The following is a 115,343-nucleotide window of genomic DNA, read 5'->3' on the forward strand; positions in this document are numbered from 1 at the left end:
TCAACTTCGGTCTGATTTACGGCATGAGTGCCTTTGGCCTCTCACGCCAGCTCAACATTCCGCGTAAAGAGTCGCAGAAGTATATGGATCTCTACTTCGAGCGGTATCCGGGCGTGCTGGAATATATGGAGCGGACCCGTGCGCAGGCAAAAGAGAAAGGCTACGTTGAAACGCTGGACGGGCGTCGTCTCTACCTTCCGGATATCAAATCCAGCAACGCCGCGCGCCGCGCGGGTGCCGAACGTGCTGCGATCAACGCCCCTATGCAGGGCACGGCGGCAGACATCATTAAACGCGCGATGATCGCCGTAGATGCCTGGCTGGAAAAAGAGAAACCGCGCGTGAAAATGATCATGCAGGTACACGATGAACTGGTCTTTGAAGTTCATAAAGACGATCTGGAGACGGTCTCCGGGAAGATCCACGAGCTGATGGAAAACAGCATGAAGCTGGACGTACCGTTGCTGGTGGAAGTCGGCAGCGGCGAAAACTGGGATCAAGCTCACTAAGGGTTATCGGAATAACGCGCGTTTTATGTAAGTAAGCAACATAAGTACGCGCTTTTTGTGACGATCATTAGAATTCCCTATGTAAAGAATGAAAAAAAACTACAAAAAGTGCTTTGTCCAGCGATAAAAAAAGAGTAGAGTTAACGACGTAGGGTACAGAGGTAAGATGTTCTATCTTTCAGACCTTTTACTTCACGTAATCGGATTTGGCTGAATATTTTAGCCGCCCCAGTCAGTAATGACTGGGGCGTTTTTTATTGCGGCAAAGAAAATTTTAGGCAAAAAAAAGCGCGGTCATCACCGCGCCTGTTGTTATTCTGCTTCCGCTTCTGTCGCCGGTTCCAGATCGTTAAACCAGCAGTCCAGCTTCTGTCGCAGTTTATCCACGCCCTGTTTTTTCAGCGAGGAGAACGGTTCGACCTGCACATCACCGTTGAATGCCAGCACCGCTTCACGCACCTTGTTCACCTGCGCCTTGCGCGCGCCGCTCGCCAGCTTATCCGCTTTTGTCAGCAGTACCAGCACCGCAATATCGCTTGCCACCGCCCAGTCAATCATCTGTTGATCGAGATCTTTCAGCGGATGACGAATATCCATCAGCACCACCAGACCTTTCAGGCACATGCGTTTTTCCAGGTATTCTCCCAGCGCACGCTGCCATTTGATCTTCATCTCTTCCGGTACCTGCGCGTAACCGTAGCCCGGTAAATCGACCAGGCGTTTGCCTTCAGCCACTTCAAACAGGTTAATCAGCTGAGTACGGCCAGGTGTTTTTGAGGTACGCGCCAGGTTTTTCTGATTGGTCAGCGTATTCAGGGCGCTGGATTTTCCCGCATTGGAGCGGCCAGCAAATGCCACTTCAATCCCTGTGTCTGAGGGCAAGTGGCGAATATCGGGCGCACTGGTGACAAAATGCGTCTGTTGGTAGTTCCAGGTAGTCACGTGGTCGTCTCCAAAAATCGTAATCTGCGGGGGATTATACCTGAATGCGGGCAAAAGGCTTTTCCCATCGTCATTGACATGTAAGTGAAAACCCTACTGAGTGTGAGAGATCTGCCCTTATGTGTATGAGAAATTTAAGAGAAATCGCAGGCGCAAAAAAACTCAAAATATTAAAATTCAATGAGTTAATAATGAGTAATTATCTGAAAATCCGGTTTTGTACCTTGTCATTGCTTGTTAGTTTAAGGGAACAAGGTAAAGTATGTGCCAGGGCGAGGATGCCAACAGGATAACGACTTAAGGATAAGGGTCAGGAGCGCCAGGAGGCGAAGACTCAGGATTGTCAGGACGACCGGCGCCTGGAGGCGTATTTAACAGGAAACGGAACCGTATCACGGACGGTAGTAGCCAAGGGATTAACAGGGTTTGTTGTAGGCAAACAGGGAATGTCTGACCCGCTAAGGGTTGTGAGTCAGGAAAAAAGGCGACAGATTGCTCTGTCGCCTTTTTTCTTTGCTTGCTTTCTGCTAGATTTCGCCGCAATTCTATACTGAAGAAAACGACTTAAAGATAAAACATCATGAAAAAACCGACCTCCGCAGCGGGCGCGAAACGCCCTGCAAAAGCACGCCGCAAAACGCGCGAAGAATTGAACCAGGAAGCGCGCGATCGCAAACGCGATAAAAAACATCGTGGCCATGCTTCGGGTAGCCGTGCTAACGGTGGCGGTGCCGCAGGCGCTTCTGCAAAAGGCAAACAGCAGAAAGATCCTCGTATCGGCAGTAAAACTCCCATTCCACTGGGCGTGACAGACACGCCGGTCACTAAGCAGCACAAACCAAAGAGCGAGAAACCTATGCTTTCACCGCAGGCTGAGCTGGATATGCTGGAGAACGATGAGCGCCTGGACGCGCTGCTGGAACGTCTTGAAGAGGGCGAGACCCTGACCGCAGAAGAGCAGTCCTGGGTGGACGCCAAACTGGACCGCATTGATGAACTGATGCAGAAGCTGGGTCTGTCCTACGATGATGAAGAAGACGAAGAGGAAGACGAAAAGCAGGAAGATATGATGCGTCTGCTGAAAGGTGGAAACTAACATTTGCACCCGGCAGGTACACTCGTCCTGCTTATAACCCTTCCGGTTATATGTTATCTGGTGTGGTTATTCGTTAAACTACGGCGGTTGTCGCGGCGACAGAAGTGGCTGCGCACCCGAATGATGTCCCGTAACGGGACCAGAACGGGCCGCCGTATACGAACGCGACACCAACGGAAGGAGTGAGCATGTCTGTACCATCTATCGACTGGGATTTGGCCCTGATCCAGAAATATAACTATTCCGGGCCGCGTTATACCTCATACCCCACCGCGCTGGAGTTCTCTGACGCTTTCGGCGAGGCGGATTTTCAGCAAGCTGTGGCGCGCTATCCCGAGCGCCCGCTGTCGCTCTACGTCCATATTCCGTTCTGCCACAAGCTCTGCTACTTCTGCGGTTGCAATAAAATCGTTACCCGCCAGCAGCATAAAGCCGATCAATACCTCGATGCGCTAGAGCAGGAAATTCTGCACCGCGCACCGCTGTTTAAAGGGCGCCACGTCAGCCAGCTTCACTGGGGCGGCGGTACGCCAACCTACCTGAATAAAGCGCAGATCAGCCGTCTGATGGCGCTATTGCGCGGCAATTTCAGGTTTAACGACGACGCCGAAATTTCGATCGAGGTCGATCCGCGTGAAATCGAACTGGGTGTGCTGGATCATTTACGCGCCGAAGGCTTCAATCGTCTGAGTATGGGCGTGCAGGACTTCAACAAAGAAGTACAGCGCCTGGTAAACCGTGAGCAGGACGAAGCGTTTATCTTTGCCTTACTCAACCACGCGCGTGATATCGGCTTTACGTCGACCAATATCGACCTGATTTACGGCCTGCCAAAGCAGACGCCGGAGAGCTTCGCCTTCACGCTGAAGCGCGTGGCTGAACTCAACCCGGACCGTCTGAGCGTCTTTAACTATGCACACCTGCCGACGCTGTTCGCCGCTCAGCGCAAAATCAAAGATGCGGATCTGCCTTCCGCCCAGCAGAAGCTGGACATTTTGCAGGAGACCATCGCCTCGCTGACCGAAACCGGCTATCAGTTTATCGGGATGGATCACTTTGCCCGTCCGGACGATGAGCTGGCGATTGCCCAGCGTGACGGGGTCCTGCACCGTAATTTCCAGGGTTACACCACCCAGGGCGATACCGATCTGCTGGGGATGGGCGTCTCGGCGATCAGCATGATTGGCGACTGCTACGCGCAGAACCAGAAAGAGCTGAAGCTCTACTACCAGCAGGTTGATGAAACGGGTAACGCATTGTGGCGCGGTATCGCGCTAACCCGTGACGACTGCATCCGTCGCGATGTGATTAAGGCGCTTATCTGCAACTTCCGTCTCGATTTCAGCGACGTGGAAGCGCAATGGGATCTGCAATTCAGCGATTACTTTGCCGAAGACCTGAAGCTGATTGCACCGCTGGCGAAAGACGGGCTGGTGGATGTGTCGGAAAGCGCGATTGTCGTCACGCCGAAAGGGCGTCTGTTGATTCGTAATATCTGCATGTGCTTTGACGCCTATCTGCGTCAGAAAGCGCGTTTACAGCAGTTCTCGCGGGTGATTTAAGCTGTAATGCCGGGTGGCGGCTTTGCCTTACCCGGCCTACTTAAGTGCGAGATGTAGGCCGGGTAAGCGAAGCGCCACCCGGCTTTTCATCGACATCTCGTTAGCTAAACAGCCCAACCAGCGCCGCACACAATACCGCCGCAACGGCAGTTTGTGGCGTGTGGCTTTCTGCTGCTCCGCTCGAAAGTAAAGTCACTAATGATTCCAGCATGATGCTCCCCCCAATTTCCGGGCACGATCATACAAAACTCATCGGAACAGTAAAGCGCAAAATAACGGCACTTTGCGCTCAATTAATAACCTTTACACAGCGGAGTAAGATCACTCCATTCCCAGCTCTTTCAGCTTGCGCGTCAGGGTGTTTCGACCCCATCCCAACAGGCGAGCCGCTTCCTGTTTGTGGCCCTGGGTATGACGAAGCGCGGTAGTTAATAACGTGCGCTCCATCTCAGGCTGCGCTTCGGAGAGCAGATTTTGATGACCGGAACGCAGCGCGCGATCTGCCCACTGGGCCAGCAGCGTCGCCCAGCTGTCCGGCAGCGCATGCCCGGCGGTGCTTTCGGGCACGGTGGCTTCAAACAGCTCGGCAGGGAGATCCTGAATCAACACCTCCTGTCCGGCAGCCATCACGGTCAGCCAGCGACAGGTGTTTTCCAGCTGACGCACGTTGCCCGGCCACGCCAGACGGGTGAGGGCGGCATCCGTTTCCGGATGAAGCTGCTTGGCTTCCACGCCCAGCTCGCGGGCTGCCACTTGCAGGAAATGGCGCGCCAGACGCGGAATATCTTCCCGACGCTCGCGCAGCGGCGGCAGGTGGACGCGGATCACGTTCAGGCGATGGAATAAATCCTCACGGAATTTCCCCTCCTGCACGCGCAGCTCCAGGTTCTGGTGCGTCGCGGCAATAATACGCACGTCCACCTTCACCGGCGCATACCCGCCCACGCGGTAAAACTGGCCATCTGCCAGCACGCGCAGCAGTCGGGTCTGCACATCCAGCGGCATATCGCCAATTTCATCCAGGAATAGCGTCCCGCCGTCAGCCTGTTCAAAGCGTCCCTGACGAATGGTATTCGCGCCGGTAAACGCCCCTTTTTCATGGCCGAACAGCTCAGATTCAATCAAATCTTTGGGGATTGCCGCCATGTTCAGGGCGATAAAGGGCGCTTTCGCCCGTGGGCTGTGGCGATGCAGGGCGTGTGCGACCAGCTCTTTACCGGTCCCCGATTCACCGTTAATCAAGACGCTGATAGACGAGCGCGACAGACGCCCGATGATGCGAAACACGTCCTGCATGGCCGGCGCTTCACCGATGATGTCCGTCGTAGGCCCGAAATCCGGCGCGTGGCGGGGCTGCTGCTGCTCCTGATAGTGGCTGATGGCACGTTCGACCAGGGCAACGGCTTCGTCGATATCAAACGGTTTTGGCAGGTAATCAAACGCCCCCTGCTGGTATGCACTGACGGCGGCATCCAGGTCGGAGTGGGCGGTCATTATGATGACCGGAAGCATAGGGTGGCGCTGTTTGATCTGCTTTAAGAGCGCCAGTCCGTCCATGCCCGGCATGCGGATATCCGAGAGCAGAACGTCCGGCGTTTTGGTGGTGAGTGCGTCGAGCACCTCGCTGCCGCTCTCAAACGTCGTGCAGCTTAATCCCGCTCCTGTGAGCGCGCGTTCAAGCACCCAACGGATGGAGCTATCGTCATCGACTACCCAGACTATCCCTCGTTGCATAAACGTCACCTTTATTTTTTAATCGGCAGGAAAACCGAAAACTCGGTATGTCCCGGCCAACTGGTAAATTCAATTTTGCCGGAGTGTTGGTCAATCAAATTTCGGGCTATGGATAACCCCAGCCCGGTGCCGCCTTCGCGACCGCTGACCATCGGGTAGAACAGGGTGTCCTGGAGATGCGGCGGGATCCCCGGCCCGTTATCTTCCACATCAATACGTGCCGCCAGACGATAACGCACGCCGTGCAGCGTCAGCTGGAACGCGGTACGGGTACGCAGAATAATTTCGCCACCCTCCTGGCCCAGCGCCTGCAACGCGTTACGCACAATGTTCAACAGCACCTGTTCAATCTGGTCTGGATCGTGCGCCAGCTCCGGCAGGCTTGGGTCGTAGTCTCGCACCAGCGTGACGTTATCCGGCAGCTCCATCGAGACGAGTTTCACCACCCGCTCCGCGACCTTGTGAATGCTTTCTGAAACATGCATCCCCGGCTGCTGCGGTCCGAGCAGGCGATCGACCAGATTACGCAGACGGTCCGCCTGCTCAATAATGACGTTGGTATACTCCGCCAGGGCCGGGTCAGGCAGCGCTTTGGTCAAAAGCTGTGCCGCACCGCGTAAGCCGCCCAGCGGGTTTTTAATCTCATGGGCCAGCCCGCGCACCAGGTCACGCGCCGCAATCTGCTGTGCATGCTGAAGCTGCTCCTGGCTGAGACGTCGCTGGTTATCCATCGGCGCCATTTCCAGCAGAATCATGCCATCTGGCAGGCGCTGTGCGGTGAGGGACAAAATATGCGAGCGTCCGTCAATCACCAGCGTCACTTCGTTATCGGTAAAGCCCTGACCCGCCTGCAAACTCTCCTGCATCAGGCCAATATTCAGCGAGAAATAGCTCAACAGTTCTGGCAACGGCGTGCCAAACAGTTTACGGGCGCTTTGGGCGAGCAGTTGCTGCGCCGCCGGGTTGGCGTAATGCACCGCCAGCTCGTCGTCGACCAGCAAAATACTGTTAATCAAAGAATTGAGGATCTGCCCAGCATCGGGCAGCGTGCCAGTTGCCATTCAGCAGTCTCCTGGAGTTGTTGCACTATTTTAGTGCAGTATAGCGTTTTAGAGGTAAAAAGCGCGTGAGATCAGGTTGTTGGTGGAGAAAAAAGCCCATCCGAAGATGGGCTAAAGTTTCCACGGCAACTACTCCCGACGCGTATGCGCCGGGTAAAACAAATCAATTAAACGCTGTAGTACAGTTCGAACTCAACCGGGTGCGGCGTCATGCGAACGCGGTCGTTTTCTTCGGTACGCAGCGCGATGTAAGCGTCGATAGCTTCATCGGTAAACACGCCGCCAGCGGTCAGGAACTCACGGTCCGCGTCCAGCGCTTGCAGGGCTTCTTCCAGAGAGCCAGCAACCTGTGGGATCTCTTTCGCTTCTTCTGGCGGCAGGTCGTACAGGTTTTTGTCCATGGCTTCGCCTGGGTGGATCTTGTTCTTGATACCGTCCAGACCGGCCATCAGCAGTGCTGCGAAGCACAGGTATGGGTTAGCCGCCGGGTCCGGGAAACGCACTTCGATACGACGTGCTTTCGGAGACGCAACCACCGGGATACGGATAGAAGCAGAACGGTTACGGGCAGAGTATGCCAGCATCACAGGTGCTTCGTAGCCTGGGACCAGACGCTTGTAGGAGTTCGTGGTTGGGTTCGCCAGGGCGTTGATCGCTTTAGCGTGTTTGATAACACCGCCGATGTAGTGCAGCGCCTGCTCAGATAGACCCGCATACTTGTCGCCAGAGAACAGGTTGGTGCCGTTCTTGGACAGGGACATGTGGCAGTGCATACCGGAACCGTTGTCGCCAAACATGGGTTTTGGCATGAAGGTCGCGGTTTTACCGAAACGGTGCGCAACGTTGTGCACAACGTATTTGTAGATCTGAATCTCATCCGCTTTTTTGGTCATGGTGTTAAAGCGGGTAGCGATTTCGTTCTGGCCAGCGGTCGCCACTTCGTGGTGGTGTGCTTCAACAACCAGGCCCATCTCTTCCATGATCAGACACATGGTAGAACGGATGTCCTGTGAAGAATCGACCGGAGGAACCGGGAAGTAACCGCCTTTCACGCCAGGACGGTGACCTTTGTTACCACCTTCGTACTTGGTGGAGGAGTTCCATGCGCCTTCGATGTCATCGATAGCCACGTGGGAGCCAGAAATGGAAGCACCGAAACGGATGTCGTCGAACAGGAAGAACTCTGGCTCTGGCCCGAACAGAACGGTGTCGGCGATACCGGTAGAACGCAGGTACTCTTCAGCGCGTTTTGCGATGGAGCGTGGGTCACGGTCATAGCCTTGCAGCGTGCCTGGTTCCAGGATATCGCAGCGGATGATCAGCGTAGGTTCTTCGTAGAACGGGTCAATGAGCGCAGTGGTTGCATCTGGCATCAGAACCATGTCGGATTCGTTAATGCCTTTCCAGCCGCCAATGGAGGAGCCGTCAAACATTTTGCCTTCTTCAAAGAATTCGGCGTTCACCTGATGAGCAGGGATCGTGACGTGCTGTTCTTTACCTTTGGTATCGGTGAAGCGCAGATCAACAAACTTCACTTCATGTTCGTTCAGCATCGTCAAAACGTGTTCAGCGGACATACTTAACTCTCCAGATTGGTCATTGTCGTCGTGGTAACGAGGTCTTCAAATCGGCTGGGCTGCCATATTTTTACTGTATTTCTGTAAAGCGAAATCTGTGCCAACTTTTAAAACACCCCAAAAAGGCGTTATCATGCGCACCATAGTGCAGAAGGGCTGCACCACATTGGATTTGTTGCACCATTATAGTGCTTCAGTGTGAACATTGAGCACCATATTGGTGCAATTTACGTTAAAGTGCCCTTTTACCGCTCCGTGAAAGCGATCACAAAGCATCTCTGCAATACTTGTTTGCGGGGGATGTTTGTGATCCTGTTTTGTAGTGCGATTAATCCGTGTACAATAACGCGCTATTTCTAAATGCCTGAGGCAAAGTTGTGATCGAAAAATTGCGTAATATCGCCATCATCGCGCACGTCGACCATGGTAAAACTACCCTGGTTGATAAGCTGCTACAGCAGTCCGGTACGTTTGATGCTCGTGCCGAAACTCAAGAGCGTGTGATGGACTCCAACGATTTGGAGAAAGAGCGTGGGATTACCATCCTCGCCAAAAACACCGCTATCAAATGGAATGACTACCGTATCAACATCGTTGATACCCCAGGGCACGCCGACTTCGGTGGTGAAGTTGAGCGCGTGATGTCCATGGTGGATTCCGTGCTGCTGGTGGTTGACGCATTTGATGGCCCTATGCCGCAAACGCGCTTCGTGACCAAAAAAGCATTTGCCCATGGCCTGAAACCTATCGTTGTGATCAACAAGGTTGACCGTCCTGGCGCGCGTCCTGACTGGGTTGTTGACCAGGTATTCGACCTGTTCGTTAACCTCGACGCGACCGACGAACAGCTGGACTTCCCTATCGTTTATGCGTCTGCGCTGAACGGTATCGCCGGTCTGGATCACGAGGACATGGCGGAAGACATGACTCCGCTGTACCAGACGATTGTTGACCGCGTTCCTGCGCCAAACGTTGACCTGGAAGGCACCCTGCAAATGCAGATCTCCCAGCTCGACTACAACAACTACGTTGGCGTAATCGGCATTGGCCGTATCAAGCGCGGTAAAGTGAAGCCTAACCAGCAGGTCACTATCATCGATAGCGAAGGCAAAACCCGTAACGGTAAAGTCGGTAAAGTGCTGACTCACCTGGGTCTTGAGCGTATCGAGAGCGACATCGCTGAAGCGGGCGACATCATCGCCATCACCGGTCTGGGTGAACTGAACATCTCCGACACCATCTGCGATCCGCAGAACGTCGAAGCGCTGCCAGCCCTGTCCGTTGATGAACCAACCGTATCCATGTTCTTCAACGTCAACACCTCTCCGTTCTGTGGTAAAGAAGGTAAATTCGTTACCTCTCGTCAGATCCTTGACCGCCTGAACAAAGAGCTGGTGCACAACGTTGCGCTGCGCGTTGAAGAAACCGAAGACGCTGATGCATTCCGCGTTTCCGGTCGTGGTGAGCTGCACCTGTCTGTTCTGATTGAAAACATGCGTCGTGAAGGTTTCGAGATGGCGGTTTCCCGTCCGAAAGTTATCTTCCGCGAAATCGATGGCCGTAAACAAGAGCCGTTCGAAAACGTCACGCTGGACGTTGAAGAGCAGCACCAGGGTTCTGTGATGCAGGCGCTGGGTGAGCGTAAAGGCGATCTGAAAAACATGAATCCAGATGGCAAAGGCCGCGTACGTCTCGACTACGTGATCCCAAGCCGTGGTCTGATCGGCTTCCGTTCTGAGTTCATGACTATGACCTCCGGTACGGGTCTGCTGTACTCCACCTTCAGCCACTACGACGACGTGCGTCCGGGTGAAGTGGGCCAGCGTAACAACGGCGTGCTGATCTCCAACGGTCAGGGCAAAGCGGTTGCGTTTGCGCTGTTCGGTTTGCAGGATCGCGGTAAGCTGTTCCTGGGTCACGGTGCTGAAGTTTACGAAGGCCAGATCATCGGTATTCACAGCCGTTCTAACGACCTGACCGTAAACTGCCTGACCGGTAAGAAACTGACCAACATGCGTGCGTCCGGTACTGACGAAGCAACGGTTCTGGTTCCACCGATCAAGATGACGCTGGAGCAGGCTCTGGAGTTCATCGATGATGACGAACTGGTCGAAGTGACGCCACAGTCAATTCGTATCCGTAAACGTCACCTGACCGAGAACGATCGTAAACGTGCTATGCGCGGTGCGAAAGAAGAGTAATTCGGTTATGCCGTAGGCCGGGTAAGCGCATGCGCCACCCGGCAACGAAAAAGCCGCTGAGCGATCAGCGGCTTTTTTATTAGAACGAATACCGCAACCCTAAACGGATCCGGTACTGCTCGCGGTTGTAATCATTCCATCGGTCCAGCCACTGGAGTTCGAGATACGGCAGCCAGTTTCTGTCGATCTTATAGCTGAATTTATTGGTAATTTCCCAGTGATGGTCTTTGCCATTTTTGCTGTGGTAATCATTCACCCGCTGGAAAAAGTGCGGCTCAAAGGTGTAGAAAAACGCATCCGTCACTTTGAAATTCCAGTAGTTAGCAAACTCATGCGTGTCGTTCTTATCCATCTGCCCGTTATAGTCCGGCGTATCGTAATTGTTATGGTTATAGCGATAGCGGAACGTCAGATTAAACCAGTCCGTAAATTTGTAATTGGTATCTAAATAAACCGCGCCACCCGAACCTGCGCTGCTGTCGTTAATTAACCCGCCGGGCTGGAAGGTCAGTTTGTCGGTCGGTTTGAAGAGCGGATACCACCCCTCGATTTCGTTATAGCTGTGCTTAAGTTCGTCCCATTTACCCACGTTATAAGCGTTGGTGAACATCAGTCCCGCGCCCATATCGAAGTTATAGCCTGCACGCAGGATCACCTCGTGCAGCTCCGAGGCCGTATTGTAGGCTTCACGCGTTTCGACATACGCCCCGGCAAATACCGGGCAGGACACAGACGACACGATCAGTACGGTGATGATTCTTTTCATAATTTGTCCATGTATCAGGTACAGAAAGGCCTCCCTCCTGATAAACAGGAAGGACATAGTGGCCGGATTTATTGTTATAAAGTGACTGCTGACGCTTTATTGTTGGTGGTTATCTCAGGGGTATTCGCGGTCTGTTTTTTCCGTTTTCCAATCTCCTCAATAATAAAGGCGAAGCGCGCTTCGTTGAGTTTATAAAACAGCCCCATGGTCACGGCGGCCACGATCGCCAGGCCGCACGGCCAGAGGAAAATCAGCTGACGCAACCCAAGCAGCGTGCCCGCGCTCTGCACCGCATGAGGAACGTAGCCAATCTGGGTCAGCATGATGCCGGGCAGAAAACCGGCCAGCGCCGCGGAGATTTTGCGTGAGAAGGTATAGCCGGTATACACCGACCCTTCGGCGCGGATGCCGGTTTTCCACTCGCCGTAATCGACGGTATCCGGCACCAGCGCCCAGTTCAGGCTGTTCACAAACGCCGTGCCGAAAAAGGCCATGCAGGAAAAGAGCACGAACAGCAGGGAACTGGTCCCCCAGAAGAAGTTCAGCACGTCGCCCACCGCCCACAGCGTCAGCCCGCCCAGATAGACCGGCTTCTTGCCAAAGCGCTTCACCGCGCCAGGCACCAGAAACACGCCAATCAGAATGCAGCCCATGCTGAAAAAGCCCATCCACGACAGCAGATGCAGATCGTTCAGCACGTACTGGGTGTAATAGACCTGAATCGCCAGCTTGATGTTAAACGCGGCGAGGGTACACAGGTTGGCGATGCACAGCACCAGCAGCGGCGGATTGCGGAAAATCGCGCAGAATGATTTCAGAATGCCGGGCTTATGGTGATCGGGCGTAAGCTCGACGTAGCGCTCTTTCACCCCGCTGTAGCACCACCACATGCAGAACAAGCCACCGGTGACGAACACCAGCGCGGCTACCAGATAGCCGAGTGAGGGCTGACTGACGAACAGCGCCTGAATGGGCATAAAGCCGACGGTGCAGAGCAACAGCCCTACCGTTGCGCCACCCTGACGCCACGCCGCAAGCTGTGCGCGCTCGTTCGGGTTTTTGGTGATGGCGGGAACCATCGCACCGTAGGCGCAGTTCATCAGGCTATAGCAGAGGCCAAACATCATGAAGAGTACGGTGGCGAGAGCCGTTTTCACCGTCAGGCTAAAGTCGTTGGCCATAAACTGCGCCGTCGCGACCAGCGCCACCGGCACGGAGGCATACAGAATGAATGGCCGGAATTTTCCCCGGGCACCGATATTACGCCGGGAGTCCAGCAGCACGCCGGTCAGCATGTCGGTGAACGCGGTAAAAAACTTCGCCACCAGGAAAATAATGCCGCCATAGAATGCTGGCATGCCCAGTTCATCGGTGTAAAACTTCAGCAGATACAGGGTGCCAATACACAGCATCAGATTCGAGCCAAAATCGCCCATCCCGTAGGCGCACTTCTCACGCAGGCTCAGTTTCAGGGTTAACGGATCACTGTTATGTGTCATGGTCGATCCTCAGAGCGCCCCGCAGGGCGCTCTATCTCGTCATTTATGCCGTACGTTTGCGCAGTTCAATTTCTTCCACGATGCGCACATACATCTTCTCGTTGAGGTTGTAGAAGCAGCCCATCGCCACGATGGTGATGACTGCCAGCAGGCTCGGGTAGATAAATATCAGCTGCCGCAGCCCTTCAACCGTGCCAGCGGATTGCACCACATTGGGCACATAGCCGATCTGCGTGAGCATGATCCCCGGGAAGAAGCCCGCCAGCGCCTGGGATACCTTACGGAAGAAGGTAAAGCCGGTATAAACCGTTCCCTCGGAGCGCACGCCGGTGCGCCACTCGCCGTACTCCACGGTATCGGAGACCAGCGCCCAGTTCAGGCTGTTCACGAACGCGGAGCCGAAGAACGCCAGGCAGGAGAACGCCACAAAGCTCACCGAGCCGCCGCCGAAGAAGTAGTTGAGCAGATCGCCCGCCACCCAAATCGTCAGCCCGCTGATGTAGACCTTTTTCTTGCCGAAGCGTCGCACCGCGCCGGGCATCATAAAGACGCCGATAAAAATACAGCCCATGCTGAAGAAGCCCATGTAGGACAGCAGGATCGGGTCGTTCAGCACGTATTGCGTGTAATAAACCTGGATAGCGAGTTTGACGTTAAAGGCACCCAGCGTGCACAGGTTCGCGATGCACAGGATAAACAGCGGACGGTTCCCGGCGATGGCGCGAAACGACTGCAACAGCCCCGGTTTCTGCGCCGGGTTAGCGGGCTGCGTCTCGACGTAACGCTCGGTCACGCCCTTATAGCACCACCACATAAAGAACAGGCCGAACAGCGAGAAGAGGGTGGCGGCAAAGATGTAGCCAAGCTGGTCATTGCCCTCAATGAGATTCATCACCGGGACAAAGCCCACGGTACAGAGCAGCAGGCCCAGCGTGGCGCCGCCCTGACGCCAGGCGGCCAGCGACGCGCGCTCGTCCGGGTTTTTGGTAATCGCGGGCACCATCGCGCCGTAGGAGCAGTTCATCATGCTGAAGAACAGGCCGTACAGCATGAACAGCACCGTTGCCATCACCGTTTTACCGGTGATTTCAAACGGTGTGCCGACGAAGTTGGCAATCGCCAGCAACGTCACCGGAAACGCCGCATACAGCACGAACGGGCGGAATTTCCCTTTCGGGCCGATTTTGCGCCGGGAGTCGAGCATGATCCCGGTGCCCATGTCAGTGAAGGCGGTAAAGAACTTCGCAATCAGGAAGATAATCCCGCCATAAGTGCCAGGCAGCCCCAGCACGTCGGTGTAGAACTTCAGCAGGTACAGCGTGCCGATATCCAGCAGGATGTTAGAGCCGAGGTCGCCCATCCCGTAGGCGAGTTTTTCTTTAAACGGCAGGCGCAGGGTTGCCGGATCAGAAGTATGTTGACTCATTATTGTTCTCCGTCTGCCCGCAGGTTTCCCTGCGGGCGAGCCTTATCAGATATGACGTAAGGTGCTAAACAGATCTGCCCATTCGCTGTGCTGGCGATAGAACACCGGCGGCTTGCCGATCGGGGCATCAACGGTCACGTCACCGCCCTGGCAGGTTTCTCCGGTCCACGCATTGACCCAGCTGTCCTGAGGCAGATAGAGCGTCCAGTCGCGGCGTCCCTCTTCATGAACCGGCGCCACCAGCAGATCGCGGCCAAACAGATACTGATATTTCAGCGTGTAGGCGCGCGCATCGTCTTCGTAGTGCAGGAACAGCGGGCGCATCACCGGCAGGCCGCTTTTCGCGTTCTGCGCGACGGCGGCTTTGATATACGGCTTCAGGGTGGTGAAGACGGTGGTCATGCGCGCGAAGTGCGCGATGGTTTCCGCGTCGCCGTCGAACTGCCAGTTATCGCCAGGACGGTTGCCCTCGTGGGTGCGCATCATCGGCGTAAAGGCGCTGAAATCGCACCAGCGCAGGAGCAGCTCTTTGCTGCGCTTCATCTCGAAGAGGGTGGTATAGCCGCCGATGTCGCTGTGGTGCAGGCCGTGCCCGGTCATCGCCAGCGACAGCGCTGCGGGCACGACGGACGCCAGACCGTCGTCCAGGCTCCAGTCAACGTTCTGATCCCCCGCCCACATCATCACCGAGTGCTTCTGGCTGCCGGTGTAGCCCGCGCGCATGAAGAACAGGATCTCCCCGAGCTTGCCGGTCTCTTCCAGCGCTTCGTAGTTACATTTCGCCCACAGGGCAGGCCAGGCGTTATGCATGATCTCCGCGCTCACGCCGTTATGCAGGAAAGTATCGGTCGGCAGATATTCTCCGAAATCGGCCATCCAGCCGCCGCAGCCCAGTTCGATCAGGTTCTTTTTAATGACCTCTTTGTACCAGCCGTAGGCTTCCGGGTTGGTCAGGTCGATAACGCCCGCGTAAAACTCACCGAACTCAACGTGGTAGTCCTCGCCGTCGGCGTTTTTGGTCAGATAGCCGCGCTTCGACGCCTCTTCGCAGAGATCTTTATCGCTGGCGACGTACGGGTTGATGTAAGAGAGGAACTGCACGCCCTCCTGCTTCCACTGCCCGATCCGCTCGTCAAGCTGAGGATAAAGCTCGCTGTTCCATTTCCAGTTCCACATCACCCGTTTGCCGAAGGAGGTCATGCGGATACCGGACCAGTCCTGCGCCCAGATGCCGTTCACCTTCACACCGCCCTGACGCATAGCGTCGAGCTTCTGCTGACACACGTCGGTGCCGCCCTGAATACCCAGCGTCACGCCATCGTAAACCCAGTCCGGCAGTTCAGGCTGACGCCCCAGCAGGCCGGTGAGTTTTTCCAGCAGATCGACGTAGGTTTCCGCACATTCGAAGCGCAGCGTGGCGTTATCTTCCCAGAACGCCAGCTCGTGGAAGTCCGGCTCGCTGAAGTCGAAGTTCATGTAGCAGCTGTTGTCCACGTGGCAGTAGTACTTCTGGGTGCTCACAAAGGTAGGCTGCGGGAAAAAGGTCCAGTAGTAATCGCCGCCTGCGTTCTCTTTGCAGTCGGCCTGCCAGGTCACGTAGGTCTGCTTATTGCGGCCCACGCCCTGCTCGCTGGTCCACAGCGGGAAAGGCTTGCCGCGCAGATCGAAGTACGAGAACTGCTCGCCGCAGCCGTAGATATGATCGTCAGGCTGAGCCGCCAGCCGCAGCCAGATGCGGTTATGGCTGGCGGCGTCATTTTTCAGCTTCAGCTCAAGGCGGCCTTCACCATCCACGCCCACCAGCAGCGTTGCGCTCACCGCATCGCCGCGGGTAAAGCGGATCGCCCAGCCCGCGCTTTGCTGCGTGACGGTCGCGTCCGTCAGGGCAATTTTTTCGTTGAGCTTGTCTTTGATGCTGAAGTTGCCGCGAAACATCTCGATATCCGCTTCACCAGCGCCGATCCACAGGCAGGGAGCATCTGCGGAGTGGGATAAAATCAGGCGGTTTTCCCAGCTGAGGGTGAAACCATGTTCATTATTTTTCAGATTTATATTGTGTAGGGTACGCATAAAAACTCCGTCTTTATTATTTGGCCTGGCTATCCAGTAATCCGGCGGCTACGGCAGGCGCTAAGCCCGGCGCCAGCGGCAGGCGGGGGATCACCAGGCAGTGCAGCAGATGGTAAATATCCTGCTTGCCGTCCCAGACTTTGGTGGTCACTTCGTTATTGGTGTCCAGCTCCTGCCACCATGAACCGTTTTCGTAGTCCATCAGGTACTTGATGCAGTAATCCCACCATTTCTGATACCAGGCTTCGTACTGGGCCTCGCCGGTTACGGTATAAAGCGCATAAGCCGTGCCCATCGCCTCGACGATTGGCCAGCGCACGCGTTCGCGCACGATAGGCTTGCCGTCCCAGCCTACGGAGTAGACAAAGCCGTCCGCCCCGTCAGGTGCCCAGGCGTCGCGGATGGTGGCGTGGAACAGGCCTTTCGCATCTTCCAGCAGCCACTCTGGCGGGGTTTCAAAGCGGGCTTCCAGCGCGGCGCGCAGATGCAGCATCAGGCGGCCCCACTCGATCCAGTGCCCCGGCGTGCCGCCGTAGGCGCGGAAACGGTGAGCAGGATTATCGATGTTGTAATCGCGGATCGGGTTCCAGTTGGTGTCGAAATGCTCGTTAACGCGGTACTCCCCTTTACGCGCCACGTCGTGAATAATCACCGAGGCGATGCGCAGGGCGCGGTCGAGCCATTTCCGGTCGTGGGTCACGTCATACACGATCAGGAAAGCTTCCACGGCGTGCATGTTGGCGTTACCGCCGCGGTAATCTTCCGTTTTGCTGAAGGCTTCATCCCAGGACTCCAGGCACATCTGCTCCTGTTCGCTCCAGAAATAACGCTCAATCACCTCGATGGCATCGTCCAGCAGCTTGCGGGCCTCCGGGTGGCCAGTGGTGACGGCGCTCGCCGCGCCCAGCAGCACGAAGAAGTGCTGATAGCCCTGCTTGGAGGCATCCACCACGCCTTCATCGTTTACGCAGGCGTACCAGCCGCCGTGCTGTTTGTCGCGCAATGGTCCGTTCAGGGCATTTATGCCGTGCTCAACCAGGGCATACGCGCCGGGACGTCCCATGTTCGCCGCCACCGCGTAGACGTGCAGCATGCGGGCAGTGATCCACAGATGGGTACCCATATCGCTGCGCACCTGCCCGTTATTGCCCAGCCAGCCAAAGCCGGTCGGGACAGCGGCGTTTTTGCCGAAATCAAGAATGCGGTCAGTCTCTTGTTCGAGCCAGCGGTTGTGGCTCAGGGTGTTAAACCATTTCATGTTCGGGTCCTTTCTTAACGGCGAGCCATCATTTCGTCGACGATCTCACCCAGACGCTGAAGTTTGGGTACAGAAATATCGCGTAGCATCAGTTCGGTATCCGGCAGGCCAATCACCGATGACCAGACGGCGCGACCGGCTAAAAAGCCCGACGCCCCTGCCTGCATCGCCACGCTTACGGCACGCGGGAATAACTTATCGTCCACGCCGGAGGAGAGGATCACCCACGGCATGGCGATGTTCTCGTTCAGCTTCTGCGAGGCCGCCAGCAGTTCCTGCTGCGTGCCCTTACCAAACAGCGGCATCTCCACTTTGTAGAGGTCAGCACCGCTGTCGCCCAGCTCTTTGGCCGCGTCGATAATCGCCTGTTCGCGGTCAAATGCGGCGCCGCGACGCGGCGGACGCACCACCGGTTCGATAATGCTCAGCAGTCCGTTGTCGTGGCACAGGGTGTTGAACGCCTTCACCATCTCAAGCCGCTGCTGCGGATCTTCATCGCTGCGCCACAGCACCAGCAGCTTCAGCGCCTTGCCGCCATCGCGTTTGACCGCCTGCGCGTCAATGTTCTTGTCGATCACCACGCTGTCGACCGGAATGCCGTTCCCCGGGATAAACTCGTCGGCGGCCACAATCATCGCGCAGCTTTTGGCTACGGCCTGTTGCTCGACAATCTGGCGATAGCAGAACTGCTGGTCGACGAGGATCGCCGAGGCGTACGGCGACAGAATTTTCGCCGCGTTAACCTTAAAATCCGTCAGGTGCTGGTCGGTTACCGGCACCGGCGCGCCTGCGGCAGCAAACATCAGGCGCATTGCTTCACGCTGATCCACAGCCAGCATCGCAAAACCGCCGGAAGGTCGGGTGATATCTTTCAGGGTGTACATCGTCATTCCTCAGTCCTTTCGTATCAGTGTGATTTTTTCAGCCCGGCAGATGCGCGAACCTGTTCAAGAATGGCCGTCCAGTCTTCGCGCCCGCGCCCGGCGGCGCGTGCCTGGTTGTAAACTTCGCGGGACGCCGCGCCCAGCGGCATCGGAACGTGGAGCTGGTTGGCCACGTCGAGGGCGATCCCCAGATCTTTATGCGCAAGGTCGATCATGAAGGCGGGGGAAAGATCCCCTTTCAGTACCTTGTTCGGCCATGAGGTGGTGAAGTGGCCTTTACCCGCTGGCGTACCGCTCATGACCTTCAGCGCAACATCGAAGGAGAGGCCGAGCGCTTCACACAGCACCGCCGCCTCGGCGGAAAGCGCGTTCAGGGCGATGCTCATGTAGTTATTGATGAGCTTCACGCGGATGCCCATCCCCGGCCCGCCAGCGTTAATCAGTTCATTGCCCATCGCCATTAATACCGGGGTGGCACGCTCAACCTGCGGCGCCGTACCGCCTGCCAGCAGGAGCAGCGTACCGGCAATGGCATGGTCAGAGGTGCGTCCGACGGGCACGTCCATCAGGCTGAAGCCACGCTCAGCCATGTCGCGGATCAGCGCGTCGGTTTGCAGTGGGTGAATGGTGGACATATCAATCACCAGCGCGTCGCGGGATAACCCTTCGCACACGCCGTGCTCGCCGAACAGCACGCTGCGCACCAGGTCGCCGTTTGGCAGCATGGTGATCACGAATTCGGCATCCGTTGCTGCCTGCGCGGGCGTAGCCGCCGCCCGGGCGCCGCTCTCTACCAGCGCCTGAACCGCCTGCGGGTTCACATCAAAAACGTTAAGCTGATGGCCCTGTTTCAACAGATTCTTCGCCATTGGCGCGCCCATCTGTCCTAAGCCGATAAATGCGATTGCTGACATGCCTCTCTCCTGTCACATCGTGTCAATTTTTGCGCGTTTGTGGTGTCTGTTTTTGATCGTATTTGTAATTTATAGTCAAAAAATTGACACGGGTCACTTTTTAAACATTTGGTGAAATTAAAATGAAGGCATCAGAAATCGCAGAAGGAATCACCATGACTCGCATCGTTTGTGTCGGCATTACCGTGCTGGATCGCATCTGGTATCTCGATGATTTACCGAAAGAAGGTGGGAAATATGTCGCAAAAGACTATACGGAAGTGGGCGGTGGCCCGGCGGCAACGGCGGCGGTGGCAGCCGCGAAACTGGGCGCGGAAGTGGATTTTATTGGCCGGGTGGGGGACGACGATACCGGCAGACGGCTACTCGCGGAGCTGGAATCCCTGGGGGTGAATACCCGCTACACGCGCGTCTTTAAAGGTGCCCGCTCTTCGCAATCGGCGGTGCTGGTGGACGCAGGCGGTGAGCGAGTGATAGCCAACTACCCCAGCCCCGATCTGCCCGTGGCGGCAGACTGGCTGCATGAAATCGACTTCTCGCAATGGGATATCGTGTTAGCCGACGTGCGCTGGCATGACGGCGCAAAACAGGCATTTACCCTCGCCCGTCAGCAGGGCGTACCGACCTTACTGGATGCGGATGTCACCCCGCAGGACATTGCGGAGCTGATCGCCTTAAGCGACCACGCGGCCTTCTCCGCGCCGGGGCTGCGGCGTTTAACGCAGCGAGATGAAACCGAAGATGCGCTGAAGAAAGCACAAACGCTCACAAATGGACATGTGTATGTCACCCAGGGGCGAGACGGTTGCTTCTGGCTGGAGAAAGGTGCATTGCGTCATCAACCCGGCTTTGACGTGGACGTGGTGGATACCACCGGGGCGGGCGACGTATTCCACGGTGCGATGGCGGTCAGCCTGGGTCAGCAATTGCCCGCAGCCGACGCGGTGCGTTTTGCCAGCGCCGTCGCAGCGCTGAAATGCACAAAGCCCGGCGGGCGCGCGGGTATACCCGACTGTGATCAAACCCGCTCTTTTTTGTCACTTTTTGTATAAAATGCGGGGCGTGATGGTTTTCAGAGGACAGCCCATGAGCCTTACCGAACTGACCGGCAACCCGCGTCACGATCAGCTGCTGACGCTGATTGCCGATCGCGGCTATATGAACATTGATGAACTGGCGCAACTGCTGGATGTGTCGACGCAAACCGTGCGCCGGGATATCCGCAAGCTCAGCGAGCAGGGGCTGATCACACGTCATCACGGCGGTGCGGGCAGGGCATCCAGCGTGGTCAATACGGCGTTCGAGCAGCGCGAAGTCTCGCTGACCGAAGAGAAACGGGCGATTGCCGAAGCGATTGCGGACTATATTCCCGACGGCTCGACTATTTTCATCACCATCGGGACGACCGTGGAGCACGTCGCGCGGGCGCTGCTCAACCATAATCATCTGCGCATCATCACCAACAGCCTGCGGGTGGCGCATATTCTGTATAAGAATCCGCGCTTTGAAGTGATGGTGCCGGGCGGCACGCTGCGCCCGCACAACGGCGGCATTATCGGCCCGGCGGCGACGGCGTTTGTGTCTGGCTTCCGGGCGGACTACCTCGTGACCAGCGTCGGGGCGATTGAACACGACGGCGAGATGATGGAATTTGATGTTAACGAAGCCAGCGTGGTGAAAACCATGATGGCCCACTCCCGCCATATTTTACTGGCCGCCGATCATACGAAATACCACGCCTCCGCGGCGGTTGAAATTGGCAACGTTGCGCAGGCAACAGCGCTGTTCACCGATGAGCTGCCCGGCTCGGTGCTGCAAAATCACCTCAAATCCAGCAAGGTTGAGGTTGTCGAAGTCAATTCCGGAGAAGAGCAGCAGGCTGGCTGATCGTCTTATGGCCCGATATTGCGATACGGGCCTTTCCTTTCTGTAAGCTGAATCTGACGCATAGCTAAAGTTTCTCTTTCCCGCTACAGTTACTTTTCCACGGCGAAAGGAGATAAACATGCTTTATATCTTTGACTTAGGAAATGTAATCGTCGATATCGATTTTAACAGGGTGCTGGGCGCATGGAGCGATTTTAGCCGTGTTCCGCTGGCAACGTTAAAGCAGAATTTCGCGATGGGCGAGACTTTCCATTTGCACGAGCGCGGTGAGATCAGCGACGAAGCGTTCGCAGAGCGTTTCTGTCAGGAAATGGGCCTCTCGTTAAGCTACGAGCAATTTTCCCACGGCTGGCAGGCGGTTTTTGTCGCGATCCGCCCGGAAGTGATCGACATCATGCACAAGTTGCGCGCGCAGGGGCATCGCGTCGTCGTGCTGTCAAATACGAACCGCCTGCATACCACCTTCTGGCCGGATGAATACCCGGAAATCCACGCGGCGGCAGATAAAGTGTATCTCTCCCAGGAGATGGGGATGCGTAAACCTGAGGCGCGCATCTATCAGGCGGTATTGCAGGAAGAAGGATTCACGGCGGCGGATGCGGTCTTTTTTGACGATAACGCCGATAATATAGAGGGAGCTAACCAGTTGGGTATCACTTCCATTCTGGTGACCGGAAAAGAGACGATACCGAACTACTTCGCGAAGCAGTTATGCTAAAAACCGTTCATCAAAAAGCCAATCACCACACGCGCCCGCTCAGGGCGTGGCTGAAACTCCTCTGGCACCGTATTGATGAGGACAACATGACCACGCTGGCGGGCAATCTCGCTTACGTGTCGTTGCTCTCACTGGTTCCGCTGGTGGCGGTGATTTTTGCGCTTTTTTCGGCGTTTCCGATGTTTGCCGATGTGAGCATGCAGCTTCGCCATTTTGTTTTCGCGAACTTTATTCCTGCCACCGGCGATGTGATCCAGAACTACATTGAGCAGTTTGTCGCCAACTCCAGCAAGATGACGGCGGTGGGGGCGTGCGGGCTTATTGTTACCGCGCTGCTGCTGATGTACTCCATCGACAGTGCGCTCAACACCATCTGGCGGAGCAAAAAAGTCCGGCCAAAGGTTTACTCCTTTGCCGTCTACTGGATGATTTTAACCCTTGGCCCATTGCTGGCGGGGGCAAGCCTGGCGATCAGTTCCTACCTTCTTTCGCTGCGCTGGGCGACCGACTTAAACAGCGTGATCGACAACGTGCTGCGTATCTTCCCGCTGATTTTATCGTGGCTTTCGTTCTGGCTGCTCTATAGCGTAGTGCCAACCACGCGCGTACCCAACCGGGATGCCGTGGTGGGTGCGCTGGTCGCGGCGTTGCTCTTTGAGCTGGGCAAGAAAGGATTCGCGCTTTACATCACCATGTTTCCCTCTTATCAGCTGATTTACGGCGTGCTGGCGGTGATCCCCATTTTGTTTGTCTGGGTCTACTGGACGTGGTGTATCGTCTTGCTTGGCGCCGAAATAACTGTCACTCTCGGGGTCTACCGGGAACTCAAAAAAGCAGCAGAAGCTGAAAAACAACAAGAAGCAGACCAACCATGATTGCATTGATTCAGCGCGTAACCCGTGCCAGCGTCACCGTGGAGGGAGAGGTGACGGGTGAAATTGGCCCAGGACTTTTGGTGCTATTAGGTGTCGAAAAGGATGACGACGAACAAAAAGCCAATCGCTTGTGTGAGCGCGTACTGGGCTACCGCATTTTCAGTGATGCGGAAGGCAAGATGAACCTGAACGTTCAGCAGGCGGGCGGCAGCGTGCTGGTGGTCTCCCAGTTTACGCTGGCCGCCGATACCGAACGCGGCATGCGTCCGAGTTTTTCAAAAGGCGCGGCACCGGATCGTGCTGAAGCCCTTTACGAGTACTTTGTTGAGCGCTGTCGCCAGCAGGACATGAACACACAAACCGGACGATTCGCTGCGGATATGCAGGTATCGCTGGTGAACGATGGCCCCGTCACATTCTGGCTCCAGGTATGAGCCAACTGGCGGCGTGGCCGCGGGTAACAAGAGAGAGTACAGCTATGTATCACCTTCGAGTACCGCAAACGGAAGAAGAATTAGACGCTTATTACCATTTCCGCTGGGAAATGCTGCGCAAGCCACTGCATCAACCGAAAGGATCGGAACGCGACGCCTGGGACGCGATGGCGCACCACCAGATGGTGGTTGATGAAGAGGGCAACCTCGTTGCCGTAGGACGTCTGTATATCAATGCCGACAACGAAGCCTCAATCCGCTTTATGGCCGTTCACCCCTCCGTACAGGACAAAGGCCTCGGAACGCTGATGGCAATGACGCTGGAATCCGTCGCCCGTCAGGAAGGGGTCAAGCGCGTCACCTGTAGCGCCCGCGAAGATGCCGTTGAGTTCTTTTCCAAGCTCGGTTTCGTGAATCAGGGGGAAATCACCGCCCCGCAAACTACGCCGATTCGTCACTTTTTGATGATCAAACCCATCGCCACCCTGGACGATATTCTCCATCGCGCCGACTGGTGCGGGCAGCTCCAGCAGGCGTGGTATCAGCACATTCCGCTCAGTGAAAAAATGGGCGTGCGTATTCAGCAGTACACCGGTCAAAAATTCATTACCACCATGCCGGAAACCGGCAACCAGAACCCGCACCATACCCTGTTTGCCGGCAGCCTGTTTTCCCTCGCCACGCTCACAGGCTGGGGGCTGATTTGGCTGATGCTGCGCGAGCGTCATCTCGGCGGCACCATTATTCTGGCCGATGCCCATATCCGCTACAGCGCGCCGATCAGCGGTAAGCCGAGCGCGGTGGCGGACCTGGGCGCACTGGGCGGTGACCTTGATCGTCTGGCGCGTGGCCGCAAAGCACGTGTGCAGATGCAGGTTGAGCTATTTGGCGATGAAACACCGGGCGCGGTGTTTGAAGGAACTTACATCGTTCTTCCTGCGAAGCCGTATGGTGCGTATGAGGAGGGCGGGAACGAGGAGGAGTAACGGTCATCTGGAAAGCGGCTCGCAAATACACAACGTAGCTGGAAGTACCATTCGCTTTATTCAGCGTATCCCTTTAACGTAATTAGCCAGGGGTACGTCATTGACGTACATTGAGCATTTGTTACTATAAGCCAATGGCGTATGATTAATGCTATTCATTGAAACGGATATTTTCACAGAAGACGTCAAAACGTTACTGGATGACGACGAATATCATAGGTTCCAGATATTCCTGGCTACGCAACCGGAGTACGGCGATCTTATCCAGAATACGGGAGGCCTGCGAAAGATTCGCTGGCTTGCTGGCGGTAAGGGGAAGCGTGGTGGAGTCAGAGTCATCTATTTTCATCGTACGCGTGAGTTTGAAATCAGGTTGCTGCTCATTTATCGCAAAGGGATCAAAGATGACCTGTCCGCGAGGGAGAAAGCCATTCTGAAAAAGATGATAGAGAGGTGGTAAATGGAGAAGGCGCTGTTTGAGCGATTAACCCAAAGCATTGCGCAAATGAACGAAATTGCCGAGGGCCAACGCGAGCCGTCGCGTACGTTTCAAATCGATGCGATGAAAATTAAAGAAATCCGTCAGGCATCCGGTCTATCACAGAGTAAATTCGCGAATCTCATCTCTGTCAGTGTTGATACGTTGCGTAACTGGGAGCAGGGCAGACGCTCACCTACAGGCCCAGCCAAAGCGCTATTGCGCGCCATTGCTAACGACCCTCAACATGTCATCACTGCGCTATCGCAGTAAATAGCCCGGTTGCACAGAGGCTCACCGGGCTTTGGTGGAGATTACTCCCCTTCACCCGGGAACAGGAACGGGTTGATAGAGCTACGGGCAAAGCCCTCCTGCTCCATCTTCGCGTCCAGAATCAGCGAGGCGAGATCGTCGGCCACGGCTTCGACTTTCGGGTCTTTTTCCTGATACAGAATCTTCAGGTAGGTCCCGCAGTCGCCGCAGCTTTCAGCTTTCACCGCCGCATCTTCATTTTCCAGTGACCAGTAGTTCAGATCGCGGGTCTGCTCGCAGTTGCTGCACTTGATGCGCACCACATGCCACTCGGTTTCACACAGGTTGCAGTGCAGATAGCGCAGCCCCTGCGTGGTGCCAATCTGTACCATGCTGGAGACCGGCATTGAACCACACACCGGGCAGAACTGGCGCGCTTCGCCGTATTCGGCGCGGGCTTTGCCCGGGATCAGGCTCGCCATTTGTGCCCAGTAGAGTGACAGCGCAGCCCAGATGAACGGCGCTTTATCGCTGCTGACCAGCGAGAAGTCAGACGCGAACAGCGCGCTCGCCATCTCTTCCAGCTCCTGATCGGAGGCTTTTTCCAGGTTCTCAATGACCGCCAGCGCCGTGCCGCTCATCTCGGGCTTCAGCTCGGCAATCAGGGAATGCAGCAGCTTATGCCAGTGCTTGTCACGCGGCAGGACGTGAATATCCAGCGGCGGCTTGCCCTGCTCGCTGGCTTCCTTAATGCGTGCGGTCAGGTCCATTTGCAGTGGGTGGTCGTACAGCACCACTTCCTGCGCATGGGCGACCAGCGCGGCAAAACGCAGAAAATCGCCCAGCGGGTTGTTCTCTGCCAGCTCGCGCAGACGCTCTGCGCGGCGGTTGTAGAGGTTCTTGAGTCTGGGGAATAACAACGGCGGAATATACTCCGCCGTACGTTTCTCGCTCGACCCCAGCTCATCTTGCGGGATTATGCGAATACTCATTCAGATGACTTTTCCTGTTTCTGGCGGACTTCACGGTACCAGCGCGGGTGATGTTTCTTCGCCCACGTACTGGTTACCCATCCTTCCACCATCGCGGTAATGGTGCCTTTCACCCAGAGGGCGGCGTAAATATGCACCATGATAACCACAATTAACGCCACTGCGGCAAATGAATGCAGCATCAGCGCAAATCGGATCACCGGGATTGAGAAAGCAGGCGCAAAGTACGGACGCCAGATGATCACGCCGCTCACCAGCAACAGGACCAGGAAGATAATCGCCGCCCAGAATACGCATTTCTGGCCGAAGTTATAACGCCCGGTGTCACCCACTTCCTCGTTGACGACGATCTTACGAATATTCTTCGCCCAAAAGATATCATCCCGATTGATTAGGTTATGGTGCCAGTAGCGGAAAAACATGATGATAAACGAGGCAAACATCACCACACCCACGAACGGGTGAAGGATGCGCGCCAGCTGCGGCGTACCCAGTATCTGCATCAGCCAGTTGAAGGACGGGAAGAAGAATCCCAGCCCGCTTATCGCCGCCAGCATGAAGCAGAAGGCGGTGACCCAGTGGTTGATGCGTTCCGGCGCGGTGTAGCGCACGATGGTGTCACGTTTTCTCATTTGCGCACCTCGTCTTTCTCTTCATGCAGGTTGTCGTCTTCCTCTTCCGCGCGGTTCGGACCAACGCCGACGTAGTGGAAGATGCTCGCTGCGAAGGTGGCAGCAAAACCGACCGCTGCCAGCGGTTTCCAGATGCCTTTCCAGAACTTCACGGTGGCGCTGATTTCCGGGTTCTCCGGCAGGCCGTGATACAGATTCGGCTTGTCGGCGTGGTGCAGCACGTACATCACGTGCGTACCGCCCACCCCGGCTGGATCGTACAGGCCCGCGTTGTCGTAACCACGGGTTTTCAGCTCGCCCACGCGCTCTGCCGCCAGCGTTTTCATATCCTCTTTGGAGCCAAAGTGGATAGCGCCGGTTGGGCAGGTCTTCACGCACGCTGGCTCCTGACCGACATTGACGCGGTCAACGCACAGCGTACATTTGTAGACGCGGTTGTCTTCCGGGTTCATGCGCGGCACGTCGAACGGACAGCCCGCGATGCAGTAGCCGCAGCCAATGCACTGCTCGGACTGGAAGTCGACGATGCCGTTGGCATACTGAATGATAGCCCCTTCTGACGGACACGCCTTCAGACAGCCCGGATCCGCACAGTGCATACAGCCGTCTTTGCGGATAAGCCATTCCAGTTTGTCGTTCTGCTCCACTTCCGAGAAACGCATTACCGTCCAGGACTTGGCGGTCAGGTCCGCCGGGTTGTCGTACACCCCGACGTTGTGACCCACTTCGTCACGGATGTCGTTCCACTCTGAACAGGCCACCTGACAGGCTTTACAGCCGATACAGGTGGTCACGTCGATAAGCTTGGCCACTTCCTGCTGGTGGTCCCGCGCCTGAGGCGCGGGCGTGAAACCGTTAGTCGCGGAACGACGGATAATGTCCTGAGATTGATAAGCCATAAGTCGTCTCCGTTACACCTTTTCCACGTTCACGAGGAAGGCCTTAAACTCCGGCGTCTGCGTGTTCGCATCACCGACGAACGGCGTCAGGGTGTTCGCAATGAACCCTTTCTTCGCCACGCCCTCGTAACCCCAGTGAATCGGAATACCGATGGTATCCACCTGCTGACCGTGAACGTTCAGCGTGCGAATACGCTTGGTCACCACCGCCTTGGCTTTAATGTAGCCGCGGTTAGAGGAGACCTTCACGGTATCACCATGGGCAATGCCGAGTTTGTTCGCCAGCTTCTCGCCGATCTCCACAAACTGTTCCGGCTGCGCGATGGCGTTAAGCAGCGCGTGCTTGGTCCAGTAGTGGAAGTGCTCGGTCAGACGGTAAGTGGTGCCGACATACGGGAACTTGTCCTTTTTACCCAGCGCGTCAAAATCGCTCTTGAAGATACGGGCTGCCGGGTTAGAGACCACGTTCGGGTGCAGCGGGTTAGTGCCCAGCGGCGTCTCAAACGGCTCATAGTGTTCCGGGAACGGTCCTTCCGCCATCTTATCGATAGCAAACAGACGCCCCATCCCTTCAGGCTGCATGATAAACGGCCCGACGTCGCTGCCTGGTGCGGCAGTGCTGTAGTCCGGAATATCCACGCCGCCCCATTTCGCGCCGTCCCACTTCAGAAGCTGACGCTTCGGATCCCACGGGTTGCCCTGCGGGTCAGCGGATGCGCGGTTATAGAGGATGCGGCGGTTGAGCGGCCATGCCCATGCCCAGCCCAGCGTATTGCCGAGGCCCGACGGATCGGCGTTGTCGCGGTTGGCCATCTGGTTGCCTTTCGGCGTCCAGCTACCGGCAAAGATCCAGCAGCCGCTGGAGGTTGTACCGTCATCACGCAGGTGCGCGAAGGTGCTGAGCTGATCGCCTTTCTTCGCCAGCACGGTACCGGTCGCCGGGTCGATAACGTCCGCCAGTGCCTTACCGTTGCTCTCCATCGCCACTTCTTCCGGCGACGGATTCTCTGGCGTCGAGTAGTTCCAGGTCATGTTCAGTACAGGCTCAGGCGTTGCACCGCCTTCAGCCGCGTACATTTTACGCAGGCGTAAGAAGATACCGGCCAGGATCTCGCCGTCGTTCATGGCGATGCCCGGGGCATCCGCGCCTTTCCAGTGCCACTGCAACCAGCGGCCGGAGTTGACGATAGACCCGTTCTCTTCCGCGAAGCAGGTAGACGGCAGACGGAACACTTCGGTCTGAATCTTCGATGGGTCGACATCATTCGACTCACCGTGGTTCTGCCAGAACGTGGACGTTTCGGTATTGAGCGGGTCAATCGTGACCAGGAACTTCAGCTTCGACAGAGACTCGACAACCTTGTTCTTGTTCGGGAACGACGCTACCGGGTTAAAGCCCTGGCAGATATAGCCGTTAACCTGGCCCTGGTGCATCATTTCGAAGTACTGGAGTACGTCGTAACCTTTGTCCCACTTCGGCAGCCAGTCAAAGCCCCAGCTGTTATCAGCGGTCGCTTTGTCGCCGTAGAAGGCTTTCATCAGCGAGACGAAGAACTTCGGATAATTGCCCCAGTAGTTGACCTGGCCTTCGAGCAGCGGTTTTGGCGTGCTGGCCGTGAGGTAGGTTTGCAGGTCGGTCTGTTTCTCGTTTGGCAGGTTCATGTAACCCGTCAGGCTTTGCGACAGCAGACCAAGGTCGGTCAGACCCTGAATGTTAGAGTGGCCACGCAGGGCGTTCACGCCGCCGCCTGCCATCCCCATGTTGCCGAGGAGCAGCTGAACCATTGCCATGGTACGGATGTTCTGCGCGCCGATGGAGTGCTGCGTCCAGCCGAGGGCATACAGGAACGACGCGGTTTTGTCCTTCGCGCTGGTCTCCGCGATCAGCTCGCACACCTTCAGGAAGTCTGCCTTCGGCGTCCCACAGATGTTTTCCACAACGTCCGGCGTATAGCGGGATACGTGCTCTTTCAGCAGGTTCCACACGCAGCGCGGGTGTTGCAGGGTGGTGTCGCGCTTCGCAAAGCCGTTTTCGTCCAGCTCGTAGTTCCAGCTGGTTTTGTCGTATTTGCGTTTTTCGGCGTCGTAACCGCTGAACAGACCATCGTCGAAGCTGTAGTCCTCACGCACGATCAGGCTGGCGTTGGTATAGGCTTCGGTGTATTCGCGGTTGTATTTTTCGTTAGTCATCAGGTACAGCAATACGCCTGACAGGAAAGTGATGTCAGTACCTGAACGAATAGGGGTGTAGAAATCCGCCACTGACGCCGTACGCGTAAAGCGGGGATCGATCACAATCAGTTTCGCACCGTTGTGGATTTTGGCTTCCATCGCCCAGCGGAACCCGACCGGGTGCGCTTCAGCGGCGTTACCACCCATCACCACGACAAGGTTGGCGTTTTTGATGTCGACCCAGTGGTTGGTCATCGCACCGCGACCAAATGTTGGAGCAAGACTTGCTACCGTTGGTCCGTGTCAGACACGCGCCTGGTTGTCGACCGCGAGCATACCGAGTGCGCGCGTAAATTTCTGGGTTAAATAGCCGGTTTCGTTACTGGACGCAGACGCACACAGCATGCCGGTGGAGAGCCAGCGGTTGACGGTGGTGCCTTCGGCATTCTTCGCGATAAAGTTGGCATCGCGGTCTTCTTTCATCAGCTTAGCGATGCGATCAAACGCCTCTTCCCAGCTGATTTGCTGCCATTTGTCAGAGCCTGGAGCGCGATACTCAGGAAACTTCAGGCGGCTTTCGGAGTGGATAAAATCTACCAGACCGGCCCCTTTCGGACACAGCGCACCACGGTTGACCGGATGATCCGGATCGCCTTCAATGTGGAAAATGGATGCTTTGGCGTTTTTCGCACCGTCGCCGAGGCTATACATTAACAGCCCACAGCCGACGGAGCAGTACGTACAGGTGTTACGGGTTTCGCGGGTGCGCAGCAGTTTATACTGCCGTGTTTCCGCCAGCGCTACACCGGGCGCAAAGCCCAGTGCCGCCGCCGTGGTGCCTGCCATACCGCCAGCGCAGATCTTAAAGAACTGCCTTCTGCTGACCTGCATGGGTCACTCCTTGGTTCATTACGACATTGCTATGTAGTTTTACTTTGCGGTTGAGAATTAACCGCAAAGGAGAAAAATTTGCGTTAATCCCTCATTTCTCCGAGGGATAAGCCCAGAATACCACAATGTCGGTACGCCTGTTCCAACGGCGTTAAAACAAAGTGAACGTATTATCACGGCATTGATTATAAAATGTGATACTAATCACATTTTTCCCTGCGCATGTTAAAGAGGTGTAGCAGGCGACCGGTTGCACCCCTCCGTATTGAGTAGGAGAATGGTCGCTGAAAAATTGATCCATACTATGCGTAAGGTCTGCCGTTTGTGTTGCAATAGCAGGCTCACTTCCGTGGTTGTTCAGGAATACCGTCGTGTCTAAACAAAACCGTGCTACCCACATGTCGCCACTGCCTGCGGGCATTGTGGAACTGTCGGTACACAGACCGCCTCACATTTCACATGCCACGCCAGATTTTCTGGCGCAAGAAGTTCCCGTTGCCCTGGTATACAACGGGATTTCGCATGTGGTGATGATGGCCTCACCAAAAGATCTTGAGCTGTTCGCCATGGGTTTTTCCCTCTCGGAAGGCATCATTGCGCATCCGCAGGAGATCTACGGCATGGACGTGGTTCAGGCCTGCAATGGTCTTGAAGTTCAAATTGAACTTTCGAGTCGTCGCTTTATGGGGCTGAAAGAGCGCCGCCGGGCGCTGGCCGGACGTACCGGCTGCGGCGTGTGCGGCGTTGAACAGCTTAACGATATCGGCAAACCGATTATCCCGCTGCCATTCACCCAGACCTTTAACCTGGCGCATCTTGACCGGGCGCTTGAGCACCTGAACGACGTGCAACCCATCGGCCAGCTCAGCGGCTGCACGCACGCGGCGGCGTGGGTGTCGCCGTCAGGGGATATTGCCGGAGGGCATGAGGACGTGGGCCGCCACGTCGCGCTGGACAAGCTGTTAGGCCGCCGCGCTCGGGAAAGCAACGTCTGGCAGCAGGGCGCGGCGTTAGTCTCCAGCCGCGCCAGCTATGAGATGGTGCAAAAGTCCGCGATGTGCGGTGTGGAGATCTTGTTTGCGGTGTCAGCGGCAACCACGCTGGCGGTGGAGGTGGCGGAGCGCTGCAACCTGACGCTGGTGGGGTTCTGCAAGCCGGGAAGGGCAACAATTTATACCCATCCACAGCGGTTATTGGTTGATCAGTAATTTTGAATGATTATGGCAAATCCTTCCGCTATCAGTTGGCCGGGATGAGGACTAATATTTATCTCATCAAGGCACGGTGCCTTACCAAAACAACTTAACGAAAGGGTTAAAACACATGAATAGCATCAAAACTTTTGTCGCTGTAATCGCTCTGGCTACGTCTTTCGGTTCTTTCGCTGCGCAGACAGTGACCGCATCCTCCTCTACGCTGGATGGTGCTGAAGCTAAAATTGCCGCACAGGCTCAGGAAGCGGGCGCGTCATCCTACAAAATTACCCAGGCATTCACCGGTAACCGCGTACACATGACCGCTGAACTGAACAAATAAGTCAATTAGCCACTGTCCCCTGCTCTTCGGAGCAGGGACAGGTTGTACTTTTTTTCCCCTGTATTTACCCCTCCTTCCTGTTTCAATCGTCTGATATTTCAACCCATAAGAAGATAGCCGTATCCTTCGGATATTACTTATTGTCTGAATAATAGATTCCTTATATCGTTTTCTTGATATACCGTCCCTGAAAAATATTTTGTTACATACATGATGCAAATGAATGGTCTTACCAGTTTGCTATTTACATTATAGCGGTGAATGGTTATATCGGTTTTAAGCCTGTGCTTCGCGGTTACATATAGAAATAAATAATAATCCAGTCCTGACAATAAGGAAATCCTCGGGCGTTAATCCTAAAGAGATTTTGAGTCATTGATCGCGCTTATTCGTGATGGTATTTTCGGCAACAATATTAAATCACCAACCCTAAAACCAAATGTTTTTCTTTTGGTTTTTTTGTATTTCACTCAAATAAGGAAATTAAATGAACGCGATATTTAAAAAAGGAGTGCTGGCATCTGTACTGGCAGTAGCGGCTTCTTCTGCAATGGCGGCTTCCAGTATTGATATTCAGGTAACGGGAAAAATTTTACCCTCTTCCTGTACACCGGCATTTATTAGCGGCGGCGGTATTGCTGATTTCGGCACAATAAAAGTCGCTTCCCTGAATTCAACGACGGTCACGTCGCTGCCGGATGTGAAAATTATCCCGATCTCTATTACCTGCGAAGACGCGACCCGTATTGCGGTAACCTTTAACGATGCGCATGCTGACTCTGCGCCAACGGAAGATGTGCCTGCTTGGCCAGACTCAGACTTTGCGACTACCATGGATTATACCGCCGGACTTGGCATGTATAACGGCAAGCCGATTGGCACTTATTCACTCGGTATGCAGTTGACGAAGGGCGCTGTGACAAACGACGCCGGTGATGAGCTGTATCCAACCTACTCGTTTAATAACGGTTCAACTTGGGGTAATAAAGCAGGGAATCGTTATTTACAGCTTAAAACTAACAAAAGCGAAATCTATTCCTTCAGTTCAGAACTGGGTGGCACGCCTGTCCCACAAACCAAGGTTAACTTTAACGTCGGTGTTGTCGCGGCGATTAACCCAACCAACGATTTAAAGATTACGGATGAAGCCAAGCTGGACGGTTTAACCAACGTTGAGTTGGTTTATCTGTAATCGCCCCACACGTTATGAAATACCCGGCACCTCACTCCGGTGAGGTGTCATTTATCAATATTAATGGACTAATATTATGCTGTTTTTAAAAAGAACGCTGATCTGTGCCTGCCTGCTGGCCTCATTCAACAGTATGGCTGCCGGAATGGTGCCGGATACCTCGCTGCGTATTGTCAATGAAGACGAGCAGGGAGGCAGCATGGATGTCAAAAACACCGATGCTGAAGCTCAACTGCTTTACACTAAAATTATTGATCTCCCGGACGACCCAAAACCGGGCCTGATTGCCACGCAGCCGGTTGTGCGCGTAGATGCGGGTAAAACCCAGCGTGTGCGTTTTGTGCTGAAAAACAGCGCTGAGCCGCTGAAGGTGGAACATCTCAAGCGTGTCATTTTTACCGCCATCCCACAGCGCGAAAAAAACAAAGTTAAAGTGGTGTTTAGCCAGAACCTTCCTGTCATTATTCGCCCGGCTGGCCTGGCAGTAAATATCGAACCCTGGAAGGCCCTCACCTGGCAGATAAAAAATGGCAATGTCACGGTTGAAAATAATACGCCTTATGTTGTCCGGATTGAGCAAAAGGTAAAATTAATGGCGTCAGGAACGATTGCCAAACTGGATAAAGCCTATATCCTGCCTGGCGAAAAAATGACAGCCCGCGCGTCAGCCAAAATATCAGCATCCGAAAAACAAATCGAAATCTATCCGGCAACGCGTTATGGCTATAAGGCTGGCACTTATATCGCCGACCTTAAGCAATAAAATCACTTAACGGTACATGGAGTAGTTATGTTAAACGGTTCCTGTAAAAAGGGAATGCTCGTTTTTTGCCTGAGTGCGCTGGCATTTAATATTCGGGCTGAGATTTCCTCTAATGCGAATGAGTCTCTGGAATTGGCACGGGCCATATTTGACCAGGATGCGTTAAAAAATAACGGACTTGATCCGGCCATTGCGGATTACTATGCCCTCGCTCCCCGTTTTACCCCTGGCTACCATAATGTGACTGTGAATCTTAATGGTAAGCAGCGCAATATTATGCCCGTGAAGTTTGATGAAGAAGGAACGCCTTGTATCGATAAAGAGTTTCTGGAAAACGCGGGCCTGATTAAACAGACGAAAAGAGGTACCTGCCCGAAGATTCATCAGTACTGGTCCGGGTCTACGATTCAGACATCGCCGGACAGAGGTGAAATATCGGTTGTCGTTCCGCCGGAAGCGCTGGATCCTGATTATGGCCGCCAGTTCGCAGAGGTGCGCGGCGGACGTGCAGCCATGCTGAATTACTCCATGTTCGGCACCCATAATCGATACGATGATGACAATGCCGATCGTTTCCAGTCCACCTTTGAAATGGGCTTTAACGCCGGAGACTGGATTGTGCGCAGCACGCAGTTCATTAGCGACGGCAGCGATCAGGATTTTGACGTCGAATCTCTCTACACGTATGCCCAACGTACCTTTACCGATTATGGCGTGATGGTGCAGGGCGGCCAGATTAACGTCGCCAACAGCCGCTTCAGTATTCCGGGTATTTACGGGGTGCAGATGATGCCGGATACCGCACTGACTCCCCAGGCGGGGACAGGCGTCGAAGTCAGCGGTATTGCCCGTACTCCGCAGGCCCGCGTGGATATCCGCCAGGGCGGACAGCTTATTTACTCCACGCTGGTTCCCGCCGGGCCGTTCAGCCTGGATGACGTGCCGCTGGCTAACCTCAACACTGACCTGAACGTCACCGTGACCGAGACTGACGGCAGCGAAAACCGGTTTACCGTCTCGGCGAGCACGTTCCGCAGTAACCATGTGGGCCGTGCTCCGGGCTTTGCGCTGGCTGTGGGTCGCGTTGAAGACATGGACTCACGCTTTGAAAATCCGTGGGTGGTGTCTGCCAATAACGGCTGGTCTATCAATAAGCGTGTAAATTTCCTGGCCGGTATGGTGATGGCGGATAACCACTATTATGGCTTCTCCGGCAACCTCGATACCGTACCGATGCAGAACCTGTATGCCTCGCTGGGTTTTCTGGCATCAATAGACAACCAGTCGCAAACCGATGGCAACAAAACGACGCTGGATCTGGGTTACTCCCTGCCGTGGGGCATTGGGCTTTCGCTGGGCGGCAGCTACGGCACCCCGGACTACCGCGAGATGACGGAACTTTACGGCGACGATGATGATATGTCGCAAACCAAATACGACACTAATGTCGGCATCAACTGGTCAAACGCGACGCTAGGCCGCTTCTCGCTAAGCTATTACCGCAATGAGAGCTGGAACAGCGAATACGACAGCCGCCGGTTTATCTCGTCGTGGTCGCAAACCTTTAAATACTTCAACGTGAGCGTGAACTGGGAGTCGGATGTCAGCCGTCACGACAGCAGCGACAACGATCAGTTTTACGTGAATGTGTCGATCCCGCTGGGACGCTCCGGGGTGTCAACCAGCTCCTGGTATCGCGAGAGCGAAGGTCAGGCCTCCTACGGCACGCGGGCGATGGGCTCGCTCAACGCCGAGAACCAGTACATGGTAGGGGTGGCTCAGGATCATGAAGAGAACACCACCAGCTGGGATAGCTCGCTGAACAGTAATCTGCATTACACCAACCTGGCGCTGGCCGCTGGCGGAGATAACGACAACAACACCAACTTCTCCGCATCGTTAAGCGGCGGGATTGTCGCCCACAGCGACGGTGTGACCTTCTCGCCTTACCGCGTGAGCGATACGTACGCCATTGCCAGACTGGATAAACCGGTGGCTGGCATCGAGATAGCCACCTCGCGCGGCGCGGTATGGACCGATAAATGGGGCCAGGCGGTTGTTCCCGCGCTGTCACCGTTCCGTGAAAGCACAATTGAGATCAATACGGAAAGCCTGCCAGGCAATCTGGACGTAAGAAATGGCCGAACAGCGATCAACGCGTCTCACGGCGCCGTGGCGAAGTGGGAGTTTGCGACGTTAAGCCAGCGTCGCGTGCTGCTCAGTATTCGCCGTGCGGACGGTACGCCGCTGCCGGAAGGTGTCTCGATTGTGGATGCGGCAGGGGAGTATGTGACGAGTGCGCCAGAAGACGGCGTGATCTTCCTGAACGATATCTCCGCTACCCAGCAGCTGTATGCGAAGCTGGATGAAGGGCGTTGCAGGCTAACGTATACCCTGCCAGAGGCGGAACCGAATAAATTCTATGAAGAGGTGACAGGGAAATGTCTCTGAATAACGTTCGTCAATACGCGCTGATGTTTGCGTTGCTCTGTGGCTCAACGGGACTGTCGGGAATGGCACAAGCCGATGACGGCGACTGTGACATGATGTCGGCGGTGAAGAAAGTCGATTACGGGCGCTACCGTAAGGAGGATATGCGGCAGGCCTCTGCTGAACATGTTGGTAAGGTCTATAACGGCTATGCCTCGGTAACGCGCGAGTTTCAGGTGTCGGCCCTGTGTCCGAATGCACGAAAAATGCGCATCTCCATTGACGGTGCTGCCCGACAGAATATGGCGTATCGCTTTACGGATAATGGCGCGATGAAAATCGAATTTAGAGATGGGCGGGTGGACGGTATCCCGGTGCAGCTTGCTGCGGTCGATATTGGTGCGGTAGCCGTTCAGGGTGGCGCTTCCCAGGTGACGCTGAAGCCGGAAAAAGCACTGGCTGCGGTTAGCGGTACGGAAATAGCGGGCGAGCAGTTCACCGCCACCATGATGATCACGACCTATCTTTCCGATAAGGCGTTCAACGTCACTAACACAACGGATTTTGTAGAGACGCTGACGCTTAACGTCGATACGCTTCCTGCACATTAATCCCTTCGATGCCCGGCAGAGCTGTTCTGCCGGGCATTTTTCTTAGTGGATCCCCGCCAGGCGCAACAGCGCCGTCACCACCGCCGCCGCCACGATCACCACAATGAGCGGCATCTTACGCCAGGCCAGAAACACCGCGAACCCCACGCCCAGCACGCGCGCCATCCCGGCAAAATGTTCCCCTTCATAAAAGGTTGTCGCCAGCGCGACGGAGAACAGCAAAACCGTTGCCGCATCTGAAAGCAGCGCCTGCGATCGTTCAGAAAGCGCCAGCCGGTTGCCGAGTTTCGCCCCGCCAAGACGCATCAGATAAGTTCCGGCAGACAAAATGGCGATGCCGAGGATAAAGACCGTCATGTTTTCCATTATTTTTTCCTCGCGGCGAGTCCGAGCAAAGAGAGCAGCACCGGCAGGCCCACCGGGGCAAACGGTACGGCGGCCAGCGACAACATCGCGCCGCTACAGGCGCGGATCAGCGTGGTGCGGTTTTTAAATGCCGGTACCACTAACGCCAGCAGGATCGCCGGAAACACCGCATCCAGCCCGATGGTTTCCGGGTCCGGCAGCAGTTTACCGACCATCGCGCCCAGCACCGCACCCAAAGGCCAGATGATTGCCACGCCCAGGCCGCACAGCCAGTAGGCCGCTTTACGCTGCTCGGCGGTTTTTTGCGACAGGCCGAACACCACGCTTTCATCGTTCATGATATGACAGCCTAAAAAGCTCAGGCCGCGCTTGCCCACCAGTTCACGCACCGTCACGCCGAAGGGCACATGGCGGGCGTTAACCAGTAAACCCGCCGCGGCCGCCGCCAGCGGATTGCCGCCGCTCGCCACGATGCCGATAAACATAAACTCGGACGCGCCTGCCAGCACGGTGAGGGAGAGGACAAACGGCACCCACAGCGGGAAACCGTAGGCCATCGCCAGTGAGCCATAGGACATGCCGACCACGCCCACCGCGAGGCAGACCAGGACGATCGCTTTTATCGTGTCGCCTTTCAGGCAAGAGAGGTGTTTCTTCATACCATTTTAGCCATATCGAACGTATTTCCATTATAATGAACGCATCAAAACCGTTTTACAAGACGAACGATTCGTTCGTTATAGAGAGACAGAGGCCGTTTTTATGACGCAGCCAATCAGCGTGATCGCCAAAAGTCTGGTGCGAGAACGCCTGCGAACCGGACTTTCGCTGGCGGAAATTGCCCGCCGTGCCGGGATCGCCAAATCCACGCTTTCCCAGCTGGAGTCTGGCAACGGCAATCCTAGCCTGGAAACGCTGTGGTCGCTTTGTGTGGCGCTGGATATTCCGTTTGCCCGGTTACTGGAGCCGCAACAACCCGTCACGCAGGTGATCCGCCGCGGTGAGGGCACAAAAGTCGTTGCCGGGCAGGCGAACTACGAGGCGATTTTGCTCGCGGCGTGCCCGCCGGGGGCGCGTCGGGATATCTATCTGCTGCTGACTCAGCCGGGGGCTGACCGTATTTCCCAGCCGCATCCGCCTGGGTCGGTCGAGCATATTATCGTGACCCAGGGGCGGGCGATGGTCGGCCTGATCGACGCGGCGGAAGAACTCGGCCCGGGAGATTACATTTGCTATCCCGCTGACCAGCCGCATATCTTTAAGGCGCTGGAGCCGGATACGCACGCGCTGCTGGTGGCGGAACAAAACTAAAACCAGCCCCTCGCCCTTTCAGGAAAAGGGCGAGGGGTGGACATTACGCTAAATAAAACACCTCTTTAAGCTCCGTACTCACCGGGCTGTTGTCCGGGTTAGACGGCATAACATCACCCATATGCTTCCACCAGCGCTGGCAGACGTCAGTGTTCGCCACCGCGTTCCAGCGCTCTTCCGATTCAATCTCCACCGTCGCAAACAGCAGGTTGCGAGCTTTGTCGAGGTAAATGGCGTAGTGGTGCGCGCCGTGGGCTTTCAGTACCGCTTCCAGTTCAGGCCAGATTGGGTTGTGGCGGCGCGCATACTCCTCGTGCGCGTCCGGGTTTACCTGCATCACAAACGCCTTGCGGATCATAATGCCTCCAGGTACAGCTCGCGGACTTCATCGCGGCTGGCGGTGCGCGGGTTGCATGGCGCACACGGATCGGCGAGCGCTTTATCCAGCCAGCCTTCAATATCGGCTTTGGTGACGCCAAGCTGGCTGAAGCCGGACGGAATGCCGACGCGGGCGCTCAGGTCACGAATCGCCTGAATTGCGGACATGCTGGCCGCTTCATCGCTCATGCCGCGTGTGTCAACGCCCATCGCCTGCGCCACGCGGGCAAAACGCGCGACCGCGTTCGGGCGGTTAAAGTTTTCGATGATCGGCAGCAGGATGGCGTTGCACACGCCGTGCGGCAGGTTGTGCGTTGCGCCCGGCTGGTGCGCCAGGGCGTGTACCAGACCCAGACCGGCGCTGTTAAATGCCATGCCCGCCAGATACTGCCCAAAGGCCATCTGCTCGCGCGCTTCCAGGTTATGACCATCGTCGACCGCTTTTGGCAGCCAGAGGTTGATCAGGCGAATCGCCTCCAGCGCGTTGGCATCGGTCAGCGGGTGCGCGCCGACGGATACATAGGCTTCAATGGCGTGGGTCAAGGCATCCATGCCGGTTGCGGCGGTCACGGAGGCCGGAATATCGAGCATCACGCTGGCATCGTCCACGGCGATATCCGGGATGATGTTCGGGTCGATAATCACCTCTTTCACCTGACGCGCGGAATCGATGATCACCGCGTTGCTGGTCATTTCCGCCGCCGTGCCTGCGGTGGTGTTGATTGCCACCAGCGGCACGCCAGGGTTTTTCACCTTGCCGACGCCAGAGTAATCGGTGGACGGGCCGGGGTTGGCGGTGAGAATTTTAATCGCTTTGGCGGTATCAATCGGGCTGCCACCGCCAAAGGCGATGATGTAATCACACTCCGCGTCCTGATAAGCGGCAAAACCTTTCTGCACCAGCGCTTCCGTCGGGTTCGGGAATACGTCATCGAACAGGTGATACGACATCTGATGGGCATCAAGCGCGGTAAACAGGCTGTCGAGCAGGCCGAGTTTCACCAGCTGGCCGTCGGTGACAATCAGCGCTTTGCCCCACTGCTTGTTTGCTACCAGATTGACCATATCGCCGATCGCGCCCGCGCCGTGCAGGCTGATTTTTGGAAGTGCCAACATAAAACTCATGATAATTCTCCTTAATATGATTTTGAGGTAATCCGTTTCCCCTCACCCTAACCCTCTCCCCGGAGGGGAGAGGGGACTGCCCGGTGCGGTTTTCACCCTCTCCCCTCCGGGGAGAGGGCAGGGGTGAGGGGCAATTTAATTCCGTCTTCGCTGCATCACCCGGCGGGTAATAATTGGCAGTGAAATCACCACGATCAGCATCGCGCCAATAATCACCGACATCACAATGCCGGGCACGTTGAGCAGGCTCAGGCCAAAGGTCACCAGCCCCATCAGGAAGGCGGCGATAATCACGCCCACCATGCTGCCGGACCCGCCGAGAATATTGACGCCGCCGAGCACCGCCATCGTCACCACCGCCAGCTCCCAGCCCATCGCGATGGTCGGGCGGGTACTGCCCAGCCGCGAGGTGAGCAGCACCGACGCCAGGCCAGACATCAGCCCCACCAGCGCGAAGAGGAGCAGGTTGTGGCGCTTCACGTTGATGCCGGAGTACCACGCGCCGGTCGGGTTATTGCCGATGGCGTAGGTGCGGCGGCCAAAGTTGGTGCGGTGCAGCACAAAGGCAAACAGAGCGGCCAGCACGATAAACAGCGCGAACTCGAACGACAGCGCGCCCCAGACGTAGCCCTGGCCGAACCAGGCGAAGCTCTCCGGGTAGCTGTTCAGCGCCTGGTCTCCGAGCAGGATGTAGGTGATCCCGCGGTACAGGCTCATGGTGCCGATGGTGATGACGATGGACGACAGGTTAAAGCGCGTCACCAGAATGCCGTTGAACAGCCCGCACAGTAGCCCGACGCCTAATCCCACGCAGACCAGCAGCGGCGTATCGACGCCCGCCGCCGCGCAAAAGCCCATCACCGTGGAGCTGAGCGCGATGGTGGAGGCTACCGACAGGTCAATTTCCCGGGCGATGATCAGCATCGCCATCGGCAACACGATGATCGCCTTTTCGGTGAAGTTGAACGTCGCGTCGGAGAGGTTCCAGACGTTGAGGAAGTAGGGCGAGGCGAGTGCGTTCACCACGAACACCGCCAGCGTCACCGCCAGCAGGAAACCTTCCCAACACAGCAGGCGCTGGAAGAGGCCCGGCGCAGGGGTAGGTTTGATCGCTTCAGATGTCATCATTTTGCTCATGATTTCACCGCCAGTTTCTGACGTGCCAGCGCCGCGTCGCGCAGGATCAGCCTGCCTTTGCGCTTGCTGCCGCGCTCGTTCAGCAGCACCGCGATGACAATGACCGTGCCGGAAATCGCCATCTGCCAGAACGGGGAGACGCCGATCACCGGCAGGGCGTTGTTGATGACGCCAAGGAACAGCGCCCCGAACAGACAGCCGAGCACGCGCCCGGTGCCGCCCATGGTGCTGATCCCGCCAATCACACAGGCTGCCACCACCTGCAATTCAAAACCGTTAGCGACGTCAACATATGCAACGGCAAAGCGCGATATCCACAGATAGCCGCAGAACCCGGCCAGTAGCCCCGAGAGGCAGAAGCTGATGAACTGCATTTTCCCGGCGTTGATCCCGGTGTAGTAGGCTGCCGTGGCGTTACCGCCAGCGGTGTAGAGCGCGCGTCCGGTGCGGCTGTAGCGCAGGAAGTAGCCCACCAGCAGCAGCGCGGCGATGGCGCACCAGCTCAGCACCGGCAAGCCCAGCACTGACGCACGCGGCAGGCCGAGGAAGTCTGCACCCATCTGATTGGAGTTCACCCAGCCGCCGCCGGAGAGCAAAAAGATCATTCCGCGGTAGATGCTCATGGTGCCGAGCGTCACCACAATCGCCGGAATGCCCAGCTTCCACACCAGCAGGCCGTTAATCGCGCCCATCAGCAGCCCAAGCGCGCTGGCGAGGATCAGCAGCGCCCAGACGGGCACGTCCGGGTAATGGAAGTTAATCAGGGCGACAATCATCCCGGTCAGGGCCAGATTAGCCGCCATCGACAGGTCGATGCCTTTAGTGAGCAGCACCATCATCTGCCCGAGCGCGAGGACGATCAGAATGGCGGTGTCGTTAAACATCTCCACCAGGTTGCCCGGCGCGATAAATGATGGCACGCGGCTGCCAATGGCGACGACCATCAGGACAATCACCGCGCCAAGCAGCGCCTCGCGGTGTTTTAAGAGTGAGCTAAGCATTTATGCCGCCTCCTGTTTTGCACCGCTGGCGGCGCTGACGATGGTTTCCGCCGTCGCGTCTCCCGCCTGGTATTCGGCCACCATCAGCCCCTCGTGCATGACGATAATGCGATCCGCCATGCCCATCACTTCCGGCAGTTCGGACGAGACCATAATCACCGCCAGCCCCTGACTGACCAGCTCGGACATAAACTGATGCACGGCTGCCTTTGAGCCGATATCGATGCCTTTTGTCGGCTCATCGAGGATGATCACGTCAGGGTGCGTCGCCAGCCATTTGCCGATCACGACCTTTTGCTGGTTGCCGCCAGAGAGGGTCTCCACCGCCTGCTTCCAGCTGAAGGCTTTCACTTGCAGGCGTTTGGCGTATTCGTCTGCCAGCTTCCATTCGCGGTCGTCGTGCAGTACGCCGTTCGGATTGAGCCTGCTGAGCTGAGGCAGGCTGATGTTCTGGGCAATCGGCAGGGCGATAATCGCCCCCTGTTTCTGCCTTTCTTCCGGCACGCAGACGATACCGGCCTTGATCGCATCCGCAGGCTGGCGGAAGTGCCGGGGCTGGCCGTTAAGGATGATTTCACCCGACGACGGTTGCGTGATGCCGGAAAGCGCCTGCATCAATTCGGTACGCCCGGCACCCACCAGCCCGTAAAAGCCGAGGATCTCCCCTTTACGCAGGGAGAACGAGATATGCGCAAACTCGGTCGGATGGCAGAGGTTCTTCACCTCCAGCACCGTCTCGCCCTTTTCGCAGTCGATTTTCGGGAAGGTTTGGGTGATGGCGCGCCCGACCATCATCGATACCATCCTCTCCTCGGTGATCTCATTGATTGCCCCTGCACCAACGAACACGCCGTCGCGCAAAATGGTGTAGTGATCGGCCAGCTCAAAAATCTCGTCGAACTTGTGGGAGATAAACAGGATGGCTTTGCCCTCCTGCTTTAAGCGCTCCACAATCTGGTAAAACTCGAGGATTTCATGCTGCGACAGCGCCGCCGTGGGTTCGTCGAGGATCACCACCTGCGCCTCAAACGACAGCGCGCGGGCAATCGCCACCATGTGACGCTGGGCGATGCTCAGGGTTTTCAGCGTTGCGCGCGGGTCAATTTGCACCTCAAGGCGGGTAAGGATCGCCTGCGCCCGGCGGTGCATTTCCGGCCAGTCGAGCTTTTTCAGAAAGCCTTTGTGAAGGTACTGACCAACAAAAATATTTTCGGTGACCGACAGCTCATCGAACAGGACGGTCTCCTGGTGAATGGCGGTAATGCCCATTTTATGCGCCGACTCCGGCGTCGGAAGGTGAACGGGGATCGCCTTGTAGAGGATTTCGCCCTCGTCGGGCTGGTAAATGCCGGTCATCACTTTAACCAGCGTTGATTTGCCCGCGCCGTTTTCGCCGATAAGCGCCGTCACTTTGCCGGGCCATAGCGCAAGCTGCACGTTCTCAAGAGCATGCACGCCGGGGAACACCTTGGTGATGCCAGAAAGCTGTAGCAATGGGGTCATGATAGTTCTCCGTAGATTATACCCCTCACCCTAACCCTCTCCCCGGAGGGGAGAGGGAACCGATCGAGCCCCTTGCCCCTTTGGGGAGAGGGATTGGGGTGAGTTATTAGAAAATCTTCGAGAACTTATCAATATTGCTGGCATCGTAGACGAACGGCTCCGCCATCGCGCCGTTGCCGTCGGCATCCAGCTTCACTTTGCCCAGTTTGCCCATGCTGGCTTCGTCTTTGGTGGCCGTGCCTTTCACCAGATCGTCCGCTAAGTAAGTCGCGGCATAGCCCAGGTCAATCGGGTTCCAGATGGCAAAGCTTTTGCTCGCGCCGGATTTCACCGCGCCCGCCATTTCGGACGGCAGGCCTAACCCGGTAACGTACACTTTGCCAATTTTGCCCTGGTCCTTCACCGCCTGAGCCGCGGCGACAATACCCACGGACGAAGGCGAGACGATCACTTTCAGGTCCGGGTAGGTTTTCAGCAGGCCGACCGCTTCGCGGTAGCTTTTGTCAGAGAGATCATCCCCGTAGGCCACGGTCACCAGATTGACGGACGGGTACTTCGGCAGCACCTTTTTCATCTCCGCGATCCAGGTGTTCTGGTTGGTGGAGGTTGGCGTGGCGCTCAGCACCGCCACGTCGCCCTTCTCCACGTTGAGTGCTTTCAGGGCATCGGCGGCGAGCTTCACGTTGGTTTCGCCTATCAGCGCGTTATTCGACGGGTTCAGGTGGATTTGACGTCCGGCTTTCGCCACCCCGGAATCCCACGACACAACCTTGATGCCGCGCTGCATCGCTTTTTTCAGCACCGGCACAACGGCGTCCGGATCGTTCGCGGAAATGGCGATCGCGTCCACGCCCTGGGCGATCAACCCGTTCAACACCTCGATCTGTGCTTCCGCCGTGGTGGTGGTCGGGCCGGTATAAATCACTTTTACATCGCCTAACTCTTTGGCCGCCTCCTGCGCGCCGACGTTCGCTGCCTCGAAGAATCCATTCCCTAAGGACTTCGCCACCAGGGCGATTTTCACTTCTGCTAAAGCGGAACCGGACAACGCCAGAGCGGCAACGGTGAGGATCAAGCTTGCTTTTATTTTCATTGCTTTTACTCCACTGACTTGAGTTAGTTGTAGGGATTGCAGGTGGTTTTCGCCCCGTCTCAATGAGCGGGGCGCGATGTTGTTATTGGTACAGATCTAAGGCGGACTGCATCGGGGTAACGCCAAAGCGTTTGCCCAGGGCGATCAGCTCCTCCCGGGTGATGGTCTGCTTCATGCCGCCCATGGAGTAGACCTTCACCAGCACCTCCGCGGATTTCTCGGCGGTGTCGATCAGGCCGAAGGTTTCATCCAGCGTCGGGCCGCTGCCGAAGACGCCGTGGAACGGCCACAGCACCAGAGAGTGCTTTTGCATGTCTGTTGCGGTCGCCTGACCGATTTCGTCAGTACCCGGCACCATCCACGGCAGAATGCCGACGCCGTCCGGGAAGACCACCAGACACTCGGTGCTGCCTTCCCACAGTTTGCGGGTGAAGACATCGGAATTGTTTTCCAGCACGTAGGTCAGGGCGATCAGGTTGGTGGCGTGGCAGTGCATGATCACGCGGTCCTTGCCGTTGGTCGCCTTAATGCGTTCGCAGTGGGAGAGGAAGTGCGCCGGCAGTTCAGAGGTTGGCACTGCGTCATCCGTCAGCCCCCACAGAATGTGGTAGCCCGCGCCGTCGCTGTCCACTTTTACCACGCCGAGGTTGGCCTGCGGATCGAGCTGAACGTTGCGGAAGAACTTGCCGGAACCGGTGACGATAAACGGCGTGTTGGCGAGCAGCGGCATCGGCTGGCTCAGGGCGATATAGCGCGGCTTCTGGTGGAAATCGGCGGCAAATGGCTCGATATCCGCATCGTCCAGGCGCAGCGTAAGGTTGCCGCCGTTGCGCTCGTCCCAGCCCTTCAGCCAGGCGTCAGAGGTGGCTTTGATCATGCCCTGGACGAACCAGGAGGAGGTGATGGTCTGCATACTGTGTTTCCTTTGAAAATGCCGGGTGGCGCTACGCTTACCCGGCCTACTTTTACCTGTAGGCCCGGCAAGCAACGCGCCGCCGGGCGATGTTTTTTACTGACGAGCGGCAAGAACGCCTTTCTCATATGCCCGCACGTTGTCCAGCCACTGGCTGCCCGCCGGGGCGTCGTGACGCTGGCAGTACATCTCCCACACCGCCTGCCACGGCAGGGATTTCTGCTCTTCCAGCAGCGCCAGGCGCGCGGTGTAGTCGCCGTTTTCTTCCAGCTGTTTTAGCGCGGCGACAGGCTCCAGCAGGGCGCGCAGCAGGGCTTTCTTCATGTTGCGGGTGCCAATAACCCACGCCGCGATGCGGTTGATGGAGGCGTCAAAGAAGTCGAGGCCAATGTGTACGCGGTCGAACAGATCGTGGCGGATGATTTCGCTGGCAATGGCCTGGGTTTCGTCATCCAGCAGGACTACGTGGTCGCTGTCCCAGCGCACCGGACGGCTGACGTGCAGCAGCAGGCGTGGCACGAAGAGCATGGCGGCGGAGATCTTGTCGGAGATCACCTCGGTCGGGTGGAAGTGACCGGCATCCAGGCACAGCGCGGTCTGGCGGCTGGTGGCGTAGCCCATGTAGAACTCGTTTGAGCCGACGGTGTAGCTCTCTGCGCCAATGCCGAACAGCTTGCTCTCAACGGCATCAATGTGGTGCGCCGGATCCAGCTTCTCGCTGATGGCTTCATCCAGCGCGGCCAGCAGGCGCTGACGCGGGGCCAGTCGGTCTACAGTGATGTCCTTCATGCCGTCCGGGATCCAGATGTTCATGACTGACGGCGTGCCGAGCTGCTCGCCGAAGTATGCGGAGACGCGGCGGCTGGCTTTGACATGGTCGATCCAGAACTGACGGATGTCGTCGTTGGCGTGCGCAAGGGTAAACCCGTCCGCGCTCAGCGGATGTGAAAAACAGGACGGGTTAAAATCCAGCCCCAGTTTGTTGGCTTTCGCCCACTCCACCCAGTTCTTAAAGTGTTCCGGTTTGATTTCGTTACGCGCGACCGGCTCGTCGGACTCCAGATAAATAGCGTGCAGATTCAGGCGTTTTGGCCCGGGGATCAGGCTCAGCGCCAGCTCCAGATCCGCACGCAGTTCGGTGGCGTTGCGCGCTTTGCCCGGGTAGTTACCCGTGGCCTGAATGCCACCCGTCAGGGAACCGCCTGGGTTCTCGAAACCGGCGACGTCATCGCCCTGCCAGCAGTGCATAGAGACGGGCAGACGGTCGAGCTGGCGCAGCGCCTCTTCGACATCCACGCCAACGGCGGCGAAACGCTGTTTAGCCAGGTCCCAGGCTTGTTCAAGTTGAGTGGTCATGCGCAAAGCTCCTTAGTTAGTCGTTTTTGCTGAAACTGCGCCCGATAGCGGGCAATTTCATGGCAGGGATGGGGGGTGAAAGTGGTCAGGCTGTTATTCGCCGTCACCACCGAACGGAAATCGTCGACGTTTGAAAGTTCGTCCAGGGTCATCAGCTGAATGCCGATATTGCCGAGCGTGGAGGCTTCAATCGGACCTGCCACCACGGTAATGCCGCAGGCATCGGCGCAGAGCTGGTTCAGCAGCTGGTTCTGGCAGCCGCCGCCCACGATATGCAGCTGGCTGAACGGTTTACCGCGAAGGCTCGCCAGTTCACTCAGGATGTCGGCATAGAGCAGGGCGAGACTGTCAAAAATGCAGCGCGCCAGCTCGGCGGGGCGGGATGGTACCGGCTGTCCCGCTTCAAAACAGGCGGCCTGGATCTCGGCGCTCATGTGCACCGGGTTGATAAAGCGGTCGTCGTTCGGGTTAATCAGGAAGGTGCAGGCCTTCAGCTTTTCGGTTTCCGCGATAAGCGCGGGCAGGTCGGTAATGTTCTGCTCTTTCAGCACCCGCTGGAGCAGCCACAGGCCCATGATGTTCTTCAGCACGCGGTAGCGGCCTTCGGCGCCACCTTCGTTGGTGATGTTCGCGGCCAGCGCGGCATCGCTGGTGTAAGGGGTTTTGCTCTCAAAGCCCATCAGCGACCAGGTGCCGGAGGAGAGGTAGGCCGCGTCTTTGCTGGTGAGCGGCGAAGCAATGACCGCGCTTGCGGTGTCATGGCTGGCGACGGCGACAACGGGAATTTCATTCCCCTGCGGGCAAAGCCAGTGACCAATCACATTGCCCGGATGAGTTGGCGTGCCAAACCAGGACGGCGAGGCGCCCGTCCAGGCCAGCAGGTGTTCATCCCAGTTATCGGTGTTGATATTGACCAGCTGCGTGGTGGTGGCGTTGGTGTATTCCCAGTTCATGTTGCCGGTCAGACGGTAGCTTAAGTAGTCCGGGATCAGCAGCGCATGCGCCACCTTTTCGACCAGCTCTGGCTGTTGCTCCACCAGCGCGCGCAGCTGGTACAGCGTGTTAAACGGCAGAAACTGGATGCCGCTGCGACCATAGATGTTCTCCTTGCCAAGCTGCGCGATGGCGTGCGCCATCAGCCCATCGGTACGGCTGTCGCGGTAGGAGACGGGCAGGCCGACGCGTTCGCCGTGACTGTCCAGCAGCACGTAATCCACGCCCCAGGTATCAATGCCGATACTGTCGATGCGAATACCGTCGTTGCAGACGTTGTGAAGTCCGGTACGGATCTCCGCTTCCAGCGCATCGATGTCCCAGGTAACAAAACCGTCCTGTTTTTGCAGACAATTGGCGAAACGGTGCATTTCGCGAAGCGTTAGGGTGTGCAGGTCACAGTCCCAGGTGGCGAGCATTACACGGCCGCTGGATGCGCCTAAATCGACAGCCACACAATGGCGAAAAGTCATGGTCGGGTCCTTTCTTAAGTCATTAGCGAGGAGTGTAAGAAAGGGAAGAAATAGCCACCTTCTCGCCACTGACAGCCCAAATCTCGCGCTGGCAAGAAAGCAAAGATGAACGTGAGGGAGTTCACAGTTTCCAGTAATGGCGGGGTTTGCAGGCAGTGTGACGTTGACCGCATTTCCCGATCTTTCCGCTCGTTTCTTGAAAAACCGGCAGCTTTTGCGCGGTTTGCTGTCAAAAATTTAAGGTGAGGGAGGAAGGCCTTAATTACTATTTTGAGAACTTTTCTCATTGGTGGGGGCCGTTATGACCGTACTGCACAGCGTCGATTTTTTTCCTTCGGGGGCATCTCCCGTCGCGATTGAGCCACGGCTTCCTCAGGCTGCGTTCCCGGAACATCATCATGATTTTCATGAAATTGTGATTGTTGAGCACGGAACGGGCATCCACGTGTTTAACGGTCAGCCGTATACCATCAGCGGCGGTACGGTGTGCTTCGTGCGCGACCACGACAGGCACCTGTATGAACATACCGACAACCTGTGCCTGACCAATGTGCTCTATCGTTCCCCGGATGCGTTCCAGTTTCTCTCCGGGCTGAATCAGCTCTTGCCGCAGGAGAAGGACGGCCACTACCCGTCGCACTGGCGGGTGAATCAGTCCACGTTGCAGCAGGTGCGGCAGCTGGTGAGCCAGATGGAGCAGAGCGAGGACGGGCAAGAGACGCACGCCATCGCTACCCGCGAACTGCTGTTTATGCAGCTGCTGGTCCTGCTGCGCCGGAGCAGCCTGGTGGAGGGGCTGGAAAATAACGACGCGCGACTGAACCAGTTGATGGCCTGGCTGGAAGATCACTTCGCCGAAGATGTCTGCTGGGAAACGCTGGCGGATGACTTTTCGCTCTCGCTACGCACGCTGCATCGTCAGCTCAAGCAGCATACCGGGCTGACGCCGCAGCGTTACCTCAATCGTCTGCGCCTGATCAAAGCGCGTCATCTTTTACGTCATACCGACGAAAGCGTTACCGATATCGCTTATCGCTGTGGATTCGGCGACAGTAACCACTTTTCGACGCTGTTTCGCCGGGAATTTAGCTGGTCGCCGCGCGATATTCGTCAAGGGAAAGACGCGTTGCTTCAGTAACGCGAGGGCAGTCACCGTTTTCAGGCCGCAAAAAAGCTAATAATGTCCGGTTATCCGCCGTAGAGGTTGTGGTGTGGCTGCTCAGTTAATTCTTCGCAAAGATGATTTTTTTGCCTCCGCGAGTCAGGCCGTCGCGGTGGCGGACCGCTATCCGCAAAATGTCTTTGCCGAGCACACCCATGAATTCTGCGAGCTGGTGCTGGTGTGGCGAGGCAACGGTTTACACATCCTCAACGACCGGCCCTACCGCATCACCCGCGGAGATCTGTTTTACATTCGCGCTGAAGACAAGCACTCCTACGCCTCGGTTAACGATCTGGTGTTACAGAACGTCATCTACTGCCCTGACAGGCTCAAACTGAATGTCGACTGGGCGGGCAGCATCCCGGGCTTTCTGGATACCAGAGGCGAACCGCACTGGCGCTTAAGCAGCAACGGTATGGCTCAGGTGCGCCAGACCATTTCCCAGCTGGAGCAGGAGAGCCAGAAGAGCGATCCGCTGGCTAACCAGATGTCGGAGCTGCTTTTCGCCCAGCTGGTGATGACCCTGAAGCGCCATCGTTACGCCACGGATAATCCCTCCGCCACCACGCAGGAAGCACTGCTGGATAAGCTGATCACCCGGCTTGCGGGCAGCCTGAACAAGAGTTTCGTGCTGGAAAAATTCTGCGAGCAGGAGCAGTGCAGCGAGCGCGCGCTGCGCCAGCAGTTCCGCACCCAGACGGGGATGACGGTAAACCACTATCTGCGCCAGCTGCGCATCTGCCATGCTCAGTATCTGTTACAGCATACGGAGCTGATGGTCAGTGAAGTGGCGATGCGCTGCGGCTTTGAGGACAGTAACTACTTTTCGGTGGTGTTTAACCGTGAGGTGGGGATGACGCCGGTACAGTGGCGTCATCGCAGTCGTAAGGCCGCCTGATCAGTTCGCCATGCCGAGGCCAACAATGTTAGCGGCGATAATAATCACCACGCAACCCAGGCTCAGGACGCCAACCGGACGACGCCCGGCGTTGTTCCACTCCTTCAGCACCAGCCCAACCAGCCCACCGCACAGCACGTAGAAGCTCATGTGCAGCATCCAGCTCATATAGTCATACTGTGGCGGAATGCTGGCGTGGCCCCAGGCGTAGAAGAAGAATTGCAGATACCACATCAGGCCGCCGAGGGCAGAGAGCAGGACGTTGGTGACGATCAGCGGTTTTGCCAGCGAGAAATCGGCTTTTACCGACAGGTTTTTTACTTTTGCCAGACGAATGAAGCAGAAGCCGAGGTTTACCAGCGCGCCGCCGCCCATGATGACTACGTAGCTTGGCAGGGCAACATACAGCGGATCAACGCCCAGCGCCGCAGCGGCGTCGTGCATCGGTTTGGCGGCGTTCATGGCGAACGACATGCCCGCCGAGAAGACGCCACACATCACCGCCAGCAGCAGGCCTTTCTTCAGATTAAACTCTTCGGCTTTGATGCCCATCTTGCGTTCTTTAAGCTGGCCTGCGCGGGTGACGATCCCCACGCCGATTACCGCCACCAGCACGCCCAGCAGCGTCATTCGCCCGCCCTGGGTGTTGATCAGCACGTCGAAATGGCCGTTGAGGATGGGCGTCATCAGGGTGCCGACGATCAGCGTAATGCCAATCGCGATGCCTATCCCCATCGACATGCCGAGATAGCGCATGGTAAGGCCATAGTTGATATTACCGATGCCCCACATCGCGCCGAACAGGAATACCGGCAGCAGGGTGGAAGCGTTGAAGGAGGAGAAGTAGCCCCAGTAATCGGGCAGCAGCATGGCGCTGATTGTCCACGGCAAAATCAGCCAGGACACGGTACCGCCAACGGACCACATGGTTTCCCATGACCAGCCTTTCACCTTTTTAAACGGGGCATAGAAACAGGCTGCACTGGCCGCGCCTATCAAATGCCAGAAGATACCCATCGTAATCGCATGATTCATTTTTACATCCTCATCGTTTTTATAGCCGGAGGCTTCCCGCCGACTTGATGAGTGTAAAAATTGGGCGGTTTGGTAACCTTCAGAAGGTTGCCGCACTTTTGTTCAGGATGGCAATCAGCACGTTAAGCACGTGAGCAGACTCACAATTTTGTCATTTATCAAAATGCGAATAACCTTATAAAAACTACGGCATTGATAATCATTTTCAATATCATTTAATTAACTATAATGAACCAACTGCTTACGCGGCATTAACAGCTGTGCCGCCCGACAATAATGGAGAGGATTATGAGTTATACACTGCCATCCCTGCCGTATGCCTACGACGCACTGGAACCGCATTTCGACAAGCAGACGATGGAAATCCATCACACGAAACACCACCAGACCTATGTGAACAACGCGAATGCTGCGCTGGAAAGCCTGCCAGAGTTCGCTAGTCTGCCTGTTGAAGAGCTGATCACCAAACTGGACCAGCTGCCAGCAGACAAGAAAACCGTGCTGCGCAACAACGCGGGCGGTCACGCTAACCACAGCCTGTTCTGGAAAGGCCTGAAAACCGGCACCACCCTTCAGGGCGACCTGAAAGCGGCTATCGAGCGTGACTTTGGTTCCGTTGACAATTTCAAAGCGGAATTCGAAAAAGCCGCTGCAACCCGTTTCGGCTCTGGCTGGGCGTGGCTGGTGCTGAAAGGTGACAAACTGGCGGTCGTTTCTACTGCGAACCAGGACTCCCCGCTGATGGGTGAAGCGATCTCTGGCGCATCTGGCTTCCCAATCCTGGGTCTGGACGTGTGGGAACACGCTTACTACCTGAAGTTCCAGAACCGTCGCCCTGACTACATCAAAGCCTTCTGGGATGTGGTGAACTGGGACGAAGCCGCAGCGCGTTTCGCCGCTAAAAAATAAGGTTGCATTGACGCCTGTGAGAAGCGAGTCTAATGACTCGCTTTTTTTGTATCTGAAGGAGTAGAGATGCATTATCCGGTGAATGTATTTACAGGCAAGGTAAGGGAATACGACGGCAGCCGCCCGAGCGCCATCGCCAAAGTGCAGGTCGACGGTGAGCTGATGTTGACCGACCTCGGGCTGGCGGGTGACCAGCAGGCTGAAAAGAAAATCCACGGCGGGCCAGATCGCGCGCTGTGCCACTATCCGCGCGAGCACTATCAGCACTGGAAAGCCGAATTCCCTGAACAGGCGGAACGCTTTGTCGCGCCCGCATTTGGCGAAAATCTCTCAACGGAAGGGCTGACGGAAAAGAACGTCTTTATTGGCGATATTTTCCGCTGGGGCGATGCCCTGATTCAGGTCACCCAGCCACGCTCGCCGTGCTTCAAGCTTAACTACCATTTCGGCATTCAGGATATGTCGGCTCAGCTGCAAAACGCGGGCAAAACTGGCTGGCTGTATCGCGTTGTGCAGGCGGGACAGGTTTCGGCGGATGCGCCGCTTGAGCTGGCTTCGCGCTTGAGTGAGGTATCCGTGTATGACGCTTGCGCGATTGCCTGGCATATGCCGTTTGATGATGAACAGTTTCACCGCCTGCTGTCGGCGGCGGGGTTATCCACCAGCTGGACCAGAACGATGCAGAAGCGGCGGATAAGCGGGAAGATCGAGAGCAGTTCGCGGAGATTGTGGGGGAGATAACTGCCCCTCACCCTAACCCTCTCCCCTATGGGGAGAGGGTTAGGGTGAGGGGTTTACGAACGCTTATACAGCGGTAGCCACAGGGTTAACCGCAACCCGCCCAGCGGGCTGTCATCGGCTTTCACCCAGCCACGGTGCTGCTGCATGGCGGTTTCAACAATCGCCAGACCCAGCCCCGTACCGCCAGACTCACGATCGCGCGCCTCGTCGGTGCGGTAGAACGGACGGAAAATCTGCTCGCGCTCTTCCGGGCTGACGCCTGGACCGTCGTCATCGACAATGATGGTAATCCCGTCTTTATCCACCGAGAACGCCACTTCAATCTTCGTGTGCGAGTAGCGCAGGGCGTTACGCACAATATTCTCCAGCGCGCTTTCCAGCGTGTTGGGGTTACCGTAGAGCGGCCACGGGCCAGGCGGGAAGTTGACGGTGAACGATTTGCCCATCTGCTCCGCTTCGAACGCCGCGTTGTCCAGCACCTCATGCCAGAGGTGATTGGCTTTCACCGTTTCGCTCACCAGCGCGTTTTTCTGCTGATTGCGCGACATCACCAGCAGGTCGTTGATCATGCTGTCCAGCCGATGCGCTTCCGTCTCAATACGCTCCAGCTCTTTGCTTTCTCCGCTGCGGCGGCGCAGCAGGGCGGTGCCCAGCTGTAGGCGCGTGAGCGGGGTGCGCAGCTCGTGGGAGATATCCGACAGCAGGCGTTGCTGGGCAGTCATCATGCGGTCAAGAGCAGAGACCATCTGGTTAAAACTGGTGCCGGCGGCCAGGAATTCCTGCGGCCCGGATTCCAGCTCCGGATGCTGCCTCAGGTTGCCTTGCGCCACTTCGTCCGCCGCATTTTTCAGCTTACGTGCCGGTTTCGCCAGGCTCCACGCCAGCCATAACAGCAGCGGAGAACTGACCAGCATCGTGACGATCAGCAGCAGGAGCGGACGGTCAAACAGCAGGTTGATGAAGTCGGACTGGGAACTGCTCGCAGGGCGAATCAGATAGAGCTGATAATTGTCTTCCCCATCCCGCACCGAGAAAGGACCGACCATCTCTACCCGACCATATTTCTTTTTCTGTGGGTGATCGGCATTATCCGCCTGGCCAATAAAGTTGCGGATAATCTGCATTTCATTGCGATCGGCCCCAATCACGCGGCCTTCGCTGGTAACCAGCAAAAGACGTTGTCCGGGAGGCGCCCACTTGTCGATAGCGCGAAACAGCCTGCGCCACCACATTAAATCGTTCGGCGGATCGTTTGCCAGCTCCGCTTCCACGTGCTGCTCGATCATCACGCCCTGACGTTGCTCGCTGTCGAGCAGCTCCGTCATCTGGCGTGAGTCGAGTTTTGGCAACATCAAAACGAGCATTAAAACCAGTGCCAGCGTCAGCCAGAAGATGGCGAAGATGCGGGCGGTTAAGCTGCCTATCATGAAGCGGAAACCATCAAATAACCGCGACCACGCAGGGTTTTAAACCAGGGGTGACCGTCTTTACGCTCCGGCAGCTTACGGCGCAGGTTAGAGATGTGCATATCGATAGCGCGGTCAAACGGGGTGAGGCGTTTGCCCAGCACTTCCTGGCTTAAATGTTCACGCGACACGACCTGGCCGAGATGCTGCGCCAGCAGATACAGCAGGGTGAACTCGGTGCCGGTCAGTTCCAGCGTTTCACCGTCGAAGCTCGCTTCCTGGCGGCCCGGGTTCAGGCTCAAGGAGTCCACTTCCAGCGTCGGAGAGCTGTTGTCGGTATTCTGCTGCTGCTCACTCCAGTGGGAGCGACGCAGGATCGCGCGAATACGGGCCACCAGTTCACGATCGTTGAACGGCTTAGGTAAATAGTCATCCGCGCCCAGCTCAAGGCCGAGAACGCGGTCAAGCTCGCTACCGCGTGCGGTCAGCATAATAACGGGGGTCTGGTGTGTCTGGCGAAGCTCTTTCAGCGTATCAATACCATTTTTCTTCGGCATCATTACGTCGAGCAAAAGTAAATCGATGCTGTCGTCAAGGAGAGTCAGCGCCTGTTCCCCATCATGGGCAACCAGGACGTTGAAACCTTCCATGTCGAGCAACTCCTTTAAAAGGGATGTGAGCTCTCGGTCATCATCAACTAACAGGATTTTATTCATTGTTTAAATACCTCCGAGGCAGAAATTACGACATCAAGGCTATCTAATCCATGACTTTACGTTGTTTTACACCCCCTGACGCATGTTTGCAGCCTGAATCGTAGACTGTCTCTCGTTGAATCGCGACACGAAAGATTTTGGGAGCAAGTGATGCGCAAAGTTACCGCTGCCGTCATGGCCTCAACGCTGGCCTTCAGTGCGTTTAGCCAGGCTGCTGTAGCTATCATCAGCGATAACGGTTCCTCAGCAGAGGGCGCAACGCAGCACAGCAGCCAGAACCATATGTTTGACGGCATAAGTTTAACCGAACATCAGCGTCAACAGATGCGAGATCTGATGCAGAGGGCACGACACGACCAGCCCCCTGTTAATGTTAGCGAAATGGAGACAATGCATCGCCTTGTCACCGCAGAAAATTTTGACGAAAGCGCTGTACGCGCTCAGGCCGAAAAAATGGCGCAGGAACAGGTTGCCCGCCAGGTAGAGATGGCGAAGGTCCGCAACCAGATGTTCCACCTGCTAACGCCCGAGCAGCAAGCGGTTTTGAATACCAAACATCAGCAACGTATGAACCAGTTGCGTGAGGTTGCACGGATGCAGCGAAGCTCAGATATGACGCTTTTCAGTAGCAATAGCAGTACCCGTAGTAACCAGTAAACCCTGTTTTCCTTGCCATAGACACCATCCCTGTCTTCCCCCACATGATGTGGGGGTTTTTTTATCAATAATTTACAAAAAACATCTATTTAAAACAGCCGCTTACAAAAAGCTGGAGCCAGCCTGAGCCACTTCAAATATCCCAGAGTGTGGACGCAATGTGGACACTCTTGGACATTATCAACTACACAGACACGCCACCGGCAAGCGGATTTAAAGCAACCGCATTTTGCAAATAGTCAGGCGATAAGTGAGCGTAGACCATCGTTTGCTGAATGCTCGCATGTCCTAGGATTTGCTATAGTGCGATTATGTTTCCCCCGTTCATCATGAAGTGACTCGCGAAGGTGTGGCGCAGGATGTGCGTTGACTGGTTCGGCGGGATAGATCCGGCGCTGGGTAGCGCTACGGGTTATGTCGTCAAATACATCTCAAAAAATATTTATGGTTACGCCCTGGACGGCGAGAGCGATCATGAAAGTGGACGCCCGCTGAAGGAAACCGCGAAGCACGCAACGGCCTGGGCGTCATGCTGGGGTATACGTCAATTCCAGTTTTTAGGGGGCGCGCCGGTGTCAGTCTGGCGTGAACTGCGCCGCCTGAAAAATCAGGATTTAGCCGACAGGGTTAGTCCTGTTTTTGGTGAGCTGCAGCGCGGCTCACGCGGGAGATTGGCAGGGTTATATCACTTTGCAGGGTGGCCCTTTTGTTTCCCGTTCCAGGTTGGTGCTGCGCGCCTGGTATCAATACAAAAACGAGCCAAGCAGTTACGGCGAGTATCAGAAAGCTATCAAGGGTCTGGTTATGCCAGCATCCAGCATTCCGCCAGTAGAAACGCGCCTCCATTCTTATCGCATTGTGAAGATGAAGCCTAAATCTTCAGACCGCGCCGATCCGGGTTTTGACCTTAAAGGCGCGTCTGCGCCCTCTTGGACTCGTGTCAATAACTGTGCAGAGTATAAAAAACATACAGACTCACCCCCTTTAAATCCGCCAGATCTGACTGTGCTAGCTGGCGAAATGCAGCCAGAGCAATTTGAAATCGGTCAATTAAGCCGAGATCAGAGAAAACAGATTGCGGAAGACATCAGAAACCACAAATTGAATCAGCGTGTTTCACCTGCTGATCAGTTTGAGGCGCTCGCTTTAAGCATTACTGCCGGTGATTGCACCGACTATGACCGGGCCAGGGCCGAAAGCTATATGAAGGCCGCACATGCTATTCGCCAGGAAGAAAGCGCGGTGAGCGAGGAAGTTGAATCCCTGGCCGAGGAAATTATGGGGTGGGCGAAGTTAAGAAAAATTTCAATCAACCCGGTTCAGGCCCTGAAGCTAGCTCAAGGGGGAGAAGTGACGGCACTTGATACTAAATATCGCGCCAACCCATTAACGGGTGAACTGATTGTGACCGGTACAGATATGCACTGGCGCAAGATGCTGGCACGGCACAAGGCAGAGGCATTGATTAGCCGCTGGCGTCAGGCTGCGAGGGAAGTGTGATTCAGAGAGCATACTGTAATTTCATATAGTATTCCGCTTTCCTGTTCGTTGAAAAAGTGCAATACTATAAGTAGTCCAATATTTTGTTTTTATAATTTGTTTAAAATTAAGAGGTTACGATTAAGATGGGCGATTTAAGTGGTATTCAGTCAGATTTAGCCCAGCTAGTTAGACTGGTAATAGCTGAACAGTATGATGATGTTCGGTTGTATGTCGCTCGCTTGGTGCGCAAATATCGGGAAACTATGCCTGCTCTATCTGAGCAGCTTGATCTTTATTTACGGAACAAACCGCAGAAGCCTGCCCAAGGTCTGCGAAAGGCTACGATGCCAAAACCGACTCAGTCTCAGGTTATGCCTGTGGACGAGGATTCAAGGTTAACCTTACTGAAAGCACCAAGTGAAAAGATTACCAGTAAGCCATTGCTTTCTAGTCAGATAGAAGACTCACTGGATCAGATTATTCTTGAACGTAAGCACATAGACCGTCTTAAGACCCTTGGCTTACAACCAACACGTTCCGCAATTTTTGTTGGCCCACCAGGTGTGGGTAAAACGCTTACGGCAAGTTGGTTAGCACAGAAATTAGGTGTTCCTTTCTATGTTCTGGATTTAACTGCTGTAATGAGTAGTTATCTTGGGAAAAGCGGAAATAATCTTCGTGCGGCTCTTGATTTCGCAAAGAGAGGGCCGTGTGTTCTTCTGTTGGATGAAATTGACTCAATAGCCAAAAAAAGAAGCGATGATTCTGATGTGGGAGAATTAAAGAGGCTTGTTACTGTGATACTTCAAGAGGTTGATGAATGGCCTTCTTCAAGTCTGTTGCTTGCTGCAACTAACTTTGCTGAGTTGATTGATCCAGCATTATGGAGACGTTTTGATTTGGTTCTAAATTTTGAGAAACCAAATAGTGAAAGTATTAAAGAGGCTATTAAGCGTTTTTTAGGTTCCGACTATGCCATTTTTGCTCGTTGGATAGATTTGCTTGTCATCATGTTCAAAGATGAATCATTCAGTAATATTGAGCGTTCTATTAATAAATTCCGCCGCTCAGTTGCTTTAGGCATATCTTCAGATGAGGAGTTGATTGAATCTTTCATTAAAGATGGTCTATCAGATTTAGAAAGGAATGAACGTATTGAAATAGCTGTTAACCTTAACAGACATTCTAAACTATCCCAACATGCCATATCAGACTTAACTGGGGTCAGTAGGGATACAATTAGAAAATATAGTTCTAAAAAGTCTAACGCAGCATAGATAAGGAATATGTATGGCGAAAACTAATTTTCTGATTGGACGCGGCGAGTTATTAACCAATGATATTCCCGGTCCAAAAAGAGCCCCAGGAAAAGCTGAGGTGTACTCTCTTTATGAATCGAAACAGCGCCTGTTGCCGCAAATTGCATCTACGATAGAAAATTTTGCTAAGTTACCTGGTCGGGCATGTCCTGACGATTATGCAGTTGCAAAGGTAACTATCAATCCAAGCTATATTGCGCGATCCTTTTTCCCTGCGAAGATGTTGAAATCTACCGGATTAACGTCAATTGGGAGCAGGACGGTTAGAGTTACGCCGCAAAGCTGGAAACGCAAAGTTGCTGTTTCTGAGGTTACAACAACACAGATGTTTATTGCGGGTAAAAGAGAATCATTCGAAGAGTTACCTCATTGGGTCTCTGGACTTAAAGAGTTAACTGATGAAGCGATTGATTTTGCGCGTATAGAAAAGTTTGAAGCTTATTTGCCTGATGAAGTGGTTTACTGAATTTGGCCACCTGAACAGAGGTGATATGCTCACCTCAGAACAACACAGGTGTCATAATGAAAAAAAGAAATTTCAGCGCAGAGTTTAAACGCGAATCCGCTCAACTGGTCGTTGACCAGAACTACACCGTGGCAGATGCAGCCAGCGCTATGGATGTCGGCCTTTCCACAATGACGCGATGGGTGAAACAATTACGTGATGAACGGCAGGGCAAAACACCAAAAGCCTCCCCCATTACCCCGGAACAAATTGAAATCCGTGAGCTCAGGAAAAAGCTACAACGTATTGAAATGGAAAATGAAATATTAAAAAAGGCTACCGCGCTCTTGATGTCAGACTCCCTGAACAGTTCTCGATAATCGGGAAACTCAGGGCGCGTTATCCTGTGGCCACTCTCTGCCATGTGTTCGGGGTTCATCGCAGCAGCTACAAATACTGGAAAAACCGTCCTGAAAAGCCAGACGGCAGACGGGCTGTATTACGCAGTCAGGTACTTGAACTGCATGGCATCAGCCACGGCTCTGCCGGAGCAAGAAGCATCGCCACAATGGCAACCCAGAGAGGTTACCAAATGGGGCGCTGGCTTGCTGGCAGACTCATGAAAGAGCTGGGGCTGGTCAGTTGCCAGCAGCCGACTCACCGGTATAAGCGTGGCGGTCATGAGCACGTTGCTATCCCGAATCATCTTGAGCGACAGTTCGCCGTAACGGAACCAAATCAGGTGTGGTGCGGTGATGTGACCTATATCTGGACGGGTAAGCGCTGGGCGTACCTCGCCGTTGTTCTCGACCTGTTCGCAAGAAAGCCAGTGGGCTGGGCCATGTCGTTCTCGCCGGACAGCAGGCTCACCATGAAAGCACTGGAAATGGCATGGGAAACCCGTGGTAAGCCCGTCGGGGTGATGTTCCACAGCGATCAAGGCAGCCATTATACGAGCAGGCAGTTCCGGCAGTTACTGTGGCGATACCGGATCAGGCAGAGTATGAGTCGGCGTGGAAACTGCTGGGATAACAGCCCAATGGAGCGCTTCTTCAGGAGTCTGAAGAACGAATGGGTGCCGGCGACGGGCTATGTAAGCTTCAGCGATGCAGCTCACGCAATAACGGACTATATCGTTGGATATTACAGCGCACTAAGACCGCACGAATATAATGGTGGGTTAACGCCAAACGAATCAGAAAACCGATACTGGAAAAACTCTAACGCGGTGGCCAGTTTTTGTTGACCACTTCACTGAAGAGCGTATTGTTACCGCAGGTGATATGGATACGTCGTATTTTGAGGTTGGCGTACATCTGTTGGCTGAGGATGGACAAGATTTGATCCAGCAACAATTTGTTCGATTCGCGTCAACTCTGAACATCAAAGTGCATACTTCTTTAGCTTTTACCGCAGGTACGTTGTGGTTCGTGCCAATTCAGGCAGATCGAATTGCTATTGATAAGCTCGCGAAATTTACATTTGTACGCGTAATTAGGCCGGTACCAAAGTTACGTGGTATTAGGCCTATACAAAGGGCTTCTGGGCCATTGGCCCAGTGTAAATTGCCTACTGAAGGGCCAATATCTTCAGAAATAAAAGTCGCTATTCTTGATGGTGGTTTACCATCAGAGCATGCTATATCTCCGTGGTTAAAATCCTATAGGGTTTTGGACGATCATGCAGAAGATGATCCTGATGGTTTAGAGCATGGTTTAGCCGTATCTTCGGCTTTTTTATTCGGGCCAATTAGTAACAAGTCAGAGGTGCAAAGGCCATACTCTTATATTGATAACTTAAGGGTACTGGATAATAAGACCTGCCAAGAAGACCCTCTGGAGTTATATCGAACGTTGGGCTTCATTGAAGAAGTATTGTTGTCTCGTCAATATCAATTTATCAATTTAAGTTTAGGCCCGGATCTACCAATTGAAGATACGGAAGTTCATGCTTGGACCTCTGTAATAGATGATTTATTAAGTGATGGCGAGACACTAATGACTGTTGCTGTTGGGAACAATGGCGAAATGGATCGTGAGTCAGGTAATGCAAGGATTCAAGTACCATCTGATTGCGTGAATGCCTTGGCTGTTGGGGCTTGCGATACTGTTAATGAAACTGAATGGAAACGAGCACCATATAGTGCTATTGGGCCGGGTAGAAGTCCTGGCGTGATGAAGCCTGATTTAGTTGCGTTTGGTGGCGATATCGACGAGTACTTTCATGTATTGGGAAAAGGTAAAAAACCTGTAATCACACCGCAACGGGGAACAAGTTTTGCTTCTCCTTACGCTTTGCGTGCAGCCGTTGGTGTTAGGGCGATTTTAGGAAGTGATTTGAGTCAACTGGCGATAAAGGCTTTATTGATTCATGCTTCAAAACCGCTTGATCACACTTGTGCTGAAGTGGGTTGGGGGAAACTACCTGAGGACTTAAACGACATCATTGTCAGCCCTGATGGTGTTGCTCGTATCGTCTATCAAGGTGAATTGAAGCCAGGAAAATACTTACGCGCTTCTCTTCCCATTCCTGAAGGTGGCTTGAAAGGTAAAATAAACTTAACGGCAACTTTCTGTTATGCCACAACAACAGATCCGCAAGATTCGGCTTCCTACACAAAGGCTGGTCTTGAAGTTACATTCCGCCCAAATGATTCAAGAGTTAAAGATGGTAAACAGAATGCTGAAACTAAAGGGTTTTTTGAGCTAGCTAAATACTCAACTGAAAGTGAGCGGCGCTCTGATATGGGCAAATGGGAAACTGTGCTGCATAGTTCAAAGAACATGCTGGGATCGACTTTAAAAAATCCTGTGTTTGATATTCACTATAACGCTCGTGAAGCAGGGGCTAGCATAGCGAGTCACAAGGCGGAAAAGATAAAGTACGCTCTTATCATCACCGTGAAGGCAGCGAAGCACCAAGACCTGTATAACGAAATTTTACGTGCTTACAATCAGGTACTGGTTCCAATTCAGCCTCAAACCTCCATTCCAATTCGTTCATAAATATCCATTACAACGAACCCCTCAATGTGAGGGGTTTTTTATATGCACAACAGTGCGCAAAATTGCACAAAAAAATCAGCCCTTTTATTTGTGGATCTCCCAAGGATCTATGCTGGTTCATGAGTATTTGGCAATCAAAAAAGGCATTTCTAACGGCGTGTCTGGGATAAACAACACACTTACAGAAGCGTGCAAAAGCCCGGCATTTAGCATCAAGATGGGCAACAAGGTACTTCAGGAACTGGCTGATCGAGTTATTTCACTTAGCCTGACTGATAACCGTGGATTTGAGGCCGATCAGCTAACGATGGAACTGGACGATACAGCCGGTGATGTGGCATTGCCAGGGCGCGGCGTCGAGCTGTCCTTATGGTTGGGGTGGATGGGGGAGGCGCTGATATATAAAGGGGTTTACACCGTTGATGAAGTGGCGCACGACGGCCCGCCAGACCGTATAACGGTTACGGCCCGTTGCGCTGATTTTCGTGAAGAATTCAACGTTAAACGCGAAGTGTCCTGGCACGATGTAACCGTGGAACGTGTAGTTTCGGCAATTGCCAAACGCTATGGCCTGAAAGCGCAGATCAGCGATATGTTGATGAATATTGAGATTGACCACGCCGATCAGACTCAAAAAAGCGGTATGTCATTTTTGACAAGGATGGCGGAAATGCTGGGTGCAATCGCCACGGTAAAAAATGGTTATCTGTTATTTATCATACCCGGCGGAGGCTTCACCGCGTCAGGCAAGCCAATCCCTTCCATAGCGATCACACGTAGCAGCGGTGACAGGCACAGATTCAGAATTGCAGATCGTGATGCTTATACCGGTGTCAGGGCGTACTGGCTGGATTTAAATTTTGGCAAAAAGAAAAAGGTCAGCGTAAAGCGCAGGGCATCAACGAAAAAGGCCGACAAGAGCAGCAGCCGTGAAAGGGATTATATTGAAGGCGCTGATGGTAATGTATTCATCATGCGTAAGACGTTCCAGAATGAGGATGCGGCCCGGCGTGCAGCGGCTGCGAAGTGGCAACAATTGCAACGTGGCGCGGCTGAGTTCTCGATCACCCTGGCGCGGGGGCGTGCAGATTTGTACCCAGAAATGCACGCAACAGTGACCGGCTTCAAAGCTGATATTGACGCCCAGGACTGGATAATCAGCAAGGTATAGCATGATGTAGACAGCAACGGGTTTACTACACAGCTTAACTTTGAAGCAAAAATATCTGACTGGATTGCTGAAACTGAATAGAATGAATGTGAGTTCAACTCCCGTGGGGAGTCATCATTATGTTCAAATGTCCACATTGCGGCGCTACGGCCCGCACTCGTACCAGTAAGCCACTCAGTGAAGTTACGATCAGTGCCAGAACATGGAATGCGGCCTGTCATTCACCACACTCAACAGCGTTGAAAAGATTGTCACCCGGCGCGAAAGAAGGGATCAGTTAGAACCCGGATTCATACCGGCGGGGGCATTCCCTGTTTCCCATTATGGACGCGATCAGCTTAGTCTGACTCTGTGAAGAAGGCCCCGCTTAAGCGGGGCTTTTTTTCGATGTGTGGACGATGTGTGGACATCGGTAGAAACAAATCCTTATTTTTCTGTAGCTTACAGGGATAAATTAATCACCATCCCTGTCTTCCCCCACATGATGTGGGGTTTTTTTTGCCTATCGTTCAGGTTTGTTAACGCTTTATTCATCCTTTCACTCCACCACCATCCGTTATACTAGCGCCATGGCATGACAGGAGTGTTTATGAATCAATCCTATGGACGGCTGGTAAGCCGGGCCGCAATAGCCGCGACGGTGATGGCGTCGTGTTTGCTGATCATTAAAATTTTCGCGTGGTGGTACACCGGCTCGGTCAGTATTCTGGCGGCGCTGGTGGACTCATTAGTGGATATTGCCGCCTCGCTGACGAACCTGCTGGTGGTGCGCTATTCGCTGCAACCGGCGGATGAAGAACATACGTTTGGCCACGGCAAAGCGGAATCGCTGGCCGCGCTGGCGCAAAGCATGTTTATTTCAGGCTCCGCGCTGTTCCTGTTTCTGACCGGCATTCAGCACCTTATTTCGCCTTCGCCGATGAACGATCCGGGCGTTGGCGTGGTCGTAACGGTAGTTGCACTTATAAGCACACTTGTTCTTGTAACGTTCCAGCGCTGGGTCGTACGCAAAACACAAAGCCAGGCTGTACGGGCCGATATGCTTCATTATCAGTCTGATGTTATGATGAATGGGGCTATTCTTATTGCGCTCGGTCTGGCCTGGTATGGCTGGCATCGGGCCGATGCGTTGTTTGCGTTAGGGATAGGGATCTATATTTTATACAGCGCGTTGCGGATGGGTTATGACGCGGTACAGTCGCTTCTTGACCGTGCGCTTCCCGATGCAGAATGTGATGAAATTTATACCCTCGTGACCTCCTGGCCTGGCGTCAGTGGTGCTCACGATCTTCGTACGCGGCAGTCAGGGCCGACCCGCTTTATTCAGATTCATTTGGAAATGGAAGACAACCTGCCACTGGTTCAGGCGCATCTGATAGCTGAACAGGTGGAGCAGGCGATTTTGCAGCGTTTCCCTGGGTCAGACGTCATTATTCACCAGGATCCGTGCTCTGTCGTACCCAGGGCGTTTTGAGCTTTCGTAATTCGTTGTAAAAAAGTGAGCCAGACCAGCATTTTGTGGATAAATTACCACCATATGGCCTGACCTGAATCAATTCAGCTGGAAGGGATTGATATACTATTTGCAGTATTCGACGGTTGAACAGTTTCTTCCGGCAGCAGATTTCAATTTTGCATTCCTAAGTTCAGAGGTAGTCATGATTAAGAAAATCGGTGTGTTGACAAGCGGCGGTGATGCGCCGGGCATGAACGCGGCAATCCGTGGGGTTGTCCGTGCAGCGCTGACGGAAGGCCTGGAAGTTTTTGGTATCTATGACGGTTACCTGGGTCTGTATGAAGACCGCATGGTTCAGCTCGACCGCTACAGCGTGTCTGACATGATCAACCGTGGCGGTACTTTCCTTGGTTCTGCGCGCTTCCCGGAATTCCGTGACGAACACATCCGTGAAGTGGCTATCGAAAACATGAAAAAACGCGGCCTGGACGCGCTGGTGGTTATCGGCGGTGACGGCTCGTACATGGGTGCAAAACGTCTGACCGAAATGGGCTTCCCGTGCATCGGCTTGCCTGGCACCATCGACAACGACATCAAAGGCACCGACTACACCATCGGTTACTTCACCGCGCTGGGTACCGTTGTGGAGGCGATTGACCGCCTGCGTGACACCTCTTCCTCTCACCAGCGTATTTCCATTGTTGAAGTCATGGGCCGTTACTGCGGTGACCTGACTCTGGCGGCGGCCATTGCCGGTGGCTGTGAGTTCGTGGTAGTGCCGGAAGTGGAATTCAGCCGTGAAGATCTGGTCGCTGAAATCAAAGCCGGTATCGCGAAAGGTAAGAAACACGCGATTGTCGCCATCACCGAGCACATCTGTGACGTTGACGAGCTGGCGAAGTACATCGAAACCGAAACCAAACGCGAAACCCGCGCGACCGTTCTGGGCCACATTCAGCGTGGCGGCTCCCCGGGTCCGTACGACCGTATCCTGGCGTCCCGCATGGGTGCGTACGCAATCGAGCTGCTGCTTCAGGGCCACGGCGGCCGCTGCGTCGGTATTCAGAACGAGAAACTGGTTCACCATGACATCATCGACGCCATTGAAAACATGAAGCGTCCGTTCAAAGGTGACTGGCTGGACTGCGCGAAAAAACTGTACTGATTGGCTCTGTTGCCCGGTGGCGCTGCGCTTACCGGGCCTACAAAAGCACGGATCGTAGGCCGGGTAAGGCGTAGCCGCCACCCGGCTTTTTTGCGCCCACACATTTTTTATTCCTCCACGTTATAGCCAATCTTTTTTTATTCTTTAATCATCGATACGCTTTCTGGCACGCTGCATTCATCAAAACACTGAATAAGAGAGCCGGGCGATGAACAAATGGGGCGTGGGGTTAATATTATTGCTGGCATCGACCAGCGTGCTGGCAAAGGACATTCAGCTACTGAACGTGTCGTACGACCCGACGCGTGAACTGTACGACCAGTACAACAAAGCTTTCGCGGCGCACTGGAAACAGGAAACCGGCGACAATGTGGTGGTTCGCCAGTCTCATGGCGGCTCCGGTAAGCAGGCGACATCGGTAATCAACGGCATTGAAGCCGATGTGGTTACCCTGGCGCTGGCCTATGACGTGGACGCGATTGCCGAACGTGGCCGTATCGATAAAAACTGGATCAAACGCCTGCCGGACAACTCCGCGCCCTACACCTCGACCATCGTCTTCCTGGTGCGTAAAGGCAACCCGAAACAGATAAAAGACTGGAACGACCTGATTAAGCCGGGCGTGTCTGTCATCACGCCGAACCCGAAAAGCTCCGGCGGCGCACGCTGGAACTACCTGGCAGCCTGGGGCTACGCGCTGCACCACAATAACGGCGATCAGGCCAAAGCCCAGGAATTCGTCAAGGCGCTGTTTAAAAACGTTGAAGTGCTCGATTCCGGCGCGCGCGGCGCAACCAACACCTTCGTTGAGCGCGGCATTGGCGACGTGCTGATCGCCTGGGAAAACGAAGCCCTGCTGGCGACCCACGAGCTGGGTAAAGACAAGTTCGAAATCGTGACCCCGAGCGAATCGATCCTCGCTGAGCCGACCGTCTCCGTGGTCGATAAGGTCGTTGATAAGAAAGGGACCAAAGCGGTGGCGGAAGCCTACCTGAAGTACCTTTACTCACCGGAAGGACAGGAAATTGCGGCGAAAAACTACTATCGCCCGCGCGATGAGGCCGTCGCGAAGAAATACGAAAACGCCTTCCCGAAACTGAAGCTGTTCACTATCGATGATGTTTTTGGCGGCTGGACCAAAGCGCAGAAAGAGCACTTCTCTAACGGCGGCACCTTCGACCAGATCAGCAAGCGCTAACCGTTTCACAAAGAACGACACGGTAACCCGGTGTGAGAAATCCGCCGGGTTTTTTATTTGGTCATCATTTTGCGTTACTCTTTTGCCTCTATTGAAAACAGGGAACGCGTTGTGAAAAAAATTATCGTACTGATCCTGATTGTTCTCGCCCTTGCCGCAGGCGGCGTGTACTGGATGAAAGCGGGTAATCCGAATGCGTTGCGTCATATCGTTCTCGACCAGTGTGTGCCCAACCAGCTGCATAACCGTAACCCGGCGCCGTGTGCGCAGGTGAAGCCGGATGCGGGCTACGTGGTGTTCAAGGACCGCAACGGGCCGCTGCAATACCTCCTGATGCCCACGTACCGGATTAACGGCACCGAAAGCCCGCTGTTGACGGAGCCTCAGACACCGAACTTCTTCTGGCTGGCATGGCAGTCACGTCATTTTATGAGCATGAAACGGGGAGCCGACGTGCCTGACAGCGCCATTTCGCTGACCATCAACTCCCCGACCGGGCGCACGCAAAACCATTTTCATATTCACATCTCCTGCCTGCGCCCGGACGTGCGCGAGAAGCTGAACGCGGCGCAGGGGCAAATCAGCACCCAGTGGCTACCGCTTCCGGGCGGGCTGGAAGGACATGAATACCTTGCCCGTCGGGTGACAGAGAACGAACTGGTACAGCGCAGCCCGTTTATGATGCTGGCGGAAGAGCTGCCGGAAGCGCGCGACCATATGGGACGCTTCGCGCTGGCGATGGCCCAGCAGTCGGATGGCTCGTTTGTATTGCTGGCGACAGAGCGTAACCTGCTGACCTTTAACCGCGCGTCGGCTGAGGAATTGCAGGATCATCAATGCGATATCCTGAAGTGACCCCACCATAAATAGCGTTTACTCGCCCTGCCTGTCGCCGTAGACTTGCTGAAAAATTCTACAGGAGACAGGTATGTCGCTCTGGTTAACGCATCCTCTGCTGCTTCCCTCGCTGATCGTTGGCGTCACCATTGTGCTGTGGGCGACATCGCTGTTGCCGGAATTTATCACTGCGCTGCTGTTTTTCACGGCAGCGATGACCGCCAGAATCGCCCCGCCGGAGGTGATCTTCGGCGGTTTTGCCTCGTCGGCTTTCTGGCTGGTGTTCAGCGGCTTTGTGCTCGGCGTGGCGATCCGTAAAACCGGGCTGGCGGACAGGGCCGCCCGGGCGCTGTCGGCAAAGCTTACCGACTCCTGGGTGATGATGGTGGCGAGCGTAGTATTGCTCAGCTACGCGCTGGCGTTTGTGATGCCATCAAATATGGGACGCATTGCGCTGCTGATGCCGATTGTCGCGGCGATGGCAAAACGCGCCGGTATTGCCGACGGCTCCCGCGCCTGGTTCGGCCTGGCGCTGGCCGTCGGGTTTGGCACCTTCCAGCTTTCGGCGACTATCCTGCCAGCAAACGTCCCTAACCTGGTGATGAGCGGCGCGGCGGAAGGCTCGTACGGCATTCATCTGAACTATGTCCCGTATCTGCTGCTGCACACGCCGGTGCTGGGTATTCTCAAGGGTCTGATTCTGATTGGCCTGATCTGCTGGCTGTTCTCTGGCAGCCCAAAACCACCGAAGGATCTGACGCCCTCTGAACCCATGGGGGGGGATGAAAAGCGTCTTGCCTGGCTGCTGGCGGTGGTGTTGATGATGTGGGTGACGGAGAGCTGGCACGGCGTGGGGCCAGCGTGGACGGGGCTGGCGGCCTCGGTCATCGTCATGCTCCCGCGCATCGGTTTTATCACCGGTGAGGAGTTCTCGGCGGGAGTGAACATGCGCACCTGTATTTACGTCGCGGGTATTCTCGGGCTGGCGATCGTGGTGACGCAAACCGGTATCGGTGCGGCCGTAGGCGAGGCGTTGCTGCGTATCATGCCGCTGGATGCAGACCGACCGTTTACCAGCTTCCTGGCGCTGACCGGGATCACCACGGCGCTCAACTTCATTATGACCGCCAACGGCGTTCCGGCACTGTACACCACGCTGGCGCAGAGCTTCGCGGACGCGACCGGCTTCCCGCTGCTGTCGGTGATCATGATTCAGGTGCTGGGCTATTCCACGCCGCTGCTGCCGTATCAGGCGTCGCCGATTGTGGTAGCGATGGGGCTAGGGAAGGTGCCTGCGAAGGCGGGGATGCTGCTCTGTCTGGCGCTGGCGATTGCAACGTATCTGGTGCTGCTGCCGCTGGATTATCTGTGGTTTAGCCTACTGGGACGGCTGTAAAAAAGCCCGGTGGCGCTGACGCTTACCGGGCCTACAGAACCGTAGGGCGGGTAAGCGCAAGCGCCACCCGCCACAAAGGCAATTACGCCTGCTTAGCCGCTTCTGCCGCTTTAACGATCACCGCGAAAGCGTCCGCTTTCAGGGATGCGCCGCCAACCAGTGCGCCATCGATGTCTGGCTGGGTGAACAGCTCAGCAGCGTTGGAGGCGTTTACAGAGCCGCCGTACTGGATGATGACCTGCTCAGCCACTTTCGCGTCTGCTTTCGCAATGTGATCACGAATGAACTTGTGCACCGCCTGTGCCTGCGCAGGGGTTGCAGATTTGCCGGTACCGATCGCCCAGACTGGCTCGTAAGCGATAACTGCACCTTCGAACGCTGCCGCGCCCTGGGTTTTCAGCACAGCGTCGATCTGACGTGCGCACACTTCTTCAGTTTTGCCCGCTTCGTTTTCCGCTTCGGTTTCACCGATGCACAGAACCGGGATCAGACCCTGCTCTTTCAGCACGGCGAATTTCTTCGCGATGAACTCGTCAGATTCTTTGTGGTAGGTGCGACGCTCAGAGTGGCCGATGATGATGTATTTCGCGCCGATATCTTTCAGCATTTCAGCGGAAGTTTCACCGGTGAATGCGCCGGACAGGTTAACGTCAACGTTCTGCGCGCCCAGTACGATGTGGCTGCCGTCAGCGGCACGTTTAGCCAGATCCAGGTACATATCCGGCGGAGCGATAGCAACCGCACAGCCGGTCACGCCAGCCAGCTCTTTACGCAGGTTAGCAACCAGTTCGTTTACCATGTGGCGGCTGCCGTTCAGTTTCCAGTTACCCATCACTAAAGGATGTCGCATTTCAATTCTCCACGCTCAATAAGCGAATTAAGGAATATGGCCACCCTTAAGGGCAGCATGGTCTGTGAATCAGTATAGAGATTTTCCCTCGAAAGGCTTTGCTTTTTGTCATTAATTCGCCCCCTCGAGTGCGTCTGATAGAGCCAGCTTAATCGGTTCAACTGCGAAGGTCAGCCCCTTTTCGCCGTTATCTGCGACGACATAGCGAACGGCGCCTTCCGTATCGGCGTAATAGCGTTTGTTTTTCCCGGCGGTAAGCAGTTTTTGCAGCTTCTGCTGGCTTTGCGCTTTCGTGAAGGTGGGGGTAAAGGCGCGCAGAATTGCACTCATATACTCCAGCGCTTTCGCTTTCGCCGCTTTTTGCTCTGGCCCCTGAATCGGCAACCAGGTGATCTGCATGCTTTTGATTTTTAACGTTCCGCGCTCAAGGGCGGTAGAGGCATACAGATTTTCGTTAATTTTGCTGGCCGCGCGGGTCAGGGTCGGCGTATCGCGGGCGCTGTCAATCGCACGGAACTCGCCCAGTGGAAGCGAGGGGTTTTCTTTGTTGAAAGCTTCGCGGAACTGGCTGATAGATTGATCGAAAGAGGGGGCACCCGCCAGAAGATAGGGGGCGGTGACCGGGGAGGCCGTTTCCGCGGCGTACAGGGGAAAACTGGCGCTCAGCATCGCTAAACACAAATAAAGAGAGTGTGCCGAACTTTTCATCAACTTTGCCCCTGGCCGTCATTGCCCATGATTAAAACGATATCTGGTCGGCTTGTCAAAAGGTCACAACTCCAGGGTAAAATGCGGGCTAAACAATAATAAGGAACCTTACATGACCATACAGCAGTGGCTGTTTTCATTCAAAGGGCGTATTGGACGCCGCGACTTCTGGATCTGGATTGCAACGTGGGTTGTCGCCATGCTGCTTCTGTTTTTTGTTGCTTACAACGCATGGCTGAGCACACAAACCGCGGCATTTGCGCTGGTCTGTTTACTGTGGCCAACCGCCGCCGTGGTGGTGAAACGTCTGCACGATCGTGGCCGCTCCGGCGCATGGGCTTTTCTGATTATTCTGGCGTGGATGCTGGTGGCGGGGAACTGGTCAATGCTGCCCTCAATCCTCCCATGGGTGGTAGGCAGGCTGCTGCCGACGGTGATCTTTGTGATGATGGTTGTCGAACTGGGCGCGTTTATCGGCACCCAGAGCGAGAACAAATACGGAAAAGATACCCTTGAGGTGAAGTACCGCTGATCACCAGTAGTGTTCGGCGGTCATATGGCCCGGCCGACGGCGAAGGTGCTTCGTCATCTGCCGGGTATCCTTCAGCAACTGCTGCGTATCGCGTACCATCTGCGGGTTACCGCACAGCATCACATGGCTGGTTTCGGTGTTCATCGGTAAACCTACCGCCTCTTCCAGCGCGCCGCTTTCAATCAATGCCGGAACGCGTCCGGTTAACGAACCGGCTGCGGTTTCGCGGCTGACCACCGTCTGAATTTTTAACTTCCCGCCATACCGCTGCTCCAGCGCCTGCATTTGCGGCAAATAGCTCAGGTCTGCGGCGTAGCGCGCGGCATGAACCAGCACGATGTTTTTAAAGCGCTCCAGGTCTTTGCCGTATTGCAGAATAGAGAGATACGGGCCGATGGCCGTACCGGTCGCCAGCATCCAGAGCGTTTCGCAGTCCGGGATTTCATCCAGCACGAAGAACCCCGCCGCGTCGGAGACAATCTGCACGTCATCGCCCGGTTTCAGTGCGGCAAGGCGCGGGCTGAGCTTACCGTCCGGGACGGTGACCAGATAGAACTCGAGGTCCGGGTTATCAGGCGCATTAACGTAAGAGTAGGCGCGCTGTACGCGTTCACCGTCGATATCCAGCCCGAGCTTGGCAAACTGCCCGGCAGTAAACGGATGAACGGGAGCATGCAGCGTGAGGCTAAATAGCGCATCGGTCCAGAACTGTACCTTTGTGACTTTACCTGTTACCCAGTCCGCCATGATCTTCTCCTGTGCTGTTTCTCTCTTCTATCTTCCGTACTTGTGGAAAACATTTCCAGCCCATTCGGGCCGGAAAGCTCTATCGATCAAACGGTTTTACAGAATGTGCGTCTGTACGTCCGGATCTTTACGATCGAGATAGTGAATGGACTTAATGCGGCGAATGGTGCGGGATTTACCGCGGATCAGCAGGGTTTCAGTGGTGGCCATGTTGCCTTTGCGGGTGATGCCGTCCAGCAGATCGCCTTTGGTGATGCCGGTTGCGGAGAAGACCACGTTATCGCTGCGGGCCATCTCGTTCAGCGCGAGCACTTTATTGGCCTCGATACCCATCGCTGCACAGCGCGCCAGTTCGTCTTCACCAATGCGAAGGTTCTCGTCGCTGTCGCCTTTGACCTCATGGCGTGGCAGCAGACGCGCCTGCATATCGCCGTCCAACGCGCGGATCACTGCCGCAGAGACCACCCCTTCCGGCGCGCCGCCGATGCCGTAAAGCACGTCGACTTCGCTGTCCGGCATGCAGGTCAGAATAGACGCGGCAACGTCACCATCAGGGATAGCAAACACGCGTACGCCGAGTGCTTGCAGGTACGCGATGGTGGCGTCGTGGCGCGGTTTTGCCAGAATGGTGACGGTGAGTTCGCTGAGCGCTTTGCCCAGCGCCGCCGCGATATTGCGCAGGTTGGCGTCCAGCGGCAGGCTAAGGTCGATAGCGCCTTTTGCGCCAGGGCCGACAATCAGTTTTTCCATGTACATATCGGGCGCGTTGAGGAAGCAGCCCTTATCGCCCACTGCCAACACCGCCAGCGCGTTGGCCTGGCCCATCGCCGTCATGCGCGTGCCTTCAATCGGGTCGACCGCGATATCTACCGCATCGCCTTTGCCCGTCCCGACTTTTTCACCGATATAGAGCATCGGCGCTTCGTCGATTTCGCCTTCGCCAATGACGATAGTGCCATCGATATTGACCTGATTAAGCACAATGCGCATGGCGTGGACGGCTGCGCCGTCGGCGGTATTTTTGTCGCCACGGCCCAGCCACTTATAGCCTGCGAGGGCGGCAGCTTCGGTGACGCGGGAAAATTCGATAGCAAGTTCACGTTTCATGAGGGACTCGTACAATCAAAAGGAATTGCACGAAGTTTATCACAGAGTGGGGAGGGTGCGGTCTGTACTCCCCTCACCCTAACCCTCTCCCCAAAGGGGCGAGGGGACTAAAAACACCCTCTCCCCTTTGGGGAGAGGGCCGGGGTGAGGGGGAGGCGTTTTGTCTTACTCGTCGTGCTCTTCCCACGCCAGGGCACGTTTCACCGCTTTCTTCCAGCCGCTGTAGCGGTAGTTGCGCTCGGTGGTTTCGATGCCAGGACGGAATTCGCGTTCGATTACCGCTTTTTCCTGAAGCTCGTCGAGGTTTTGCCAGAAGCCAACCGCCAGCCCTGCCAGATACGCTGCGCCCAGCGCCGTCACTTCTCGCACCTCAGGACGCTCAACGCGGGTGCCCAGAATGTCGGACTGGAACTGCATCAGGAAGTTGTTGGCTACCGCGCCGCCGTCCACGCGCAGGGCGTGCAGACGAATACCGGAGTCAGCCTGCATCGCTTCCAGCACGTCGCGCGTCTGGTAGGCGATGGATTCCAGCGTCGCGCGAATGATGTGGTTTGAGTTTACACCGCGCGTCAGGCCGAAAATCGCGCCGCGGGCATACGGGTCCCAGTACGGTGCGCCCAGACCGGTGAACGCAGGCACCACGTACACGCCGTTGGTGTCTTTCACTTTGGTCGCGAAGTACTCGGAGTCAAACGCGTCGCTGATCAGCTTCATCTCGTCGCGCAGCCACTGAATGGAGGCACCCGCCATGAATACCGCGCCTTCCAGGGCATAGTTCACTTCGCCACGCGGGCCGCAGGCGATGGTGGTCAGCAGACCGTTTTCTGATTTCACCGCTTTCTCGCCGGTGTTCATCAGCATAAAGCAGCCGGTACCGTAGGTGTTTTTCGCCATCCCTTCTTTAACGCACAGCTGGCCGAACAGGGCCGCCTGCTGGTCACCGGCGATACCGGCGATAGGAATACGGGTGCCGCCTTTACCGCCAATGTTGGTCTGGCCGTACACTTCTGAAGACTTACGGACTTCTGGCAGCATCGCGCGCGGAATGTCCAGCGCGTCCAGCATCTTGTCATCCCACTCCAGGGTGTTGATGTTGAACAGCATGGTCCGCGAGGCGTTGGTGTAGTCGGTGACGTGGACGCGTCCCTGAGTCATCTTCCAGATAAGCCAGGTATCGACGGTGCCGAACAGCAGCTCACCGCGTCGTGCGCGCTCGCGTGAACCTTCCACGTGGTCGAGGATCCACTTCACTTTGGTGCCGGAGAAATAGGGGTCAACCACCAGGCCGGTGGCGCTGCGCACGTACTCTTCCATCCCTTCGCGCTTCAGCTGTTCGCAGATCTCTGACGTACGGCGGCACTGCCAGACAATGGCGTTGTAGATGGGCTTACCGGTTTCGCGCTCCCAGACCACGGTGGTTTCACGCTGGTTGGTGATACCGATAGCGGCAATCTGGTCAGAACTGATGTCGGCTTTCGCCAGCACTTCCACCAGAGTGGAGCTTTGTGATGCCCAGATCTCCATCGGGTCGTGTTCAACCCAGCCTGGACGCGGATAAATTTGCTCAAATTCGCGTTGAGACACGCTGACAATGTTCGCGTCATGATCCATTACGACAGCGCGGGAGCTGGTGGTGCCCTGGTCGAGCGCAACGATATATTTTTTTTCGGTCATGGTATGTGTCCCGTAGTCAGATTACAGCGAAGCTTTTTGTTGTGTGGTGGAAGTCGTCTCTTTTTCCTCTTCCACACAGGTGTCGCACGGTAAGTGGCGACCAATTAATTTGCGATAGCCGAATGCGCCCAGCGCCGCCCCTACGATTGGCCCGAACAGCGGAACCAGGAAGTAAGGAATGTCTTTGCCACCCGTGAAGGCGACATCGCCCCATCCCGCAAAGAAGGCGAAGGTTTTTGGACCCAGGTCACGCGCCGGATTCATCGCAAAGCCGGTCAGCGGACCCATGGATGCGCCGATCACCGCAATCAGAAGGCCAATCAAAAGTGGTGCCAGCGGGCCGCGTGGAATGCCGTTTCCGTCGTCGCCCAGCGCCATAATGACGCCCATCAGAATAGCGGTAATCACCATTTCAACCGCGAACGCCTGCACAAAATTGATATGTGGATTCGGATACGTTGAGAAAATGCCTGCCAGATCCAGACTTTCAACACTGCCACGCACCATATGATGCGTCTGTTCGAAGTCGATGAAAAGATTGTAATAAAGCCCGTAAACTAACGCCGCTGCGCAAAAGGCGCCGGCAAATTGCGAAATGATGAAAGGAACCACTTTGCGTCCGTCAAAGCACGCGAACAGCCACAACGCGATGGTCACCGCCGGGTTAAGATGTGCGCCGGAAACCCCTGCGGTCAGGTAGATGGCCATCGCCACGCCCAGACCCCAGATAATACTGATTTCCCACTGACCAAAACTGGCACCCGCCACTTTCAGTGCAGCGACACAGCCTACTCCGAAGAATATCAACAACCCGGTACCCAGGAACTCGGCAATGCACTGGCCTTTTAAGGTTGATGTCTGACTCATAATCGGAATCCTGCAAAAGAGTAATGTTTATTGTTTGCGTGACCGCCCGTGACAGTCACGATGTCCTGTAGACATAGTGTTAATTTATCGTTAACGAGCACAAACGAGAAATATCGAACTCAAAATGTGTGGTCTGTGTCAATAAAATGAGCGTTTTCGCGCCATAAAGCGCGTTTTTGCATCAGGTAATGATTATGTGCCGAATCATTTCTTTAACTTATGGGTTAACAACTTAGGGGTATATGCGGCGAACGCACCAGGACGAGGCCGAAAAGTGTTGCAAACCGCGATCTGCGTGGCATGCCGCTGGACAGGGGCGACGGCGCTCCATACAATCGGAACATATGTTGTGCGCGTTTACGTTAAAGCGTCGCCTTGCAATTCAGGAGAGGTAGGATCATGTCTTTAGAAGTGTTTGAGAAACTGGAATCGAAAGTACAGCAGGCGATTGACACCATCACGCTGCTGCAAATGGAAATTGAAGAGCTGAAAGAGAAGAACAACTCCCTGTCTCAGGAAGTTCAGAACGCTCAGCATGGCCGTGAAGAGCTGGAGCGCGAAAACAACCAGCTGCGCGAACAGCAGAATGGCTGGCAGGAACGCTTGCAGGCGCTGCTGGGACGTATGGAAGAGGTTTAATTCCGACTGGAGTTGCACTGAACAGGCCGGGTAAGGCGAAGCCGCCACCCGGCTTTTTTATGGATCTTACTGACCGATTAACTACTCGATGTCCAGCGCATCCTCGGAAAGGATAATCCCGGTATTGTCGGCATAAAGATGGTCACCCGAGAAGAAGGTCACGCCGCCGAAGTTAACGCGCACGTCGCTTTCGCCGATGCCTTCACCCGCCGCGCCCACCGGAATGGCGGCAATGGCCTGAATGCCGATATCCAGGTCTTCAAGATCGTCCACCTGGCGTACGGAGCCGTAGACCACAATTCCTTCCCACTCGTTTTGTACGGCAAGACGGGCGAGGTCCGCATCGATCAGTGCACGGCGTACTGAACCGCCACCGTCCACCAGCAGGACGCGGCCACGGCCGTTCTCTTCGAGCAGATCGTACAGCAACCCGTTGTCCTCGAAACATTTCACCGTGATGATTTGCCCGCCAAACGACGACCGTCCGCCAAAGTTGGAGAACAGGGGTTCAACGACGTTGACATCTTCCTGGTAGATGTCACATAGCTCGGAGGTATCGTATTTCATAGGTTTAACGCTCTGTTGCTGCGAATGTGTTCAGTATATCGTGCGAAATGCGTTGTTGGCAAAATCATCAATTGTTAATTGATATTTGTCAGCTAACTCAGTGTCTGACTTAAGACAATCCCGATGACGAACAGCAGGTTAGTCAGCAACGCGCCTTTTACCGTACGTTCCAGCATCGGCGGCATGGCGGCCGGGCTAAGTTCACGCATCACGTAGCGGGCCTGCTTAATCAGCAGCGGTGCGGCGAGCACGAACAGCCAGCCCCACAGGCTGTGCAGCGAAATCAGATTGAACAGCGCCAGGCAGACCAGCGCGCCGATGAGCAGGCAGGCATGGTAGCGGCGTGCATTCACCGGCCCCAGACGCACGGCCAGCGTGTTCTTACCGTTTTCACGGTCGCTGTCGATGTCGCGCAGGTTATTGATATTCAGCACCGCCGTCGCCAGCAGACCACAGGCGGTTGCGGGCAGGAACAGGGCAGGGATCACCGTATGCGCCTGCAAGTACCAGCTTCCCATCACGCTCAGCCAGCCGAAGAACACCAGCACGGAGATGTCGCCCAGGCCAATATACCCGTAAGGGCGCGTCCCGACGGTATAGGTAATGGCGGCAATAATGGCGAGTAAGCCCAGCACCAGGAAGCCAATGAAATCACTGGTGGTTTTCGAGGCGACCGTCACCAGCGCCAGCCCGGACAGGCAAATCAGCACCACGGTGATAATCAGCGCCCGTTTCATCTGTGCCTGGGTAATCACCCCTTTTTGCATCCCGCGCAGCGGCCCGATACGGTCAGGCTTGTCGCTGCCTTTTACCGCATCGCCGTAATCATTGGCGAGATTAGAGAGGATTTGCAGCAGCCCGGCGGTGACAAGCGCCAGACCGGCGACCAGCGGATCGAAATGACCCTGCCACCAGGCAAGCGTGGTACCGACGATAATGGCGGCAAATGCCAGAGGAAGCGTTTTAGGGCGCAGACTTTCGAGCCAGGCCTGCGTACGGCTGATATCAGTCATAGTTATTTAGCCAATAAAAATGGGGGCCATAGCCCCCATCAACAGTGATGAAAATGCATTGAACGCGATTATAGAATAAAACGGCTCAGATCTTCATCTGCCACTAACGCATCCAGGTGTTTGCCCACATAGTCTGCGTCAATGGTAATGCTTTGCCCGTTAAGGTCACTCGCATCATAAGAGATGTCTTCCATCAGGCGTTCCAGCACGGTGTGCAGACGACGCGCACCGATGTTCTCGGTACTCTCGTTGACCTGCCACGCAGCCTGGGCAATGCGCTTGATACCGTCATCGGTAAACTCAATGTTCACGCCTTCGGTTGCCATCAGCGCTTTGTACTGTACGGTCACAGACGCGTTTGGCTCGGTCAGGATACGTTCGAAATCTTCGGTGGTCAGCGCCTGCAACTCAACGCGGATTGGCAGACGACCCTGGAGTTCCGGGATCAGGTCAGACGGGCTGGCAATCTGGAACGCACCGGAGGCGATAAACAGAATGTGGTCCGTTTTCACCATGCCGTGCTTGGTGGAGACGGTGCAGCCTTCCACCAGCGGCAGCAGGTCGCGCTGAACGCCTTCGCGGGAGACATCCGGGCCGGACGCGTTGCCGCGCTTACAGATCTTGTCGATTTCGTCGATAAACACGATACCGTGCTGCTCAACCGCGTCGATAGCGTCCTGCTTCAGCTCTTCCGGGTTAACCAGCTTCGCGGCTTCTTCTTCAATCAGCAGCTTCATCGCGTCTTTGATTTTCAGCTTACGCGCTTTCTGCTTCTGGCCGCCCAGGTTCTGGAACATGGACTGCAACTGGCTGGTCATCTCTTCCATGCCCGGAGGCGCCATAATTTCCACGCCCATTGGCGCGGCAGCGAGATCGATCTCAATCTCTTTGTCGTCCAGTTCGCCTTCGCGCAGTTTTTTGCGGAATGCCTGACGTGCAGCGGAAGGTTCAGACTGCTGTTCAGCCTGTCCCCAGTTGTTTTTTGCCGGTGGGATCAGCACGTCGAGAATACGCTCTTCGGCCATCTCTTCGGCGCGATAGCGGTTTTTCTCAATCGCCTGGACGCGCACCATCTTAATCGCAGAATCGGTCAGATCGCGGATGATGGAGTCCACTTCTTTACCCACATAGCCCACTTCGGTGAACTTGGTGGCTTCAACTTTGATGAACGGCGCGTTAGCCAGTTTAGCCAGACGACGGGCGATTTCGGTTTTACCCACCCCGGTCGGGCCGATCATCAGAATATTTTTCGGCGTCACTTCATGGCGCAGCTCTTCGTCGAGCTGCATGCGACGCCAGCGGTTACGCAGGGCGATAGCCACTGAGCGCTTGGCGTTGTCCTGGCCGATAATGTGTTTGTTCAGTTCGCTGACAATTTCGCGTGGGGTCATTTCAGACATGGGCGATCCTTACGCTTTGGAGGTCAATTCTTCGATGGTGTGATTGTGGTTGGTATAAATGCAGATATCACCTGCAATATCCAACGCTTTCACCGCGATATCGCGCGCGTTCATGTCGGTATTTTCCAACAGCGCACGGGCTGCGGCCTGGGCGTATGGGCCGCCAGAGCCGATGGCAATCAGGTCGTTTTCAGGCTGAACCACGTCACCGTTACCGGTGATGATCAGCGAGGCGTTTTCGTCGGCCACGGCCAGCAGCGCTTCGAGCTTGCGCAGCATGCGGTCGGTACGCCAGTCTTTTGCCAGCTCAACGGCGGCTTTCACCAGATGACCCTGATGCATTTCCAGTTTGCGTTCAAACAGTTCAAACAGCGTGAAGGCATCCGCCGTGCCGCCTGCGAAACCGGCGATCACTTTGTCGTTATAAAGACGACGTACTTTCTTCACGTTGCCTTTCATAACGGTATTACCCAGCGTGGCCTGGCCATCACCGGCAATTACCACCTGGCCGTTACGGCGTACACTTACTATTGTTGTCACGAGCAGACCCCCTGGTTACAGATTCGGGAAACAGAAGCCCTGAGCCTGTGCTCAGGGCTGAATTAAATGATAGATGGGGGAGATTTTGGGGGTTTCAACCCCCGGAGGCGAGTCGAATGCAGTTTGTGTGGCCAGCCACTTTCAAACGGGAAATGGTGCCGTCTGCGTTTTCTTTGCCTTTGACCGGCCCAATCACCACGCGATTCCAGCCGTTGTTGGTGGTAATGCGTGAGTCAAATCCTTCAAATGCCAGCTGAGCACGCACCGTTTCGGCCTGCTCGGCGCCTTTAAACGAACCGCACTGAACCATCCAGCGGCGTTCATCTTTTTTCTCAGCCGTCTGCTTCGGTGCCTCGGTCTCTTTGGTGACCGGTGCAGCCTGCTGCGTTTTGGGCTGTTGCGCAGTGGTATGTGCAGGCGTCTGCAACAGATCCTGATACGGCTGTGCCGTTTGCTTCTGCGGCTGCGCTTTCGGCTGCTGCTGGACAGGCTGAGTTTGTACGGTACGCGTCTGCTGCTGCGGTTGCGTACGCGGCTGTTGTACCGGCTGCGTCTGCGTCCACTGCTGCTGTTGCGTTTGCTGCTGAGCCTGACGCTGGCGCTGCAACGTTTGCTGACGCTGCGCCGGGGTTTGTTCGTTCCACGGCACTTCGTTCAGCTGCGTAGGCTGCTGGCGCATGTCCGCCTGCATCTGAGCGAGCAATTGACGCTGTTCGTCCGTCAGCTGATCGGCATTCTTCACTTCACCCCCGGCAGAAGGCTCGGTAGGCGCACGTACGCCAGGCTGACGGCTTTCCAGCTCTTTAATGTAGCGCCAGCGCTCTTCAGGCTTCGGCGGCAGGCCGTTGCCGACGACCTTGTTACCCTGAAGGGCTTCAGACTCTTCTTTTTTATGATGCGTAATGAAGTAGAGGCCGCCAATAAAGGCCACCAGCACGGCCGCAGCAATGGCGACCATGGCTGGAGAGACAGCAGACAGGCTACGTTGCTTGCTTTTTGAACTACTCTTTTTGCGTCGCGAAGGTGCCGGCTGGCCGCGACGTACATAATCTCGTTGTGCCACTATCGTTTCGCTGTATTTATTCGTTCGTCAGCCCGCCATGTTACTTAAGCGACGGGGCTTTGACCAGATAAGGGTGTCGAAAGGTATTTACTTTAAGTTAATGCCTGGGTAGAGCCGCGCACAATCAGCTCACAATCCAGTAGCCGTGACCCACTGCTAACTGTCTGACCATGCAGCTGATCCAGCAAAAGCAGCATCGCTTCCCGGCCAATGTCATACCGCGGTTGTGCAACGGTCGAAAGCGGCGGATCGCAAAATTCCGAAAGCGAAATATTATCAAAACCGATAATCGACAGGTCCTGCGGCACGCGCAGGCCGTGACGTTTGGCGTAGGATAATGCGCCCAGCGCCATCACGTCGCTGTGGCAGAAGACCGCGGTAGGCGGTTCTGGCAAGGCCAGCAATTTTTCCAGCGCCTGCCCGCCCGCTTCAAAGGTGAAATCACCGCGCGCAATGTAGTGCGGATCGACGATAGCCCCGGTACGGCGCAGCGCCTGAACGTAGCCCTGCAAGCGGTAATGACACAGCGGCATCTCTTCTGGTCCGGCAATACAACCGATACGCTTATGCCCCAGTTCCTGAAGATAGTTTACGGCGTTGAACGCGGCGGTGAGGTTATCGATATGAACGGTCGGCAGCTCCAGCTCCGGCGCAAATTCGTTCGCCATGACCATCGGCGGCAAATTGCGCTGTTCTTCAATGCTGGCATCAAACGGCAGGCGTGAGCCAAGCAGCAGCATGCCATCAATCTGCTTGGTGATGATCAGGTCGATGAACGTTTTTTCCTGCTGGTTCTGGTGGGCACAATCACCAATCAGCACCAGATAGCCCTGGGCGGCGGCCGTGACCTCAATGCCGCGGATGATTTCGCTGAAGAAGGGATCGCAGATGTCCGGCACGATCACCAGGATGGTGCGGGATTCGTTGCGTTTAACGTTGCGCCCCATGGCTTGCGGGAAATAACCGACCTCAAGTGCCGCCTTTTCAACCCGGTTTCGGGTCGCCTGGGAGACTTTGTCAGGGTTCATCAATGCGCGGGACACGGTTGCTGTTGAGACTTGTGCTTTCTCGGCAACGTCTTTCATGGTCGCCGAGGCAACCTCTTTCCTGGACTTCACGTCTTCTCCTCGCCTGAACACCGAACTGCGGACAGCTCCATTTTTACAGATAGTTAATGGAATCGGTTACAGAATTTTCATAAAAAGTGTGAGGCGCATTAAATTTTTCGATCCGCCTTCAGCCTTCGATCGGATCAACGTCCAGAACCCACTTCACTTTTCGTGCTTCCGGCAGGGTATTAATCAGCGCCAGCGTACCGCTGACGATCTGCTGTAAGCGGATACGCGAAGGGTGCTGAAGTAACAGTTGCCAGCGAAAACGGCCGCCGCGTTTCGGGGCGAGCGCGGGTACTGGCCCTAAAATCCATAGCTGATTATCCACAAGCGGGCTGGCTTGCAGGAGGTTTCTCAACTGTTGCAGGAACAGCGGTGCCTGCTGGTTGTTATGATCTTCCGCACGGATGATAACGTGGCTGGTCCACGGGGGAAGCTGCATCGTCTGACGTTCGGCCAGCGCCTGTTCTGCGAAGGCGTCATAGCCTTTGTGCAACAGGGTTTGCAGCAGCGGATGTTCAGGGTGGTGCGTTTGCAGTACCACCTCGCCCTGTTTACCCGCCCGACCGGCGCGACCGGCAACCTGGGTATACAGCTGGGCGAAGCGTTCGGCGGAGCGGAAATCCGCGGAGAACAGCGCGCCGTCGACGTCCAGCAGGGCGACCAGCGTCACGTCCGGGAAGTGGTGCCCTTTCGCCAGCATCTGAGTGCCAATCAGGATGCGCGCGCCGCCGCGATGCACTTCCGCCAGCTGCTGTTCCAGCGCCCCTTTACGGCTGGTGGTATCCCTGTCGATACGGGAGATGGGCACGTCCGGGAAGAAGGGCGCAAGCGCCTGCTCAAGCTGTTCCGTGCCCAGACCGACCGGCACAATATGCGTTGAGCCGCAGGACGGGCACTGACGGGGGACCGGGCGCTGGCTGTCGCAGTGGTGGCAGCGCAAATGGCGTTGAGCCTGGTGGAAGGTGTAGTAGTGATCGCAGCGCGGGCATTCTGCAATCCAGCCGCAGTCGTGGCACAGCAGGGCGGGGGCGAAGCCGCGGCGGTTCAGGAACAGGATCACCTGGTTGCCCGCCTGCAAATGCTGGCGCATGCGGTTAATCAGCGCGGGCGCTAACCCGGCCTGTACCTGCTGGCCTTTCAGATCCAGCACATGCTGAATGGCCGGACGGGCATTCCCCGCGCGGCGCGTCAGGCGCAGCATATGGTATTTACGCTGGCGAACGTTGTGCAGCGTTTCAAGCGCGGGCGTGGCGGAGCCGAGAATAATGGGGATTTGCTCGCTGTGGGCGCGGTACACGGCTAAGTCACGGGCGTGATAGCGCCAGCCTTCCTGCTGTTTATAGGAGCTGTCATGTTCTTCATCAATTACGATAACGCCGAGATTTTTAAACGGCGTAAACAGCGAGGAACGGGTGCCGATCACAATCGCCGCTTCGCCGTTTTTCGCTTTCAGCCAGGCGCTGAGCCGCTCGCTGTCGTTCAGGCCGGAGTGCAGCACCTCAACGGGCGCATTAAAGCGTTCACGAAAACGGGCGATGGTTTGCGGCGTCAGACCGATTTCCGGCACCATCACCAGCGCCTGTTTGCCCTGCGCGAGCACGTTTTCCAGCACGCTCAGATACACTTCAGTTTTACCGGAACCGGTGACGCCCGCCAGGAGCCAGGCGGAAAAATGGTCGGCGGCGCTGTGAATCGCGCCGACGGCGGTGGCCTGCTCGGTGTTCAGACGCAGGCGATCGCCTGAGACGGAAAAGCCGTCGCGCCAGTCGTGGAGGGCAGGTGCTTCGCTGGCCAGCTCGCTTAGCCCTTTCTTCCTTAATGCCTGCAACGCAGCTTCGCTCACCTCAAGCTCGTCGACCTGATGGCGCCAGATTTTTCCCTGGCGCAGCGCGGCCAGCGCCTGCTGCTGTTTCTGCGAGCGTTTCAGGCTGTTAATGTCCACAGCCTGTCCCTGCTCGGTGGCGAACCAGTACCACATTGGCGCATGGCTGGCGCTCTTGCCCTGGCGCAGCATAATTGGCAGGGCGTGGAACAGGACGTCACCAATGGGGTGATGATAATAATCCGCCGCCCAGAGCAGCAGTCGCCAGGTGCTGGTGGAGTAAACCGGCTCGCTGTCCAGCACCTCAATGACCGATTTCAGTTCGTTAAGCGGCAGTTCGCTTTGTTCGCTGACGGAAACCACGATCCCTACGCGCTGCTGTTTGCCAAACGGCACGGTCACGCGACAGCCCGCTTTGGCGTTCATGCTGTCGGGCAGCAGGTAGTCAAAGGTGCGGGGAAGCGGAACGGGCAGGGCAACGTGAGCGACGGGCATCGAATCTTCCTGACTTGAAAAGTGGCGCGTTAGTATACACATTAGTGAAAGCGGCGTGCGGATCAGTTTGCATACGTTGGTCAAATTCTGTATGATTCGCCGCCTTTGGTGTATTTTACGCCAAAGAACTTACATTCAACATCGCGTGGTGTCTGGCGTTAGGGCTGGAAGAGCGACGCGGCCTTAACTGAGGTTCTCCCATGAAAAAAGATATTCACCCGAAATACGAAATGATTACTGCAAACTGCTCTTGCGGTAACTCTATCCAGATCCGCTCCACCGTGGGTCACGATCTGAACCTGGACGTGTGCGGCAAATGCCACCCGTTCTACACTGGTAAGCAGCGTGATGTTGCAACCGGTGGCCGTGTTGACCGCTTCAACAAGCGTTTCAGCATCCCGGGCGCTAAATAAACATCCAGAAGAAACCGCCTCCGGGCGGTTTTTTTGTGCCTGTAATATCTCTCCTGAATTAATTCTATATTTATATTCCTTCTTCAAATATATATTTTACTTTTTCCGAAAAATAATCTTCGTGTCTTAATATATTCCTATTTATACGGATAGTGAGCTTTATCTCGGTATTCTTGGCCTGTTTGCCATTTTATTGCCGGAGGTGGCAATAAATAAAAGGTTTCCCTCTGGGGGTAAAATTACACTGCGCTCGACATATATTCATATTTGCCATTTCAACAGCGATGGCTTTCAGGGTGTATTTACGTTGAGGGAAAAAGGATGAAACTGAAGCAACTTTTATTCGTGCTTCCATTACTATCGTGCGCGGCGCAGGCGGGATATGTTGATTACCGACACGAGTATTACGATGATGGACGTAACTATGACCGTGTGTACATGTCACACCGTTTTGGCACGGGCTTTGGCGTGGCGGTAGAGGCTGTCTCGCGCTCCGATGAAAAGCAGTCTAATGATGCGCTCAATAATATGGAGAGCAACAGCAACGAATATACTGCCAGCTACCAGTTTACCTGGCAGGGATTTATCTGGCAGCCGGGTGTCGCGGTTGAAATGGGCGACGATATGGCTATCTATAAACCGTATTTACGCGTGCAGTATAATATCAATGACAGCTGGTGGACGGCGTTTCGTTATCGTACGGAATATACCCGTCGTAATGCAGACGGTAAAGATGACCGAACGGTATATCGCCCGGAAATGTGGCTGGGATATAATATCGATAACTGGATGTTCGAACTGAACGGAATTTATAAGTTCGCCGACAACGAAGATCTGTATAACAACAAAAAAGAGGATTACGAATATAACTTCCGCGTGGCGTATAACATTGATTCGTGGGTGCCGTTTGTGGAAGTGGGTAACGTCTCATCCGGCTATAACACTGCTACCACTGACGACCGACAGACGCGTCTGCGTGTCGGCTTAGGCTACAACTTCTGATAAACCCTCCCGCTGAGCACCCTCAGCGGGATCGCACCGCTGTTAGTATTCCCACGTCTCCGGGTCGATGCCCAGCTCACGCATGATTACCTTCGCCTCTTCCGGGATTTCGTCACTGCGCTCTTTGCGCAGATCGTCATCGTTCGGCAACGGTTGGCCGGTAAACGCATGCAGGAACGCTTCGCACAGCAGTTCACTGTTGGTTGCGTGACGCAGGTTGTTCACCTGACGACGCGTACGTTCATCGGTGAGGATCTTCAACACCTTCAGAGGAATGGACACCGTGATTTTCTTGACTTGCTCACTCTTCTTACCGTGCTCAGCGTATGGGCTGATATATTCGCCGCTCCATTCAGCCATGAGATACCTTTAATCCTCTCAGTCATTAATCTAAAGGTGCAAAACCGATAACCGACGGTTTTGAACCGTAATCTTGCGTAGTTTACCGTAGAGACGATACCGAGGCACGGATATTGCCGCTGTAGCGTGTCCTAAAGCATATAATTTTAACGGCTATTTGCGCATTGCTCAATCTATACGCAAAGAAGTTTAGATGTCCAGATGTATTGACGTCCATACTTTCAATGTTTACTCTGGTGGCTGACTTTTCACCTCATTCGCCAGGAAGCCTCACCATGACGCGTAAACAGGCCACCATCGCAGTGCGTAGCGGATTGAATGATGACGAGCAGTACGGCTGCGTTGTCCCGCCGATTCATCTTTCCAGTACCTATAATTTCACCGGATTTAATGAACCCCGCGCGCATGACTACTCGCGTCGTGGCAACCCTACGCGTGACGTCACCCAGCGCGCGCTGGCGGAACTGGAAGGCGGCGCTGGAGCAGTATTAACCAACACGGGCATGTCTGCCATCCACCTGGTGACCACGGTGTTCCTGAAACCTGGCGATCTGCTGGTGGCGCCGCACGACTGTTACGGGGGCAGCTATCGCCTGTTTGACAGCCTGGCGAAGCGCGGCTGCTACCGCGTGCTGTTTGTCGACCAAAACGACGAGCAGGCGCTGAAACAGGCGCTGGCCGAGCAGCCGAAGCTGGTTCTGGTGGAAAGTCCAAGCAATCCATTGTTGCGCGTAGTCGACATTGCGAAAATTTGTCAGCTCGCAAGGGATGCGGGAGCGATAAGTGTAGTGGATAATACGTTCCTCAGTCCGGCCCTTCAGAACCCACTGGCACTGGGTGCCGATCTGGTGTTGCATTCATGCACTAAATATCTGAACGGCCATTCTGACGTGGTCGCGGGCGTGGTGATTGCAAAAGATCCCGACGTTGTCACGGAACTGGCATGGTGGGCCAATAACATTGGCGTCACCGCGGGCGCGTTCGACAGCTATCTGCTGTTGCGCGGCATCCGCACGCTGTCGCCGCGGATGGAGGTGGCTCAGCGCAATGCCCAGGCGATTGTGGACTTCCTGAAAACCCAGCCGCTGGTGAAGAAGCTATATCACCCGTCGCTGCCGGAAAACCAGGGACACGAGATTGCTGCGCGCCAGCAGAAAGGATTTGGCGCGATGTTAAGTTTTGAACTGGACGGTGACGAGCAAACGCTGCGTCGCTTCCTGAGCGGGTTGTCATTGTTTACGCTGGCGGAATCCTTAGGGGGAGTTGAAAGCTTGATCTCCCACGCCGCGACCATGACGCACGCAGGTATGGCACCTGAAGCACGTGCCGCCGCCGGGATTTCCGAGACGCTGTTGCGTATCTCGACCGGTATTGAAGATTCTGAAGATTTAATTGCCGATCTGGAAAATGGCTTCCGGGTCGCAGCCAAGGGGTAATCATGAGTGTGATAGCGCAGGCAGGGGCGAAGGGTCGTCAGCTGCACAAGTTTGGTGGTAGTAGTCTTGCTGATGTGAAATGTTACCTGCGTGTCGCAGGGATCATGACCGAGTATTCACAGCCGGGGGACATGATGGTTGTCTCCGCGGCGGGCAGCACCACCAACCAGTTGATTAGCTGGCTGAAACTGAGCCAGACCGATCGCCTCTCTGCGCATCAGGTGCAACAGTCCTTACGTCGTTACCAGAGCGAACTGATTGCCGGTTTGCTGCCTGCGGACGTGGCGGACGGGCTGATTAGCGCCTTTACGCATGACCTTGAGCGCCTGGCAGCCCTGCTGGACAGCGGCATTACCGATGCGGTGTATGCGGAAGTGGTTGGCCACGGTGAAGTGTGGTCCGCACGTCTGATGGCCGCCGTGCTGCAACATCTTGGCGTAGAAGCCGCCTGGCTCGACGCGCGTGATTTTCTGCGTGCCGAACGCGCCGCGCAGCCGCAGGTGGACGAAGGGTTGTCTTACCCGCTGCTGCAACAGCTGCTGGTGCAACATCCCGGTAAACGTATTGTCGTCACCGGCTTTATCAGCCGCAGCAACGCGGGTGAAACCGTCCTGCTGGGCCGTAACGGTTCGGACTACTCGGCAACGCAAATTGGTGCGCTGGCGGGCGTGTCCCGCGTCACCATCTGGAGCGACGTGGCCGGTGTCTACAGCGCGGACCCGCGCAAAGTGAAAGATGCCTGTCTGCTGCCGCTGCTGCGTCTCGACGAAGCGAGCGAACTGGCGCGTCTGGCGGCCCCGGTGCTGCACGCGCGCACGCTACAGCCGGTTTCCGGCAGCGACATCGACCTGCAACTACGCTGTAGCTACACGCCGGATCAGGGTTCTACCCGCATTGAACGCGTGCTGGCATCCGGCACGGGCGCGCGCATCGTTACCAGCCACGACGACATTTGCCTGATTGAGTTCCAGGTGCCTGCGGGCCAGGATTTCAAACTGGCGCACAAAGATATCGACACTATCCTGAAACGTGCCCAGGTGCGTCCGCTGGCCGTTGGCGTGCATAACGATCGCCAGCTGTTGCAGTTCTGCTATACCGCCGAAGTGGTGGACAGCGCCCTGAAAATTCTGGATGAAGCGGGCCTGCCGGGCGAGCTTCGCCTGCGTCAGGGGCTGGCGCTGGTGGCGATGGTGGGCGCGGGCGTCACCCGCAATCCGCTGCACTGCCACCGCTTCTGGCAGCAGCTGAAAGGCCAGCCGGTTGAGTTTACCTGGCAGTCGGAAGAGGGCATCAGCCTGGTTGCCGTGCTGCGCAAGGGGCCAACCGAAAGCCTGATTCAGGGTCTGCACACCTCGCTGTTCCGCGCGGAAAAACGCATCGGCCTGGTACTGTTCGGGAAAGGGAATATCGGTTCCCGCTGGCTGGAACTGTTCGCTCGCGAGCAGGTGACGCTTTCGGCGCGTACCGGGTTTGAATTCATTCTCGCAGGCGTGGTGGACAGCCGCCGCAGCCTGCTGAACTACGAAGGGCTGGACGCCAGCCGCGCGCTGGCCTTCTTCAACGATGAAGCGGTTGAGCAGGACGAAGAGTCGCTGTTCCTGTGGATGCGCGCGCACCCGTATGACGATCTGGTGGTGCTGGACGTGACCGCCAGCGAACAGCTGGCCGATCAGTATCTGGATTTCGCCAGCCACGGTTTCCACGTCATCAGCGCCAACAAACTGGCGGGAGCGAGCAGCACTGACAAATATCGCCAGATCCATGACGCATTCGAAAAAACGGGCCGTCACTGGCTGTATAACGCCACCGTTGGCGCAGGTCTGCCGGTTAACCATACCGTGCGCGACCTGATTGAAAGCGGCGACAGCATTCTGGCGCTGAGCGGCATCTTCTCCGGCACGCTCTCCTGGCTGTTTTTGCAGTTTGATGGCACCGTTCCGTTCACCGACCTGGTGGATCAGGCGTGGCAGCAGGGCTTAACCGAGCCGGATCCGCGCGTGGATCTTGCCGGTAAAGATGTGATGCGTAAGCTGGTGATCCTGGCGCGTGAAGCGGGCTACGACATTGAGCCGGGTCAGGTACGCGTTGAGTCTCTGGTGCCAGCGGGCTGTGAGGAAGGGTCTGTCGATCACTTCTTCGAGAACGGTGACGAGCTGAACGAGCAGATGGTGCAACGTCTGGAAGCGGCTAACGAGATGGGGCTGGTGCTGCGTTACGTGGCACGCTTCGAGGCGAACGGTAAAGCGCGCGTGGGCGTAGAGGCGGTGCGGCCTGAGCATCCGCTGGCGGCATTGCTGCCGTGCGATAACGTCTTCGCCATCGAGAGCCGCTGGTATCGCGATAACCCGCTGGTGATCCGTGGCCCTGGTGCCGGACGCGATGTGACCGCTGGCGCCATTCAGTCTGATATTAATCGTCTGGCTAAGCTGCTGTAATCTCTCCCCCTCACCCCAGCCCTCTCCCCAAAGGGGAGAGGGTGTAATCGTTCCCTCTCCCCTTTGGGGAGAGGGTTAGGGTGAGGGGGCCTCTTCACCCTCATCCTGAATTTCTCTCATCTTCCCTGAGCAAACCTCACCGTTATTGTGATTATTTCTGTTGACGTCACGCCGCTTTTCCGTCATTTTTACATCTGGACGTCTAAACGTATAGAAGTTCACAACACAACAAACAACGACACGCGAAAGATAGAGGTAAGGTATGAGCTTTTTTCACGCCAACCAGCGGGAAGCCCTGAATCAGAGCCTGGCTGAAGTAAACGGCCAGATTAATGTCTCTTTTGAATTTTTCCCGCCGCGCACCAGTGAAATGGAGCAAACCCTGTGGAGCTCTATCGATCGCCTGAGCAGCCTGAAGCCTAAGTTCGTCTCCGTGACCTACGGCGCTAACTCCGGTGAGCGTGACCGCACACACAGCATCATTAAGGGCATTAAAGACCGAACCGGTCTGGAAGCAGCGCCGCACCTGACCTGTATCGACGCCACCCGCGATGAACTGCGCGCCATTGCCCAGGACTACTGGAATAACGGCATTCGCCACATTGTGGCCCTGCGCGGCGACCTCCCGCCAGGCAGCGGTAAGCCAGAGATGTTTGCCGCCGATCTGGTCGGGCTGCTGAAAGACGTTGCTGACTTTGATATCTCCGTGGCCGCCTACCCTGAAGTTCACCCGGAAGCAAAAAGCGCCCAGGCGGATCTGCTCAACCTGAAGCGTAAAGTGGAAGCCGGAGCCAACCGCGCAATTACTCAGTTCTTCTTTGACGTGGAAAGCTACCTGCGCTTTCGCGACCGCTGCGTCTCGGCGGGTATTGATGTCGAAATCATCCCTGGCATTCTGCCGGTCTCGAACTTCAAACAGGCGAAGAAATTTGCAGATATGACCAACGTGCGCATTCCGCTGTGGATGTCCAAAATGTACGAGGGGCTGGACGACGATGCGGAAACCCGCAAGCTGGTGGGTGCCAATATCGCGATGGATATGGTGAAGATTTTAAGCCGCGAAGGGGTGAAAGATTTCCACTTCTACACGCTAAACCGCGCGGAAATGAGTTACGCGATTTGCCATACGCTCGGTGTTCGCCCGGCGCTGTAAAGCAAAGACCCTCATAAAGTGAGGGTTTTTTAATCGAACAGAAAATTAAAAGGTATTGGCTATCGAATCTGTGGATTAATTCAACTATCTCTTATCGCTAGTGGTGTATATCGTAACGGTAACACTGTAAAGGGAGCATAGCGATGAGCACGTCAGACGAGACCAATAACGCGGCATCCGCCGGCAAATGTCCGTTCCACCAGGGCGGCGTCGATCATAGCGCGGGTGCAGGTACCGGCAGCAAAGAGTGGTGGCCTAAACAACTTCGCATCGATCTTCTGAACCAACATTCCAACCGTTCGAACCCTCTGGGTGAAGACTTCGACTACCGCAAAGAATTCAGCAAGCTCGACTATTCCGCCCTTAAAGGCGATCTCAAAGCCCTTTTAACCGATTCTCAACCATGGTGGCCTGCCGACTGGGGCAGCTATGCGGGCCTGTTTATCCGTATGGCCTGGCACGGCGCCGGTACTTACCGCTCCGTTGACGGACGCGGCGGCGCCGGACGCGGTCAGCAACGCTTTGCGCCGCTGAACTCCTGGCCGGATAACGTCAGCCTGGATAAGGCTCGCCGTCTGCTGTGGCCAATTAAGCAAAAATACGGACAAAAAATTTCCTGGGCCGACCTGTTTATCCTCGCGGGTAACGTGGCGCTGGAAAACTCCGGCTTCCGCACCTTTGGTTTTGGTGCTGGGCGTGAAGACGTCTGGGAACCGGATCTGGACGTGAACTGGGGCGATGAAAAAGCCTGGCTGACCCACCGTGACCCGGAAGCGCTGGCGAAGCGCCCGCTGGCGGCCACCGAAATGGGCCTGATTTACGTTAACCCGGAAGGGCCAAACGCCAGCGGTGAACCGCTGTCTGCGGCGGCGGCGATCCGCGCTACCTTTGGCAATATGGGCATGAACGACGAAGAGACCGTCGCGCTGATTGCAGGCGGCCATACGCTCGGTAAAACGCACGGCGCAGGCGAAGCCACGCACGTTGGCACTGACCCGGAAGCGTCGCCGATTGAAGCGCAGGGCTTAGGCTGGGCCAGCACGCACGGCACCGGTATTGGCGCTGACGCCATCACCTCCGGGCTGGAAGTCATCTGGTCACAAACCCCGACCCAGTGGAGCAACTACTTCTTCGAGAACCTGTTCAAATACGAATGGGTGCAGACCCGCAGCCCGGCAGGCGCAATTCAGTTTGAAGCCGTGGATGCGCCGGAAATTATGCCTGACCCGTTCGACCCGTCGAAAAAACGCAAGCCAACCATGCTGGTCACCGACCTGACGCTGCGTTTTGACCCGGAATTCGAGAAAATTTCCCGTCGCTTCCTGAACGATCCGCAGGCCTTCAACGAAGCCTTTGCGCGCGCGTGGTTTAAGCTGACCCACCGCGATATGGGGCCGAAATCCCGTTATATTGGTCCGGAAGTGCCGAAAGAAGATCTGATTTGGCAGGATCCGCTGCCTCAGCCGGTGTTCCATCCGACGCAGGAAGATATTGAAAGCCTGAAAGCGGAAATCGTGGCCTCTGGTCTCTCCGTGAGCGAGCTGGTTTCCGTGGCCTGGGCGTCGGCATCGACCTTCCGCGGCGGCGACAAGCGTGGCGGCGCTAACGGCGCACGTCTGGCGCTGGCGCCTCAGCGCGACTGGGATGTGAACGCCGCGGCAGTGCGGGCGTTACCGGCTCTGGAAGCAATCCAGCGCACCACGAATAAAGCTTCACTGGCCGATATCATCGTGCTGGCAGGCGTTGTGGGCGTCGAACAGGCGGCGAAAGCGGCGGGCGTTTACGTCAACGTTCCGTTTACCCCAGGCCGCGTGGATGCGCGTCAGGACCAGACGGATATCGAGATGTTTAACCTGCTCGAACCGATTGCCGACGGCTTCCGCAACTACCGTGCGCAGGTGGATGTGTCCACCACCGAGTCACTGTTGATTGATAAAGCCCAACAGCTGACCCTGACCGCGCCGGAACTGACGGTGCTGATCGGCGGTCTGCGCGTACTGGGCGCAAACTTCGATGGCAGCAAAAATGGCGTGTTCACCAACCGCGAGGGCGTGCTGAGCAACGACTTCTTCGTGAATCTGCTGGATATGAACACCCAGTGGAAAGCGGCTGACGACTCAAACGAGCTGTTTACCGGTAGCGATCGCGCCAGCGGCGAAGTTAAATACACCGCCACCCGCGCCGACCTGGTCTTCGGCTCCAACGCCGTCCTGCGTGCGCTGGCCGAAGTTTACGCCAGCAGCGATGCACACGAGAAGTTCGTCCGCGACTTCGTTGCCGCCTGGGCGCGAGTGATGGATTTGGATCGGTTTGACGTGAAGTAACCATTGTGCCGGGTGGCGGCTACGCCTTACCCGGCCTACAAATGAAAGTGCCATTGTGCCGGGTAGGCGTAGCCGCCACCCGGCTTTTTCGTTACTCCCACTCCTGCAAGAACCGCTGTCCGTACTGGTCCGCCACCAGCAGCGCCGCATACACCTGATCCGGCGTTACGCCGCCAGGCATGTTGTGAATGGTTTCCCCTTCGGCACAGGACGCTTCCGCGATCAGCCGCATTTTGGCCGGGATATCCTCTTTGATGTTCAGCTGTGCCAGGGTGATCGGCAGCCCAACGCTGTGGCAGAGCGCGGCGACGGTCTCAATTTCTTCAACCGGTGCGTTCTCCAGTACCAGCTGCGTCAGCGTGCCGAACGCGACCTTTTCACCATGATAGAAATGGTGCGCATCCGGTACCGCCGTCATGCCGTTGTGAATGGCGTGAGCCGCCGCCAGCCCGCCGCTTTCAAAGCCCACACCGCTCAGATAAGTGTTGGCTTCGATAATGCGTTCCAGAGCAGGCGTGACCACGTGCTGTTCCGCCGCGAGCATCGCCTTCTCACCTTCTTCAACCAGCGTGTTGTAGCACAGTTCAGCCAGCGCTAACGCCGCCTGCGTGCACTTGCCGCCTGCCATGGTGGTAGCACCGCTGCGTGAGCAGGCGCGCGCTTCAAACCAGGTTGCGAGGGCATCGCCTATCCCGGCGGCCAGCAGGCGCGCAGGTGCGCCTGCCACCACTTTGGTGTCGACTATTACCATGTTCGGGTTGTGCGGCAGCATCAGGTAGCGATCAAACTCGCCGCTGTCGGTATAAATTACGGAGAGGGCGCTGCACGGCGCATCGGTGGAGGCAATGGTCGGGGCAATGGCCACCGGCACGTCCATAAAGTGGGCCAGCGCTTTGGCGGTATCCAGCGTTTTACCGCCGCCGATCCCCAGCACCGCCAGGCAGTCGGCGCTGTCTGCCAGCTTTTTCAGACGATCGATTTCATTTTGCGAACATTCGCCGCCAAACGGTGCGATTTCGGCATGGAGTCCGGCATTTTTAAAACTCTGCCGCAGGGTTTCTTCAGCAAAACCCAGAACAAATTTATCGCCCACCACCAGCCAGCGATTCGCCAGCGGCTTCAGGTAGTCGCCGAGACGGGTGAGAACATCTGCGCCCTGGATGTATTTCCCCGGCGATTGAATGATACGGTCCATAACATTACTCCCTTAGTGTTTGAGGTAAATCCTGTCCTGTTCGAACTGCACTAAGAGTGACTCTACTCCCGGCGTGCCGGACTTTTGTTGCGCTACGTCTAAGGGAAACGTGATTGCCTGACAGGTGGCAAAAAATGAGAGGGATATCAGGGAAGGGGAGAGATCGAGATGTGCCCGGCAAGCGTAACGCTGCCGGGCACCGAGCATTAACCGGTGTTGCGCATACCCGCCGCAACGCCTGCAATTGTTACCATCAGCGCCTGTTCAACGCGCGGATCCGGCTCTTTACCTTCCTCTTCCGCCAGGCGGGAACGGTGCAGCAGTTCAGCCTGTAAAACGTTCAGCGGGTCGGTGTAAATATTACGCAACTGGATAGACTCGGCGATCCACGGCAGGTCTTCCATCAGGTGGGAGTCGTTGGCAATATCCAGCACCACTTTAATGTCGCCTTCCAGCAGCTCGCGCAGCTCTTTACCCAGCGCCCACAACTCTGGTTTCACCAGACGCTGATCGTAGTATTCCGCCAGCCACAGGTCGGCTTTCGAGAAGACCATCTCCAGCATCCCCAGACGGGTTGAGAAGAACGGCCAGTCGCGGCACATGGTTTCCAGTTCGCTCTGCTTACCGTCTTCCACCACTTTTTGCAGCGCGGCACCGGCACCCAGCCAGGCGGGCAACATCAGGCGGTTCTGCGTCCAGGCGAAGATCCACGGTATGGCGCGCAGGGATTCGACACCGCCGGTCGGGCGACGCTTGGCCGGACGCGAACCCAGCGGCAGTTTACCCAGCTCCTGTTCAGGCGTGGCTGAACGGAAGTAAGGGACGAAATCTTTGTTTTCACGCACGTAGCCGCGGTACAGATCGCAGGAGATGTCTGACAGCTCGTCCATAATCCGGCACCAGGACTCTTTTGGCTCCGGCGGCGGCAGCAGGTTGGCTTCCAGGATCGCACTGGTATAGAGCGACAGGCTGCTGATGGTCACTTCCGGCAGGCCGTACTTGAAGCGGATCATCTCGCCCTGCTCGGTCACGCGCAGGCCGCCTCTCAGGCTTCCCGGTGGTTGAGAGAGCAGCGCTGCGTGTGCAGGCGCACCGCCACGGCCAATGGATCCGCCGCGTCCGTGGAACAGGGTCAGTTCAATACCGGCTTTCTCGCAGGTTTTGATTAGCGCGTCCTGCGCCTGATACTGTGCCCAGGAAGCCGCCATCACGCCCGCATCTTTCGCGGAGTCGGAATAGCCAATCATCACCATCTGTTTGCCCTGAATAAAGCCGCGATACCAGTCGATGTTCAGCAGCTGGGTCATGACGTCGTTGGCGTTGTTCAGGTCATCGAGGGTCTCAAACAGCGGAGCGACCGGCAGGGCGTAGTCAATGCCCGCTTCTTTCAGCAGCAGGTGAACGCCCAGCACGTCGGACGGAGTCTTCGCCATGGAGATCACATAGGCGGCCACCGATCCTTTCGGCGCATCCACGATCGCTTTACAGGTGTTGAGCACTTCGCGGGTGTCGTTGCTTGGCTCCCAGTTGCGCGGCAGCAGCGGGCGCTTGGAGTTCAGCTCGCGGATCAGGAACGCCTGTTTGTCGGCTTCTGACCAGCTTTCATAGTCGCCGATGCCGAGATAGCGAGTCAGCTCGCCCAGCGCTTCCGTATGACGGGTGCTTTCCTGACGCACATCGATACGCACCAGCGGCACGCCGAAACACTTCACGCGGCGCAAGGTATCGAGCAGTTCGCCGTTGGCGATGATGCCCATCCCACAGGCCTGGAGAGATTTATAGCAGGCGTACAGCGGCTCCCAGAGCTGTTCGTTCTGGCTCAGCAGACCTTCCGGCTTCGGCAGGCGCTGGCCTTTCAGACGCGCTTCCAGCCAGGCCTGAGTCGCCATCAGCTGACCGCGCAGTTTTTTCATCAGGAAACGGTACGGCTCGCTGGCGCCTTCTTCACCCGCCAGCGCGCGCAGTTCCGGCGTCGCTTCTACCATCGACAGTTCGGAGATCAGCACCTGAATATCTTTCAGGAACAGATCGGTCGCTTTCCAGCGGCTCAGCAGCAGGACGTGGCGGGTGATCTCCGCGGTCACGTTCGGGTTACCGTCGCGGTCGCCGCCCATCCAGGAGGTGAAGCGTACCGGCACAAAGTCGACCGGCAGACGGTAGCCGAGGTTCTCTTCCAGCTGTTCGTTCAGCTCGCGCAGATAGTTAGGTACACCTTCCCACAGGCTGTTTTCCACCACCGCAAAGCCCCATTTGGCTTCGTCGACCGGGCTTGGGCGGTGCTTACGAATTTCATCCGTGTGCCAGGACTGGGCAATCAGCTGGCGCAGACGACGCATCAGCTGGTTACGTTCATAGTCGGCGATGTCTTTGTTATCCAGTTGCTTCAGACAGTTGTTCACTTCCACCATTTTGTGGATCAGCGTACGACGGGTGATTTCAGTTGGGTGTGCGGTCAGCACCAGCTCCAGCGAAAGGGATTCCACCGCTTTTTTGATGGTGGCTTCGTTGAGGTCGGGCTGGTCTTTGAGTTTGCGCAGGGTGCGGGCAATGACTTCCGGGTTGCTGGCCGCTTCGCCTTTCGGCGAAATGCTGTGGTATTGCTCAGCGGTGTTTGCCAGATTCAGGAACTGGCTGAAGGCGCGGGCAACGGGCAGCAGCTCATCGTTGGAGAGGTTCTGCAAGGTGGTGAGCAGCTCCTGACGATTGGCCTCGTTACCGGCGCGGGAAGATTTGGACAGCTTGCGGATGGTTTCAACGCGGTCGAGGATATTTTCCCCCAGTGCGTCTTTGATGGTATCTCCAAGCACTTTGCCGAGCATACTGACATTACTACGCAACGCGGAATATTGTTCGTTCATAAAAACCCAGTCACCCCATCATTTTTGTTTATGCCCATGCGAAAATCTTCTGGACATTATTTTGTCATCTCCCTTTATAAAGCCACGTAAAACCCCCGTCGTCAATTGCTGCGAAAACGGTTCAGCAAACGAATAAATGCGGGCAATTTACGAAATTTAATTCGCATTGCGTCAGATAAGAGATGCTTATGGGAATGTGACGGAGATCGCGGGATTTACTCCCTCACCCTGCCCTCTCCCCAAAGGGGAGAGGGAACTTGAACACCCTCTCCCCTTTGGGGAGAGGGCAGGGTGAGGGGGCTGTTTATTAATGCCAGCAGAAGTGATGCACAACCTGGGTAATCAACTCGCGGGTGGGCTTGATGAAGCGGGTTTCCAGATATTCATCCGGCTGATGGGCCTGGTTAATGGAGCCTGGACCCAGAACCAGCGTCGGGCACAGCGTCTGAATAAACGGTGCTTCGGTGCAGTAGTTCACCACGTCGGTTTTCTCACCGAGAAGCTTTTCCACCACTTCGACCAGCTGGTGGTCCGGCGGACATTCATAGCCTGGAATCGGTGGATGCAGTTCAGAAACCGTCAGACGTCCCGGCCAGCGCTCGCTCACTGGTGCCAGCGCTTCGTTCAGTAAGCCATCCAGATCGCTCAGGGTCATGCCCGGCAGCGGACGGATATCCATATGCAGCTCGCAGCAGGCGCAGATGCGGTTGGACGCATCACCGCCGTGCAGGCTGCCGAGGTTAAGCGTTGGGTAAGGCACGGTGAACGCCTCGTAGTGATAGCGCTCTTTCAGGTCGTCGCGCAGGGCCATGATGCGGCCAATGGCGTCATGCATCAGCTCGATGGCGTTCACGCCGCGCGCCGGATCGCTGGAGTGGCCGGACTGACCCAGTACGCGCACCGCGGTTGAAATATGGCCTTTGTGCGCACGAATCGGTTGCAGAGAGGTGGGTTCACCGATGATCGCGCAGTCCGGGCGAATCGACGTATTTTCAGAGAAATAACGTGCGCCCGCCATGCTGGTCTCTTCATCGGCGGTCGCCAGAATGTAGAGCGGCTTTTTCAGGGTTGTCACGTCCACGTCACGCAGCGCGTCGAGGATAAAGGCGAAGAAGCCCTTCATGTCGGCGGTGCCCAGACCATAAAGCTTGTTGTCATGCTCGGTCAGGGTGAACGGATCGCGCGTCCAGCGGCCATCGTCAAACGGTACGGTGTCGGTGTGGCCAGCCAGCAGCAGGCCGCCAGCGCCATGTCCGGTACTGGCGAGCAGGTTAAATTTGTGGCGTGTTCCGGGGACGGGCTGAACCTCAACGTTAAACCCAAGATCGCTAAACCAACCCGCCAGCAGATTGATTAAAGACTCATTGCTCTGATCCAGTGCTTCTTCCGTCGCGCTGATGGAGGGTGTGGCAATCAGGGCGCGGTAAATCTCGATAAATGGCGGTAAGTTCATTTTCATTGTTGACACACCTTAGGTCGTGATAGTATCAATATTCATGCAATAAATGTGAATAAAAATACATTAACGTTGAGCATAAAGGAACCCGATGTTGAATACGCTGATTGTAGGCGCTAGCGGTTATGCGGGCGCAGAGCTTGTAAGCTACGTGAATCGCCACCCTCATATGACCATAACCGCTTTGACCGTGTCTGCGCAAAGCAATGATGCCGGAAAGTTAATTTCCGATTTGCATCCGCAGCTTAAGGGCGTGGTTGATTTGCCTTTGCAGCCCATGTCTGACATCAGCGAGTTCACCGACGGCGTTGACGTGGTGTTTTTAGCCACGGCGCATGAAGTCAGCCACGACCTGGCACCGCAGTTTTTAGCGGCTGGCTGCGTGGTCTTTGACCTCTCCGGCGCGTTTCGCGTTAACGACAGCGCGTTCTACGAAAAATATTACGGTTTCACCCATCAGCACCCGGAACTGCTCGAAAAAGCGGTGTATGGCCTGGCGGAGTGGAGCGCAGATAAACTGAAAGAAGCGAACCTGATTGCCGTGCCGGGCTGCTACCCGACGGCGGCGCAGCTTTCCCTGAAGCCGCTGATCGACGCGGGTCTGCTGGATCTGAGCCAGTGGCCAGTGATCAACGCCACCAGCGGCGTGAGCGGCGCCGGGCGCAAAGCGGCGATCTCCAACAGCTTCTGCGAAGTGAGCCTTCAGCCGTATGGCGTGTTTAATCACCGTCATCACCCTGAAATCACCACCCATCTGGGGGCGGAGGTGATCTTCACCCCGCACCTCGGCAGCTTCCCGCGTGGGATCCTCGAAACCATTACCTGCCGCCTGAAGCCGGGCGTGACCAAAGAGCAGGTGAGCGAGGTCTTCACGCAGGCGTATGCGGATAAACCGCTGGTGCGCCTGTATGACAAAGGCGTGCCGGCGTTGAAAAACGTGGTTGGCCTGCCGTTCTGCGACATCGGCTTCGCCGTGCAGGACGAGCATCTGATTGTGGTCGCCGCAGAAGACAACTTACTCAAAGGCGCTGCCGCACAGGCAATGCAGTGTGCAAATATTCGTTTCGGCTTCCCTGAAACGCAGGCTCTTATTTAAGGTGTGATGATGAACCCATTAATTATCAAACTCGGTGGTGTACTGCTGGACAGCGAAGAAGCGCTGGAGCGTCTGTTTACCGCGCTGGTGAACTATCGCGAATCACATCAACGTCCGCTGGTGATTGTGCACGGCGGCGGCTGCGTGGTGGATGAGCTGATGAAAGGGCTCAACCTGCCGGTGAAAAAGAAGAACGGCCTGCGCGTCACCCCTGCTGACCAGATTGACATCATCACCGGTGCGCTGGCGGGTACGGCGAATAAAACGCTGCTGGCGTGGGCAAAGAAACACCACATTGCGTCCGTTGGCCTCTACCTGGGCGACGGCGACAGCGTAAAAGTGACCCAGCTCGACGAAGAGCTTGGTCATGTTGGACTGGCGCAGCCAGGTTCGCCTAAGCTGATTAACACCCTGCTGGAAGGCGGTTTCCTGCCGGTAGTTAGTTCTATCGGCGTGACCGAAGAGGGCGAGCTGATGAACGTCAACGCGGACCAGGCGGCAACCGCGCTGGCGGCTACGCTGGGCGCAGACCTGATCCTGCTCTCCGACGTGAGCGGCATTCTGGACGGCAAAGGCCAGCGCATTGCGGAAATGACCGCCGCGAAAGCCGAGCAGCTGATCGATCAGGGCATTATTACCGACGGCATGATCGTTAAAGTGAACGCCGCGCTGGATGCGGCCCGCACGCTGGGTCGCCCGGTGGATATCGCCTCCTGGCGCCACGCGGAGCAGCTTCCGGCGTTGTTTAACGGCACGCCGATTGGCACGCGTATTTTAGCGTAATCGATTTAATGTTTTGTAGGCCCGGTAAGCGCAGCGCCACCGGGCAATGAAATTCAAAGATATTAAGGAAGCATGTTATGGCACTTTGGGGTGGGCGTTTTACACAGGCAGCGGATCAGCGGTTCAAACAGTTCAACGACTCTTTGCGCTTTGACTACCGCCTGGCCGAACAGGATATTGTCGGCTCTGTGGCCTGGTCCAAAGCGCTGGTGACCGTTGGCGTGCTGACCGCAGATGAACAGCAGCAGCTGGAAGAGGCGCTGAACAATCTGCTGGAAGAGGTGCGTCTGGATCCGGAGCAAATCCTCCAGAGCGATGCCGAAGATATTCACAGCTGGGTGGAAGGCAAACTCATCGACAAAGTCGGCCAGCTGGGTAAAAAGCTGCATACCGGGCGTAGCCGTAATGACCAGGTTGCGACCGACCTGAAGCTGTGGTGTAAAGAGACCGTCGGTGAGCTGCTGGCGGCGAATCGTCAGTTGCAGAGCGCGCTGGTGGACACCGCGCAGAACAATCAGGACGCGGTGATGCCGGGTTATACCCACCTGCAACGCGCGCAGCCGGTGACGTTCGCGCACTGGTGTCTGGCCTATGTTGAGATGCTGGCGCGTGATGAAAGCCGTTTACAGGATACCTTAAAGCGTCTGGACGTCAGTCCGCTGGGCAGCGGCGCGCTGGCCGGAACGGCATATGAGATCGATCGCGAGCAGCTGGCAGGCTGGCTGGGCTTTGCCTCCGCCACCCGCAACAGTCTGGACAGCGTCTCTGACCGCGACCACGTGCTGGAGCTGCTCTCGAATGCCTCTATCGGGATGGTGCACCTGTCGCGCTTTGCCGAAGATCTGATCTTCTTTAACTCTGGCGAAGCCGGGTTTGTGGAGCTATCCGACCGTGTGACGTCCGGCTCATCCCTGATGCCGCAGAAGAAAAACCCGGATGCGCTGGAACTGATCCGCGGTAAATGTGGCCGCGTGCAGGGCGCGCTGACCGGTATGATGATGACCCTGAAAGGGCTGCCGCTGGCGTATAACAAAGATATGCAGGAAGACAAAGAAGGGCTGTTCGACGCGCTCGACACCTGGCTGGACTGTCTGCATATGGGGGCGCTGGTGCTGGACGGCATTCAGGTGAAACGTCCGCGCTGCCAGGAAGCGGCGCAGCAGGGGTATGCTAACTCTACCGAGCTGGCGGACTACCTGGTGGCGAAAGGCGTACCGTTCCGCGAGGCGCACCATATTGTGGGTGAAGCGGTGGTGGAAGCGATTCGTCAGGGTAAAGCCCTTGAAGAGCTGGCGCTTGCCGACCTGCAAAAATTCAGCGCAGTTATCGCGGAGGATGTCTACCCGATTCTGGCATTGCAGTCGTGCCTGGATAAGCGTGCAGCGAAAGGCGGCGTATCGCCGAAGCAGGTAGCGCAGGCGATTGCGGAGGCGAAAAACCGGTTGGTTTGAATAGTGCGGGCTGGTGCCCTCACCCCGGCCCTCTCCCACAGGGAGAGGGAGAAATACGGAGCCTGGCTTAGTGCTGGGCTTTATTTTTTGCAAAAAAAAGCGGACCACGGGGTCCGCAAAAGTTCACGTTGGCTTTAGTTTTTCGAGTTTTGAGAGAAACTCGATGACGGTGCGGGGTCTTTTTGGGTCAAACACGGGCCGCCTCGTCTATGTGGTGTATTATTCAACAGAAAGCTTGATAGGGATAATCGTTCGTTGCTATGCTATCTATCGCCATGAACTATCGTGGCGACGGAGGATGAATAATGAATATTCGTGATCTTGAATACCTGGTAGCGTTAGCCGAGCACCGCCATTTTCGCCGCGCGGCAGACTCCTGCCACGTCAGCCAGCCGACGCTGAGCGGTCAGATCCGCAAGCTGGAAGATGAGCTGGGCGTGATGCTGCTGGAGCGCACCAGCCGTAAGGTACTGTTCACGCAGGCAGGTCTGCTGCTGGTGGATCAGGCGCGCACCGTACTGCGCGAGGTCAAAGTGCTCAAGGAAATGGCAAGCCAGCAGGGGGAGGCGATGTCCGGCCCGCTGCATATTGGCCTGATCCCAACCGTTGGCCCGTACCTGTTGCCGCAAATCATTCCGATGCTGCACCAGACGTTCCCGAAACTTGAAATGTACCTGCATGAAGCGCAAACCCATCAGCTGCTGGCCCAGTTAGACAGCGGCAAGCTCGACTGTGCGATTCTGGCGCTGGTCAAAGAGAGTGAAGCGTTTATTGAAGTACCGCTGTTCGATGAGCCGATGATGCTGGCGATCTATGAAGATCACCCGTGGGCGAACCGCGATCGCGTGCCGATGGCCGATCTGGCCGGTGAAAAGCTGCTGATGCTGGAAGATGGTCACTGCCTGCGCGATCAGGCGATGGGCTTCTGCTTCGAAGCGGGTGCCGATGAAGATACCCATTTCCGCGCAACTAGCCTGGAAACGCTGCGTAATATGGTCGCGGCGGGAAGCGGTATTACGCTGCTGCCTGCGCTGGCGGTGCCGCACGAGCGTAAACGTGATGGCGTGGTCTATCTGCCGTGCATTAAGCCAGAACCGCGTCGCACCATTGGTCTGGTTTATCGTCCCGGGTCACCGCTGCGCAGCCGCTATGAGCAGCTGGCAGAGGCCATCCGCGGTGCGATGGATGGCCATTTCGACAACGCGTTAAAACAGGCGGTTTAAGCCATTCAGCGCGGCTACCCGATAGGCTTCCGCCATGGTCGGGTAGTTAAAGGTGGTGTTAACGAAGTACTCAATGGTGTTGCCACCACCTTTTTGCTCCATGATCGCCTGGCCGATGTGAATGATTTCCGCCGCGCGTTCACCGAAGCAGTGAATACCGAGGATCTCTTTCGTCTCGCGGTGGAACAGGATCTTCAGCGTACCCACGCTCATTCCCACGATTTGCGCCCGTGCCAGATGTTTAAACTGGGCACGACCCACCTCGTAAGGCACCTTCATGGCCGTCAGCTGCTGCTCGGTTTTGCCGACAGAACTGATTTCCGGAATGGTGTAGATCCCCGTCGGGATATCTTCAATAAGATGCGCCGTCGCCTCACCTTTCACCAGCGCCTGTGCGGCGATGCGGCCCTGATCGTAAGCGGCGGAGGCCAGGCTTGGATAACCAATCACGTCGCCCACCGCGTAAACATGCGGCAGCGCAGTCTGGTACATGCTGTTGACCTTGAGCTGACCGCGGCTGTCGGTTTCAAGCCCGATATTCTCCAGATGCAATGAGTCCGTGTTGCCGGTACGGCCGTTGGCGTACAGCAGGCAGTCCGCTTTCAGCTTCTTACCGGATTTCAGGTGCATGATCACACCGTCGTCGCAGCCTTCGATTTTCTCGTACTCTTCGTTGTGGCGAATCACTACCCCGCTGTTCCAGAAGTGGTAGGAGAGGGAATCTGACATCTCCTGATCGAGGAACGCCAGCAGCCGGTCGCGGGTGTTGATCAGATCAACTTTGACCTCCATTCCCCGGAAGATCGACGCATATTCACAGCCAATTACGCCCGCGCCATAGATGATTACATGGCGTGGCTCGTGGTGCAGGCTGAGGATAGAGTCGCTGTCGTAAATGCGCGGGTGCGAGAAGTCCACGTCTGCCGGATGGTACGGACGGGAACCGCAGGCAATCACAAACTTTTCAGCGGTGAGCGTCTCGACCGAACCGTCGTGGCACTCCAGCGCCAGGGTGTGTTCATCCACAAAATGCGCGTTCCCTTGCAGAATTTCACAGTGGTTACGCTCATAGAAACCCTGACGCATGCGCGTCTGCTGGTTAATGACCGTGTCTGCGTGATTCAGGATATCGGCAAAGGAAGAACGAAGAAGTCGGGAGTGGTCGCTGTAAAGAGGGTTTTGGTTAAATTCGATAATGCGGCTAACGGCGTGGCGGAGGGCTTTCGAAGGGATAGTGCCCCAGTGGGTGCAACCGCCGCCGACATTATGGTAGCGCTCAATAACCGCTACTCTGGCTCCCTGTTTTACCAGACCCATAGCAGCACCTTCGCCGCCGGGGCCGGAACCAATAACTATTGCGTCGTAATCGTAGGAATGTGGCATGGCAAGGCTTACCTGTTCTTATACATAAAAGCAACAGAATCATAACATCATTGCCAGGGTAACCCAATTATCGTTGTGCTTTTTTCGGGCAGTGGAGCACAAACCGCCCGTAAACAATCATTCACAAAGCCAGGTAAACAGATTAATTTTATTCTCTGGTATAGTGCCAACGGGCCTTTGGAAGGATTCAACTATCGTGATGGGCGTAAGAGCACAACAAAAAGAGAAAACCCGGCGTTCGCTGGTGGAAGCCGCATTCAGTCAACTGAGTGCTGAGCGGAGTTTTGCCAGTTTAAGCCTGCGTGAAGTGGCGCGCGAGGCCGGGATTGCGCCAACGTCCTTCTATCGTCATTTCCGTGATGTGGATGAACTGGGCCTGACCATGGTCGACGAGAGCGGTTTGATGCTGCGCCAGCTTATGCGTCAGGCGCGTCAGCGTATCGCCAAAGGCGGCAGCGTGATCCGCACCTCCGTCTCGACGTTTATGGAATTTATCGGCAATAACCCGAACGCGTTCCGCCTGCTGTTGCGCGAACGTTCCGGCACGTCAGCCGCGTTTCGTGCCGCCGTCGCGCGTGAAATTCAGCATTTCATCGCGGAACTTGCCGACTATCTTGAACTCGAAAACCATATGCCGCGTGCGTTTACTGAAGCACAGGCCGAGGCAATGGTGACGATTGTTTTCAGCGCGGGTGCCGAAGCGCTGGATGTCAGCATTGAACAACGTAAGCAACTCGAAGAGCGACTGGTATTGCAGCTGCGGATGATTTCTAAAGGTGCGTACTACTGGTATCGCCGTGAACAAGAGAAGTTGGCACATCAAAACGATGAGTGAAGGTGAGTAATGAAACAGTCAGGTCAGGATAAAGGAACGTTGTTGCTGGCATTGATCGCTGGCTTATCCATTAATGGTACGTTTGCGGCGGTGTTCAGCTCAATTGTACCGTTCTCGATTTTCCCCATTATTGCGCTGGTGCTGACGGTGTACTGCCTGCATCAACGTTATTTGAACCGCACTATGCCTGTCGGATTACCGGGGCTGGCCGCAGCCAGTTTTATTCTGGGTGTACTGTTGTACAGCACCGTGGTGCGTGCAGAGTATCCGGATATTGGTTCTAACTTCCTGCCTGCGGTGCTGTCCGTGGCGCTGGTGTTCTGGATTGGCTCTCGCATGCGTAGCCGCAAGAGCCAGTTGCCAGAGTAAAGGGTTTTGTCATTGTAGGCCGGATAAGCGAAGCGCCATCCGGCTTTTTTGGCAGGTGGCGCTTCGCTGACCTGCCCTACAAGGCCCACATTACTTCGCCGTGAGCAGTACGCCGCACTCCATATGGTGCGTATACGGGAACTGATCGAACAACGCCAGACGTTCAACCTTGTGCGTCTGGCTCAATGTTTCCAGATTCTTGCACAGCGTCTCCGGGTTACAGGAGATGTACAAAATACGCGGGTACGCCTGCACCATCTTCTCGGTTTCACTGTCCAGGCCACTGCGCGGCGGATCGACAAAAATTGTCTCACACTGGTAGCTTTTCAAATCAATCCCTTGCAGGCGGTTAAACTCACGTACCCCGTTCATCGCCTGGGTAAACTCTTCTGCCGCCATACGAATGATTTGCACGTTATCAATATGGTTAGCGGCGATGTTGTACTGCGCGGCTGCCACCGACGGTTTGGCGATTTCCGTCGCCAGCACGCGCTCGAAGTTACGCGCCAGCGCCAGCGAGAAGTTGCCATTACCACAGTAGAGTTCCAGCAGATCGCCCGTCGATCCTTCCGTCGCGTTCAGCGCCCACTCCAGCATCTGTACGTTCATGGCGGCGTTCGGCTGGGTGAAGCTGTTCTCCACCTGACGGTAAACCATCTCTTTACCTGCCACCGGCAGACGCTCGTCGATGTAATCCTGATCGAGCATGATTTTGGTTTTAGTCGCGCGGCCAATCAGGTGCACGTTAATGTTCTGCGCCCGCAGCGCATCACGCAGGGCTTCTGCCTGTTCGCGCCACTCGTCGGTCAGCGCTTTGTGATAGAGCAGAGAGACAATGGCCTGATTGCTTTGGGTGGTCAGGTAGTCGATCTGGAACAGCTTGTTGCGCAGCACCGGATTGTTGCGCACACCGTCGATCATCAGCGTCATCAACTGGTTAATCAGTTCGCTCGCCGCCGGAAAACTGTCTACGCGAATACGGGATTTCGTCTGCTGATCGAAAATGATGTGGTACAGGTCATCGCCGTCGTGCCAGATGCGGAATTCGGCGCGCATACGGTAGTGGCTGACCGGAGAACGAAACACCTCGGGAACGGGCGCGTTGAAAGGCGTCATCATACTTTGCAGGCGGACAACTTTTTCTGCCAGCTGTGCGTCGTACTGTTCTGTCGGGAGGTGTTCGGGGGTCATGATGCGTCCTGAGTGATAAAGAATTACGCGGGGATTGTAGGGATTGTGCAGTGGATGTCCAGATTTAATGGCTAATAGCTGTCTGGACATCTATACGTGTCTAATTGTAGCATTCTGTTTCCGGTCTCCTGAGAGTGAAAAGGGAATCCAGTGTAAATCTGGAGCTGACGCGCAGCGGTAAAGACTGGCGGGATGAGAGTTGTAGACACTGTGAAAACGGGAAGTCTTCATCCGTATAACGCCACCCAGCCCGAAGACCTGCCGGGATCACGTCGCATTTGGTTTCATCATCGCGTGCTATCGATGAGGCCTGCGGCATCCTTCTTATATTGTGGATGCTTTAACAATGATTAAAAAAGTATCGCTGTTGACGGCGTTGTCCGTCACGGCATTTTCGGGCTGGGCGCAGGAAAGCGCTGACTCGTTGGTGGTGACAGCAAACCGTTTTGAACAACCTGAAAAATCTGTTCTGGCTGCAACGTCTGTCGTGACGCGGGCCGATATCGATCGCTGGCAATCCACCACGGTTCTGGATGTCATGCGTCGCCTGCCCGGCGTAGATACGGCGCAAAATGGCGGGATGGGGCAGCTCTCTTCTCTCTTTATACGCGGTACGAACTCCAGCCACGTCCTGATTCTCGTCGATGGCATCCGCCTTAACCAGGCGGGCGTTACGGGGTCGTCCGATCTCAGCCAGTTTCCGATCTCCCTGGTGCAACGCATCGAATACATTCGTGGACCGCGTTCGGCAGTGTACGGCTCGGATGCGATTGGTGGCGTAGTCAACATTATCACTACGCGTGCGAAGGATGGCACAACGCTGAATGCTGGCGTTGGGACGCACGGCTTCCAGAATTATGGTGGCAGCACCCAGCAAACGTTGGGTGACAGTACGCGCGTTACGCTGGCAGGGGATTACACCTACACAAAAGGTTTTGACGTCGTTGCGGACGGTAATAATGGCGGCCTTGCCCAGACCGATCGCGACGGTTTTATGAATAAAACGCTCTACGGCGCACTGGAGCATGCTTTCTCTGAACAATGGAGTGGTTTCGTTCGCGGCTATGGTTACAGCAACCGTACCGCCTATGACGGCTATTACAGTTCATTTTCCCCTGATGTACTGGTCGATACCCGCCAGCTCTATAGCCAGACCTGGGATGCCGGATTGCGGTTTAACCAGGATATTTTCCATTCACAGTTGCTCTCCAGCTACAGTCACAGCAAAGACTACAATTACGATCCGCACCTTGGACGCTATGACTCCACGGCTACCCTGGATGAAATCAAACAGTACAATGTTCAGTGGACCAACTCTGTTGACGTGGGGCATGGCAACATCGGCGCGGGCGTTGACTGGCAGAAGCAGAGCACCGAGCCGGGTACCAACTACGTAACTAACGCCTACGACCTGCGTAACACCGGCGTCTACCTGACCGGGTTGCAGCAGTTTGGAGATTTCACTCTGGAGGCGGCGGCCCGCAGCGATGACAACTCTCAGTTTGGTCGCCATGGTACGTGGCAAAGTAGCGCAGCCTGGGAGTTCGTTGACGGTTACCGCTTCATAGCCTCTTATGGCACGGCCTATAAAGCGCCGAATCTGGGTCAGCTCTATGGCTTCTACGGCAATGCCCATCTTGATCCTGAAGAGAGCAAGCAGTGGGAAGGGGCGTTTGAAGGCCTGACGGCGGGCGTGAGCTGGCGCGTATCCGGCTATCGTAATGACGTTGATAATCTCATCGACTTCAATAATAACCTTCAGCAATATTACAACGTCGGCAAAGCACGCATTAAAGGTGTAGAAGCGACAGCGTCGTTTGATACGGGTCCGTTGACGCATACCGTGGGCTACGACTATGTGGATGCCCGCAATGCGGCAACCAACCAACTTCTGGATCGTCGTGCTAAGCAGCAGGTGAAGTATCAGCTCGATACAGAGATCTATGATGTTGACTGGAGCCTGACGTATCACTATCTCGGCACACGCTACGACACCGACTTTGGAACCTATCCGTCAGAGAAAGTTAAAATGGGCGGCGTCAGCCTCTGGGATGTCGCGGTTTCATATCCTGTCACCTCTCATCTCACAGTTCGTGGTAAAATAGCCAACCTGTTCGATAAAGATTACGAGACAGTTTATGGCTACCAAACTGCAGGACGGGAATACACCTTGTCTGGCAGCTACACCTTCTGATCCGCGTCCCACCGTGCTGGTGTTCGATTCCGGCGTCGGTGGGCTTTCGGTCTATGATGAGATTCGGCAGCTCCTGCCGAATCTCCATTACATCTACGCCTTCGATAACGTCGCGTTCCCGTATGGGGAAAAGAGTGAAGACTTTATTGTTGAGCGTGTGGTTGAAATCGTCACCGCGGTACAAAAGCGTTATCCCCTGGCGCTGGCAGTCATTGCCTGTAATACGGCAAGCACGGTCTCTCTTCCTGCCCTGCGCGAAAAATTCCCGTTCCCGGTTGTGGGCGTTGTCCCGGCAATCAAACCTGCGGCGCGTCTGACGGCGAACGGCATTGTGGGGTTGCTGGCTACGCGCGGTACGGTAAAACGTCCTTATACGCGTGAGCTTATTGAGCGCTTTGCCAACGAATGCCAGATCGCCATGCTCGGCTCTGCGGAGCTGGTGGAAATGGCGGAAGCGAAACTGCACGGCGAGACGGTATCGCTTGAAGAGCTGCGCCGCATTCTGCGTCCGTGGCTGCGGATGCAGGAACCACCGGATACGGTTGTTCTTGGCTGCACCCATTTCCCGCTATTACAGGAGGAGCTGTTAAAGGTCCTGCCTGAAGGGACCCGGCTGGTGGATTCCGGTGCGGCGATTGCGCGTCGGACGGCCTGGCTGCTGGAACACGAGGCGCCGGATGCGAAATCAGCGGATGCAAACATCGCGTTCTGTATGGCGATAACAAAAGAAACCGAACAACTTTTGCCCGTTTTGCGGCGTTATGGCTTCGAAACGCTCGAAAAACTGGCGCTGTAGCACGGTTTTGAGCAAAAAAGAGACGGTTGAACGTTTTTTTTCAAAGAGGGGTTGTCAACGCCTGAGAACTCCCTATAATGCGCCTCCACTGACACGGAACAACGGCTTACAAGCCGCCGGAACAGCGGGGTTCAGAGATGAACGCCAACAGAGAAAAGTGAAAATAATTGCTTGACTCTGAATGAGGAAAACGTAATATACGGGACCTCGCAACGATGAGCTGAAAGCCGCGTTGCAACTGCTCTTTAACAATTTATCAGACAATCTGTGTGGGCACTCAAAGTGACATGGATTCTTAATGTCCTCGGACACTAAATGAATACCAAGTCTCAACGAGTGAACACGTAATTCATTACGAAGTTTAATTCATTGAGCATCAAACTTTTAAATTGAAGAGTTTGATCATGGCTCAGATTGAACGCTGGCGGCAGGCCTAACACATGCAAGTCGAACGGTAACAGGAAGCAGCTTGCTGCTTCGCTGACGAGTGGCGGACGGGTGAGTAATGTCTGGGAAACTGCCTGATGGAGGGGGATAACTACTGGAAACGGTAGCTAATACCGCATAACGTCGCAAGACCAAAGAGGGGGACCTTCGGGCCTCTTGCCATCGGATGTGCCCAGATGGGATTAGCTAGTAGGTGGGGTAACGGCTCACCTAGGCGACGATCCCTAGCTGGTCTGAGAGGATGACCAGCCACACTGGAACTGAGACACGGTCCAGACTCCTACGGGAGGCAGCAGTGGGGAATATTGCACAATGGGCGCAAGCCTGATGCAGCCATGCCGCGTGTATGAAGAAGGCCTTCGGGTTGTAAAGTACTTTCAGCGGGGAGGAAGGTGTTGAGGTTAATAACCTCAGCAATTGACGTTACCCGCAGAAGAAGCACCGGCTAACTCCGTGCCAGCAGCCGCGGTAATACGGAGGGTGCAAGCGTTAATCGGAATTACTGGGCGTAAAGCGCACGCAGGCGGTCTGTCAAGTCGGATGTGAAATCCCCGGGCTCAACCTGGGAACTGCATTCGAAACTGGCAGGCTAGAGTCTTGTAGAGGGGGGTAGAATTCCAGGTGTAGCGGTGAAATGCGTAGAGATCTGGAGGAATACCGGTGGCGAAGGCGGCCCCCTGGACAAAGACTGACGCTCAGGTGCGAAAGCGTGGGGAGCAAACAGGATTAGATACCCTGGTAGTCCACGCCGTAAACGATGTCGACTTGGAGGTTGTGCCCTTGAGGCGTGGCTTCCGGAGCTAACGCGTTAAGTCGACCGCCTGGGGAGTACGGCCGCAAGGTTAAAACTCAAATGAATTGACGGGGGCCCGCACAAGCGGTGGAGCATGTGGTTTAATTCGATGCAACGCGAAGAACCTTACCTACTCTTGACATCCAGAGAACTTAGCAGAGATGCTTTGGTGCCTTCGGGAACTCTGAGACAGGTGCTGCATGGCTGTCGTCAGCTCGTGTTGTGAAATGTTGGGTTAAGTCCCGCAACGAGCGCAACCCTTATCCTTTGTTGCCAGCGATTCGGTCGGGAACTCAAAGGAGACTGCCAGTGATAAACTGGAGGAAGGTGGGGATGACGTCAAGTCATCATGGCCCTTACGAGTAGGGCTACACACGTGCTACAATGGCGCATACAAAGAGAAGCGACCTCGCGAGAGCAAGCGGACCTCATAAAGTGCGTCGTAGTCCGGATTGGAGTCTGCAACTCGACTCCATGAAGTCGGAATCGCTAGTAATCGTGGATCAGAATGCCACGGTGAATACGTTCCCGGGCCTTGTACACACCGCCCGTCACACCATGGGAGTGGGTTGCAAAAGAAGTAGGTAGCTTAACCTTCGGGAGGGCGCTTACCACTTTGTGATTCATGACTGGGGTGAAGTCGTAACAAGGTAACCGTAGGGGAACCTGCGGTTGGATCACCTCCTTACCTTAAAGAACCTGCCTTTGCAGTGCTCACACAGATTGTCTGATGAAAAACAGCAGTAAAAAACCTCTACAGGCTTGTAGCTCAGGTGGTTAGAGCGCACCCCTGATAAGGGTGAGGTCGGTGGTTCAAGTCCACTCAGGCCTACCAAATTCTCCCTGAATACTGCGTTGCGAAATAACTCACATACTGAAGTATGCTTCGTTATTCCACGCCTTGTCTCAGGAAGAATTACCGGTACAGAGGTGACTACGATGGGGCTATAGCTCAGCTGGGAGAGCGCCTGCCTTGCACGCAGGAGGTCTGCGGTTCGATCCCGCATAGCTCCACCATCTTTTACTGCGAACACAAGAAAACTTCAGAGTGAACCTGAAAAGGTGCACTGCGAAGTTTTGCTCTTTAAAAATCTGGATCAAGCTGAAAATTGAAACGACACACAGCTCATGTGTGTTCGAGTCTCTCAAATTTTCGCAATCAGAAGTGAAACATCTTCGGGTTGTGAGGTTAAGCGACTAAGCGTACACGGTGGATGCCCTGGCAGTCAGAGGCGATGAAGGACGTGCTAATCTGCGAAAAGCGCCGGCGAGGTGATATGAACCTTTGACCCGGCGATGTCCGAATGGGGAAACCCAGTGCAATTCGTTGCACTATCGTTAACTGAATACATAGGTTAACGAGGCGAACCGGGGGAACTGAAACATCTAAGTACCCCGAGGAAAAGAAATCAACCGAGATTCCCCCAGTAGCGGCGAGCGAACGGGGAGCAGCCCGGAGTCTGAATCAGTTTGTGTGTTAGTGGAACGGTCTGGAAAGTCCGACGGTACAGGGTGATAGTCCCGTACACGAAAATGCACATGCTGTGAACTCGAAGAGTAGGGCGGGACACGTGGTATCCTGTCTGAATATGGGGGGACCATCCTCCAAGGCTAAATACTCCTGACTGACCGATAGTGAACCAGTACCGTGAGGGAAAGGCGAAAAGAACCCCGGCGAGGGGAGTGAAAAAGAACCTGAAACCGTGTACGTACAAGCAGTGGGAGCCTCTTTATGGGGTGACTGCGTACCTTTTGTATAATGGGTCAGCGACTTATATTCTGTAGCAAGGTTAACCGTATAGGGGAGCCGAAGGGAAACCGAGTCTTAACTGGGCGTTAAGTTGCAGGGTATAGACCCGAAACCCGGTGATCTAGCCATGGGCAGGTTGAAGGTTGGGTAACACTAACTGGAGGACCGAACCGACTAATGTTGAAAAATTAGCGGATGACCTGTGGCTGGGGGTGAAAGGCCAATCAAACCGGGAGATAGCTGGTTCTCCCCGAAAGCTATTTAGGTAGCGCCTCGTGAACTCATCTTCGGGGGTAGAGCACTGTTTCGGCTAGGGGGCCATCCCGGCTTACCAACCCGATGCAAACTACGAATACCGAAGAATGTTATCACGGGAGACACACGGCGGGTGCTAACGTCCGTCGTGAAGAGGGAAACAACCCAGACCGCCAGCTAAGGTCCCAAAGTCATGGTTAAGTGGGAAACGATGTGGGAAGGCACAGACAGCCAGGATGTTGGCTTAGAAGCAGCCATCATTTAAAGAAAGCGTAATAGCTCACTGGTCGAGTCGGCCTGCGCGGAAGATGTAACGGGGCTAAACCATGCACCGAAGCTGCGGCAGCGACGCTTATGCGTTGTTGGGTAGGGGAGCGTTCTGTAAGCCGTTGAAGGTGGCCTGTGAGGGTTGCTGGAGGTATCAGAAGTGCGAATGCTGACATAAGTAACGATAAAGCGGGTGAAAAGCCCGCTCGCCGGAAGACCAAGGGTTCCTGTCCAACGTTAATCGGGGCAGGGTGAGTCGACCCCTAAGGCGAGGCCGAAAGGCGTAGTCGATGGGAAACAGGTTAATATTCCTGTACTTGGTGTTACTGCGAAGGGGGGACGGAGAAGGCTATGTCAGCCGGGCGACGGTTGTCCCGGTTTAAGCATGTAGGCGGAGGTTCCAGGTAAATCCGGTACCTTGTTAACGCTGAGGTGTGATGACGAGGCACTACGGTGCTGAAGTGATAAATGCCCTGCTTCCAGGAAAAGCCTCTAAGCATCAGGTAACACGAAATCGTACCCCAAACCGACACAGGTGGTCAGGTAGAGAATACCAAGGCGCTTGAGAGAACTCGGGTGAAGGAACTAGGCAAAATGGTGCCGTAACTTCGGGAGAAGGCACGCTGATATGTAGGTGAAGCCCCTGCGGGCGGAGCTGAAATCAGTCGAAGATACCAGCTGGCTGCAACTGTTTATTAAAAACACAGCACTGTGCAAACACGAAAGTGGACGTATACGGTGTGACGCCTGCCCGGTGCCGGAAGGTTAATTGATGGGGTTAGCGGCAACGCGAAGCTCTTGATCGAAGCCCCGGTAAACGGCGGCCGTAACTATAACGGTCCTAA

101 protein-coding genes, 2 tRNA genes, 2 rRNA genes, 4 pseudogenes and 1 riboswitch (2 of these 110 only partly in view) are annotated in these 115,343 nt (G+C 55.6%); of the genes and pseudogenes, 58 read left to right on the forward strand and 51 right to left on the reverse strand.

Features of this window, described 5'->3' with window-relative positions:
• Together polA and spfP are read left to right on the forward strand one after the other, a co-directional pair.
• A protein-coding gene (polA, locus tag BH712_RS14840; protein ID WP_032673474.1) for a DNA polymerase I crosses the window boundary here: on the forward strand, positions 1 to 509 show its end. It extends 2,284 nt beyond the left edge of the window; only the last 509 of its 2,793 coding nucleotides appear in the window; the start codon falls outside the window, past its left edge; the stop codon is at positions 507 to 509.
• A gap of 166 nt (positions 510 to 675) precedes the next feature.
• A complete protein-coding gene (gene spfP / locus BH712_RS25415) occupies positions 676 to 723 on the forward strand; it encodes a small protein SpfP (protein WP_071892919.1) in 48 nt (15 codons plus the stop codon).
• Positions 724 to 821: 98 nt separating this feature from the next.
• On the opposite strand, the gene yihA is transcribed toward spfP, so the two are convergent.
• On the reverse strand, positions 822 to 1,451 hold the full coding sequence (gene yihA / locus BH712_RS14845) for a ribosome biogenesis GTP-binding protein YihA/YsxC (RefSeq protein WP_032673473.1): 630 nt from the start codon (positions 1,449 to 1,451) through the stop codon (positions 822 to 824).
• 580 nt (positions 1,452 to 2,031) lie between these two features.
• On the opposite strand from yihA, the gene yihI reads away from it, so the two are divergent.
• Both yihI and hemN read left to right on the forward strand, forming a co-directional pair.
• Entirely contained in the window at positions 2,032 to 2,547 is a 516-nt protein-coding gene (gene yihI / locus BH712_RS14850; protein ID WP_006808729.1) for a Der GTPase-activating protein YihI, read from the forward strand.
• A gap of 188 nt (positions 2,548 to 2,735) precedes the next feature.
• The gene (gene hemN / locus BH712_RS14860; RefSeq protein ID WP_006808728.1) at positions 2,736 to 4,109 is read left to right on the forward strand and encodes an oxygen-independent coproporphyrinogen III oxidase; all 1,374 of its coding nucleotides are present in this window, start codon (positions 2,736 to 2,738) and stop codon (positions 4,107 to 4,109) included.
• A 100-nt stretch (positions 4,110 to 4,209) separates the two neighbouring features.
• Here hemN and BH712_RS24660 read toward each other — a convergent pair whose 3' ends face one another.
• The 4 genes from BH712_RS24660 to glnA form a co-directional block, all read right to left on the reverse strand.
• Positions 4,210 to 4,320, reverse strand: coding sequence for a YshB family small membrane protein (locus tag BH712_RS24660; RefSeq protein ID WP_017382667.1), 111 nt, complete (start codon positions 4,318 to 4,320; stop codon positions 4,210 to 4,212).
• Positions 4,321 to 4,430: 110 nt separating this feature from the next.
• Complete coding sequence (gene glnG, locus BH712_RS14870) at positions 4,431 to 5,843, reverse strand: nitrogen regulation protein NR(I) (protein ID WP_003861919.1); 1,413 nt, start codon at positions 5,841 to 5,843, stop codon at positions 4,431 to 4,433.
• An 11-nt stretch (positions 5,844 to 5,854) separates the two neighbouring features.
• The gene (glnL, locus tag BH712_RS14875; RefSeq protein WP_006808727.1) at positions 5,855 to 6,904 is read right to left on the reverse strand and encodes a nitrogen regulation protein NR(II); all 1,050 of its coding nucleotides are present in this window, start codon (positions 6,902 to 6,904) and stop codon (positions 5,855 to 5,857) included.
• A 167-nt stretch (positions 6,905 to 7,071) separates the two neighbouring features.
• Complete coding sequence (glnA, locus tag BH712_RS14880) at positions 7,072 to 8,481, reverse strand: glutamate--ammonia ligase (RefSeq protein ID WP_003861925.1); 1,410 nt, start codon at positions 8,479 to 8,481, stop codon at positions 7,072 to 7,074.
• A 377-nt stretch (positions 8,482 to 8,858) separates the two neighbouring features.
• Here glnA and typA point away from each other — a divergent pair, with 377 nt between their 5' ends.
• Complete coding sequence (gene typA / locus BH712_RS14890) at positions 8,859 to 10,682, forward strand: ribosome-dependent GTPase TypA (RefSeq protein WP_006808726.1); 1,824 nt, start codon at positions 8,859 to 8,861, stop codon at positions 10,680 to 10,682.
• 79 nt (positions 10,683 to 10,761) lie between these two features.
• On the opposite strand, the gene ompL is transcribed toward typA, so the two are convergent.
• The 7 genes from ompL to yihU form a co-directional block, all read right to left on the reverse strand.
• A complete protein-coding gene (gene ompL / locus BH712_RS14895; RefSeq protein ID WP_003861929.1) occupies positions 10,762 to 11,448 on the reverse strand; it encodes a porin OmpL in 687 nt (228 codons plus the stop codon).
• 74 nt (positions 11,449 to 11,522) lie between these two features.
• Complete coding sequence (locus BH712_RS14900; RefSeq protein ID WP_006808724.1) at positions 11,523 to 12,947, reverse strand: MFS transporter; 1,425 nt, start codon at positions 12,945 to 12,947, stop codon at positions 11,523 to 11,525.
• A gap of 43 nt (positions 12,948 to 12,990) precedes the next feature.
• Complete coding sequence (locus BH712_RS14905) at positions 12,991 to 14,373, reverse strand: MFS transporter (protein ID WP_006808723.1); 1,383 nt, start codon at positions 14,371 to 14,373, stop codon at positions 12,991 to 12,993.
• Between the two features lie 45 nt (positions 14,374 to 14,418).
• Positions 14,419 to 16,443 (reverse strand): alpha-glucosidase, encoded by a 2,025-nt coding sequence (locus BH712_RS14910; protein WP_006808722.1) that lies wholly within the window; start codon positions 16,441 to 16,443, stop codon positions 14,419 to 14,421.
• A 16-nt stretch (positions 16,444 to 16,459) separates the two neighbouring features.
• On the reverse strand, positions 16,460 to 17,701 hold the full coding sequence (gene yihS / locus BH712_RS14915) for a sulfoquinovose isomerase (RefSeq protein ID WP_006808721.1): 1,242 nt from the start codon (positions 17,699 to 17,701) through the stop codon (positions 16,460 to 16,462).
• Between the two features lie 14 nt (positions 17,702 to 17,715).
• Positions 17,716 to 18,591: a sulfofructosephosphate aldolase gene (gene yihT, locus BH712_RS14920; protein ID WP_006808720.1), complete on the reverse strand. Its 876-nt coding sequence runs from the start codon at positions 18,589 to 18,591 to the stop codon at positions 17,716 to 17,718.
• A 17-nt stretch (positions 18,592 to 18,608) separates the two neighbouring features.
• Positions 18,609 to 19,499: a sulfolactaldehyde 3-reductase gene (gene yihU, locus BH712_RS14925; protein WP_006808719.1), complete on the reverse strand. Its 891-nt coding sequence runs from the start codon at positions 19,497 to 19,499 to the stop codon at positions 18,609 to 18,611.
• A gap of 155 nt (positions 19,500 to 19,654) precedes the next feature.
• On the opposite strand from yihU, the gene BH712_RS14930 reads away from it, so the two are divergent.
• The 8 genes from BH712_RS14930 to nadS all read left to right on the forward strand — a co-directional run bounded on the left by BH712_RS14930 (position 19,655) and on the right by nadS (position 25,150).
• Positions 19,655 to 20,551, forward strand: a complete 897-nt coding sequence (locus tag BH712_RS14930; protein ID WP_032673472.1) for a sugar kinase — start codon at positions 19,655 to 19,657, stop codon at positions 20,549 to 20,551.
• Positions 20,552 to 20,585: 34 nt separating this feature from the next.
• On the forward strand, positions 20,586 to 21,386 hold the full coding sequence (locus BH712_RS14935) for a DeoR/GlpR family DNA-binding transcription regulator (RefSeq protein ID WP_032673471.1): 801 nt from the start codon (positions 20,586 to 20,588) through the stop codon (positions 21,384 to 21,386).
• A gap of 118 nt (positions 21,387 to 21,504) precedes the next feature.
• Positions 21,505 to 22,104: a glucose-1-phosphatase gene (gene yihX, locus BH712_RS14940; protein ID WP_000965688.1), complete on the forward strand. Its 600-nt coding sequence runs from the start codon at positions 21,505 to 21,507 to the stop codon at positions 22,102 to 22,104.
• Positions 22,098 to 22,979 (forward strand): virulence factor BrkB family protein, encoded by an 882-nt coding sequence (locus tag BH712_RS14945; protein ID WP_003861949.1) that lies wholly within the window; start codon positions 22,098 to 22,100, stop codon positions 22,977 to 22,979. Before yihX ends, BH712_RS14945 begins: the two co-directional genes overlap by 7 nt.
• Entirely contained in the window at positions 22,976 to 23,413 is a 438-nt protein-coding gene (dtd, locus tag BH712_RS14950) for a D-aminoacyl-tRNA deacylase (protein ID WP_006808716.1), read from the forward strand. Before BH712_RS14945 ends, dtd begins: the two co-directional genes overlap by 4 nt.
• Before the next feature lie 44 nt (positions 23,414 to 23,457).
• Entirely contained in the window at positions 23,458 to 24,399 is a 942-nt protein-coding gene (fabY, locus tag BH712_RS14955) for a fatty acid biosynthesis protein FabY (RefSeq protein WP_032673470.1), read from the forward strand.
• A gap of 148 nt (positions 24,400 to 24,547) precedes the next feature.
• The gene (locus tag BH712_RS25160) at positions 24,548 to 24,859 is read left to right on the forward strand and encodes a hypothetical protein (RefSeq protein ID WP_006808714.1); all 312 of its coding nucleotides are present in this window, start codon (positions 24,548 to 24,550) and stop codon (positions 24,857 to 24,859) included.
• Positions 24,860 to 25,150: a NadS family protein gene (gene nadS / locus BH712_RS14965; protein ID WP_006808713.1), complete on the forward strand. Its 291-nt coding sequence runs from the start codon at positions 24,860 to 24,862 to the stop codon at positions 25,148 to 25,150.
• A 41-nt stretch (positions 25,151 to 25,191) separates the two neighbouring features.
• Here nadS and fdhE read toward each other — a convergent pair whose 3' ends face one another.
• The 4 genes from fdhE to fdnG are packed head-to-tail and all read right to left on the reverse strand — an operon-like array spanning position 25,192 to position 30,715.
• Entirely contained in the window at positions 25,192 to 26,121 is a 930-nt protein-coding gene (gene fdhE, locus BH712_RS14970; RefSeq protein WP_006808712.1) for a formate dehydrogenase accessory protein FdhE, read from the reverse strand.
• Positions 26,118 to 26,753 (reverse strand): formate dehydrogenase cytochrome b556 subunit, encoded by a 636-nt coding sequence (gene fdoI, locus BH712_RS14975; RefSeq protein WP_006808711.1) that lies wholly within the window; start codon positions 26,751 to 26,753, stop codon positions 26,118 to 26,120. Before fdoI ends, fdhE begins: the two co-directional genes overlap by 4 nt.
• Entirely contained in the window at positions 26,750 to 27,652 is a 903-nt protein-coding gene (gene fdxH / locus BH712_RS14980; protein WP_003861960.1) for a formate dehydrogenase subunit beta, read from the reverse strand. The genes fdoI and fdxH overlap by 4 nt, the downstream gene beginning before the upstream one ends.
• Before the next feature lie 12 nt (positions 27,653 to 27,664).
• Complete coding sequence (gene fdnG, locus BH712_RS14985; RefSeq protein ID WP_126546647.1) at positions 27,665 to 30,715, reverse strand: formate dehydrogenase-N subunit alpha; 3,051 nt, start codon at positions 30,713 to 30,715, stop codon at positions 27,665 to 27,667.
• Positions 30,716 to 31,086: 371 nt separating this feature from the next.
• Between fdnG and fdhD the strand changes: the two genes are divergently transcribed.
• From fdhD to BH712_RS15020, 6 genes are all read left to right on the forward strand, one after another.
• Positions 31,087 to 31,923, forward strand: coding sequence for a formate dehydrogenase accessory sulfurtransferase FdhD (gene fdhD / locus BH712_RS14995; protein WP_006808709.1), 837 nt, complete (start codon positions 31,087 to 31,089; stop codon positions 31,921 to 31,923).
• Between the two features lie 115 nt (positions 31,924 to 32,038).
• Complete coding sequence (locus tag BH712_RS15000; RefSeq protein ID WP_006808708.1) at positions 32,039 to 32,251, forward strand: YdgH/BhsA/McbA family protein; 213 nt, start codon at positions 32,039 to 32,041, stop codon at positions 32,249 to 32,251.
• A gap of 487 nt (positions 32,252 to 32,738) precedes the next feature.
• Positions 32,739 to 33,443, forward strand: a complete 705-nt coding sequence (locus BH712_RS15005; RefSeq protein WP_006808707.1) for a DUF1120 domain-containing protein — start codon at positions 32,739 to 32,741, stop codon at positions 33,441 to 33,443.
• Positions 33,444 to 33,519: 76 nt separating this feature from the next.
• Positions 33,520 to 34,206, forward strand: coding sequence for a fimbria/pilus chaperone family protein (locus BH712_RS15010; protein ID WP_006808706.1), 687 nt, complete (start codon positions 33,520 to 33,522; stop codon positions 34,204 to 34,206).
• Positions 34,207 to 34,233: 27 nt separating this feature from the next.
• Positions 34,234 to 36,657, forward strand: coding sequence for a fimbrial biogenesis usher protein (locus tag BH712_RS15015; protein WP_006808705.1), 2,424 nt, complete (start codon positions 34,234 to 34,236; stop codon positions 36,655 to 36,657).
• A complete protein-coding gene (locus BH712_RS15020) occupies positions 36,648 to 37,247 on the forward strand; it encodes a DUF1120 domain-containing protein (protein ID WP_006808704.1) in 600 nt (199 codons plus the stop codon). Before BH712_RS15015 ends, BH712_RS15020 begins: the two co-directional genes overlap by 10 nt.
• 42 nt (positions 37,248 to 37,289) lie before the next feature.
• Here BH712_RS15020 and BH712_RS15025 read toward each other — a convergent pair whose 3' ends face one another.
• Together BH712_RS15025 and BH712_RS15030 are read right to left on the reverse strand one after the other, a co-directional pair.
• The gene (locus BH712_RS15025; RefSeq protein WP_006808703.1) at positions 37,290 to 37,613 is read right to left on the reverse strand and encodes an AzlD domain-containing protein; all 324 of its coding nucleotides are present in this window, start codon (positions 37,611 to 37,613) and stop codon (positions 37,290 to 37,292) included.
• The gene (locus BH712_RS15030) at positions 37,613 to 38,272 is read right to left on the reverse strand and encodes an AzlC family ABC transporter permease (protein ID WP_006808702.1); all 660 of its coding nucleotides are present in this window, start codon (positions 38,270 to 38,272) and stop codon (positions 37,613 to 37,615) included. The genes BH712_RS15025 and BH712_RS15030 overlap by 1 nt, the downstream gene beginning before the upstream one ends.
• 103 nt (positions 38,273 to 38,375) lie before the next feature.
• Between BH712_RS15030 and BH712_RS15035 the strand changes: the two genes are divergently transcribed.
• Complete coding sequence (locus tag BH712_RS15035; protein WP_003861973.1) at positions 38,376 to 38,924, forward strand: helix-turn-helix domain-containing protein; 549 nt, start codon at positions 38,376 to 38,378, stop codon at positions 38,922 to 38,924.
• A gap of 43 nt (positions 38,925 to 38,967) precedes the next feature.
• On the opposite strand, the gene rhaM is transcribed toward BH712_RS15035, so the two are convergent.
• The 9 genes from rhaM to rhaB form a co-directional block, all read right to left on the reverse strand.
• Positions 38,968 to 39,282 (reverse strand): L-rhamnose mutarotase, encoded by a 315-nt coding sequence (rhaM, locus tag BH712_RS15040; protein ID WP_006808701.1) that lies wholly within the window; start codon positions 39,280 to 39,282, stop codon positions 38,968 to 38,970.
• Entirely contained in the window at positions 39,279 to 40,427 is a 1,149-nt protein-coding gene (fucO, locus tag BH712_RS15045; protein WP_006808700.1) for a lactaldehyde reductase, read from the reverse strand. The genes rhaM and fucO overlap by 4 nt, the downstream gene beginning before the upstream one ends.
• 135 nt (positions 40,428 to 40,562) lie before the next feature.
• Positions 40,563 to 41,564, reverse strand: a complete 1,002-nt coding sequence (locus BH712_RS15050; RefSeq protein WP_006808699.1) for an ABC transporter permease — start codon at positions 41,562 to 41,564, stop codon at positions 40,563 to 40,565.
• The gene (locus tag BH712_RS15055) at positions 41,561 to 42,565 is read right to left on the reverse strand and encodes an ABC transporter permease (RefSeq protein WP_000953013.1); all 1,005 of its coding nucleotides are present in this window, start codon (positions 42,563 to 42,565) and stop codon (positions 41,561 to 41,563) included. Before BH712_RS15055 ends, BH712_RS15050 begins: the two co-directional genes overlap by 4 nt.
• Positions 42,566 to 44,068, reverse strand: a complete 1,503-nt coding sequence (locus tag BH712_RS15060) for a sugar ABC transporter ATP-binding protein (RefSeq protein ID WP_032673469.1) — start codon at positions 44,066 to 44,068, stop codon at positions 42,566 to 42,568.
• Positions 44,069 to 44,174: 106 nt separating this feature from the next.
• Positions 44,175 to 45,161: a rhamnose ABC transporter substrate-binding protein gene (rhaS, locus tag BH712_RS15065; protein ID WP_006808697.1), complete on the reverse strand. Its 987-nt coding sequence runs from the start codon at positions 45,159 to 45,161 to the stop codon at positions 44,175 to 44,177.
• An 82-nt stretch (positions 45,162 to 45,243) separates the two neighbouring features.
• Entirely contained in the window at positions 45,244 to 46,074 is an 831-nt protein-coding gene (rhaD, locus tag BH712_RS15070; protein WP_006808696.1) for a rhamnulose-1-phosphate aldolase, read from the reverse strand.
• A gap of 96 nt (positions 46,075 to 46,170) precedes the next feature.
• Entirely contained in the window at positions 46,171 to 47,430 is a 1,260-nt protein-coding gene (gene rhaA / locus BH712_RS15075; RefSeq protein ID WP_006808695.1) for an L-rhamnose isomerase, read from the reverse strand.
• The gene (rhaB, locus tag BH712_RS15080; RefSeq protein ID WP_006808694.1) at positions 47,427 to 48,896 is read right to left on the reverse strand and encodes a rhamnulokinase; all 1,470 of its coding nucleotides are present in this window, start codon (positions 48,894 to 48,896) and stop codon (positions 47,427 to 47,429) included. Before rhaB ends, rhaA begins: the two co-directional genes overlap by 4 nt.
• Positions 48,897 to 49,197: 301 nt before the next feature.
• On the opposite strand from rhaB, the gene rhaS (BH712_RS15090) reads away from it, so the two are divergent.
• Both rhaS (BH712_RS15090) and rhaR read left to right on the forward strand, forming a co-directional pair.
• A complete protein-coding gene (rhaS, locus tag BH712_RS15090) occupies positions 49,198 to 50,034 on the forward strand; it encodes an HTH-type transcriptional activator RhaS (protein WP_006808693.1) in 837 nt (278 codons plus the stop codon).
• Positions 50,035 to 50,107: 73 nt separating this feature from the next.
• The gene (gene rhaR / locus BH712_RS15095) at positions 50,108 to 50,956 is read left to right on the forward strand and encodes an HTH-type transcriptional activator RhaR (protein ID WP_006808692.1); all 849 of its coding nucleotides are present in this window, start codon (positions 50,108 to 50,110) and stop codon (positions 50,954 to 50,956) included.
• Here the strand turns inward: rhaR and rhaT are convergent, their stop codons facing one another.
• Positions 50,957 to 51,991, reverse strand: coding sequence for an L-rhamnose/proton symporter RhaT (gene rhaT / locus BH712_RS15100; protein ID WP_006808691.1), 1,035 nt, complete (start codon positions 51,989 to 51,991; stop codon positions 50,957 to 50,959). It abuts the gene before it with no gap.
• 288 nt (positions 51,992 to 52,279) lie between these two features.
• Between rhaT and sodA the strand changes: the two genes are divergently transcribed.
• On the forward strand, positions 52,280 to 52,900 hold the full coding sequence (sodA, locus tag BH712_RS15105) for a superoxide dismutase [Mn] (protein ID WP_014833772.1): 621 nt from the start codon (positions 52,280 to 52,282) through the stop codon (positions 52,898 to 52,900).
• A gap of 66 nt (positions 52,901 to 52,966) precedes the next feature.
• Positions 52,967 to 53,641 carry a 6-hydroxyaminopurine reductase gene (yiiM, locus tag BH712_RS15110; protein ID WP_006808690.1) on the forward strand — a complete coding sequence of 225 codons (675 nt, stop codon included), beginning with the start codon at positions 52,967 to 52,969 and terminating at the stop codon, positions 53,639 to 53,641.
• Between the two features lie 53 nt (positions 53,642 to 53,694).
• Here yiiM and cpxA read toward each other — a convergent pair whose 3' ends face one another.
• The gene (cpxA, locus tag BH712_RS15115) at positions 53,695 to 55,068 is read right to left on the reverse strand and encodes an envelope stress sensor histidine kinase CpxA (RefSeq protein ID WP_006808689.1); all 1,374 of its coding nucleotides are present in this window, start codon (positions 55,066 to 55,068) and stop codon (positions 53,695 to 53,697) included.
• On the reverse strand, positions 55,065 to 55,763 hold the full coding sequence (cpxR, locus tag BH712_RS15120) for an envelope stress response regulator transcription factor CpxR (RefSeq protein WP_006808688.1): 699 nt from the start codon (positions 55,761 to 55,763) through the stop codon (positions 55,065 to 55,067). The genes cpxA and cpxR overlap by 4 nt, the downstream gene beginning before the upstream one ends.
• 150 nt (positions 55,764 to 55,913) lie before the next feature.
• Between cpxR and cpxP the strand changes: the two genes are divergently transcribed.
• A complete protein-coding gene (cpxP, locus tag BH712_RS15125) occupies positions 55,914 to 56,420 on the forward strand; it encodes a cell-envelope stress modulator CpxP (protein ID WP_006808687.1) in 507 nt (168 codons plus the stop codon).
• Between the two features lie 184 nt (positions 56,421 to 56,604).
• Here the strand turns inward: cpxP and BH712_RS24995 are convergent.
• Positions 56,605 to 56,805: pseudogene (locus tag BH712_RS24995) on the reverse strand (tyrosine-type recombinase/integrase); the annotation flags it as partial.
• Here BH712_RS24995 and BH712_RS24905 point away from each other — a divergent pair.
• The 13 genes and pseudogenes from BH712_RS24905 to BH712_RS15205 all read left to right on the forward strand — a co-directional run bounded on the left by BH712_RS24905 (position 56,780) and on the right by BH712_RS15205 (position 69,894).
• Complete coding sequence (locus BH712_RS24905) at positions 56,780 to 57,295, forward strand: bacteriophage replication protein A (protein ID WP_006808686.1); 516 nt, start codon at positions 56,780 to 56,782, stop codon at positions 57,293 to 57,295. The pseudogene BH712_RS24995 and the gene BH712_RS24905 overlap by 26 nt on opposite strands.
• On the forward strand, positions 57,225 to 57,920 hold the full coding sequence (locus tag BH712_RS24910; protein WP_157843636.1) for a hypothetical protein: 696 nt from the start codon (positions 57,225 to 57,227) through the stop codon (positions 57,918 to 57,920). The genes BH712_RS24905 and BH712_RS24910 overlap by 71 nt, the downstream gene beginning before the upstream one ends.
• A gap of 125 nt (positions 57,921 to 58,045) precedes the next feature.
• On the forward strand, positions 58,046 to 59,179 hold the full coding sequence (locus BH712_RS15145; protein WP_006808684.1) for an AAA family ATPase: 1,134 nt from the start codon (positions 58,046 to 58,048) through the stop codon (positions 59,177 to 59,179).
• A gap of 13 nt (positions 59,180 to 59,192) precedes the next feature.
• Complete coding sequence (locus BH712_RS24665) at positions 59,193 to 59,687, forward strand: hypothetical protein (protein ID WP_071850052.1); 495 nt, start codon at positions 59,193 to 59,195, stop codon at positions 59,685 to 59,687.
• A 56-nt stretch (positions 59,688 to 59,743) separates the two neighbouring features.
• Positions 59,744 to 60,912, forward strand: a protein-coding gene (locus tag BH712_RS15165) for an IS3-like element ISEc52 family transposase (protein WP_108454466.1) whose coding sequence is annotated in 2 segments (ribosomal slippage) — positions 59,744 to 59,993 and positions 59,993 to 60,912 — 1,170 coding nt in all. Because the reading frame shifts where the segments join, the coding sequence is not laid out codon by codon here.
• Positions 60,913 to 60,949: 37 nt separating this feature from the next.
• Positions 60,950 to 62,671: a S8 family peptidase gene (locus BH712_RS15170; RefSeq protein WP_242431995.1), complete on the forward strand. Its 1,722-nt coding sequence runs from the start codon at positions 60,950 to 60,952 to the stop codon at positions 62,669 to 62,671.
• A 217-nt stretch (positions 62,672 to 62,888) separates the two neighbouring features.
• Positions 62,889 to 63,923: pseudogene (locus tag BH712_RS15175) on the forward strand (contractile injection system protein, VgrG/Pvc8 family).
• Between the two features lie 38 nt (positions 63,924 to 63,961).
• Positions 63,962 to 64,197 (forward strand): annotated as a pseudogene (locus tag BH712_RS25165) (Ogr/Delta-like zinc finger protein).
• 234 nt (positions 64,198 to 64,431) lie between these two features.
• Positions 64,432 to 65,316 (forward strand): CDF family cation-efflux transporter FieF, encoded by an 885-nt coding sequence (fieF, locus tag BH712_RS15185; protein WP_032673467.1) that lies wholly within the window; start codon positions 64,432 to 64,434, stop codon positions 65,314 to 65,316.
• A 184-nt stretch (positions 65,317 to 65,500) separates the two neighbouring features.
• The gene (pfkA, locus tag BH712_RS15190; protein WP_003862009.1) at positions 65,501 to 66,463 is read left to right on the forward strand and encodes a 6-phosphofructokinase; all 963 of its coding nucleotides are present in this window, start codon (positions 65,501 to 65,503) and stop codon (positions 66,461 to 66,463) included.
• 208 nt (positions 66,464 to 66,671) lie between these two features.
• Entirely contained in the window at positions 66,672 to 67,661 is a 990-nt protein-coding gene (locus tag BH712_RS15195) for a sulfate ABC transporter substrate-binding protein (protein WP_006808677.1), read from the forward strand.
• 111 nt (positions 67,662 to 67,772) lie between these two features.
• Positions 67,773 to 68,516: a CDP-diacylglycerol diphosphatase gene (locus tag BH712_RS15200; protein ID WP_032673466.1), complete on the forward strand. Its 744-nt coding sequence runs from the start codon at positions 67,773 to 67,775 to the stop codon at positions 68,514 to 68,516.
• A 73-nt stretch (positions 68,517 to 68,589) separates the two neighbouring features.
• On the forward strand, positions 68,590 to 69,894 hold the full coding sequence (locus BH712_RS15205; RefSeq protein WP_006808675.1) for an SLC13 family permease: 1,305 nt from the start codon (positions 68,590 to 68,592) through the stop codon (positions 69,892 to 69,894).
• Between the two features lie 82 nt (positions 69,895 to 69,976).
• On the opposite strand, the gene tpiA is transcribed toward BH712_RS15205, so the two are convergent.
• Complete coding sequence (gene tpiA, locus BH712_RS15210) at positions 69,977 to 70,744, reverse strand: triose-phosphate isomerase (protein WP_006808674.1); 768 nt, start codon at positions 70,742 to 70,744, stop codon at positions 69,977 to 69,979.
• Between the two features lie 111 nt (positions 70,745 to 70,855).
• Positions 70,856 to 71,452 carry a DUF1454 family protein gene (locus BH712_RS15215; RefSeq protein WP_032673465.1) on the reverse strand — a complete coding sequence of 199 codons (597 nt, stop codon included), beginning with the start codon at positions 71,450 to 71,452 and terminating at the stop codon, positions 70,856 to 70,858.
• 112 nt (positions 71,453 to 71,564) lie between these two features.
• Between BH712_RS15215 and BH712_RS15220 the strand changes: the two genes are divergently transcribed.
• On the forward strand, positions 71,565 to 71,984 hold the full coding sequence (locus BH712_RS15220; RefSeq protein ID WP_006808672.1) for a DUF805 domain-containing protein: 420 nt from the start codon (positions 71,565 to 71,567) through the stop codon (positions 71,982 to 71,984).
• Here BH712_RS15220 and fpr read toward each other — a convergent pair whose 3' ends face one another.
• From fpr to BH712_RS15240, 4 genes are all read right to left on the reverse strand, one after another.
• Positions 71,985 to 72,731: a ferredoxin--NADP(+) reductase gene (gene fpr, locus BH712_RS15225; protein ID WP_006808671.1), complete on the reverse strand. Its 747-nt coding sequence runs from the start codon at positions 72,729 to 72,731 to the stop codon at positions 71,985 to 71,987. It lies immediately after the preceding gene.
• A gap of 96 nt (positions 72,732 to 72,827) precedes the next feature.
• On the reverse strand, positions 72,828 to 73,838 hold the full coding sequence (gene glpX, locus BH712_RS15230; RefSeq protein ID WP_006808670.1) for a class II fructose-bisphosphatase: 1,011 nt from the start codon (positions 73,836 to 73,838) through the stop codon (positions 72,828 to 72,830).
• A gap of 165 nt (positions 73,839 to 74,003) precedes the next feature.
• Complete coding sequence (glpK, locus tag BH712_RS15235) at positions 74,004 to 75,512, reverse strand: glycerol kinase GlpK (protein WP_006808669.1); 1,509 nt, start codon at positions 75,510 to 75,512, stop codon at positions 74,004 to 74,006.
• 21 nt (positions 75,513 to 75,533) lie between these two features.
• On the reverse strand, positions 75,534 to 76,379 hold the full coding sequence (locus BH712_RS15240; RefSeq protein WP_003862030.1) for an MIP/aquaporin family protein: 846 nt from the start codon (positions 76,377 to 76,379) through the stop codon (positions 75,534 to 75,536).
• A gap of 399 nt (positions 76,380 to 76,778) precedes the next feature.
• Here BH712_RS15240 and zapB point away from each other — a divergent pair, with 399 nt between their 5' ends.
• On the forward strand, positions 76,779 to 77,018 hold the full coding sequence (gene zapB / locus BH712_RS15245; protein ID WP_006808668.1) for a septal ring assembly protein ZapB: 240 nt from the start codon (positions 76,779 to 76,781) through the stop codon (positions 77,016 to 77,018).
• Positions 77,019 to 77,099: 81 nt separating this feature from the next.
• On the opposite strand, the gene rraA is transcribed toward zapB, so the two are convergent.
• The 7 genes from rraA to priA all read right to left on the reverse strand — a co-directional run bounded on the left by rraA (position 77,100) and on the right by priA (position 85,033).
• The gene (gene rraA, locus BH712_RS15250) at positions 77,100 to 77,585 is read right to left on the reverse strand and encodes a ribonuclease E activity regulator RraA (RefSeq protein WP_003862032.1); all 486 of its coding nucleotides are present in this window, start codon (positions 77,583 to 77,585) and stop codon (positions 77,100 to 77,102) included.
• Positions 77,586 to 77,677: 92 nt separating this feature from the next.
• Positions 77,678 to 78,604, reverse strand: a complete 927-nt coding sequence (gene menA, locus BH712_RS15255) for a 1,4-dihydroxy-2-naphthoate polyprenyltransferase (RefSeq protein ID WP_087924327.1) — start codon at positions 78,602 to 78,604, stop codon at positions 77,678 to 77,680.
• Positions 78,605 to 78,666: 62 nt separating this feature from the next.
• On the reverse strand, positions 78,667 to 79,998 hold the full coding sequence (gene hslU / locus BH712_RS15260; protein ID WP_006808666.1) for an HslU--HslV peptidase ATPase subunit: 1,332 nt from the start codon (positions 79,996 to 79,998) through the stop codon (positions 78,667 to 78,669).
• A 9-nt stretch (positions 79,999 to 80,007) separates the two neighbouring features.
• The gene (gene hslV, locus BH712_RS15265; RefSeq protein ID WP_022649795.1) at positions 80,008 to 80,538 is read right to left on the reverse strand and encodes an ATP-dependent protease subunit HslV; all 531 of its coding nucleotides are present in this window, start codon (positions 80,536 to 80,538) and stop codon (positions 80,008 to 80,010) included.
• Between the two features lie 94 nt (positions 80,539 to 80,632).
• Entirely contained in the window at positions 80,633 to 81,601 is a 969-nt protein-coding gene (ftsN, locus tag BH712_RS15270) for a cell division protein FtsN (RefSeq protein WP_017383099.1), read from the reverse strand.
• A 92-nt stretch (positions 81,602 to 81,693) separates the two neighbouring features.
• Positions 81,694 to 82,719 (reverse strand): DNA-binding transcriptional regulator CytR, encoded by a 1,026-nt coding sequence (gene cytR, locus BH712_RS15275; RefSeq protein WP_003862038.1) that lies wholly within the window; start codon positions 82,717 to 82,719, stop codon positions 81,694 to 81,696.
• Between the two features lie 118 nt (positions 82,720 to 82,837).
• Complete coding sequence (gene priA / locus BH712_RS15280; protein ID WP_006808661.1) at positions 82,838 to 85,033, reverse strand: primosomal protein N'; 2,196 nt, start codon at positions 85,031 to 85,033, stop codon at positions 82,838 to 82,840.
• Between the two features lie 200 nt (positions 85,034 to 85,233).
• On the opposite strand from priA, the gene rpmE reads away from it, so the two are divergent.
• Positions 85,234 to 85,446 carry a 50S ribosomal protein L31 gene (rpmE, locus tag BH712_RS15285; protein WP_003862040.1) on the forward strand — a complete coding sequence of 71 codons (213 nt, stop codon included), beginning with the start codon at positions 85,234 to 85,236 and terminating at the stop codon, positions 85,444 to 85,446.
• Positions 85,447 to 85,767: 321 nt separating this feature from the next.
• Complete coding sequence (locus BH712_RS15290) at positions 85,768 to 86,448, forward strand: oligogalacturonate-specific porin KdgM family protein (protein WP_006808660.1); 681 nt, start codon at positions 85,768 to 85,770, stop codon at positions 86,446 to 86,448.
• A 42-nt stretch (positions 86,449 to 86,490) separates the two neighbouring features.
• On the opposite strand, the gene metJ is transcribed toward BH712_RS15290, so the two are convergent.
• Positions 86,491 to 86,808, reverse strand: coding sequence for a met regulon transcriptional regulator MetJ (gene metJ, locus BH712_RS15295; RefSeq protein ID WP_003862042.1), 318 nt, complete (start codon positions 86,806 to 86,808; stop codon positions 86,491 to 86,493).
• A gap of 275 nt (positions 86,809 to 87,083) precedes the next feature.
• Here metJ and metB point away from each other — a divergent pair, with 275 nt between their 5' ends.
• The 4 genes from metB to katG all read left to right on the forward strand — a co-directional run bounded on the left by metB (position 87,084) and on the right by katG (position 94,156).
• Positions 87,084 to 88,244 carry a cystathionine gamma-synthase gene (metB, locus tag BH712_RS15300; protein ID WP_006808659.1) on the forward strand — a complete coding sequence of 387 codons (1,161 nt, stop codon included), beginning with the start codon at positions 87,084 to 87,086 and terminating at the stop codon, positions 88,242 to 88,244.
• Positions 88,245 to 88,246: 2 nt separating this feature from the next.
• Complete coding sequence (locus BH712_RS15305; RefSeq protein WP_003862044.1) at positions 88,247 to 90,679, forward strand: bifunctional aspartate kinase/homoserine dehydrogenase II; 2,433 nt, start codon at positions 88,247 to 88,249, stop codon at positions 90,677 to 90,679.
• 262 nt (positions 90,680 to 90,941) lie between these two features.
• On the forward strand, positions 90,942 to 91,832 hold the full coding sequence (metF, locus tag BH712_RS15310; RefSeq protein WP_006808658.1) for a methylenetetrahydrofolate reductase: 891 nt from the start codon (positions 90,942 to 90,944) through the stop codon (positions 91,830 to 91,832).
• A 143-nt stretch (positions 91,833 to 91,975) separates the two neighbouring features.
• Positions 91,976 to 94,156, forward strand: a complete 2,181-nt coding sequence (katG, locus tag BH712_RS15315) for a catalase/peroxidase HPI (protein WP_006808657.1) — start codon at positions 91,976 to 91,978, stop codon at positions 94,154 to 94,156.
• Positions 94,157 to 94,247: 91 nt separating this feature from the next.
• Here the strand turns inward: katG and gldA are convergent, their stop codons facing one another.
• The 4 genes and pseudogenes from gldA to argE form a co-directional block, all read right to left on the reverse strand.
• Positions 94,248 to 95,351, reverse strand: coding sequence for a bifunctional L-1,2-propanediol dehydrogenase/glycerol dehydrogenase (gene gldA, locus BH712_RS15320; protein ID WP_006808656.1), 1,104 nt, complete (start codon positions 95,349 to 95,351; stop codon positions 94,248 to 94,250).
• A gap of 12 nt (positions 95,352 to 95,363) precedes the next feature.
• A pseudogene (locus BH712_RS25170) lies at positions 95,364 to 95,480 on the reverse strand (fructose-bisphosphate aldolase); the annotation flags it as partial.
• A gap of 77 nt (positions 95,481 to 95,557) precedes the next feature.
• The gene (ppc, locus tag BH712_RS15330) at positions 95,558 to 98,209 is read right to left on the reverse strand and encodes a phosphoenolpyruvate carboxylase (protein ID WP_006808654.1); all 2,652 of its coding nucleotides are present in this window, start codon (positions 98,207 to 98,209) and stop codon (positions 95,558 to 95,560) included.
• A gap of 307 nt (positions 98,210 to 98,516) precedes the next feature.
• The gene (gene argE / locus BH712_RS15335) at positions 98,517 to 99,668 is read right to left on the reverse strand and encodes an acetylornithine deacetylase (protein ID WP_006808653.1); all 1,152 of its coding nucleotides are present in this window, start codon (positions 99,666 to 99,668) and stop codon (positions 98,517 to 98,519) included.
• Positions 99,669 to 99,756: 88 nt separating this feature from the next.
• Here argE and argC point away from each other — a divergent pair, with 88 nt between their 5' ends.
• From argC to oxyR, 4 genes are all read left to right on the forward strand, one after another.
• Entirely contained in the window at positions 99,757 to 100,761 is a 1,005-nt protein-coding gene (argC, locus tag BH712_RS15340) for an N-acetyl-gamma-glutamyl-phosphate reductase (protein ID WP_006808652.1), read from the forward strand.
• A gap of 6 nt (positions 100,762 to 100,767) precedes the next feature.
• Positions 100,768 to 101,544 carry an acetylglutamate kinase gene (argB, locus tag BH712_RS15345; protein ID WP_006808651.1) on the forward strand — a complete coding sequence of 259 codons (777 nt, stop codon included), beginning with the start codon at positions 100,768 to 100,770 and terminating at the stop codon, positions 101,542 to 101,544.
• Between the two features lie 77 nt (positions 101,545 to 101,621).
• Positions 101,622 to 102,995 carry an argininosuccinate lyase gene (argH, locus tag BH712_RS15350; protein ID WP_006808650.1) on the forward strand — a complete coding sequence of 458 codons (1,374 nt, stop codon included), beginning with the start codon at positions 101,622 to 101,624 and terminating at the stop codon, positions 102,993 to 102,995.
• A gap of 305 nt (positions 102,996 to 103,300) precedes the next feature.
• Positions 103,301 to 104,218: a DNA-binding transcriptional regulator OxyR gene (gene oxyR, locus BH712_RS15355; protein ID WP_006808649.1), complete on the forward strand. Its 918-nt coding sequence runs from the start codon at positions 103,301 to 103,303 to the stop codon at positions 104,216 to 104,218.
• Here the strand turns inward: oxyR and sthA are convergent.
• Positions 104,201 to 105,601, reverse strand: coding sequence for a Si-specific NAD(P)(+) transhydrogenase (sthA, locus tag BH712_RS15360; RefSeq protein ID WP_032673463.1), 1,401 nt, complete (start codon positions 105,599 to 105,601; stop codon positions 104,201 to 104,203). The two genes, oxyR and sthA, sit on opposite strands and share 18 nt — an antisense overlap.
• A gap of 196 nt (positions 105,602 to 105,797) precedes the next feature.
• Between sthA and fabR the strand changes: the two genes are divergently transcribed.
• Together fabR and BH712_RS15370 are read left to right on the forward strand one after the other, a co-directional pair.
• Entirely contained in the window at positions 105,798 to 106,436 is a 639-nt protein-coding gene (fabR, locus tag BH712_RS15365; protein ID WP_003862059.1) for an HTH-type transcriptional repressor FabR, read from the forward strand.
• 9 nt (positions 106,437 to 106,445) lie between these two features.
• The gene (locus BH712_RS15370) at positions 106,446 to 106,805 is read left to right on the forward strand and encodes a YijD family membrane protein (protein WP_006808647.1); all 360 of its coding nucleotides are present in this window, start codon (positions 106,446 to 106,448) and stop codon (positions 106,803 to 106,805) included.
• Positions 106,806 to 106,895: 90 nt separating this feature from the next.
• Here BH712_RS15370 and trmA read toward each other — a convergent pair whose 3' ends face one another.
• Complete coding sequence (gene trmA, locus BH712_RS15375; protein ID WP_006808646.1) at positions 106,896 to 107,996, reverse strand: tRNA (uridine(54)-C5)-methyltransferase TrmA; 1,101 nt, start codon at positions 107,994 to 107,996, stop codon at positions 106,896 to 106,898.
• Between the two features lie 104 nt (positions 107,997 to 108,100).
• A riboswitch (cobalamin riboswitch) is annotated at positions 108,101 to 108,276 on the forward strand.
• Between the two features lie 66 nt (positions 108,277 to 108,342).
• Here trmA and btuB point away from each other — a divergent pair.
• The 6 genes from btuB to BH712_RS15410 form a co-directional block, all read left to right on the forward strand.
• The gene (gene btuB, locus BH712_RS15380) at positions 108,343 to 110,190 is read left to right on the forward strand and encodes a TonB-dependent vitamin B12 receptor BtuB (protein WP_006808645.1); all 1,848 of its coding nucleotides are present in this window, start codon (positions 108,343 to 108,345) and stop codon (positions 110,188 to 110,190) included.
• Positions 110,135 to 110,986, forward strand: a complete 852-nt coding sequence (gene murI / locus BH712_RS15385) for a glutamate racemase (protein WP_032673462.1) — start codon at positions 110,135 to 110,137, stop codon at positions 110,984 to 110,986. The genes btuB and murI overlap by 56 nt, the downstream gene beginning before the upstream one ends.
• Before the next feature lie 386 nt (positions 110,987 to 111,372).
• Positions 111,373 to 112,914: ribosomal RNA gene (locus tag BH712_RS15395) — 16S ribosomal RNA — on the forward strand.
• Positions 112,915 to 112,984: 70 nt separating this feature from the next.
• Positions 112,985 to 113,061 (forward strand) — tRNA-Ile (locus BH712_RS15400).
• 106 nt (positions 113,062 to 113,167) lie between these two features.
• A tRNA-Ala gene (locus BH712_RS15405) sits at positions 113,168 to 113,243 on the forward strand.
• A 170-nt stretch (positions 113,244 to 113,413) separates the two neighbouring features.
• Positions 113,414 to 115,343: ribosomal RNA gene (locus BH712_RS15410) — 23S ribosomal RNA — on the forward strand; it runs 976 nt beyond the window's last position.
• The 16S and 23S rRNA genes sit together here with 2 tRNA genes alongside, the layout of an rRNA operon.

It is taken from the genome of Enterobacter hormaechei ATCC 49162, assembly GCF_001875655.1.
In the GTDB taxonomy this organism is placed as follows: domain Bacteria; phylum Pseudomonadota; class Gammaproteobacteria; order Enterobacterales; family Enterobacteriaceae; genus Enterobacter; species Enterobacter hormaechei.

Bases quoted from the DNA above. Each gene is read 5' to 3' on its own strand.
- fpr (WP_006808671.1), bottom strand. From the start codon at position 72,731: ATGGCGGACTGGGTAACAGGTAAAGTCACAAAGGTACAGTTCTGGACC.
- sthA (WP_032673463.1), bottom strand. From the start codon at position 105,601: ATGCCACATTCCTACGATTACGACGCAATAGTTATTGGTTCCGGCCCC.
- rhaD (WP_006808696.1), bottom strand. From the start codon at position 46,074: ATGCAGACCATCACCTCCTCCTGGTTCGTCCAGGGCATGATCAAAGCC.
- BH712_RS15215 (WP_032673465.1), bottom strand. From the start codon at position 71,452: ATGAAAAGTTCGGCACACTCTCTTTATTTGTGTTTAGCGATGCTGAGC.
- BH712_RS24660 (WP_017382667.1), bottom strand. From the start codon at position 4,320: ATGCTGGAATCATTAGTGACTTTACTTTCGAGCGGAGCAGCAGAAAGC.
- argC (WP_006808652.1), top strand. From the start codon at position 99,757: ATGTTGAATACGCTGATTGTAGGCGCTAGCGGTTATGCGGGCGCAGAG.
- fucO (WP_006808700.1), bottom strand. From the start codon at position 40,427: ATGAGTTTTATGTTGGCACTTCCAAAAATCAGCCTGCACGGCGCGGGC.
- rhaS (WP_006808693.1), top strand. From the start codon at position 49,198: ATGACCGTACTGCACAGCGTCGATTTTTTTCCTTCGGGGGCATCTCCC.
- sodA (WP_014833772.1), top strand. From the start codon at position 52,280: ATGAGTTATACACTGCCATCCCTGCCGTATGCCTACGACGCACTGGAA.
- BH712_RS14945 (WP_003861949.1), top strand. From the start codon at position 22,098: ATGCTAAAAACCGTTCATCAAAAAGCCAATCACCACACGCGCCCGCTC.
- tpiA (WP_006808674.1), bottom strand. From the start codon at position 70,744: ATGCGACATCCTTTAGTGATGGGTAACTGGAAACTGAACGGCAGCCGC.
- BH712_RS14935 (WP_032673471.1), top strand. From the start codon at position 20,586: ATGAGCCTTACCGAACTGACCGGCAACCCGCGTCACGATCAGCTGCTG.
- oxyR (WP_006808649.1), top strand. From the start codon at position 103,301: ATGAATATTCGTGATCTTGAATACCTGGTAGCGTTAGCCGAGCACCGC.
- BH712_RS15305 (WP_003862044.1), top strand. From the start codon at position 88,247: ATGAGTGTGATAGCGCAGGCAGGGGCGAAGGGTCGTCAGCTGCACAAG.
- cpxA (WP_006808689.1), bottom strand. From the start codon at position 55,068: ATGATAGGCAGCTTAACCGCCCGCATCTTCGCCATCTTCTGGCTGACG.
- BH712_RS15015 (WP_006808705.1), top strand. From the start codon at position 34,234: ATGTTAAACGGTTCCTGTAAAAAGGGAATGCTCGTTTTTTGCCTGAGT.
- yihU (WP_006808719.1), bottom strand. From the start codon at position 19,499: ATGTCAGCAATCGCATTTATCGGCTTAGGACAGATGGGCGCGCCAATG.
- BH712_RS15030 (WP_006808702.1), bottom strand. From the start codon at position 38,272: ATGAAGAAACACCTCTCTTGCCTGAAAGGCGACACGATAAAAGCGATC.
- BH712_RS15035 (WP_003861973.1), top strand. From the start codon at position 38,376: ATGACGCAGCCAATCAGCGTGATCGCCAAAAGTCTGGTGCGAGAACGC.
- btuB (WP_006808645.1), top strand. From the start codon at position 108,343: ATGATTAAAAAAGTATCGCTGTTGACGGCGTTGTCCGTCACGGCATTT.
- yiiM (WP_006808690.1), top strand. From the start codon at position 52,967: ATGCATTATCCGGTGAATGTATTTACAGGCAAGGTAAGGGAATACGAC.
- yihX (WP_000965688.1), top strand. From the start codon at position 21,505: ATGCTTTATATCTTTGACTTAGGAAATGTAATCGTCGATATCGATTTT.
- rpmE (WP_003862040.1), top strand. From the start codon at position 85,234: ATGAAAAAAGATATTCACCCGAAATACGAAATGATTACTGCAAACTGC.
- glpK (WP_006808669.1), bottom strand. From the start codon at position 75,512: ATGACCGAAAAAAAATATATCGTTGCGCTCGACCAGGGCACCACCAGC.
- BH712_RS15000 (WP_006808708.1), top strand. From the start codon at position 32,039: ATGAATAGCATCAAAACTTTTGTCGCTGTAATCGCTCTGGCTACGTCT.
- BH712_RS15055 (WP_000953013.1), bottom strand. From the start codon at position 42,565: ATGCTTAGCTCACTCTTAAAACACCGCGAGGCGCTGCTTGGCGCGGTG.
- metJ (WP_003862042.1), bottom strand. From the start codon at position 86,808: ATGGCTGAATGGAGCGGCGAATATATCAGCCCATACGCTGAGCACGGT.
- murI (WP_032673462.1), top strand. From the start codon at position 110,135: ATGGCTACCAAACTGCAGGACGGGAATACACCTTGTCTGGCAGCTACA.
- BH712_RS14910 (WP_006808722.1), bottom strand. From the start codon at position 16,443: ATGCGTACCCTACACAATATAAATCTGAAAAATAATGAACATGGTTTC.
- pfkA (WP_003862009.1), top strand. From the start codon at position 65,501: ATGATTAAGAAAATCGGTGTGTTGACAAGCGGCGGTGATGCGCCGGGC.
- BH712_RS15370 (WP_006808647.1), top strand. From the start codon at position 106,446: ATGAAACAGTCAGGTCAGGATAAAGGAACGTTGTTGCTGGCATTGATC.
- metB (WP_006808659.1), top strand. From the start codon at position 87,084: ATGACGCGTAAACAGGCCACCATCGCAGTGCGTAGCGGATTGAATGAT.
- argH (WP_006808650.1), top strand. From the start codon at position 101,622: ATGGCACTTTGGGGTGGGCGTTTTACACAGGCAGCGGATCAGCGGTTC.
- BH712_RS14930 (WP_032673472.1), top strand. From the start codon at position 19,655: ATGACTCGCATCGTTTGTGTCGGCATTACCGTGCTGGATCGCATCTGG.
- rhaM (WP_006808701.1), bottom strand. From the start codon at position 39,282: ATGATCCGCAAGGCGTTTGTGATGCAGGTAAACCCGGACGCGCACGAG.
- BH712_RS15145 (WP_006808684.1), top strand. From the start codon at position 58,046: ATGGGCGATTTAAGTGGTATTCAGTCAGATTTAGCCCAGCTAGTTAGA.
- BH712_RS15170 (WP_242431995.1), top strand. From the start codon at position 60,950: ATGGATACGTCGTATTTTGAGGTTGGCGTACATCTGTTGGCTGAGGAT.
- fabY (WP_032673470.1), top strand. From the start codon at position 23,458: ATGTATCACCTTCGAGTACCGCAAACGGAAGAAGAATTAGACGCTTAT.
- BH712_RS24665 (WP_071850052.1), top strand. From the start codon at position 59,193: ATGGCGAAAACTAATTTTCTGATTGGACGCGGCGAGTTATTAACCAAT.
- rhaB (WP_006808694.1), bottom strand. From the start codon at position 48,896: ATGACTTTTCGCCATTGTGTGGCTGTCGATTTAGGCGCATCCAGCGGC.
- glnA (WP_003861925.1), bottom strand. From the start codon at position 8,481: ATGTCCGCTGAACACGTTTTGACGATGCTGAACGAACATGAAGTGAAG.
- cpxR (WP_006808688.1), bottom strand. From the start codon at position 55,763: ATGAATAAAATCCTGTTAGTTGATGATGACCGAGAGCTCACATCCCTT.
- glpX (WP_006808670.1), bottom strand. From the start codon at position 73,838: ATGAAACGTGAACTTGCTATCGAATTTTCCCGCGTCACCGAAGCTGCC.
- rhaT (WP_006808691.1), bottom strand. From the start codon at position 51,991: ATGAATCATGCGATTACGATGGGTATCTTCTGGCATTTGATAGGCGCG.
- BH712_RS24905 (WP_006808686.1), top strand. From the start codon at position 56,780: ATGTGCGTTGACTGGTTCGGCGGGATAGATCCGGCGCTGGGTAGCGCT.
- BH712_RS15010 (WP_006808706.1), top strand. From the start codon at position 33,520: ATGCTGTTTTTAAAAAGAACGCTGATCTGTGCCTGCCTGCTGGCCTCA.
- ompL (WP_003861929.1), bottom strand. From the start codon at position 11,448: ATGAAAAGAATCATCACCGTACTGATCGTGTCGTCTGTGTCCTGCCCG.
- glnL (WP_006808727.1), bottom strand. From the start codon at position 6,904: ATGGCAACTGGCACGCTGCCCGATGCTGGGCAGATCCTCAATTCTTTG.
- fieF (WP_032673467.1), top strand. From the start codon at position 64,432: ATGAATCAATCCTATGGACGGCTGGTAAGCCGGGCCGCAATAGCCGCG.
- BH712_RS15195 (WP_006808677.1), top strand. From the start codon at position 66,672: ATGAACAAATGGGGCGTGGGGTTAATATTATTGCTGGCATCGACCAGC.
- gldA (WP_006808656.1), bottom strand. From the start codon at position 95,351: ATGGACCGTATCATTCAATCGCCGGGGAAATACATCCAGGGCGCAGAT.
- BH712_RS25160 (WP_006808714.1), top strand. From the start codon at position 24,548: ATGCTATTCATTGAAACGGATATTTTCACAGAAGACGTCAAAACGTTA.
- BH712_RS15005 (WP_006808707.1), top strand. From the start codon at position 32,739: ATGAACGCGATATTTAAAAAAGGAGTGCTGGCATCTGTACTGGCAGTA.
- BH712_RS15290 (WP_006808660.1), top strand. From the start codon at position 85,768: ATGAAACTGAAGCAACTTTTATTCGTGCTTCCATTACTATCGTGCGCG.
- yihI (WP_006808729.1), top strand. From the start codon at position 2,032: ATGAAAAAACCGACCTCCGCAGCGGGCGCGAAACGCCCTGCAAAAGCA.
- BH712_RS14905 (WP_006808723.1), bottom strand. From the start codon at position 14,373: ATGAGTCAACATACTTCTGATCCGGCAACCCTGCGCCTGCCGTTTAAA.
- BH712_RS15205 (WP_006808675.1), top strand. From the start codon at position 68,590: ATGTCGCTCTGGTTAACGCATCCTCTGCTGCTTCCCTCGCTGATCGTT.
- fdxH (WP_003861960.1), bottom strand. From the start codon at position 27,652: ATGGCTTATCAATCTCAGGACATTATCCGTCGTTCCGCGACTAACGGT.
- zapB (WP_006808668.1), top strand. From the start codon at position 76,779: ATGTCTTTAGAAGTGTTTGAGAAACTGGAATCGAAAGTACAGCAGGCG.
- BH712_RS15240 (WP_003862030.1), bottom strand. From the start codon at position 76,379: ATGAGTCAGACATCAACCTTAAAAGGCCAGTGCATTGCCGAGTTCCTG.
- yihS (WP_006808721.1), bottom strand. From the start codon at position 17,701: ATGAAATGGTTTAACACCCTGAGCCACAACCGCTGGCTCGAACAAGAG.
- BH712_RS15020 (WP_006808704.1), top strand. From the start codon at position 36,648: ATGTCTCTGAATAACGTTCGTCAATACGCGCTGATGTTTGCGTTGCTC.
- BH712_RS15220 (WP_006808672.1), top strand. From the start codon at position 71,565: ATGACCATACAGCAGTGGCTGTTTTCATTCAAAGGGCGTATTGGACGC.
- yihT (WP_006808720.1), bottom strand. From the start codon at position 18,591: ATGACGATGTACACCCTGAAAGATATCACCCGACCTTCCGGCGGTTTT.
- BH712_RS14900 (WP_006808724.1), bottom strand. From the start codon at position 12,947: ATGACACATAACAGTGATCCGTTAACCCTGAAACTGAGCCTGCGTGAG.
- argB (WP_006808651.1), top strand. From the start codon at position 100,768: ATGATGAACCCATTAATTATCAAACTCGGTGGTGTACTGCTGGACAGC.
- BH712_RS15050 (WP_006808699.1), bottom strand. From the start codon at position 41,564: ATGAGCAAAATGATGACATCTGAAGCGATCAAACCTACCCCTGCGCCG.
- trmA (WP_006808646.1), bottom strand. From the start codon at position 107,996: ATGACCCCCGAACACCTCCCGACAGAACAGTACGACGCACAGCTGGCA.
- metF (WP_006808658.1), top strand. From the start codon at position 90,942: ATGAGCTTTTTTCACGCCAACCAGCGGGAAGCCCTGAATCAGAGCCTG.
- katG (WP_006808657.1), top strand. From the start codon at position 91,976: ATGAGCACGTCAGACGAGACCAATAACGCGGCATCCGCCGGCAAATGT.
- BH712_RS24910 (WP_157843636.1), top strand. From the start codon at position 57,225: ATGCCAGCATCCAGCATTCCGCCAGTAGAAACGCGCCTCCATTCTTAT.
- rhaS (WP_006808697.1), bottom strand. From the start codon at position 45,161: ATGAAAATAAAAGCAAGCTTGATCCTCACCGTTGCCGCTCTGGCGTTG.
- BH712_RS15060 (WP_032673469.1), bottom strand. From the start codon at position 44,068: ATGACCCCATTGCTACAGCTTTCTGGCATCACCAAGGTGTTCCCCGGC.
- hemN (WP_006808728.1), top strand. From the start codon at position 2,736: ATGTCTGTACCATCTATCGACTGGGATTTGGCCCTGATCCAGAAATAT.
- fdhE (WP_006808712.1), bottom strand. From the start codon at position 26,121: ATGAGTATTCGCATAATCCCGCAAGATGAGCTGGGGTCGAGCGAGAAA.
- glnG (WP_003861919.1), bottom strand. From the start codon at position 5,843: ATGCAACGAGGGATAGTCTGGGTAGTCGATGACGATAGCTCCATCCGT.
- priA (WP_006808661.1), bottom strand. From the start codon at position 85,033: ATGCCCGTCGCTCACGTTGCCCTGCCCGTTCCGCTTCCCCGCACCTTT.
- BH712_RS15025 (WP_006808703.1), bottom strand. From the start codon at position 37,613: ATGGAAAACATGACGGTCTTTATCCTCGGCATCGCCATTTTGTCTGCC.
- argE (WP_006808653.1), bottom strand. From the start codon at position 99,668: ATGAAAATGAACTTACCGCCATTTATCGAGATTTACCGCGCCCTGATT.
- nadS (WP_006808713.1), top strand. From the start codon at position 24,860: ATGGAGAAGGCGCTGTTTGAGCGATTAACCCAAAGCATTGCGCAAATG.
- rhaA (WP_006808695.1), bottom strand. From the start codon at position 47,430: ATGACCACTCAACTTGAACAAGCCTGGGACCTGGCTAAACAGCGTTTC.
- fdoI (WP_006808711.1), bottom strand. From the start codon at position 26,753: ATGAGAAAACGTGACACCATCGTGCGCTACACCGCGCCGGAACGCATC.
- hslU (WP_006808666.1), bottom strand. From the start codon at position 79,998: ATGTCTGAAATGACCCCACGCGAAATTGTCAGCGAACTGAACAAACAC.
- cpxP (WP_006808687.1), top strand. From the start codon at position 55,914: ATGCGCAAAGTTACCGCTGCCGTCATGGCCTCAACGCTGGCCTTCAGT.
- ppc (WP_006808654.1), bottom strand. From the start codon at position 98,209: ATGAACGAACAATATTCCGCGTTGCGTAGTAATGTCAGTATGCTCGGC.
- rraA (WP_003862032.1), bottom strand. From the start codon at position 77,585: ATGAAATACGATACCTCCGAGCTATGTGACATCTACCAGGAAGATGTC.
- dtd (WP_006808716.1), top strand. From the start codon at position 22,976: ATGATTGCATTGATTCAGCGCGTAACCCGTGCCAGCGTCACCGTGGAG.